This window comes from Streptomyces sp. CB02009 (genome assembly GCF_001905825.1).
Classification (GTDB): Bacteria; Actinomycetota; Actinomycetes; order Streptomycetales; family Streptomycetaceae; genus Streptomyces.
In genome coordinates this window covers 1-114,514 of record NZ_LIVV01000005.1, presented here as the reverse complement: position 1 = coordinate 114,514, position 114,514 = coordinate 1, and the positions used below count along the sequence as shown (strand labels likewise).

Sequence of the window (114,514 nt, the reverse complement as noted above, 5' to 3'; positions counted from 1 at the left end):
CCAGAGCCGGGCCCGCTCCGTCTGCAACGCGGCGTTGTCGCGGCGCAGTTCGTCCTGGCCGCCGCGCAGGGAACCGACGATCCGGTTCAGCGTGGCCTGGGAGGAGGCGTACCTGGCGACGTGGTCGCGGAGCCTGTTGCCGCCCGGGAGCTTCGCGAGCAGCCCCTTGAGTCCCCTGCCGGGGGTGTCGCGGGGGTCCAGGTCGGTGATCGTGCGCCGGAGTTCGACGAGGGACGAGCCGACCCGGGCCTGGGCGTCGCCGCCGCCTCCCGCGTCGAGCGAGCGGATCGTCCGGTCGAGCATCCGGTTCGACTGCTGGGCGGCGGAGCGCATCTCGCCCGTGCCGAGTGCCGTGATCTCACCGATGCGGCCGGCGAACTCGGGGGAGCGCGGGTCGAGTCCGTCGAGGGAGCCGACGTACTCGGCGGCCCGCCGGGTCAGCTCGGTACGGGTGGCCTCGTCGACCGGCACCAGGCCGGAGGCCTGCTCGGCGCGGACCGGCGGCACGGGCTCGGGCGGGGTGAGGACCAGCGGGGTGTCGTGCTCGGGAGGTGTCAGGGCCATCGTCCTTCTCGGATCCTCGGGCGTGCTCATGCGGTGTCCCCCTGGTCGCGGGCCCGCAGGGCCATCTCGTGCAGCACCTTGCCGGTGGGCACGGGCGCCTGGCGGACACCGGTCAGCGTCTGGTTGAGGTAGGCGGCGTGGCTCTCGGTCGCGGTGGTGAACTCGCCGGCCGCGCCCTGCGGGCGGAAGCCGTGGCGGACCACGAGCCTGCGCAACTCGGGGTCAGTGGAGAGGAGTTCCCCGAGCGCCCGGCCGCTCTCGGTGAGCGGTACGAGGGTGTGGTCGCTGCTGACCGTGGTGTCCGGGTAGAGGACGACCAGGTCTCCCATCGGCCGGCCGGCCAGGAGCTGGGAGGCGACCTGGGACTCGTAGACGAGGACGAGCGGGTTGCCGACGCCGCTGATGAAGTCCCGGAAGGGGGCGTCGGAACCGGACTGCTGGGCGCCCTGCACCTGGATGAGCTTGCGCAGCAGCGGGGCGGTGCGGGTGACGGCCGCCCTGTCGCCGGCGACCCGGCCGCCGTCGGCGACGTAGCTCGCGGCGGCGAGGTAGAGGGCGCCCGAGTTGGAGGCGACCGGGTCGGTGGAGGTGATGAAGAGGGTGCCGCTCAGTTCGGCGTGCCCGGCGGAGCCCTTGAGCTGCTGCCAGGTGCGGTCGGCGCGGGCCGCCGCGAGGTAGGCGTCCATCTTCAGGGTGCCGCTGGTGCCGCGTGCCCCGAGGGTCGCGAGCCCGTTCGCGGCGAGGACCTGGGCGGCGGCGCTGTGCGCGACGACGACGAGCGGCGAGTAGAAGGGCCGCAGCGGGGCGGTCGCCGCCTTCGTCCGCTGTACGGCCTTGGCGCGCAGCCCGTCGGCCGGTGCCTTGGAGGACGGGAAGGCGAAGTCGTAGCCGTCGAGGGGGAGTTCCTCCATGTCCCAGGACCCGGAGGTCTCGGTGATCACGGTGAAGCCCTTCGCGGCAAGGGCCTTCACCACCTGAGGGTCGGTGAAGAACTCCGCCTTCTCCGACCCGATGACTCCTCGCACGGTCTTCGTTGCCGTGCCCGTGTCCTTGTCGCCGCCCGTCACGAGGACGGCGGCCACGCCGCCGAGGAGAAGGACGGCCAGGACGATTCCCAGGATGCGTCTCACGTGGGCAGCGTGCTCACGGAAACCCACATTCCAGGGGGAGTCGGGTGGACGAGAGGTGAAGGGCCGATCCCGGTACCGAACCGGAGCGTGGACCGCCGTATCTCCGCCGTATCTCCGCGGTTTCGGGGTGTGGAGGGGGTGTGGAGGGAGGAGCGAAGGGGGGCGGCGGGAGGAGGGTGTGGTCCGGCGGTGGTGCAGGGGTGTGCCGGGGTGCGGGGCTGAGTCGGGGCGCCTGCGGGAGGGTGCCGGGGTGTGGTGATGCGCCGGGGTGCCGGGATGCGCCTGGGGTGTCGGCGGGGGCGTCCCGGTGGGTGGCGCCCGGTCCGCGCGGTTCGTGCCGCGCGGACCGGGGCCGTCAGGGGGTGCCGGCGGAGGCCAGGGCGGTTTCCCCGGCCAGCGCGGCGGCGTGCGCGTCCATGCGCTCCGCGGCGAGGATCGCGGCGGCGGTGTCGGCCCGGGAGGCGGCGACGACCAGGGCGCGGCCCGCGAGGGCGTGGGCCCTGCGGTGCAGGTCCGGCGCGGACGAACCGCTCAGACCCGCGTGCCGTGCGGGCGGTGCGCCGCGCAGCCGCGCCACCTGCCGGGCGATCAGTTCGCCGGCCTCGGTGTCGCCGAGCTCGTCGGTGACGGCGAGCAGGGCGGAGAGGTGTCCGGCGAGCTGGATGTCCAGCTCTTCCTCGCGGGAGCGGTGCGGGTACGCGTCGTGGGCGTCGTCGGCCATCCGGTGGACCGACTTGGTGCGGATCGGTTCGTACATGGGACGGCCTCCTGAGTGCTCTGGAGCCATCCTAGCTTAGATTCAGTCTAAAGTTGAGTGGTGTCCGGCCGTGGCGCGCTACGGCTGGCTGTAGCCGTCCAGGAAGCGGCCGATCCGGGTCACCGCGTCCGCCAGGTCCGCCGCCGCCGGCAGCGTGACGATCCGGAAGTGATCGGGCTCGTGCCAGTTGAAGCCCGTACCGTGCACCACCATGATCTTCTCGGCCCGCAGCAGGTCGAGGACCATCTGCCGGTCGTCCTTGATCTTGTAGACGTTCGGGTCGAGCCGCGGGAACAGGTACAGCGCGCCCTTCGGCTTCACGCACGTCACGCCCGGGATCTGCGTCAGCAGCTCGTACGCCGTGTCCCGCTGCTCGAGCAGGCGCCCGCCCGGCAGCACCAGGTCCTCGATCGACTGCCGGCCCTGGAGCGCGGCGGCCACCGCGTGCTGCGCCGGCATGTTCGCGCACAGGCGCATGTTGGCGAGGATCGTGAGTCCCTCGATGTACGAGGACGCGTGGTGCTTCGGGCCGCAGACCGCCAGCCAGCCCGAGCGGAAACCGGCCACCCGGTAGTTCTTGCTCATCCCGTTGAAGGTCAGGACGAGCAGGTCGGGGGCGATCGCGGCGGTGGGGGTGTGCGTGGCGCCGTCGTAGAGGATCTTGTCGTAGATCTCGTCGGAGCAGATGACCAGGTTGTGGCGGCGGGCGATCTCCGTGAGGGAGCGGAGCATCTCGTCGTCGTAGACGGCGCCCGTCGGATTGTTCGGGTTGATGATCACGATCGCCTTCGTACGATCGGTGATCTTCCGCTCGATGTCCGCCAGGTCCGGCATCCAGTCCGCCTGCTCGTCGCAGCGGTAGTGCACGGCCGTACCGCCCGCGAGCGAGACGGACGCCGTCCACAGCGGATAGTCCGGGGCCGGGACGAGGACCTCGTCGCCGTCGTCGAGCAGGGCCTGCATCGACATCTGGATCAGCTCGGAGACGCCGTTGCCGAGGTAGATGTCCTCGACGGAGAGCGGGATGCCCTTGGTCTCGTAGTGGCTCATCACCGCGCGGCGGGCCGACAGCAGCCCCTTCGCGTCGCCGTAGCCGTGCGCCTCGGAGAGGTTGCGCAGCACGTCCTCGAGGATGGCGGGCGGGCACTCGAAGCCGAACGCGGCCGGGTTTCCCGTGTTGAGCTTGAGGATGCGATGACCCGCGGCCTCAAGCCGCATCGCCTCTTCGAGCACCGGACCCCGGATTTCGTAACAGACGTTGGCGAGCTTCGTGGACTGGATCACCTGCATGCCGAGAGCTTACGGCCGGGTCGGCCGGGACGCTTCGTGTTTTGGGACACGTCGGACAGGTCGAGGACCCGGCGGCCGGGCTTTCCCCCTGGTGGGGACACCGGACGGGGATCCGGCGACAGCCGCCGAATAGGGGTCCTCCCTCCGGCGGGATAGGTTGGCCCGTCGTGTGGGTTCTCAGTGCTTCCGGATGCCGGCGGCTCGGCGCTGCCGGGTCGCTCGCCGTCGCCGTGGGCGGCTGGGCCGCCGGGACGCTGCCGGTCCGCGGCGGCTGGGGACTGTGGGAGCCGCGCGGCTCCGCGGTCACCCTCGCCGGCGCGCTCCTCGCGTACCTCGGCCTGACCGTGCTCGTCGCCGCCTGGTGGCGGTACGGCGTGCTCCTCGCCCGGGGCGTACGGGACGGGGTGCTCACCACCCTCGCCTGGTGGACCGCGCCCCTGCTCCTCGCGCCGCCGCTCTACAGCAAGGACGTCTACAGCTACATCGCGCAGGGCGCCATGGTCCTCGAAGGGCACGACGTGTACGGCGGCGGGCCCTCCGTCCTCGGGCCCGGCGACCTCGGGGCGGACGCGGCCGCGAGCGTCGGCGGTCACTGGACCGACACCCCCGCGCCGTACGGGCCCGCCTTCCTGGTGCTGGCGCAGCTGGTCGTGCGACTGACCGGGGGCGAGATCGTCCCCGCCGTGCTCGGGATGCGGCTGCTCGCGCTCGGCGCGCTCGCCCTGATCGTCTGGGCCGTACGGGGTCTCGGAGGCGGACGCGGGGGGCCCGACGGGGCGCTGTGGCTCGCCGCCCTCAACCCGCTGCTGCTCATCCACGTCGTCGGCGGCATGCACAACGACGGCCTGATGATCGGGCTCATGCTGGCGGGCGTGCTGCTCGCCGTGCGGGGCCGCTGGGTGCTCGGCTGCGTCCTCGTGGGCCTGGCGATGATGGTCAAGTCGCCGGCGGCGGTCGCGCTGCTCTTCATCGGCGTGACGGTCGCGCGGCGGGACGGCGGTGCGCGGGGCCTGGCGAAGGGGCTGGTGCTGCCGGGGCTGGTGGCCGGCGCCGTGGCGGCGGTGGCGACGGTGCTCGCCGGGACCGGGTTCGGGTGGCTGCGGACGCAGAGCGTCGCGGGGACCATCCACACGGCGCTGTCCGTGAGCAGTGATCTCGGTCTGGGGCTCGGACTGCTGCTCGGGGACGACCCCGACCCGGTCAAGGCGGCCGTGCAGAACCTCGGGCTGCTCGCCGCCGTGGTGCTCATCCTGGTGCTCGCGTGGCGGGCCTGGCGGGGCGCGCTCGATCCGGTGCTGGGCCTGGGGCTCTCGCTGGTCGCCCTGGTCGCGCTGTCGCCGATGGTGCAGCCCTGGTACCTGCTGTGGGGGACGGCCGTGGTGGCGGCGGTCGCCTGGCGGGAGCGGGCGGGGCAGCTGCTGGCGGTGCTCTCGGCGGCGCTCGTGTACGAGACGGCCCTGGACGGGCGGACGCCCTGGTACGGCTTCGTGGTGGCCGGGGCGGTGCTGCTGGCGGGCCTGGTGTGGATGCGGCGGGAGCCGTGGCCGGGGGGCCGGGAACGGGCCGGCGCCCGCGAGGGCGCCGACCCCGTGGGCAGCGGGCGGTAGCGGCGGGGGGCCTCGCGGCCCCGCTCGCGTCGCCGCCCCCCCCCGCGCGCCGGAGCGTCCGGCGGATCGGGGCGGTGGCGGCGGGGGCGTCGCCGCCGCTGCACGCCCTGCATGTCCCTGCACGCCCCTTCCGCTCGGCTAGCGCGCCCGGCGGACCGATCTGCCCGCCAGCGCGGACGTGCGCCCGCCGTCCTCCATCACGAACACGCCGTCGACCAGCACGTGCGGGATCCCCGTCGGGAGGGTGCGGGGGGACGCGTACGTCGCTCCCGCGCCCACCGTCGCCGGGTCGAACAGGACCAGGTCCGCGCGGTGTCCCTCGCGGACGAGCCCCCGGTCGGTCAGGCCCAGGCGGGCAGCCGGGCGGGAGGTCAGGTGGGCCACGCAGTCCTCCAGGGTGAGGACGCCGAGCTCCCGTACGTACCGGCCCAGGTACTGCGGGAACGTGCCGTACGCGCGCGGGTGCGGCTTCAGGCCCTGGAGGATGCCGTCCGAGCCGCCCGTGTGCACCCGGTGCCGCATGATCGTCCGGACGTTCTCCTCGTGGCCCACGTGCTGGAGGATCGTCGTCCCGAGCCGGTCCTCCAGGAGGAGCCGGCGGGCCGTCGCCCAGCCGTCCACCCGGCGGCCCACCCAGTCCGTGAGCGTCCCCTCGGACACCCCCGAGATCTCGATCGTGTCCCAGTCCACCGGCACGCCGTGGCAGCCGTCCGAACCGATGACCTCCAGGTGGTGCCGGATGCGCTCCGCCGTCCCGTCGTCGCGGAGCCGGGCGAGCACCGCCTCGGGACCGCCCTCGCTCGCCCAGCTCGGCAGCACGGCCACCAGGGTCGTACAGCCGGGTGTGTACGGGTACGTGTCGAGGCTGATGTCCGAGCCCGCGTCCAGGGCCTCGTCCAGCAGGGCGAGGAGTTCGGGCGCCCTGCCCTCGTTCACGCCGAAGTTCATTGTGGCGTGGGCGAGGTGGAGGGCGCAGCCCGCGTCCCGGGTGAGCCGGACCATCTCCTCGTACGCCTCCAGGGCGCCGGCCCCGTACGAGCGGTGGTGCGGGCAGTAGTAGCCGCCGTACCCCGCCACCACCCGGCAGAGCTCCGTCAGCTCGGCGTCCTTCGCGTACATCCCCGGCGTGTAGGTCAGGCCGGACGACATGCCGACCGCGCCCTGCTCCATGCCCTCCGCGACCAGCCGGCGCATGTGGTCCAGCTCGGACTCCGTCGCCGGCCGGTCGTCCCAGCCGACGGCGTACATCCGGACCGTGCCCTGGGGGATCAGATAGGCGGCGTTGACGGCGATGCCCCGGTCCAGCCGGTCCAGGTACTCGCCGACGGTGCGCCAGTCGAAGTCGATGTCGTCGCCGGACCCGTTCCAGCCGGTGATCGCCCTCCGCACCTCGGCGAGCGTGCGGTCGTCGACCGGGGCGTACGACAGGCCGTCCTGGCCCAGGACCTCCAGCGTCACGCCCTGCGCGGCCTTCGCGCTGTGGTCCGGGTCGCGGAGCAGCGCGAGGTCGCTGTGGGCGTGCATGTCGATGAAGCCGGGGGAGAGGACGAGGCCCTCGGCGTCCACGACGCGGCGGGCGGTGGGACGCTGGCAGCCGGCCGCCGCGCCCTCCTTCACGATCGCGGCGATCCGGCCGCCGTCGATCGCCACGTCGGCGCGGTACGAGGCGCCGCCGGTGCCGTCGACGACCTCCGCGTCGCGGAAGACGAGGTCCATGACGACTCCTCCTAGAAGAACGTGCGGATGTAGTCGACGACCGTGCCGTCCGCCTCGACCAGCGGGATCAGCTGCCACTTGTCGAAGATCGTGCACGGGTGGGACAGGCCCATGCCGAGCCAGTCGCCGACCTCCAGGTCGGCGCCCTCCTCGGTCCGCACCCAGGCGTGCTGGTCGGAGAGACCGGTGACGGTCAGTCCGTCGGCGGGGCGGATCTCGCCGGTACGGGCGTCGCGGACCACCTGCGCCTCGGGGAGGTGCAGGTCGTGGGCGGCGTCGCGCTTGCCCGCGTTGGTGAACGCCTGCTCCGGGGTGGGGCGGGAGACGACCTGCGACCAGAGGCGGAACGCGGGCTCCAGGGCGCCCTCCTCCGGGACCCGGTTGAAGGGGGTCCGCTCCCGGTACTGCCCGTCGTCGTGCGAGACGTACGCGCCGGAGCGCAGCAGCTTCAGGACGGGCAGGGAGAGCCCGGGGATCTCCCCGAACACGTCCGCGACCGCGTCGAACCACTCGCTGCCGCCCGCGCTCACCACGATCTCGCCGATGGCGGGGTCGAAGCGGCCGGCCTTGTCGAAGTCGGCCGCGAGCCCCACCAGCCGGTGCAGCCACGCGCGGACCCGCTCGCCGTCGGCCCCGGGCATCGTGCCCTCGTACCCGGCGACGCCGACGAGCCGCAGCGTGGGGGCGTCCGCGACCGCGTCGGCGACGGCCGCGCACTCCGCCTCGGTCCGCACGCCCGTGCGCCCCGTCGCGCCGGCCGCCAGCTCGACGACGACGTCCACGGGGCGGGTGGCGCCCGCGGCGCGCAGGGCCCCGTCCATCAGCTCGACGCCGCGCACGGAGTCGACGTAGCAGAGGAAGCGGAAGTCCGGGTCGGCGTCGAGCTCGCCGGCGACCCAGCGGAGCGCCACCGGGTCGACGACCTCGTTCGCGAGGAAGATCCGGGCGATGCCGTGGGCACGGTAGACGCGGGCCTGGTGGGGCAGGGCGGCGGTGATGCCCCAGGCGCCGTGCGCCAGCTGCCGGTCGAAGAGCTGGGGTGCCATGGAGGTCTTGCCGTGCGGGGCGAAGGCCAGGCCGTGGCGCTCGGCGTACGTCTCCAGGAGGCGGAGGTTGTGCTCGACCGACTCGGCGGAGAGGGCGAGGACCGGGGTGGTGAAGCCGCCGGTGAAGAGGTTGCGCCGCTGGGCGGCGAGCTCGCCGACGGTCAGGCCCTCGGCGTCCGGGGGCAGGGCCTTGAAACGGTGGTCGACGCGCTCGTTCGCCAGGTCGGGCATGAGGCCTCCTCATCGAAGCGTTGCGGAGAATGCAACAGTCATTGCGTATGTCGCTCAAAGCTGTCTAGCATCCGGGCCAAGGCCGGGTCAATGGACCCCGCGAGAGTCGCAAGGGAGCGCCAGAGTGGCCGGAGAACCGCCCGTGGATGTCGTGTGCCTCGGCGAGTCCATGGTCACCTTCCTTCCCTCCCGACCCGGCCGCCTCGCCGACGTCCCCGCCTTCGAGCGCGCGATCGGCGGCGCCGAGTCCAACGTCGCCTGCGCCCTCGCCGCCGCGGGCCACCGCACCCGCTGGGTCGGCCGCGTCGGCAGGGACGGATTCGGGGACCACCTCGTCGAGACCATCGGCGCCTACGGCGTCGACGTCACCGCCGTCGAACGCGACCCCCGGCGCCCCACCGGCGTCTACTTCCGCACCGCCGCCGACCGCGCCACCGACGCCCACGAGGTCGTCTACTACCGCGCCGGATCGGCCGCCTCCGCGATGTCGCCCGCCACCGTGCCGTACGCGACCGTCGCCGACGCCCGCGTCCTGCACCTCACCGGCATCACCGCCGCCCTCTCCGACGACTGCCTCGCCCTCATGCGCGCCCTCACCGCGCCCCGGACCGGCCGCCCGCTCGTCTCCTTCGACGTCAACTGCCGCCCCGGGCTGTGGCGCGACGGCGCCACCAGCGCCGGCCCCGTCCTCCTGGAACTCGCCCGCCGGGCCGACCTCGTCTTCGTCGGCGCCGACGAGGCCGAACAGGCCTGGGGCATCGGCGACCCCGCGGCGATCCGCGCGGCCCTCCCCGAACCCGCCGTCCTCGTCGTGAAACGGGGCGCCGACGGCGCGACCGTCCACGAACGCACCGCCGCCGGAACCGACACCGCCGTACACGTGCCCGCCCCCCGCGTCGACGTCGTCGCCGCCGTGGGCGCCGGAGACGCCTTCGCCGCCGGATTCCTCTCCGCCACCCTCCGCGGGCTCGACGCCACCGCCCGCCTCCGGCACGGCCACCTGCTCGCCGCCGCCGCCCTCACCGTCCCCGGCGACCTGGCCGCACCTCCCCGCCGCGCCCACGCCGACCGGCTCGCCGCCCTCGCCCCGACCGCCTGGGGCACACTTCAGCTCGGCCCCGGCTGGACGGGGGACGACCAGGAGGGACGTACACCATGAGCCAGACCGTCGACCGGGCGCTCAGCATCCTGCCCTTGCTCGCACAGGGTCCCGCCGACCTCGGACAGGTCGCCGACCGGCTCGGCGTCCACAAGTCCACCGCCCTCCGGCTGCTGCGCACCCTGCACGAGCACGGCCTCGTCTACCGCCAGCAGGACCAGCGGTACCGGCTCGGCGCCCGCCTCTTCGCGCTCGCGCAGGAGGCCGTCGAGAACCTCGACATCCGCGAGATCGCGCACCCCCACCTCGCCGCCCTCAACGAGCGGATCGGGCACACGATCCACCTCGCCGTCTACGAGGAGGGCGAGGTCCTCTACATCGACAAGGTCGAGAGCCGCTACCCGGTCCGCATGTACTCGCGCATCGGCAAGCCCGTCGCGATCACCGTCGCCGCCGTCGCCAAGCTGCTCCTCGCCGACCTGCCCGAACCCGAGCGCCGCGCCCTCGCCGGCAAGCTCGACTACCCCCCGTACACGCCCCGTTCGACCCCGAACGCCGCCGCCTTCCTCAAGGAGCTGGCGACCGTACGCGAACAGGGCTGGGCCACCGACCTCGGCGGCCACGAGGAGTCCATCAACTGCGTCGGCGCGCCCATCCGCGGCGCCGACGGGCGCGTCGTCGCCGCGATGTCGGTCTCGGCGCCCAACGTGGTCGTCACGGCCGAGGAACTCCTCTCCCTCCTCCCGCAGGTGCGCCGCACCGCGGACACCATCAGCCGGGAGTACTCCGGCACCTCCCCGAGCAAGGACAGCGCATGACCGAGCAGAACTCCGCCCAGCCGACCGTGAAGACCGCCCTCACCCCGGCCACCCACACCGCCCCGCCCGCGAAGTTCTCGCACGGCGTGAAGAAGGGCAACATCCTCCAGGTCGCGGGCCAGGTCGGCTTCCTGCCCGCCGTCGAGGGCCAGGCCCCGACCGTCGCCGGCCCCACCCTGCGCGAGCAGACCCTCCAGACCTTCGCCAACGTCAAGGCGATCCTGGAGGAGGGCGGCGCGAGCTGGGACGACGTGATGATGATGCGCGTCTACCTGACGGACGTGGACCACTTCGCCGAGATGAACGCGATCTACAACCAGTACTTCGAGGAGCAGGGCCTCACGGCGCCCGCCTCGGCCCGCACCACCGTCTACGTCGGCCTGCCCCAGGGCCTGCTCATCGAGATCGACGCCCTCGCCGTCCTCGGCTGACCCGAGCACACGGCCCGGGCACACCCGGCCGGAGCACCCACGGCCGGAACACCGACGGCCCGCGCCCACGCGGCCGGAGCACCCTCGGCCCGCGCGCCCGCAGTCGGAACCCCGGCCCGCGCGCCCACAGCCGGAGCACCCCCGGCCCGCGCGCCCACGGCCGGAGCCCACGCGCCCGAACGGACCTGAACCGATCCACCTGAACCAGCCGCACCACGGCACGGCGTTCTCCCCCGGAACGCCGTGCCGCGCTCCCCCCTACCCAAAAGCGAGGCCTCCCCCCGCCATGAACCCCGACACGCCCCCGCACACCGGTGGACTGCTCCTCCTGATACCCGGGACCGCCGGGCTGCTCACCGTCGCCGCCCTCGGCATCGCCGTCCTGCTCCTGCTGATCATCAAGGTCCGGCTCCAGCCCTTCGTCGCGCTGCTCGCCGTCTCCATCGGCGTCGGCCTCGCCGCCGGCCTCTCCGTCACCGAACTCTTCGGCACCGTCCAGAAGTCCGCCGCCACCTCCGTCATCGAGACCGGCATGGGCGGCATCCTCGGCCACGTCGCGATCATCATCGGCCTCGGCACCATGCTCGGCGCGATCCTGGAGGTCTCCGGCGGCGCCGAGGTGCTGAGCAGCCGCCTCCTCGGCCTCTTCGGCGAGAAGCGCGCCCCCCTCGCCATGGGCCTCACCGGACTCATCTTCGGCATCCCGGTCTTCTTCGACGTCGGCATCTTCGTCCTCGCGCCGATCGTCTACGCCGCCGCCAAGCGGTCCGGCAAGTCGATCCTGCTCTACGCCATGCCGCTGCTCGCGGGCCTGTCCATGACCCACGCCTTCCTGCCGCCGCACCCCGGCCCGGTCGCCGCCGCCGGCCTCCTGCATGTCTCGCTCGGCTGGGTCATCCTGATGGGCGTCCTGGTCGGTGTCCCGGCCGTCCTCGCGGCCTGGGCGTACGCCGGTTGGATCGGCCGCAGGCTCTTCGTCGCGGTCCCGCAGGACATGGTCGAGGCCGCCGACGAGGCCAGGGCCAAGGTCGCCGCCGAGCGGTCCGGCGGCAGCGAGGCGCCCGTGGCGCTCTCCACCGTGCTCCTCATCATCGGCACGCCGCTGGTCCTCATCCTCGCCGCGACCTTCTCCTCCATCGCCCTGGACGAGTCCACCCTCCGCTCGGTCATCGAGTTCTTCGGCAGCCCGTTCGTCGCGCTGACGCTGGCGCTGTTCCTCGCGTACTGGCTGCTCGGCATCCGGCGCGGCTGGTCCCGGAAGTCCCTGGAGCAGGTGTCCACCTCCTCCCTCAAGCCGGTCGGCAACATCCTGCTCGTGGTCGGCGCGGGCGGGGTGTTCGGCGCGGTCCTCAAGGTGAGCGGCGTCGCCCAGGCGCTCTCCGACACCTTCCACGACGTCGGTCTCCCCGTCATCGTGCTCGCCTACCTGATCTCCCTGGTGCTGCGCGTGGCCCAGGGCTCGGCGACCGTCGCGATCGTCACCACGGCCGGCATCGTGCTGCCCCTCGTCGAGGGCGGCGACCACTCGCAGGCCTTCCTGGCCCTGGTCATCATGGCGATCTCGGCCGGCTCGATCTTCGCCTCGCACGTCAACGACGGCGGGTTCTGGATCGTCTCCAAGTACTTCGGCATCACCGAACGGGACACCCTGAAGTCCTGGACGGTGCTGGAGTCGGTGCTCTCCCTGGCCGGTTTCGCGGCGGCGGCCGTGCTGAGCCTGTTCGTCTGACCCCGGCCTCGCCCCCCCCACGCGCGGGGGCGCCCCGGCGGTGGTCCCGCCGGGGCGCCCCGTCACGTACGGACGGTCAGGCCGCGCAGTACTGCGCCTGCTTGCCGATGGAGCGGTACATGCAGTCGGCGTTCTCCAGGAGCTGGAGCACGGCGTCGCGGTTGCGGCTCGTCTCGCGCTCGATGACCTCGTCGGGCGGGTAGAAGCCGCCGCCGCCGGACGAGGACGGGTACATCTCGAAGGTGTACGCGAAGATCCGCTGCGAGCCCCACAGGTAGTCGTCGATCGACCCGTCCGTGATGTAGAGGTCGCTGGACTGCTCGGGGGTGTAGCCGTTGCTGGCCGCCATCTTGCCGCCGACCGCAGCGAAGGCGTTCCGGTCGTCGAGGGTCATGCCCGGCGCGGTGTTGGCCGTGGTCCAGCCGAAGGGCCAGAGCACGAGCTCGCTGTACGTGTGGAAGTCGATGGCCGCGGTGATCTGCTGCTTGCCGCCGACCACCCGGGAGCGGACGAAGTCGGCGACGACCTTGACCTCGGGGGCGGACTCGGGGGCGGCGCCGCGGTACGTCTCGGAGCTCTTGGAGCCGGAGGAGCCGCCGCAGCAGCCCCACTTGTAGTCCCAGTTCCGGTTCATGTCCGTGCCGATGTACGAGGAGCCGGAGTTGGGCTGGCGGTTCTTGCGCCAGCTGCGGTAGGAGCCGCTCGCGATGTCGTACTCGCCGCCGTCCGGGTTGAGGTCCGGGACGATCCAGATCTCGCGGCCGTTCACGGCGTTGGTGATCCTGGAGTCGCTGCCGTACCCGGCGCCGAGCTCACGGAGGAGGTACAGCGCCATCTCGACCGTGAGGTGCTCGCGGGCGTGCTGGTGGTGGGTGAAGAGGACCTCGGGCTCGGCCTCGTCGGTGGCGACGTTGTCACTGATCTTGATGGCGACGATGTCCCGTCCCTGGTACGACTTCCCGATCACCTGCTTGCGCATGATCGAGGGGTACGCGGCGAGCCGCTGGTCGATCTCCGCGTTCATCTCCGCGTAGTTGTGGTACCTCGCGTCGGCGGAGGGGAAGTCGAGCGGGCCGGCCGCCTTGCCGCCCTCGGCGGTCCGGTCCGGGGGGCCGGGCAGGGCGACCGGCTTGTAGCCGAGCGCCTTGAGGTTCCTGAGCTGTTCGGTGTTGGCGCTGACCACGACCGACCGGGCGTCGACCTCGTCGATCGAGACACCGGTGGCGGTCAGCGCGCTCCGGGCGGCCGGGGTGGAGGGGCCGGCGACCTCGTACTGCCGGATCACCTCGTCGGCGCCGACGGCGAGCCGGGCGGCGGCCGACGACGGGTCGGCCCCGGCGGGTGTCGTGAGAGCGGACAGCGGCGCCGCGAGGGCGAGCGCCACGAGGGCCGCGAGGGTGGCGGACCTTCTGCCGCGGAGAGAACGTCGCATGCTGTCTCCTGGGTGGGGAGGGTGGGGGGTGCGACAAGCGCGTGCGGGTGTTCTGTGTTCGGTGTTCCGTGTTCCGTGTGCGGTGTTCCGCGTTCGGCCACATGGTGAGCCCATGTCATGGACCGGTCAAGACGCTGAGTTCGGCCATACTGTCCCGGTGGGGACCCTCATCGGTAGATACGTCATCGAGCACAAGCTAGGCGAAGGCGGCATGGGCACCGTCTATCTGGCCCGATCGCGCGGCGGGCGCGCCGTGGCCGTCAAGGTGGCCCGGCCGGAACTCGCCTCCGATCCCTCCTTCCGCGCGCGCTTCCGCGCCGAGGTCGCCGCGGCCCGCCAGGTCGGCGGCTTCCACACCGCCCAGGTCGTCGACGCCGACCCCGACGCCGAGGCGCCCTGGCTCGCCACCGCCTACATCCCCGGCCCCACCCTCTCGGCGCTCGTCACCGCCGAGGGCCCGATGGACGAGCGGCGGCTGCGCTCGCTCGGCGCCGCGCTCGCCGAGGCCCTGGAGGCCATCCACGCCTGCGGGCTCGTCCACCGCGACCTCAAGCCCGGCAACATCGTCATGGCCCCCGACGGGCCCCGCGTCCTCGACTTCGGCATCGCCCGCGCGCTGGAGTCGACCCGGCTCACCGCCACCGGCTCCGCCTTCGGCACCCCCGGCTACCTCGCCCCCGAACAGGCCCTCGGCGAGGAGGTCACGGGCGCGGCGGACGTCTTCGCGCTCGGCGCGGTGCTGGTCGCCGCCGCGGGCGGCCGCCCCTTCGGGGACGGCACCCCGATGGGCCTGATGTACCGCGCGGTGCACGAGGCCCCGGACCTCGCCTCCGTGCCGGAGTCCCTGCGCGGGCTCGTGGGCCGCTGCCTCGCGAAGGACCCGGCCGGACGGCCGACGCCGGAGGAGATCCTGGACGTACTGGGGGAGGGGGTGACGCGGGACGACGCGGGGGAGGTGCCGCCGCCGACGGTCCTGGACGCGCCCGCGACGCCGCGTCCCCCGGCTTTGCCGGGGTTCGGGCCGCCGCAGGACTCGATCCCGGGGCAGGAGTCGGTTCCACCGCGGGACTCGATCCCCCCGCAGGGCCCGGTCCCGCCGTCGTACGGCCCGCCGCGGGCCGCGGTGCCGTCGACGCCCGCGCCGCCCCAGGCCGCGGTGTCGTCGACTCCCGCGCCTCCGCAGGCCGCGGTTCCTTCGACTCCCGCGTCCCCGCAGGCCGCGGTCCCGTCGCCGTACGCGCCCCCGCCTCCGCGTGACGCGGTCCCGCCGGGGTTCGGGCCGCCCACCCCCGCCTTCTTCGTCCCGCCGCCGCCCGCCGCGCCCCCGCAGCCCGCACCGGATTTCGTGGCCGCCGACAGCGTGTACGGGATCGTCGTGGACGGCGCCGGAATCTGCCTGCAACTCCTCGACGACGAAGCCGAGTTCACCTGGGCCGAGATCGGAGCCGTACGGTACGAGCGGACCCGGCGCGGCCGGTCGCTGCGGATCGCCGTCGACCTCTACGGCGGCACCAGCTACCTCTGCGAGATCGACGGCCGCCGGGCGTCCCGGGTCGAGGAGTGGGCCGCGGGGCTCGACCGGGCCCTGGCCCGCTTCCTGCCCGGGTGAGGACCGGGCCGGCCGCCTGAGGGCCGGGCGTCCGTCCGAGGACGCGCCGCGGCGCCGCCGGGAGACCGGCGGCGCCGCGGGTGGTGCGGGATCGTTCCGTTACGGCAGGTTGTGGACGTGCGGGCCCACCGCGTTCGACCAGGCGTTGCCGGCCGTCGCGTCCCAGTTGGTCGACCAGGTCATGGCGCCGCGCAGCGTCGGCCAGGCCTGGGCCGGCTTGAAGGTGCCGCAGCTCGTGAGCTTGGTCAGGCAGTCGAGCGCGTTCTTCACGATCTGCGGGTCGACGTAGCCGCTGCCCGCGCCCCGCGTGGAGGCGGGGACGCCCAGGCCGACCTGCGACGGGGCGAGGCCGCCCTGGATCTGGATGCAGGCGAGCGCGGTGAGGAAGTCCACCGAGCCCTGGCTGTAGACCTTGCCGTCGCAGCCGAGCATCGAACCGCTGTTGTAGTACTGCATGTTGACGACCGTGAGGATGTCCTTCACGGCGAGCGCGGTCTTGAAGTACTCCGTGCCCGTGTTCTGCATGTCGATGGTCTGCGGGGCCATCGTCAGGACCAGCGACGAACCGGCCTTGGCGGACAGCTGGCGCAGCGCCTTGGTCAGGTACGTCGAGTTGATGCCGTGCTCGAGGTCGATGTCGACGCCGTTGAAGCCGTACTCCTGCATGAGGGCGTACGCGCTGTTCGCGAAGGCGGTCGCGGAGGCGTCACTGTTGATCGTGACGTTCCCCTTCTCGCCGCCGACCGAGATGATGACGGACTTGCCGGCGGCCTTCTTCGCGGCGATGTCCGCCTTGAAGTCGGCGACCGAGGCGTAGCCGACGGCCGGGTCGAGGTTGAAGACGATCTGGCCGGCCGTGGTCGTCGAGTCGGCGAACGAGACGGCGATGATGTCGTACTGCGCCTGCACGTCCCGCAGCTTCTGCACCGTGGCGCCGTTGTTGAAGTTCTGCCAGTAGCCGGTGAGGGCGTGCTTGGGCACGGCCGGGCCGGGGCCCGGGTCGGTGACCTTGGCGGTCCTCGCCGAGACGGCCCCGGACTTCGCGGACTCGCCCGCGGAGTTCGTCGCGGCGACCTGGAACTGGTACGCCGTGTCGGCCGAGAGCCCGCTGATCGTGGCCGACGTGCCGGTCACCGTCTGCGGGTTGCCGCCGTCGCGGTACACCTTGTAGCCCGTGGCGCCGGAGACCGCGCCCCAGCTCAGGTCGACCGAGGAGGAGGTCACGGTGCCCGCGGCGAGACCGGCCGGGGTGGACGGGACCACCGGGTCGGGGTCCTGGCCGCCGCCCCCGTCGGGGCCGAAGACGCTGACGTCGTCGACGGAGTACGGGGAGGTCCCGTACCAGCCGTGGGTGTAGATCTCGACCGAGGTGGTGCTCGCCCCGGTGGTGAACGTGGTGGTGAGCTGCTTCCAGGAGGCGCTGTCGGGCGTCCAGGTGGAGACGCTGCCGGAACCGGTCCCGGTGTTGTTCGCGCCGAGGTAGGCGTAGCCGCCCTGGACCCAGGCGCTCAGCGTGTAGGTCGAGTTGGGCTTGACGGCCACGGTCTGCACGCACTTGGCGTTGTCGAGCCCGGCCGGGGTCGCCCGGAGCGCGCCGGCCCCGGTGCGGACCGGCGAGGAGACGGCGGCGCCGCTCCCGGCGGAACACGACCAGTTGGCGAGGCCGTTCTCGAAACCGGCGTTCTTGGCGACGTTGACGTCGGCCGCCTGCGCGGTGCCGGCTCCGCCGACGAGGACGAGCCCGGAGCCGACGGCGAGCGCGAGCGCTCCGCCGAGCCAGCGGCGTCCGTGCGGGCGGGTGGTGGTGCGGTCCACGTGCATCCTCCGGAGGGGAGTTGGGGATGTGGGGGATGTGGAGGTGCCGTACGTCGTCGTACGGAGGTGCTCGTACGGGGGTACGAGGGGGTACGAGGGGTAGGGAGGTGCGGAAGGTGCCGGCGGTACGGGAAGTACGGGCGGTACGGGAAGTGCAGGGCGGTACGGGTCGTGCGGGCGGTGGCCAACCGCTGTGGGGACAAGTTGGTCCAGACCAATCGTGTTGTCAAGACCTCTGGCAGCAAGCCCTGTTCGGAGCGGGTGACGGCCGCGCGGAACAGCCGGGCCGAGTCCGGGCCCCGGACCCCGAGAAAGGGGGACAGCTTGGCGGATTGTGTGTTCACCACCCCGGGGGACGCGGATAAGGTGCAGAGGCGGCAGCACCCTGCGGTGATGCCGTGAACGCGGTAAGTGATCCGCGGCCCCCGGGACACCGGAGGCCGGAGGGGACGGGGGGTCCGACGTGCCGACAGCCATCGCGGTCACCAGTGCCGACCTGGCGCTGCCGCCGACCGACCCCGGGACCCCGCACGCCACCGTCCTCCCGGCCCCCGAAACCCAGTCGCTCGACGCCTCGATCGCCGACATGCAGCAGCTCATCGCACGGTACGGACACGTGGTCGTCGTCTGCCCCACCTCCGCCCCGCCCGCCGTCGCACAGCGCCTGCGCGCCGTCCGCGCCCTGCTGGAGAGCGACCGGATCGCCCTGGTCAGCACCGATCTGCCGCCCCTCGGCGCGGCCGTACTCGTCCGCCAGCTCCGGCAGTTGGCGGGCTGCGACTTCAGCCCCGGCGTCCTCGCCTCCGCCGCCCGGCTGCTCGCCCACTACATCTACGCCGGCGCCGTCCTCGGCTCCGTCTCCCGGCTCGACCGCGTCCCCGTCAGCCTCGGATCCCACCTCAAGGGCTGGCTCCCCGGCGCCCACTTCGCCGTACTCGCCGGACCCACCGCGCAGATCACCCGCGTCGGCAGCGGCGAGGTGGCCCTCCCCGGACCGGAGTTCACCACCGAACTCCTGCTCGCCCGCGGACAGCTCCAGACCGACTGGCCCACGACCACCCTCGTCCCCGGGTGGCGGATCCAGGGCGCCGTCCTGGAGGCGCCGCTGCCCGAGGCCTCGCCCCGCTGGTGGGGGACGGGGAAGCTGGTCGAGTTCGCCGCGTACCTGCCCGACCTGCCCGTCCTCTACCAGCTCGTCTCCTCCGTACGGCGCGAGACCTGCCACTGGTGCGCGATGGACCTCATCGGCGACCGCTGCGGCTTCTGCGGGTCACCCCTCCAGGCCGGAGCGGTACCGGAACAGGGCGGCCGCGCGCTCGGCAGCGCCCCGGGCGAGGGTCGGCGCGACGGCGGCACCCGCGCGCTCGGCCCCGGGGCGCAGCCGGCCCCGCAGCCGGACGGCGCCCACCCGGCCCCGTACCACGGCCCGCAGACGGCCCATCCGGGCCGGCCGTCCTCCTCGTACACCGAGCTCACTCCCGTGAACGTCCAGGGGAACCCCACCCGTGCCCTGCCCTGAGCCGCCCCCCGCCCCCTCCGCGACCCCCTCCCGCGCCCCCTCCGACCGCCCCCGACCGTCCGCTCCCGTCCGCCCCGGACCCACGTCTCCGATCGAGGTAGTACGGCCATGAACTCCCGCCAGCGCCGCGGCGTGATCCTGCTGCTGCTGTCCGTCCTGTGCGCGATCGGCGCCGTCGCCGGTGTCCTCGCCGTCATCAGCGACGTGAACTCCAAGGTCGGCCCGGAGACCACCGCGTACCGGATCAAGGACAACGTGGCCCCCTACACGCCCCTGAGGGCGGCCCAGTTCGAGAAGATCTCGATGCCGAAGCGCTGGCTCTCCGAGACCGCCGTCACCGACCTCCGCCAGATCGAGGGCCGGATCGCCGTCACCCAGCTCAAGGCCGGCTCGCTCCTCCAGTCCGACATGATCGTCGAGCAGCCCGAACTCCAGCCCGGCCAGCAGGAGATCGCGATCATGATCGACGCCGCCACCGGCGTCGCGGGGAAGATCACCGCGGGAGCCACCGTCAACATCTACGCCACCTTCGCGGGCGACAAGAAGGGCGAGCCCTCCCAGTCCCGCATGATCGTCGCCGGCGCCCGCGTCCTCGACGTCGGCAAGCTCACCCCGATCAGGGACAGCTCCCAGGGCTCGGCCCGCGCCGACGCGGCCGTGCCCATCTCCTTCGCCCTCTCCACCCTCGACGCCCAGCGCGTCGCGTACGCCGAGTCCTTCGCCGAGCACGTACGCCTCGCCCTGGTCGCACCCACCACCGGCGGCGCCCCCGCCGACCAGCGCGACCGCACCTACACGCTCGAAAAGGACAAGTGAGGCCGGTATGACCACCAGGATCCTGCCGGCCGTCGGCGACCCCGACGCGGCCCGGTCCGTCACCACGCTCATCGGGCAGCTCCCCGACGCCGAGCCCGCCCTTCCGGTCACCGACTCCACCCAGCTCGTCGACACCCTCGCGCGGCTCGCCGCCGCCTCGCTCGACGAACTCCCCGAGGTCGTCCTGGTGCACGAGCGGATCGGCCCCGTCCCCGCGCTCGAACTCGTCCGCGAGGTCGCCCTCCGCTTCCCCGCCGTCGGCGTCGTCCTCATCACCGCCGACGCGAGCCCCGTCCTCTTCTCCGCCGCCATGGACTCCGGCGCGCGGGGACTCGTCACCCTGCCCCTCGGCTACGAGGAGCTCGCCAGCCGCGTCCAGGCCGCCGCCCAGTGGTCCGTCGGCGTCCGCCGCCACCTCGGCGCGGGGGCCGACCAGGTCACCGGCCCCGGCGGCACCGTCGTCACCGTCAGCGGCGCCAAGGGAGGAGTCGGCGCCACCGTCACCGCCGTCCACCTCGCCCTCGCGGCCCGCGCCTCGGGGCGTACCGTCGCGCTCGTCGACCTGGACCTCCAGAGCGGCGACATCGCCTCCTACCTGGACGTCCAGTTCCGGCGCTCCGCGGCCGACCTCGCCGCCATCGCCGACATCTCCCCGCGCGTCCTCCAGGACGCCGTGTACGTCCACGAGACCGGCCTCTCCCTGCTCCTCGCCCCGGCGGAGGGCGAGCGCGGCGAGGAGGTCACCGACCGCGCCGCCCGCCAGATCGTCAGCGCCCTGCGCGGCCGCCACGAGGTCGTCGTCGTCGACTGCGGATCCCAGCTCACCAGCGCCAACGCCGCCGCGATCGAGATGGCCGACACCGCCGTCCTCGTCACCACGCCGGACGTGGTCGCCGTCCGGGCGGCCAAGCGGACCGTCCGCATGTGGGAACGGCTCCAGGTGCGCAAGGCCGAGGAGACGGTGACCCTGGTCAACCGCCACCACCGCTCCACCGAGATCCAGCCGCCCCTCGTCCAGAAGATCACCGGCACCCGGGTCGCGGGCACCGCCGTCCCCGCCCACTTCAAGGAGCTCCAGGCGGTCGTCGACGCGGGCCGGCTGCACGAACTCGACGCCAAGTCGACCGTCAAGCAGGCCCTGTGGGCGCTCGCGGGCGAGCTCGGCCTGGTCCAGGCACCGGCCGCGGCGCCGGCGGCCGGCGAGCCCGGCAAGCAGCTCGCACGGGCCGGCGACCGGGGCTCGCTCGGGCTGCGGCGCCGCGCCGGAGGACGCTGAACCATGCGCATCGGCCAGGGCCCGGGCAGGGACGACAGGGGACAGGTGGCGGTCGAGTTCCTCGGCATGGTGCCGCTGATCCTGCTCACCCTCGCGCTGCTCTGGCAGATCGTCCTGGTCGGATACGCGTTCACGCTCGCCGGGAACGCGGCCGACGAGGCCGCACGGGCCTGCGCCGTCGACGACGACGGACCGGCCGCCGCCCGCCGGCACATCGGAGGCGCCTGGAGCGCCTCCGGCGGGAACTGCGGAGACGTGAGCGGCGGCATGGTCCACGTCCAGGTCACCGTCGAGGTCCCGGTCCTCGTCCCCGGACTCGGCGGGCTCTTCCCGGTGAAGGGTGAGGCGGGAGCCTTGTACGAGGAGGACCTCGGGCCATGAGACGACCACCGCGCACCGGGCGGCGCGACCGCGGCCAGGCCGCCATCGAGTACCTCGGCTTCCTGCCGGTCCTGCTGATCGTCGGCCTCGCCGGACTCCAGCTCGGCATCGCCGCGTACGCCGCGCAGCAGGCCGGCACGGCCGCCCGCGCGGCCGCACGGGCCGAGAGCAGCGACGAGGAGGACGGACCCGACGCCCAGACGGCCGCCGACGCCGCCGTGAGCGGCTGGATCGATCCTGCCGCCGTCCCCTCCCGCGGGAGCGACGAGGTCACCGTCACGGTGACCGTCAGGATCCCGTCCGTCGTGCCCTTCGTCGGCGACTTCGGCACCGTCGAGAAGACCGCCACCATGCCCCTGCCCGACGAGGAGGACGAGTGAGAAGGGACCACGAATCATGAGTCTGCGGGCCCGGATCAACGCCCCCGAGGACCACGGGGGCGGCGCTGCGGCCCGGGAGGACGGCCATCTCGTCGCCGCCTTCCGCGCCAAACTCCTCGAGGAGATCGACCTCACCGAGATGTCCGCGCTCGCGGCCGCCGAGCGGCGCGCCCGCCTGGAGCGCGTCCTCGGACACATCATCAGCCGTGAGGGACCGGTCCTCTCCACCGCCGAGCGGGCCCAGCTGATCCGCCGCGTCGTCGACGAGGCCCTCGGCCTCGGCGTCCTCGAACCACTCCTCGAAGACGCCTCGATCACCGAGATCATGGTCAACGGCCCCGACCAGATCTTCATCGAGCGGGCCGGCCGCGTCGAACTGCTGCCGCTCCGCTTCGCCTCCCACGACCAGCTGATGCAGACCATCGAGCGGATCGTGTCCACCGTCAACCGGCGGGTCGACGAGTCGAACCCGATGGTCGACGCCCGGCTGCCGTCCGGCGAGCGCGTCAACGTCATCATCCCGCCGCTCTCGCTCACCGGGGCCACCCTCACCATCCGCCGCTTCCCCCGGGCGTACACGCTCCACGAGATGGTCGGACTCGGCTCGCTCGACGAGCAGATGCTGCTCCTGCTGTCGGGACTGGTTCAGGCCAAGTTCAACCTGATCGTCTCCGGCGCCACCGGCACCGGGAAGACCACCCTCCTCAACGCCCTCTCCGGTCTCGTCCCCGACGGCGAGCGGATCATCACCATCGAGGACTCGGCCGAGCTCCAGCTCCAGCAGTCCCACGTGATCCGGCTGGAGGCCCGCCCGCCGAACATCGAGGGCCGCGGAGCGATCTCCATCCGCGACCTCGTCCGCAACTCGCTCCGCATGCGGCCCGACCGGATCATCGTCGGCGAGGTCCGCGGCGGCGAGACCCTCGACATGCTCCAGGCGATGTCCACCGGCCACGACGGCTCGCTCGCCACCGTCCACGCCAACTCGGCGGAGGACGCCCTGATGCGGCTCCAGACCCTCGCGTCGATGTCGGAGGTCAAAGTCCCGTTCGAGGCCCTGCGCGACCAGATCAACAGCGCCGTCGACGTCCTCGTCCAGCTCACCCGGCACCCCGACGGCACCCGTCGGATCACCGAGATCTCCGTCCTCGCCTCCCACGGGCGGGAGCGCTTCCTGCTCGCCACGGTGTGCCGGTTCCAGGCGCAGCCGGTGGCCGCGGACGGACGGGTGTACGGGCAGTTCACCTACCACCCGCTGCCGAGAAGGGTCGCCGAGCGGCTCTACCTGGCGGGCCAGCCCATTCCGCAGGCCTTCGGCGTGGCCGTGACGGAAGCCCACCTGACCACCCGCGAGGCCGAGTGATGCCGACGAGAGCCGACGAGGAGCAAGGCCCGTGACCGACCCCTTCTGGCTGACGATCGGCGTCACGCTGCTCTGCTGCGTCCTGGGCATCCTCGGGATCCAGCTGTACGCGAGCGGGGCCCGCCGGCACGCGGCGCTCGTCGCCCGGCTCGACGACTCGGGCGCGCCCGAGGGCACCGGCCGCCGGAGGCGCCGCTTCCAGGGCGTCGACCGGCGGGTCCGGCGGACGGCCCTCGGCCGGAGGCTGGAGCTGCGGATCGCGGCGACCGGTCTCGACATCACCCCGGGCGAGTTCACGGTGGCCCTCGCGGCGACGGTGGCCGTCCTGTGGACCGTCGGCCAGGCCGCGCTGTCGCCGTTCTTCGGTCCGATCTGCGGGCTGCTCGGCATCTGGGTGGCGATGGGCTACCTCGGCTGGCAGCGGCAGAAGCGGATCGAGAAGTTCATCAACCAGCTCCCGGAACTCTCCCGGATCCTGGCCAACGCCACCCAGGCAGGGCTCGCGCTCCGGATGGCCCTCAGCCTGGCCGCCGACGAGATGGAGGCGCCGGCCGGGGACGAACTGGAGAAGGTGGCCCAGCAGCTGGCCGTCGGCACCTCGCTCGACGACGCCCTGGGGGAACTCGCCGAACGCCTCCCGTCCCGCGAACTCGTCGTCCTCGTCACCACCCTGGTCCTGGCCAACCGGGCCGGCGGCACCGTCGTCTCGTCCCTGCGGAACCTCACCGAGACGCTGGAGGAACGCAAGGAGACCCGGCGCGAGGTCCGCACCCAGCTCTCGCAGGTGAGCATGACCGCGTACTCCGTGCCCGTCATCGGCGTCGGTTCGCTTCTGCTCATCGACAACATGCAGCCCGGGGCGCTGGACCGGATGACCGGTTCGGGTCTCGGGCAGTTCGCCGTCGTCGCCGCGTTCGCCCTGTACGTGGTGGGCTTCATCGCCATCCGCCGCTTCTCGAAGATCGACGTGTAGGGACGGACTGCCGCCGTGGACCTCCTCCTCGCCCTCCTCGCGGGCCTCGCCGTAGCCGGGGCCGCGTACGGCATCCGCCTCTACCGCGCGGACGCCAGGCTCCCCGACGACCTCCGGCTCGCCCTGGAGGTCGGCGCCACCCGCACCGGCGCCGTCGACTCCGCCGTCGACCGGCTGGGCATGCGCTGGTCGCCGACCGTGCTCCGCCTGATGGGCCCCAAGCGGGTCAACGCGGTCCGGCGCCGGATCGACCTGGCCGGAAACCCCGGCGGCCTGACGATCGACCGGTACGGGGCGAGGCGGGCGGTCTACGGCTTCCTCGGCGTCCTGGGCGGCCTGCTGATGCTGAGCAGGGGGTCCTTCCTGGTGGCGGTCCTCCTCTTCGCGTTCGGCGCGTTCTGGACGGAGGTCGGCATCTGGTCGGCGGTCCGCATCCGCAAGGACCAGATCGAACGCACCCTGCCGGACTTCCTGGACGTCCTGGCCGTCGTCGTCTCGGCGGGCCTGGGCTTCCGCCAGGCGCTGGAACGCGTGGCGGAGAAGTACGAGGGCCCGTGGGCGGACGAACTCCGCATCACGCTCCGCCAGATGGACATGGGCGTCAGCCGCCGCCAGGCCTTCGACGAACTGCGCCGACGGAACGACTCGGAACAGGTGGCGCAGTTCGTGACGGCGCTGCAGCAGGGCGAGGAACTGGGCGCGCCGATCGTGGACACGCTGATACAGATCGCCAACGACATGCGGCGCACGGACGCGCAGAACGCCCGCAGGAAGGCGGCGAAGGCGGTCCCGAAGGCGACGATGGTCATCACGACCCTGATGGTCCCGGCAACGATGATCCTGCTGGGCGCGGGCCTGTTCCTGGGCACGGGGACGGACTTCGGGGCGGTGACGGGGGAGTGAGGGGCGCGTCTGTCCGAATGTCGCCGCATGGTGAGACGGGCCCTTCGCGTGTGCAACGGAGTGTGGAACAGTGGGGACGGAGGGTGAGGGGGGTGGAGGCGATGGACGCGAACGGGCTTACGGTCGCGATGACTTGCGCGATCGCGAAGTGGCCGGTCAGGGACGCCGACCGAATCTTCGCCAAACTCCCCACCGGCACCCGTACCGAGGCCATAGCCTCATGGCTGGGCTCCAGGCCCACCCGATGACCAGGGCCCACAGAGGGGCCCACGGGCCCTGTGCGCCGACCGGTGGGTCGGCGTACCGTGACCGTGCGCAGGCGTCTGAACGCGGAGGGGACCACGATGAACGACGCGATGCTGAAGGCCCTGACCAAGGCCAAACTGAAAGTGGCCGGCCGAGTGATGTCCGGAGATCGCGGCCAGACCGCAGTGGAGTACCTGGGGATCATCGTGGTGGTGGTGGCGATTGTCGTCGCGATCACTGGTACGGACATCGGAACCACGATCATGACGTCGATCAAGAACAAGATTGCCGAACTCGCGGACTGAAAGTGCTCGTTCGCAGAGTCGGAGACTCGGGACAGGCGTTTCCCGCATATGTGGCGGCCGTGGCAGGCCTGTTGTTCATAGCCTTCGTCTACTTCGCAGTGGGGCAGGCCGCATCCACTCGAAACGAGGCTCAAACGGCCGCTGATGCCGCCGCGCTGGCAGCCGCGCAGGATGCACGGGAGCAGCTGAGGGGCAGATGGCTGGAGGTACTCGCCGACCCCACGCAATGGGACCAGATCCTCCGAGGAGACGGTTACCTGGACGGCCCGGCGTGTCAGCGGGCAGCGGATCTTGCGGGCAGGAATGGGGCCGAGGTGGTTGCTGACGGGTGCGTCCGCCTCGCTGAAGGGGGTGACGGGTTCGAGGTGACCGTGCGTACCACAGGGACGATCGGACGATCCATCGTCCCTGGTACGGAATCCCAGCACGTCACTGCCTCCGCTGAGGCGGTGATCGAGTCGGACTGCACCTTCGAGGTGCCGGACCCTCCAACTTCACCGGCTCCTACAGAGACTCCGACGGAGCCCGGCGATGAGGAAGAAGCACCCGAACCGACGGTCGGGATCACCTGTGATGGGGAGGTCTGGGATATCGACCTGGAGGACATCGATCCCGAGGATCCGGCTCTACCTGACGCCGACGACCTCTTCACTGTCCGACTGACCGGCTGACCTGCGACGGCAAGTAGAGAAATGGGCGGTAGATGAACGCGCGGTACGGAAGGAAGCCCCACAGGGCGATTGCTGTCGTAGCCGTTACAGCAATGTTCGTGGTCGGCTGCGGCGCTGATGAGAAGGCGGGGGCGGACAAGCCCCCGTCACAGACCTCTGCGGCCCCGCAGAAGAGCTCGGCCACACAGGGATCGCCAACGGCCGAGGAGCCGGCGGAGACGCTGGCTGTCCTCAAGGGTCAGGACGGCTTCGAGCTCACTGTCAATTCCGCAGTGCGTGATGCCGGGGGGTTCCTGACCATCAAGGGGAACCTGAAAAACACCTCGGAAAAGGGGCGCGCCGTTCCTGACACCGTCAGGGGCGACGAGACGGAGGTGCTGAAGCATGGCACGTCCCTCGGCGGAGCCACTCTGGTGGACGGCATAGGGAAGAAGCGCTACTACGTCCTGCGCGACACGGACGGCCGCCCGCTCACCACCACCGGGCTGGGGATCCTCTCGGCCGACGAAGCCGTCGAGGTCTTCATGCAGTTCCCCGCACCCCCCGCCTCCACCGCAGAGGTCTCGTTCCAACTCCCCACCTTCGAACCCGCCACCCTCAAACTCTCCTGAGGCGACGCCATGACGACGACATCCCGCCTCGCCGTGCTCCTGGTCGCCTCCGTCGCCCTGGGGCCCCTTCTCGTGCCCGTCGCGTACGCCGACGATCCCCCCGGGTCCGCCGCCAGTGCCTCACCGCCGCCGGCCATCGATCCGAACTCGCCGGGGCTCATGCTTCCCGACGGTGCCACCCTCGCCGCCGCCAAGGTGCTCGACATCAAGCAGATCGTCGAGGACGAGGGTGGTGAGCAGCGCCGTCAGGACACCAACGTGGACGTGACGTTCGCGCTGCAGGCCGAGGTCCTGTTCCCCAAGAACAGTGCCAAGCTCGGGCCCGCCGCCAACGCCCGTATCGCCGTCATCGCCGCCGAGATCAACAAGCTCGGCTCCGGTCGCGTCCGGGTCTTCGGTTTCACCGACAACCTCGGGACGTACGAGCACGGGCTCAAGCTGTCGAAGGAGCGGGCCGTCGCCGTGCAGCAGGTCCTCGCGCGGGGGCTCGACCCGGGCACGACCTTCGACATCCGGGGCTACAGCGAGGACTACCCGATCGCCGACAACGGCTCCGAGGAGGGCCGCAAGAAGAACCGTCGGGTCGAGATCTCCTTCCCCCGCACCACACCACCCCCCGTCACACCCTGACACCCACGCCCACGCCGACGCCGCCCCGGGACGGGCCCCGCGGGCATACTGGCGTGTCATGAGCACTGCCGGATTCACCCTGCGCCACACCGACCCCGAGGCCGCCTCCCGTTCCCGGTGGCTCGCCCCCGCGCCCTCCTGGGGCGGCGTGATCCCCGGGCTCGGGGCCGTAGAGCTGCGGTACGGCAACGCCGTCGGGCGCGGTGACGACTTCGCGCAGGTCTCGGTCGCCGGTGAGCACCTGCCGCAGGGGGTCTTCAGCGGCATCAGGTTCGGCAGGGCGCCGCTGCCCGCCCGCGCCAGGCTCCGGGTCGGCGAGCACACCGGCACCCTGAGCCGCCGCCGCAGCGGGCTCTCCAGGGACGGCCGCGCCCTGCGCATCGGCCTCGCCGGCCGGGCTTACCGCTGTCGGCGGGGCCAGGACAAGCGGGTCACCGAGCTGCTCCGGCAGGGCGTCGTCGTCCGGGTCACCCGCGACGACTGGAGCAGGCCGGTGACCCTGGACGTCAGGACCGAGGGCCGGGCCGACGCCGTGGACCTGGCCCTGGCCCTGCTCCTCCAGGGCGTCTACACCCGGCACCTGGCCCAGGGCGGCCGCTGGTACTCCCTGCCGGGCCGGATCCTGAACCGTACGCCCGACGTCTTCTGAGCCCTCCGAAGGCTCAGGTGCCGGGCTTCCAGAGGGTGACCTCCAGGGCTATCTGCGTCGGAGGGGCGATCGAGGAGTTGGGGTTGCCGCCGATGAAGCCGGTGATCACGACGCGGGCGATGTTCCCCTTGTCGGTCAGGACGCAGAGGACCGTCTTGGCGGGGAGGTCCCACTTCGACATGCTGGACTCGGTGAAGCCGCCGACCCTCGCGGCCCGCGCGCAGTCCGCGGCCTCCTCTGAGGCGTCCGTCGGCTGGAGCTGGGCCGCGTTGCGGCCGTTGCGCAGGGACAGGTAGCCCTCCAGGGTGTTCTGGTAGGTCAGATCGGCCTCGACGGGGACATCGCTCTGCTCGGCCTCCTCCTTCGCCCTGTCCCACTCCTCGTCCGTGTACCGGCGCGTGGCCGGCGCGTCGAAGTCGATGGTGCCGAGGTCGGAACCGGGCGGCAGGCCGAGGGACATGGCCTGCTTCGGGTAGAAGACCGTGTACGACGCGGCTGCCGGGGCCGGCGGCGGCGCCGTCGAGGAGTCGTCCGGGGACGGACCACCGCTCTCCTGGTCCGACGCTGTCGAAGGCGCCGCCGCTGTCGACGGCGGAGACGACTCCTCCGACGGCTGCTGCCCGGAGCTCGACGGAGGCGTCGTGATCGACTCCGTCGGCGCCTTCGCGTCCGACGGGCCCTCGCCCTTGTCCGTCAGGGCGGAGGTCAGCACGGCGCCGGCCAGGGAGAAGACGCCGGCGATGACCGCACCGATGACGGTGATCCGGACGGCTTCGCTCTGCCTGCCGAACCAGCCCTGCCGCCGGGGCGGCCGCGGGGGAGGGGGCGGGAACGGCCCGCCGGGCGAACCGGCGTTCTGATGCGGGTGGTTGCTCGGAGGCATGGGGGCCGTGGACACCGAAACTCCCTGATTCTCTCTGGTGTTGGTGGAGATCGCCGGGGCGTGCCGACATGCTGCCGTGGTGATCGCGTCGCAGCCAACGGACTTTACCGTGCGCCTCGTTGCCCCTCCTCGTCAGAGGGCGAGCGCCGCCCTGATCGTGGCCGTCATCCGGTCCGGATGCCGGAAGACCTCGCCCGCCGTGAACCGCAGCACCCGCCTGATCTCCGGGCAGGACTGCAGCGCGTTGAAACGGGCCACGTCCCGCTCGTGGGCCCGGCGGGTGCCGTGGAAGGCGTAGCCCTCGACCTCCACCGCCAGGCCCTGCGCGCGGAACAGGAAGTCCGGGCGCAGCGGCGGCCCCACCGCCGTCCGCAGGACCGGCTGGCACTCCGGGAACAGGCCGGCGTCCCCCATCCGCAGGCGCGCCACCGTCTCCGCAGGCGAGCCCGACGCCGGCTCGGCGAGCCGCAGCCAGGACCGGGCGCGGGGCGCGCCCCGGCGGGGCGCCGCGAGTTCGGCGGCGAGGTCCTCGCGGCGGACGAGTGCCGCGCGCCGCACCCCCTCGACCGCCCGCCGTGCGAGAGCCGAGTCGGCGACCACCACGGCCTCCTCCCGGCTGCCGGCCGCCCGTATCAGGTCGCTGACCGTCCGCGCCGGGGTCGTGGTCCGCAGGCCCCGCCGTATCGACCCGTCGCCGGCCGTCAGGAACCTCGTGCCGTGGACGCGCACCCGGGTCCCCTCGCCGGCCGTCGAGCGGGGCGGTGCCGGGGCGGTGAACTCCAGGCGGTCCGCCCCTCCCGGCGCCTCCAGCCGCTCGATGCGGTGCAGCCGGGCCGCCGTCCCGTGGCTGCACACCCACTCCGGACGCAGGAGCTGGAGCGCCGTCGCCCGCACCCGCCAGTCCACCTCCTTCCCCGGGACCGCCCACGCGCCCCGGCAGATCCGCTGCCAGCCTTCCCGGCGCAGGCGGCGTGCCAGGCGGCCCGGCGGCCAGCCCGCCGCGACCGCCCGGACCGTCAGGAGGATCCCGCCCCTGGCGAGGATCGCCAACTCGTACATACGCCCAACGATCCACGGAAGAGGGACACATCGCACCCCCTGTGGAAAACCTGCCGAAAGCCGTCGTCAGGAAAGCGCAAAGGTGGCGGGACAAGCCTGTCGGGCAGGAGCATTCTGGACAGATGACGACGACGGGCGAGACTCCGGGCGCGGCCCCGGGTCTGCAGAGCGCGCAGCGGGAACAGAGCGCGCAGAGTGCGCAGTTGGTCAGCGATCTCGTCACCCGGATCCCCGAGTTCCGGGCTGTGTACGAGAACCATGTCTTCCACCAGGGCGGTGTGCAGCCCCACGTGTTCTTCTGGGACGTCGTCCAGGACACCGTCCGCTCGTTCCTCGGCGAGTCCCCGTGCGCGGCCGACTGGCGCCGCACGCTCGCCTTCCTGGAGGAGCAGAGCTGTCGCGGTGTCCTCGGCGTCGACGAGGTGATCGTCACCTCCTTCCTCGGTGACCTGCCCTCCCCGCACGAGCCGGGGCACGCCATCGTCCACCAGCTCGGTCCCGTGATGGCCGCGAGGTACGTCCGCATAAGGCCACGGGGCTGAGCCGCGCCGCACCGGCCGCACCGGCCCCGCCGTGCCCCGCCCCGCAGGGCCACCCGGAGGTGCCGGGCGCGCCGTCGGGATAATCGGGCGCATGTCCCCGCCGTCCCCGTCCGCACTCAGCCGTCGCACCCGTGCCCTCCGCCCCCTCCGTACCCTCGACCCCGCCGTTCTCGCCGTCGGCGGGTACGCCGTGACCCGGCTCATCGGCCTCGCGGTCCTCGCGATCGCCTCCGCCGTCACCGGCGAGGACGGGCTGCACCGGCTCAAGGGCCGCTGGGACTCCGTCTGGTACGTGCGGATCGCCGAGAACGGCTACGGCCACCAGGCCACCCTGCCCAACGGTGACGTCCACCCCGACCTGGCCTTCTTCCCGCTCCTCCCGGCCCTGGAGCGGGGCCTCTCCACCGTCCTCCCGCTGGACGCGGCCACCGCCGGGCTGCTGGTCTCCTGGACCGCGGGACTCGCCGCCGCGTGGGGCATGTACCGGTGCGGCGCGCACGCCTTCGGGACCCGCGCGGGCCTTCTGCTCGCCGTCCTCTGGGGCGTGTACCCGACCGCGTTCGTCCAGTCGATGGCCTACACGGAGACGCTGTTCACCGCCTTCGCCGCCTGGTCCCTGTACGCGGTCCTGCGCGGGCGCTGGATCCTGGCCGGCGCCCTGTGCGCGGCGGCGGGGCTCGCCCGGCCGACGGCCGTCGCCCTGATCGCCGCGCTGGGGATCACCGCACTCGTCGCGCTCGTACGGGACCGGCGGCTGCCCCCGCGGACCGTCGCCGGGGTCCTGATCGCGCCGCTCGGCTGGCTCGCGTACATCGCCTACGTCGGTGTCCGCCAGGGCAGCGCGACCGCCTACTTCGAGGTCCAGGCCGCCTGGGGCAACTCCATCGACGGCGGTGTCGCCCTCGCCCGGTTCATCGCCGGTCTGCCGTGGCCCGCCGCCCTCGGGCTCTGCGCGGCGCTCGCGCTGCTCGGCTGGCTGGTCGTGCTCTGCGTACGGCAGCGGCAGCCGCTGCCGCTGCTCGTCTACACGGTCGGCGTCGTGTTCGTCTCGCTCGTCGGCGCCGCGTACTTCGGCTCCCGGCCGCGGCTGATGATGCCCGCGTTCGGGCTGCTGCTCCCGCCCGCCGTGGCCCTCGCGCGGCTGCGCGTCAGGACCGCCGTGCCGGTCCTCGCCGGGCTGGCCCTGGCCTCCGCCGTGTACGGGGCGTTCACCCTGCTCGGTTCGGGTCCGCCGTGACGTCCACGCGCACGCGTACCCCCGGCCGCAGGCCCCAGCCGGCCATCGCGCCCGCCTCCGCCTCCAGGACGTGCCGGCCGCGCGGCCGGATCATGCCCAGCCGTCCCGGCCGCATCGTGACGACGGAGCGGACCGTGAACGAGCGGTCCAGATAGGCCACGTCGATCGCGAACCGCATCCCGAAGGTGTGCACGCTGTTCGTGCGGACGATGAGCATCGCCCCGGCGATCCCGTCCCGCCCGAGCAGCCCCCGCCGCCGCGCGCGGTACGAGGCCGCCACCTCCAGCGGCACCTCCCGGACCGCGTCGGTCGCCAGCGTCCCCGTCACGTCCGCCCATTTCCCCATGCGCCAGACCGTAGCGGCCCGCCACGCCTAGGGTCGGCTCCGTGTACGTCACCACGATCACCCTCGCCGCCCTCTGGGGCGCCGCCGTCGGGCTGCTCGTGCCGCGTGCCGCGTACCGGCTCTCCGTGGCCTTCGAGGAGCCGTGGCGGGACCGCTGCCCCGTCGGGCACGCGCTCGCGGGACCCGCGCGCGGCTGGCTCGGCGGGCCGGGGCGGCAGGAGTGCGCCACGACCGGGAGCCCGCGCACGGCACCGCTGCTCACCGCCCTCGTCTGCGCCGTGCTCGCCGCCGCCACCGGCGGGCCCCGGCCCGAGCTCGCGGTCTGGCTGCTCGGCGTCCCCTTCGCCGTGCTCCTCGCCACCGTCGACGCGCGCGTGCACCGGCTTCCGGACGCCCTCACCCTGCCGCTGGCCGCCGCGGTGCCGCTGCTCCTCGGTGTCGCCGAGCTCCTGCCGTACGACGCGGGCTCCTGGCTGCACGCGCTGCTCGGCGCGCTCGCGCTGGGCGGCGCCTATCTGGTGCTCCACCTGATCAACCCGGGCCAGCTCGGTCTGGGCGACGTCAAGCTGGCGCTGCCGCTCGGCGCGGCCCTCGGCTGGTACGGCTGGGGCGTGCTCTTCGCCGGGGCCTTCGCGGGGTTCCTGCTCGGCGCGGTGTACGGCGTCGGGCTCGTCCTCCTGCGCCGCGCCGACCGCTCCTCGGCGATCCCCTTCGGCCCGTTCATGCTCGCGGGCGGGCTGCTCGGGCTCCTCCTCGGGGCGTTCACCGCCCTTCCGTGAGCGTGGTGCCCGCCGGTCACCGGCCTGTCGCCCGCCGTGACGGCGGCGGCCCGCCTCCCCGTGCGTCCGGGTGCTGACCTGCCGGAAGGCGGTCCCGCGCGGCTGCCGCGTCAACGTGGCGCCCGGTCCGGGAGGTCCCTCTTCGGAGGGACGGAACTCCGCCGCCGCGCCGGGGCGCAAACCCGCCACAGCGGCCTGTACCCCTTGTCCCGCCTGGGATCCGGGGAATTCGTCGAGGTTCGTTCGGCGTACCTGGCGCGCAACACGACTATCGAAGGGTTATGGTGGAAACCCCCCCTCGGGCCGGTCCGTATCCCCCCCACGGACCGGCCCGTTTTTCTTTCCCGGATCCCCGCTAGGGCCTGCCCCGGATCCCCTCAGGGCCTGCCCCCGGTCACTCCGGGCGCGTCAGCCCCGGCCGGCCCAGATGTTCGTGCCCTGGGTGTCCACGGCGAACGAGTCGATCTCCACCAGCTCGTCGGCGGTCAGCGGCGCGGCCGCGAGAGCCGCCACGTTCTCCTCCAGCTGGGCGACGCTGGACGCGCCGATCAGCGCCGAGGTCATCCGCTCGTCGCGCAGCACCCACGACAGCGCCAGCTGCGCCAGCGACTGCCCGCGGCGGCCCGCGATGTCCGCGAGACCGCGCAGGCGCCGCAGCACCTCGTCGGAGAGCAGGTTCGGGTCGAGGGACTTGCCCTGGGTGGCCCGCGAGCCCTCCGGGATTCCCTTCAGGTACTTGTTGGTGAGCAGCCCCTGCGCCAGCGGCACGAAGGAGATGCAGCCCATGCCGGCCGCCTCCAGCGTGTCGAGGAGGCCGTCCTCCTCGGTCCAGCGGTTGATCATCGAGTACGAGGGCTGGTGGATGAGGGCCGGGACACCCATCTCGCGCAGGATCCGCGCGGCCTCGGCGGTCTGCTCGCTGTTGTACGAGGAGACACCCACGTACAGCGCCTTGCCCTGCTGGACGGCGGAGGCCAGGGCCCCCATCGTCTCCTCGAGCGGGGTGTGCGGGTCGAAGCGGTGCGAGTAGAAGATGTCGACGTGGTCGAGGCCCATCCGGTTCAGGGAGGCGTCGAGCGAGGACAGCAGGTACTTGCGGGAGCCCCACTCGCCGTACGGGCCGGGGTGCATCTCGTACCCAGCCTTGGTGGAGATGATCAGCTCGTCGCGGTAGGGCGCGAAGTCCTGGGCGAAGAGCTTGCCGAAGTTGAGCTCGGCGGAGCCGGGCGGCGGCCCGTAGTTGTTCGCCAGGTCGAAGTGGGTGACGCCGAGGTCGAAGGCGCGGCGCAGGATCGCCCGCTGGGTGTCGAGCGCGCGGTCGTCGCCGAAGTTGTGCCAGAGGCCGAGGGAGATCGCGGGAAGCTTGAGGCCGCTGCGGCCCGAGCGGCGGTACTCCATGGAGTCATAGCGGTCCGCGGAGGCGCGGTACAGGGGGGAATCAGTCACGTATCTCTGCTTATCACGGACTTGTGACAGTCCCGGGCTGGGAGCCTGTCGCCCGTCCGCAGTAGTGTGGCGGCTTGCGGACCGCCGCGGCACGGCGGGCCTGCCGCTGCATGGAGAGGTAAAGAACAGTGAACCTGCGCGACCTGGTGTACGGGCTCTACGCACGCCGGGTGGAAGGCCGCCTCGACCATGACCAGGTGCCCAAGCACATCGGGGTCATCCTCGACGGGAACCGCCGCTGGGCCAAGGCCTCCGGCGGGACGCCCGAGCAGGGCCACAAGGCGGGCGCGGACAAGATCCAGGAGCTGCTCGGCTGGTGTGCCGAGACCGACGTCGAGGTCGTCACGCTCTGGATGCTCTCCACGGACAACCTGAACCGGCCCGAGGAGCAGCTCGTCCCGCTGCTCGGCATCATCGAGAACGCCGTGCGGGCGCTGGCCGCCGACGGCCGCTGGCGCGTCCACCACGTCGGCACCATGGACCTGCTGCCCGCCCGTACGCAGTCGGTGCTCAAGGAGGCCGAGCAGTCCACCCACGACAACACGGGGATACTCGTGAACGTGGCCGTGGGCTACGGCGGCCGGCAGGAGATCGCGGACGCGGTCCGCTCGCTGCTCCTGGAGCACGCCGAGCGCGGCACGAGCTTCGAGGAGCTCGCCGAGATCGTCGACGTCGAGCACATCTCGGAGCACCTCTACACGCGCGGTCAGCCCGACCCGGACCTGGTGATCCGCACCAGCGGCGAGCAGCGGCTGTCCGGATTCATGCTGTGGCAGAGCGCCCATTCCGAGTACTACTTCTGTGAAGTGCACTGGCCGGCCTTCCGCAAGGTCGACTTCCTGCGGGCGCTGCGCGACTACGCCGCCCGGCACCGGCGCTACGGAACCTGATCCCCGGATGCGGACGGTCCCCGGAGCACCCCGGGGACCGATCGGAAGCGATCGGAACCGATCACCTCGTGTTCACGAACACGTCGTCATATGCCATGGCATGGCAGAGCCTGTTAGAGGGCATATCCCTGGTGAAGTGAGCGGCACGGAGACCGCCACCCGGGAGGCCCCTTGCACCAGGACGACCGTGCGGGACACGTACGGGAGAAGCGGAGGGCCGTGGTTCGGCCCGTGCACGGTGGCCCGAACCCGGTCCCAATCCGCAGCGACACCGGTTCCGTCGCACCCCGACCTCACAGGGGTCTTCCGAGGGGGTCTGTCCATCCGTGGTGACCAGCACGAAGCGCCGCCTTTCCGACCGGCGCACCTATGTTCTCGACACCAGCGTCCTGCTGGCCGACCCCAACGCCGTCTCCCGGTTCGAGGAGCACGAGGTCGTGCTCCCGATCGTCGTGGTGACGGAGCTTGAGGCCAAGCGGCACCATCCCGAGCTCGGCTACTTCGCCCGGCAGGCCCTGCGCCTCCTGGACGACTTCCGGGTCCGGTACGGACGCCTGGACGCCCCGCTCCCCGTGGGGGACCTGGGCGGCACCCTGCGTGTCGAACTCAACCATTCCGACCCCGGCATCCTGCCCGCCGGCTACAGGTTGGGGGACAACGACTCACGGATCCTCGCGGTCGCGCGCAACCTCCAGGCGGAGGGGTACGACGTCACGGTCGTCTCCAAGGACCTGCCGCTGCGCATCAAGGCCTCGTCGGTCGGACTCCTCGCCGAGGAGTACCGGGCCGAACTGGCCATCACGGACGCCAACGGCTGGACCGGGATGTCCGATCTGGCGCTCTCCGGAGAGCAGGTCGACCTGCTCTACGACCAGGAGTCGCTGTACGTGCCGGAGGCCGCCGAGCTCCCGGTCCACACGGGCCTGGTGCTCCAGTCCGAGCGGGGCAAGGCGCTCGGCCGGGTCACCGCCGAGGGGAACGTGCGGCTGGTCCGCGGCGACCGGGAGGCCTTCGGGCTCCGCGGCCGCAGCGCCGAGCAGCGGATCGCGCTGGACCTGCTCCTCGACCCGGACGTCGGCATCATCTCCATGGGCGGCCGGGCCGGCACCGGCAAGTCCGCGCTCGCGCTCTGCGCGGGCCTGGAGGCGGTCCTGGAGCGCCGTCAGCACCAGAAGGTGATGGTCTTCCGTCCGCTGTACGCGGTCGGCGGCCAGGAGCTCGGCTACCTGCCGGGCAGCGAGGCGGAGAAGATGAGCCCGTGGGCTCAGGCCGTCTTCGACACGCTGTCCTCGGTCGCGAGCCGTGAGGTGGTGGAGGAGGTCCTCGGCCGCGGGATGCTGGAGGTCCTGCCGCTCACCCACATCCGGGGCCGTTCGCTCCACGACGCGTTCGTCATCGTGGACGAGGCCCAGTCCCTGGAGCGGAACGTCCTGTTGACCGTTCTGTCCCGAATCGGGGCGAATTCGAGGGTCGTTCTGACCCATGACGTCGCCCAGCGGGACAACCTCAGGGTCGGCCGGTACGACGGAGTCGTCGCCGTGGTCGAGAAACTGAAGGGGCATCCGCTCTTCGCCCATGTCACCCTCACCCGCTCCGAGCGCTCCCAGATCGCGGCGCTCGTGACGGAGATGCTGGAGGACGGTCAGATCTGACCTGATTCGTACCCGTACGTAGGCGTACGGAAGTTGGCGCCGCCCGGCAGAGCGCAGGAGCTTAGCCGGGCGGCGCCCCCATGTCCGCCTTATCTTCGAAAACACCTGCCCCCGACCAGGTGTGAGCTTTCACACGCAACGCAGAATTGCCTTGCGGTGTCGCCGTCCGGCAAAGTCTTGCTTCCGTCAGGCCCCGCATACGGCACCCGTGCACCTTCAGGCGCACAAACACCAGATAACTCCACAGCCGTTCGCCGTATGCCGCCCACAGCACCACGGGCCCGTGTCTTCAGTGACCGTGTACGTCGGAGACCAGCGCCAGGGGCACGATTTCGCCCGCGTGGTCACCTGTGCGGGCGTGCTGGAAGGAAACCGTGTGAGCCGGATCTCGGTCCGGGGATTCGCGGTGGCTTCGGCCACTGCGGTCACCACCGTCGGCGCCGTCATGGGCGTTGCGTCGGGTAACGCCGCTCAGCCCTCGGACGACAACTTCGAGGCCACCGCGGCCGACACCACGCTGCTCGCGGACATTCCCGTGGGCGAGCAGGCCCAGGTACAGGTCTCGTCCCTCTCGGAGCAGGCCGACGTCCAGGCCGCCGCTGCCGACTCCGTCGCCAAGAAGTCCGCGGAGGAGACGGCTCGTCTCCGCGCCGCCAAGGACGCCGAGGCGAAGAAGGAGGCGGCCGACAAGGCCGCCGCCGAGGAGAAGGCCGAGAAGGAGCGCAAGGAGGCGGAGGAGGAGCGCGCGAGCCGTTCCGCGGTCCGCGACGCCTCGTCCTTCAGCGCGCAGGGCTCGTACTCGGTCTCCGAGGTCAAGGCGATCGCCCGCCAGATGATCCCGGCTTCGCAGTTCCAGTGCTTCAGCAACATCGTGGACCACGAGTCCACCTGGAACTACAAGGCCGTCAACCCGGGTTCGGGCGCCTACGGTCTCGTCCAGGCGCTCCCGGGCAACAAGATGGCCAGCGCGGGCGCCGACTGGCAGACCAACCCGGCCACCCAGATCAAGTGGGGCCTCAACTACATGAACGACCGCTACGGCAGCCCGTGCGGCGCCTGGTCGTTCTGGCAGTCCCACCGCTGGTACTAGAACGGCGTGCTCAACTTCGGGGAGCCCCTCACCGTCCTACGGTGAGGGGCTTCTTGCGTGTAGTTTCGAATGCTCCCGGTCTCCGGGGGCAACGGTGGGGGAACGGTGGGAAAGAACGAGCGGGGGATGAGGAAAGCGATGTCGAGAGTGCCAGGGTGGCTGGGACGGCTGGGCGAGAGCCTGAGCCGCATGGGTGAGCGCCTCGACGAGCGCCGTGCCGAGGCGGAGCGGGGCGAACCGCTCGACCCGCCGTTCGAGGACCCGCAGGAGCGGCGCCCGTCCGACGCGGCCCCCGCCGCGAGCGGGACCGGCGCCGGAAGCGGAGCCGCGGCCGGGGAGGACGCCGTCGCCGTGCCCGCGCGCCCCGACGTGGATCCGGACACCGCCGCGCCCCTCCCGGAGCCGGCCGCCGGCCCGGTCGGCGAGCCCGGCCGCTCCGTCCCCCCGCCCCCCTCGTACGCACCGGCCGTCGCCGCGCGGCCCGACCCGGCCGCCGCGATCCCGTGGGGCATGCGGGTGGCCGCCGAGGCGAGTTGGCGCCTGCTCGTCTTCGCCGGCACCGTCTGGGTGCTGATGAAGGTGATCAGCTCCGTCCAGCTGGTCGTCCTCGCGTTCGTCGCCGCGCTCCTCATCACCGCCCTGCTCCAGCCCACCGTGGCCATGCTGCGCCGCAAAGGCCTGCCGCGCGGGCTCGCCACCGCCGTCACCGCCGTCTCCGGCTTCGTCGTGATGGGCCTGGTCGGCTGGTTCGTGGTCTGGCAGGTGATGGACAACATCGACAACCTGACCGACCGCGTCAAGGACGGCATCGAGGAGCTCAAGCGCTGGGCCCTGGACAGCCCGTTCCATGTGACCGAGCGCCAGATCAACGACATCGCGAAGAACCTCAGCGACACCATCGGCGCCAACGCCGAGCAGATCACCTCCGTCGGCCTGCAGGGCGTCGCCGTCTTCGTCGAGACGATGACCGGCATCCTGCTCGCCATGTTCTCGACGCTCTTCCTGCTGTACGACGGGAAGAAGGTCTGGGAGTGGACGCTCAAGCTGGTCCCCGCCCAGGCGCGGCCCGGCGTCGCGGGCGCGGGCCCGCGGGCCTGGCGCACCCTGACCGCCTACGTACGGGGCACGGTGCTCGTCGCCCTCATCGACGCGGTCTTCATCGGCCTCGGACTCTGGTTCCTCGACGTGCCGATGGCCGTACCGCTCGCCGTCTTCATCTTCCTCTTCGCCTTCATCCCGCTCGTCGGCGCGGTCGTCTCCGGCGCCCTCGCGGTGGTGGTCGCCCTCGTCACGAACGGGCCGTTCACCGCGCTCATGGTGCTGGTCGTCGTCCTCGCCGTGCAGCAGATCGAGGGCCATGTGCTGCAGCCCTTCATCCTCGGACGCGCGGTGCGGGTGCACCCGCTGGCCGTCGTCCTCGCGGTCGCGGCCGGCGGCCTGACCGCCGGCATCGGCGGCGCCGTGGTCGCGGTGCCCCTGGTCGCCGTCGTCAACACGGTGGTCGGATACCTCCGCGCGTACAGCATGGAGCAGGCCCTGCGCAGCGCGCCGGAACCTCACGGGGCGACCGCCCACGAGGTCGCGCCGATCCCGGCCCCCGGCACGCTCGCGGGCAAGGGGGAGACCCCGTGATATCGGAACCGGAGCTCGACGGGGACACCTCGTACGAGAGAACCGAGGTACTGACGGAGGAGCGGGCCCCGCGCCCGCCCGGGCCCCGCCGCCCCTGGCTGTGGGCGCTCGGCGGCGCGGTGGTGGCGTCGGCGGTGTGGGGCGGGGCGCTCTACGCGGTCCAGCGGGGCGAGGAGCCGGGGCCGGACCTGGGCGGGTACGCGCCCGCGCTCAAGGAGGAGGAACTCTGCGAGCTCGCGAAGCTCAAGGCGCTGGGCGGGATCCTGGGCAAGCGGAACGTGGACGGGAACGGCCCCGTGATGGACGAGCCGGCGATCAGCGAGGCCTCCTGCTCGGCCGGCTTCGGCCCGGAGGAGGCGAGCCAGACCGTCGAGGTGAGCTACACGCTCCACAAGGTGATCGACCCCGCTCACGAGTTCGAGGCCAGGGCCCGCCAGGACGGCATCCTGCGGCGGATCGACGGGATCGGCGAGCAGGCCTGGTTCGACGACGCGAGCGGGCAGGGCGGGACGCTCCGGATCCTGGACGGCCAGGCCGAGATCCAGCTCACGCTGTACTGGCAGGTTCCCTACGACGAGTCGGGCAACCCGATCGACGACGCCGTCGAGCAGCCGGACCTCTCCGGGATCGACGTCCCGATGTCCCAGGACGCGCTCGCCCTCATGGCCGCGCTCAAGAAGTGACCGCGCCCGGGGAATGACCGCGCCCACGGAGTGACCGCCCCGGGTGTGACCCGCCGGACGTGACGAAAGGGCCCCGGGGCGCGAAGCCCCGGGGCCCTTCTCGTGCTGTGGCGCCCTACTCGGCGGAGGCGAGGACCGCTTCCGCGTCGAGGGTGGCGCCGACCGCCTGGATCACCGCGGCGATCTTGACGGCCTCCTGGATCGTGGCGCGGTCGACACCGGCCTGGCGCAGGACCTGCTCGTGCGAGTCGAGGCACTGGCCGCAGCCGTTGATCGCGGACACCGCCAGCGACCACAGCTCGAAGTCGACCTTCTCGACGCCCGGGTTGCCGATGACGTTCATCCGCAGACCGGCGCGCATCGTCCCGTACTCGGGGTCCGACAGCAGGTGCCGGGTCCGGTAGAAGACGTTGTTCATCGCCATGATCGCGGCGGCGGACTTGGCCGCCTGGTACGCCTCGGGCTTCAGGTTGGCCTGGGCCTCGGGCTCCAGCTCCTTGAGGACCTTCGGCGAGCGCGAGGCGATCGCGCAGGCGAGGACGGTGCCCCAGAGCTGCTGCTGGGGCAGCTCGCTGTTGCCGATGACCGAACCGAGGTTCAGCTTCAGGTCCTTGGCGAAGTCCGGTATGGCGGACTTCAGTTCGTCGAGAGCCATGTCAGATCACTCGCCCGACAGGAGCGCGGCGGCGTCGAGGGTGCCCTCGCCCTTGTTCCAGTTGCAGGGGCACAGCTCGTCGGTCTGCAGGGCGTCGAGGACCCGCAGGACCTCCTTGGGGTTACGGCCGACGGAGCCGGCGGTCACCATGGTGAACTGGATCTCGTTGTTCGGGTCCACGATGAAGACGGCACGCTGGGCGAAGCCGTCCGCGCCGCGCACGCCGCAGTCGCTCATGAGCTCGTGCTTGGAGTCGGCCAGCATCGGGAAGGGCAGGTCACGCAGGTCGGCGTGGTCCTTGCGCCAGGCGTGGTGCACGAACTCGGAGTCGCCGGAGACGCCGAGGATCTGGGCGTCGCGGTCCGCGAACTCGTCGTTCAGCTTGCCGAAGGCGGCGATCTCGGTGGGGCAGACGAAGGTGAAGTCCTTCGGCCAGAAGAACACCACGCGCCACTTGCCCTCGTAGGCCTTGTGGTCGATCTGCTCGAACTCCTTGCCGCTCTCCAGCGACACGCAGGCGGTCAGGTCGTAGGTGGGGAACTTGTCACCGACAGTGAGCACGCGCTCTCCTTGCAAACAGGAAGGGTCCCTTTTGGGGTCTTCCGTGGGGGTTGGACGGCTCACAGCATGGCACGGAGTGCATTGATCAGTGAAATAGCTAGAGTGGGTCGTGTTGATCGAAGGTGGTTATCAGTGATCCCGGCGCGACGTGTGAAACAACCCAGCCTGTCCCAGCTCAGAGCCTTCGCGGCGGTGGCGGAGCATCTGCACTTCCGCGATGCGGCGGCCGCCATCGGCATGAGCCAGCCCGCGCTCTCGGGCGCGGTTTCGGCACTCGAAGAGGCACTCGGTGTCCAGCTCCTCGAGCGTACGACGAGGAAGGTGCTGCTCTCGCCCGCGGGGGAGCGGCTCGCGGTCCGCGCCCGGGCGGTCCTCGACACGGTGGCGGAGCTGATGGAGGAGGCGGAGGCGGCCCAGGCCCCGTTCACCGGGGTGCTGCGGCTCGGGGTGATCCCGACGGTCGCCCCGTACCTCCTGCCGACGGTGCTGCGGCTCGTCCACCGGCGCTACCCGGACCTCGACCTCCAGGTCCACGAGGAGCAGACCTCCTCCCTCCTGGAGGGGCTCGCCGCCGGGCGGCTCGACCTGCTGCTGCTCGCCGTGCCGCTCGGAGTGCCAGGGGTCACCGAACTCCCCCTCTTCGACGAGGACTTCGTCCTGGTCACGCCGCAGGGGCATCCGCTGGCCGGCCGGGACGACATCCCGCGCGAGGAACTCAGGGAGCTGCGGCTGCTGCTCCTCGACGAGGGGCACTGCCTGCGCGACCAGGCGCTCGACATCTGCCGCGAGGCCGGGCGCACGGACGGCGCCGAGGTCACCACCACCGCGGCGGGGCTCTCCACCCTGGTGCAGCTGGTGGCCGGCGGTCTCGGGGTGACGCTGCTGCCGCGCACCGCCGTCACGGTCGAGACCGCCCGGAACAGCGCCCTGTGGACCGGGCTGTTCACCGAACCCGCCCCGGCCCGGCGGATCGCCCTCGCGATGCGGACGGGCGCGGCCCGGCACGCCGAATTCGTGGAACTGGCGGCGGAGTTGCGCGGCGCGATGCGGGGCCTTCCGGTGCGGGTGCTCGACGAGGGCCCCTGAGCTCCGCCGGTACGGGCCCGCCGGGGCCCTGAGCCCTGCCGGTACGGGCGGCGATCGGTGGTTCCCGAGCTCCGCCGTACGGGTGCTCGGCGGGGCCCCTGAGCCCCGCCCGTACGGGCGGTGGTTCCCCGAGCTCCGCCGGTACGGGCAGCGGGCGGCGGTTCCTGAGACCCCCCCGGTATCAGGAACCGCCGCCCCTCCTCGTACATTCGCCCGGAGGGTTACTCCGTGCGCAGCCCGTCCGCGCGCATCAGGCGCCAGAGGACCGGCATGCTCAGCAGCGTCACGGTCGCGATGAGGCCGAGACCGATGCCGACGACGGGCAGGAAGACCCACCAGTCCTGCACCTGCTGTCCGCCCATCTTCAGCAGGACCACTCCGAGGCCGGTCCCGCCCGCGACGGCGAGGACCAGGCCGAGGACGATCGGCACCGCCGTCTGCCACAGCACCGACCAGCTCAGGGTGGAGCGCCGGGTGCCGAAGGCGACCAGCGAGGAGAGCAGCCGCTTGCGGTCCCTGAGCTGCTCCAGGGTCGCGACCAGCAGCGAGGCCGCCACCAGCAGCATCGTCAGCGTGGAGCCGACGAGGATGCCGGTGCGGACGCTGCTGAACGCGGCGTCCCGCTGGGTGTCCGCGAGGGTGCGGACCCAGGACGTCGGGGAGATGGCCTCCGCCGTGTTCCGTACGAGGTCGGCGGCGTCCGGCACGGCGGGGTCGAGCCTGACCATGGCCTGCGCGTCGGGGTCGTCGAGCAGGGCGGCGTCGATCGCCGACGGGGTGGCGAGAACGCCGTACTGGTACATGCCCGTCGGGTCCGGGCGGGAGTCCACGACCCGGGCGCCGGCGGGAATGCGCCACTGCGGCAGCGGGCCGCCCTCGGCGCGCTTCGGCTCGCTCGGGTGCGGATGCGGGTCGCGCAGGGCGACCGTGGCGCCGGGCCGCGCCGCCCGGGTGACGAAGGAGTCGTCCGGGTTGCCCTGGGCGCCGTGCGCGAGGAAGACGAACACGTCGCCGTCCGCGCAGGAGGGCAGCGTGGCGAACTCGGCGAGGGAGGCGCAGTCGCCGACCCTGAGCGAGGCCATCGGGGCGAACTCCTCGCCGCCCTTCAGGGGGCCCGGACGCCACACGTGGGATTCGACGATGCCGGTGACGCCGGTGACGCCCTCGGTCCGCTCGAAGCGGTCGATCATCGCGCGGGCCTTGTCGGCGGTCCCGGCGTCGACGCCGACGGCGATCTGGGCGCGGGACACGTCCTGTCCTGTGACCTCGGTGAAGTCGTTCTCCATCGCCTGGAAGAGCATCTGGAGCGCGATCGCGCCCGTCGCGGCGACGACGATGCCGCTGACCGCGCGGGCCGCCGTGCCGCTGCTCAGCTGGAGCCGGCGGACGGCGAGCTGCCAGGCCACCGGCCCCGCGTGCAGCCGCTTCACCCCGGCCTCGACCAGCCACGGCAGCAGGGTGGTCAGGCCGATCAGGGCGAGGGTGGTGCCGGTCGCCACGCCCACGGTGTCGAGGCTGGTCTCGGTCACCCGGACCTCGCCCATGAGCGGGACGAGCAGGGCGACCCCGGCCGCGAGGAGCAGCAGGCGCCACCACAGCCGCCGGCGGCGGGGGGTGGTGGTCCGGACGACCCCGAGCGGCTCGATCACGACGCCGCGCAGCGCGAAGAGGGTGACGACGACCGAGGAGACCGGGACGGTGGCGAGGGTGAGCACGGCGAGCGCGGGCATCGGCACGACGTCGGACGGATACGCGTTGACGTCCCAGATGGTGAACGCCCCGGCGAACTGCCGGGCCGCCGCGAAGAGTCCGAGGCCCACGACGAGGCCGAGCAGCGCGCCCGCGAGGGACTCGCCGGCCGCGATCCGCCGGGTCATGGCGGTGTCGGCGCCGACGAGGCGGAGCGCCGCGAGCCGTCGGTCGCGCTGTTCGCCGCCGAAGCGGACGGCGGTGGCGATGAAGACGAGCACGGGCAGCAGCAGGACGACGCAGGCGACGACGACGAGGAGGATCAGGAACGCGTTCATCGGTTCCTCGGGCACCGACCAGCCGTAGCGCACCCCGCGCCCGTCGAAGTTGTCGGTGGTGAGGAAGCCGACGTGGGCGACGTACCGCAGGTCCGCGGGGCCGATGAGGCCGTCCGGCCCGATCGTCCCGCCGACCTTGTAGGGGAGGCGCTCCTTGAGGAGGGCGCCGTCGGGGGAGTCGAGCAGGTCCCGGAGCGCGGGGGAGACCAGCATCTCGCCGCGCTCGGGGAACGCCGCCGCGCCCGGGGGGACCGCCGGGCTGTCGCCCTCGGGCGTGAGCAGCAGGCCGCTGATGACGTCGTCCCGGTAGACGGTGGTCCTGCCGAGGTGGAGGAAGGAGTCCGCCCGGGGCGCGGTGACCTGTGCGCTGGCGTCGACGGCGCGGACGGACTCGCGGACCTCCCGCTGGAAGAGCATGTTCGGCAGGGAGGAGGCGAGGAGCAGCAGCGCCACGCCGAAGCCGACCCCGGTCGCGGTGAGCAGGGTGCGGAGGAGGCCCGAGCGGCCTCCGGTGACCGCGAACCGGGCGCCGAGCGCCAGGTCGCGGGGCCAGGTGGGGAGCGTCATGCCACCCACTCCGCGTCGCGTACGGCCCCGTCGCGTACGACGATCTCGCGGTCCGAGTAGGCGGCGACCCGGGCCTCGTGGGTGACGAGGACGACGGCGGCGCCGGTGTCGCGGGAGGCTTCGGTGAGCAGCTGCATGACCCGCTCGCCGTTGAGGGAGTCGAGGGCGCCGGTCGGCTCGTCGGCGAAGATCACCCGCGGGGCGGTGACGAGCGCGCGGGCGACGGCGACGCGCTGGCCCTGGCCGCCGGATATCTCGCCGGGGCGCTTGTGGGCGGTGTCGTCGACCTCCAGGCGGGCCATCCACTCGGCGGCCCTGGCCTCGGCGGCCTTCCGCTTCTCGCCGTTGAGGCGGAGCGGGAGGGCGACGTTCTCGACGCAGGTCAGCTCGGGGACGAGCTGGCCGAACTGGAAGACGAAGCCGAAGTCGGTACGGCGCAGGGCGCTGCGCGCGGTGTCGGACAGCGCGGTGAGCTCGCGTCCGTCGTAGGTGATCGTGCCCGCGTCGGGGCGCACGATCCCGGCGAGGCAGTGCAGCAGGGTCGACTTGCCGGAGCCGGAGGGGCCCATGACGGCGACGACCTCGCCGGCCCGGAGCGCGAAGGAGGCGCGGGCGAGGGCGGTGGTCGGGCCGTAGGCCTTGTCGAGGCCGGTGGCCGTCAGGAGCGGTCGTGAGGTCATCGGCGGATCTCCTCGGCGAGCCGGTCGAGGCGGGCGGCGGTCAGTTCCAGCCAGCGCAGGTCCGCTTCCAGGTGGAAGAGGGCGTGGTCGCAGATGAGCTGGTCGGCGAGGTCGCCGTCCTTCTTGCGGCGGGTGAGCTCACGCATCAGGCGCAGGTGCTCGGCGCGCTGGACGTCGAGGAGCTCGGCGGCGCCGCGGCCGGTCAGCAGCGCCAGGACGACCTTGGTGTAGAGCGTGGACTGGAGGTACGGCTCGGGCTTCTCGGGGGTGGTCAGCCACTGGGCGACATCGGTGATGCCCGCCTCGGTGATGGCGTACCGCTTCCGCTCGGGGCCGCCGCCCGCCTCGATGCCGTCGACGACGACGAGGCCGTTCTTCAGGAGCCGGGACATGGTCGAGTAGACCTGGCCGTAGTGCAGCGGCCGGTCGTGGCCGAACTTCTCGTCGAAGGCGCGCTTGAGGTCGTAACCGTGGCGCGGGCCGGACTCCAGGAGTCCCAGGAGGGTGTGACCGATGGACATGCGCGTCACTGTACACGGGGTGTATACCTGCGATGTATAGCGGCCCGCCCGGGGGTGGGGAGGCCCGGTCGCTAAGCGGAGGCAATGCCTCAGGCAACCATCGGCCCCTGCCGAGCGTCGGTTTCTCTGGGCATGGGTGCTGATTCTCACGTCCGGAAAAGGCGTGATCGGTTGTCCTTTGTCTGCATCGTCGGTGTTAGCTGACTAGCTGAGCAGATCCGGTGCGGGGACACGGGCCGGGGCACGCCGGGACACACGACGAGCGGAGCGACACGACACATGGGCGGACAGGACAAGAGCAAGGTGAAGAAACGCGGCCTGCGCCGCTTCTTCTCCTGGAAGAAGCTCCTGGGCACCTTCTTCGTGGCCTGCCTGCTCGCCATGGGCGCCCTGTACGTCGTCTACCTCCTGGTCCCCGTGCCGACGGCCAACGCCGAGGCGACGATGCAGAGCAACATCTACAAGTACGCCGACGGCAAGGTCCTCGCCCGCACCGGCAAGATCAACCGCGAGATCGTCGGCCTCGACAAGATCCCCCTGAAGGTCCAGAAGGCGTTCGTCGCCGCGGAGAACAAGACCTTCTACAAGGACAACGGCGTCGACATCAAGGGCACCACCCGCGCCGCCTGGTCGACCATCACCGGCAAGGGCAAGCAGGGTGGTTCGACCATCACCCAGCAGTACGTCAAGAACTACTACCTGAGCCAGGACCAGACCGCGACGCGCAAGCTCAAGGAAATGGTCATCGCCATCAAGGTCGACCAGCAGTCGACCAAGAGCGAGATCCTCGCCGGGTACATGAACACCAGCTTCTACGGCCGCAGCGCCTACGGCATACAGGCCGCAGCCCGCTCGTACTACGGCGTCGACGCCACCCGGCTCACCACCGCCCAGGGCGCCTACCTCGCCTCGCTGCTCCAGGCGCCCAACCAGTACGACTGGACGTCCGCGAGCACCACCGGCCGCAAGCTCGTCGAGGAGCGCTGGAACTACGTCCTCGACAACATGGTCGGCGAGGGCTGGCTCACCCCGTCCGAGCGCGCCGGCATGAAGTTCCCCGTCCCGCAGAAGCCCAAGCCCCTCCCCGGCATGGAGGGCCAGACCGGCTACATCGTCGAGGCCGCCAACCAGGAGCTGATGCGCCAGGGCGTCAGCGAGGAGGACATCAAGGCCGGCGGCTGGACGATCACCCTCTCCATCGACGAGAAGCGGCAGAAGGACCTCGTCAAGGCCGTCGACCGGCAGCTGGAGGCCAAGCTCGACCGCAAGGGCGACAAGAAGGACGCCACCGTCCAGGCGGGCGCCACCTCCGTCGACCCGAAGACCGGCGAGGTCGTCGCCATGTACGGCGGCGTCGGCGCCACCGAGCACTGGACGTCCAACGCGACCCGCCGCGACTACCAGCCCGCCTCCACCTTCAAGCCGATCGTCCTCGCCTCCGCCCTCGACAACCGCTCCGTCACCCAGGACGGGCGGGAGATCGGCCTCGGCACGGTCTACGACGGCACCAGCAAGCACAAGGTCGTCGGCAGCGACATCCCCTTCGCGCCGGAGAACGAGGACAACCGGAGCTACGGCCCCGTCAGCGTCCAGAAGGCCACCAATAGCTCCATCAACTCCGTCTACGCCCAGATGATCGTGGACGTCGGCCCGGCCAGGACCAAGAAGACCGCCCTCGCCCTCGGCATGAAGGACGGCGCGGACTTCGGCGAGACCCCCGCCATGTCCCTCGGCACCATGGGCGCCTCCACGATGGACATGGCCGGCGTCTACGCCACGCTCGACAACCACGGCAAGAAGGTCACCCCGACCCTCGTGAAGGCCGCCGTGCACAAGGACCGCACGCTCTCCCCGGCCAAGGGGATCGGCGGGCAGGTCATCAGCCGCGAGGCCGCCGACACCGTCACCCAGGCCATGCAGGGCGTCGTGCAGAACGGTTCCGGCTTCCGCGCCGCCGGCGCGTACGAGGCCGCCGGCAAGACCGGCACCTCCGAGAACAACCGTTCCGCCTGGTTCGTGGGCTACACCCCCGAACTCGTCACCGCCGTCGGCCTCTTCGGCGAGGACGTCAAGGGCAAGCAGGTCACCCTCACCAACACCATCAACGAGGGCCGCGCCAACGGCGGCCGTACCCCCGCCCAGATCTGGGGCGACTACACCACCCGCGCCCTCGACGGCGGCTCCGAGGCCTCCTTCGACCTGGAGACCGACGGCTCGACCGGCTTCGACCCGGACCCGACGCCCACCGGCAGCACCGAGCCGACGGAGGAGCCGACGACCGAGGAGCCGACGGAGGAGCCGACCACGCGGTCCCCGGACCCGACGCCCCCGCCGACCTCCACGGCCACCACGCCGCCGGAGCCGACGCAGGACCCGGCCACCACGCCGCCGGAGCCCACGACCGCGCCACCCGTCACCGACGAGCCGTCACCGCCGCCGTCGATCGAGCCGCCGGACCCGGACACCAGCCAGGGCGGCACGGACGGCCCGCAGAGGTAGCGCGGCCGTCCCGGACGACACGGAAGGGCCGGACCCCCGAGGGGTCCGGCCCTTCCGCACGGCATCCACGCCCCGGCGCGGCTACGAATGGCTCGGCGTGGCCAGCTCGAACCAGACCACCTTGCCGCCCGACAGCCGGGTCGCACCCCAGCGCCGCGCCAGCCGGTTCACCAGGAACAGGCCCCGCCCGCCCTCGTCGGTGTCGCGCGCCCGCCGCTGCCGGGGCAGCTGCGGCGAGTCGTCGCCGACCTCGCAGCGCAGCACGTCCGTCCGCAGCAGCCGCAGCGTCACCGGCCGTTCCGCGTACCGCACGGCGTTGGTCACGACCTCGCTGATCAGCAGCTCGACCGAGTCCGTCAGCTCCTCCAGGTCCCAGCGGGCGAGCGCCCGCCGGGCGAGCCGCCGGGCCCGGCCGGGGGCCGCGTCCTCCGGGTCCAGGAACCAGTACGCCACGTCGCTCGGCGCGATGCCGTCGAACCGCGCCGCGAGCAGCGCGATGTCGTCGTCCCGGTCACCGGGACCCAGCATGTCCAGCACGTCGTCGCACAGCGCCTCAAGGGGAGGCGAGTGGTCCGGCCCGGTCAGCTGCGCCGTCGCCGCGAGGCGCTCCCGCAGCTGCTCGATGCCGGTCCACACGTCCCGCAGCCGGGACTCCACCAGACCGTCCGTGTAGAGCAGCAGCGTGGCACCGGCCGGGGCGTCCAGCTCGACCGCCTCGAAGTCCACGCCCCCGACGCCGATCGGGGCGCCCGGGGGCACCCGCAGCACCTCGGCACGGCCGCCCAGGTGCAGCAGTATCGGCGGCGGATGGCCGGCGTTGGCCACGGTGATCCGGTGCGAGACCGGGTCGTACACCGCGTACATGCAGGTCGCCATCCGGTTCTCGCCGAGCCGCTGCGCCTGCTCGTCCAGATGGTGCAGGACCTCCTGCGGCGGCAGGTCGAGCCCGGCCAGGGTCTGCGCGGTCGTGCGCAGCTGGCCCATGATCGCCGCCGAGGTCATCGAGTGGCCCATGACGTCACCGACGACCAGCGCGACCCGGCTGCCGGGCAGCGGGATCGCGTCGTACCAGTCGCCGCCCACCCGGGCCGTCTCGGCCGCCGGCAGATAGCGCGAGGCCAGCTTGACGCCGGTCGGCTGCGGCAGCGAGTCCGGCAGCATCGTCCGCTGGAGCTCGTCCGCGATGTACGCCTCACGGCCGTACAGCACGGCCTTGTCGATGCCCAGCGCGGTGTGCGTGGCCAGCTGCGCCGCGACGAGCAGGTCGTTCGGCTCGAAGCCGGCCCGCTCGGGGCGGCGCAGGAACACGGCGGCACCGATCACCCGGCGCCGGCCGCGCAGCGGCGCGAGCACGGCCCGCAGCCCGCCGGGCAGCGGATGCTCGGGTCCGAGGAGCTCGGTCAGCGCGGCCTTGGCGGCGGCGGAGTCGCCGAACACCGGCCGCACCCCGCGCAGGACCTCGGCCAGCGCCCCACCGGACCGCACCTCGCAGAGTTCGGCCGCGGGGGTCGGATCCGGATCGGGTACGAGCACGAGCTCCTCGCCCTCCAGATCGCTTAACCGCAGCCGGTCCGTACGGCGCAGGCGCAACACGAACGGCGCGACCGGCCGCTCGTCGCCCACCGGCAGCGGATCGCGGAGGTAGACGAGGATCTCGTCGGAGAAGGTCGGCACGGTCGCCCGGCACAGGCCGAGCACGATCTCGTCCAGGTCGATGCCGCGGGCGATGCGCCGCGTCGCCGCCCCGACGAACCGCAGCTTCTCGCCCTCGCGCCGCGCGACGGCGTCCCCGCCGCGGCCGCCGCCCTGGAGCTGCGCCGACACGGCGACGGCCATGGTGCCGGGGCTGCCGGGAGCCGTGGCCGGCGGGGGCGGGGGCACGTCGGCGCCCGGGGTCGCGGCGGCCGTCGGGCCCGCCGGCCCGCCCGGCTGTGCGGGCACGTCGGAGGGCAGGCCGGCCGCTGCCTCCTGGCGAGGGCGCGCGCGTTCCTGCGACCGGGCAGCCAGGGGCTGCCGGCCTTCGTGGGAGGTGGGATGCTCCGTCACGCGTGGGATTCCGTCCGTCCGGGCCGGTGGTGCGATGCACTCGCTCTTCTCGCCGATGCCGCGCCTTCGGCGGGGCTAAACCCCTTGTGTGCGGTGGATCTGAAGGCTCCGCGAGCGGTGGCACCAGCGGGGGTCGGAACACCCGGGCAGACGTCCGGCACTGCTCTCCCCCTCGTGGATGACTTCTGGTCAGGTCCTGCGCTGAGTTCGGTCGTTGACGTGCTGCTCGGTCGGTCTGACGTGCCGTTCGGTCCGCCTCTGCCGTGCGGAGGACGATCCTACGTTTGAACCCCGGGGGCGCATCAAGGGTCTCACGGTGCCGTGTGCGCCGGAGTGCGGTCCCAGTCGGCCGGCAGTTCCGGAACCCGCCATGCCGGATCGGGCCGCCAGTTCTCCCAGCCGTCCGAGAACGGCGCCCCCCACGCCGTGATGCGGTCCACCGCCCGCTGCCCCGCGCCCCGCACGCGTGCGGCCTGTTCCGGCCCCATCAGACCGGACCGCTGCGCCTGCGCGAACTCGTCCTCGTCCCGCCACAGCCAGCTGTGGTCGGGGTAGACGGAGATGTCGAGGAAGTGGTCCTCGGAGTCGACGCCGCCGGACCAGCGGACCCGCGGCTCCTCCAGGTTCACGTACCAGCTGCGGAAGCGCCAGCCCCGCTCCCAGAACAGCCACACCGACCACGGCTCGCCGGGCCGCGCCAGCTTCAGGACGCCGCTGCCGGACCACCGCGCGCGTTCCGTGGTCCGCGGCGCGGTGTAGCGGGTGGCGAGGGGCTCCTCGTGCACGGATGTGCCGTCGGCGAGCACCGGGCGGACGCATTCCGTGCCGGGCGCCATCCAGACCGCGAGGAGGTCCGGTGTGTCCTGGACGACCGTCACCGGCCGGCAGATGTGCACGTCCCCGGTGCCGTTGCCGCGGTAGCGCCAGAGGATGTGCTCCCCCGGCACCCAATGCTGAGAGCCGCCCGATCCTGTCATGCGCAGATCTTAGGGGCGCGCTCCCACGACCGCAGCGGCATGGATCACGGTTGAGTCATACGCGTGGGTCTGTCACGGGCGGGTCATCCGCAGGACGTCCAGGGCCTCGTCCAGCTGCTCGACCGTCAGGTCGCCGCGCTCCACGTATCCGGACTCCAGCACCACCTCGCGGATGGTCTTCCGCTCGGCCAGGGACTTCTTGGCGACCTTGGCGGCCTCCTCGTAGCCGATGTACTTGTTCAGCGGGGTGACCACGGACGGCGAGGACTCGGCGTACTCGCGGGCCCGCTCGGCGTTGGCCGTGATCCCGTCGACCGTGCGGTCGGCGAGCAGCCGGGACGCGTTGGCCAGGAGCCGTACGGACTCCAGGAGGTTCTTGGCCATCACCGGCAGCATCACGTTGAGCTCGAAGTTCCCGGCCGCGCCGGCCACCGCCACCGTGGTGTCGTTTCCGGTCACCTGCGCGGCGACCATGAGGACCGCCTCGGGGATCACCGGGTTGACCTTGCCCGGCATGATCGAGGAGCCGGGCTGGAGGTCGGGGAGGTTGATCTCGGCGAGGCCGGTGCGGGGTCCGCTGGCCATCCAGCGCAGATCGTTGGCGATCTTGGTGAGGGAGACCGCGATCGTCCGGAGCTGCCCGGACGTCTCCACCAGGGCGTCCCGGGCGCCCTGCGCCTCGAAGTGGTCGCGGGCCTCGGTCAGCGGCAGGCCGGTCGCGCGGGCGACCTCCGTGATGACGGCCGCGGAGAAGCCGGCCGGGGTGTTGATGCCGGTGCCCACCGCCGTACCGCCGAGGGGGAGTTCGGCGAGCCGGGGGAGGACCGAGCGCAGCCGCTCGACGCCGTACCGGATCTGCGCCGCGTAGCCGCCGAACTCCTGGCCGAGGGTGACCGGGGTGGCGTCCATGAGGTGCGTGCGGCCCGACTTCACCACCGATGCGAATTCGGCCGATTTTCGCTCAAGGGAAGCGGCGAGATGGTCGAGGGCGGGGACCAGGTCGCGGAGGACGGCCCCGGTGGCCGCGATGTGGATCGAGGACGGGAAGACGTCGTTGGAGGACTGCGAGGCGTTCACATGGTCGTTGGGGTGGACCTCGCGGCCCTCGGGGAGCCGCTCGGTGGCGAGGGTGGCGATCACCTCGTTGGTGTTCATGTTGGACGAGGTGCCGGAGCCGGTCTGGAAGACGTCCACCGGGAAGTGCTCGTCCCAGCGCCCCTCGGCGACCTCCTCCGCAGCCGAGGCGATGGCCTCGGCGCGGTCCCGGTCGATCACGCCGAGCTCCGCGTTGACCTGGGCGGCGGCGGCCTTGATCCGGGCGAGGGCCTCGATGTGGGCGCGCTCCAGGCGCTGCCCGGACACCGGGAAGTTCTCCACGGCCCGCTGGGTCTGGGCCCGCCACTTGGCGTGCGCGGGGACCCGCACCTCGCCCATGGAGTCGTGTTCGATCCGGTAGCCGTCGGCCTGGTCTGTGTCGTTCATGTTCCTCAACCTCCTATAAAAGATGAGCACTTGTCTTGTTCGATGTATTCCCATCGGGCGTACCGGCCAGTAAAAACCGTGGGTAACCCCACTTCCAGGAGGCGCAATGACGCGCACCAGGTACAGACACCGCTGGCCCATCGCCGCCGTCGTCGCCGCGGCCGCCGCCGCGCTCGGCACGATGACCGCCGCCGCCCCCGCCGGAGCCGCCGCCGCGGACGCCGCCGGCACCACCGCGGTGACCGCCGCCGTACCGCTCCCGCCCGCCCTCGAAGCCGTCCGCGCCGCCGAGGCCACCAAGATCTACGGCAGTCCCGAGGAACGCCCGATCGCCCAGCGCAGGACCGGCCTGATCTCGCTCGGCGACAGCGAGATCTCCGGCGAGGGGGTCGGCACCTACGAGTCCCCGACCAACGGTCCCACCAACTGGTGCCACCGCTCGCCCGAGGCCGCCATCCACCGCACCGGAATCCCCGCGGACCTCACGTTCAACGTGTCCTGCTCCGGCGCGTACACCGGCAACATCCGGATCGGCGGCTCGAAGCAGTACGCCGACGAGCTCGTCCAGAGCGACAACCTGGCCGTCAAGGCGCGCAACACCCGGATCAAGATGATCACGCTCGTCGCCGGCGCCAACGACGACCTGCAGTTCGGGCCCGTCATGACCGACTGCGTCACGCGCTACCTGCTCCTCCAGGGCGCCTGCGAGCCCAAGTACGCCGGCGGCTGGCAGGCCCGCGTCGACGCGCTCGTCCCCAAGGTCGAGCAGACCGTCCGCGACCTCAGGACCGTGATGCGCGACGCCGGTTACGCCGACGGCGACTACAAGCTCGTCCTCATGGGCTACCCCAGCCCGATCGGCCCCGACTTCCGCGACAACCCGAACTTCCCCGGGAAGCTGGTCTGCGGCGGACTCGGCTACGACTCCGACACCGTCTGGGGCCGCAACACCGCCGTCCCCGCCTTCGAGCGCGGGATGCGCGCGGCGGCCGCCTCCACCGGCGCCGTCTACCTCGACAACTCGCGGCTCTTCCACGGCCACGAGGTCTGCATGGAGGACGCCTGGGCCCGCGGCCTCTACATCGACCTCTCCAAGCCCGGGACCCCGGACGAGAACTCCGTACGGCAGTCCTTCCACCCCAACGCGCGCGGGCACGCCGCCTTCGCCTCCTGTCTCACCCAGATCTACAACGCGGGTGTGCGTGAAGCCAGTTGCGCCGACGTCAACTCCTCGGGCACACCGACCCTCTTCCCGCTCGCCTGGGACGACGCGTACCGTCCGCTGAAGAACCAGGCGACCGGCAACTGCCTGGACGTCGACGCGGCCACCTCGGCCAACGGCACCGCCGTCCTCGGCTGGGACTGCCACGGCGGCCGCAACCAGGGCTGGTGGTACGACTCCACCCGTCGCACCGTCCACACCCAGCTGACCCAGGACCGCTGCCTCGACGTCCCCGGGTCCGGCTACCAGGCGGGCAAGGCGCTCGTCCTGTGGAACTGCCACGGCGGCGCCAACCAGCGGTTCGTCCGCGACGGCGCCACGATCCGCCCGGCCGACGCGACGGGCCTCTGCCTCACGCAGAGCGCGGCGAAGCAGCCGATCAGGCTCCAGACCTGCGACGGCTCGGCGAACCAGAAGTTCGCGTAGCCGGCGTGACGGCGTAACCGGTGTACGCGGCGCACCCGCCGCCACCGGCACCGTGGCCCCCGTCCGACCGCCGGACGGGGGCCACGGCCGTGCTCCGGCAAGGGGCGCGGGCTGCGGGCTTGCGGGCTCAGAGCGCCTTGAGGGTGGTCCTGGCCAGCTCGTAGGCCGGGACCATCGCCCGGTGCTCCGCGGTGTCGAGCCCGCCGAGGTGCACGATCACCGTCCCCTTCGGCGTCGTGACGGCGAAGGCGCGCTCCTCCTTCGACTCCTCCGTCAGCGCGTCGCGGACGGTGTACGTCACCTCGGTGACCGGCCCCGCACCGGAGCCGCCCTCCCGGTAGGCCACGCCGGAGGTGTTCCGCGCGGCCTTCACGAACCCTTCGAGGGCCGTCCTCGCCGGGCCCTTCTCCGCCGTCCACACCCGCAGGAAGCCCACGTGCCCGGCCGGCTTGGCGTCGACCTCGCAGCGCACGGTGGCCGGCCCCTGCCGGGTGAGCGCCGCGAACTCCGGGTTCTCGACCGCCTTCGGAGCCCACTTCTCCGCCACCCCGAAGGAGACGGGCAGCGCGCAGGCGGAGCCCGGACCGCCGACGGTCCGGTGCGGCGCATCCGCGGGCGCGTCCGTGGCGGGTGCGGCGGTGGGGCGCGGAGCCTGGGCGATCTCGGGCATCGGCTCCGCGTCGGCGCAGCCGGCGAGCAGCAGCCCCGCCGCCAGGGCGGCGGCGACCTGGGCCGATGTCCGTATCGGGTGTCTCATGCGCGTCAGCGTAGTGGCGGGCCGGACGCCCCCGGACGGGCGTCCCCGGCGCCGGGACGCCCGCCTGTGAAGGGGCGTCACCCGCCGGGCGTCTCCGTCCGGCGGGTGACGGCGACGGTCGGGTCAGGAGAGCTTGCCGCCGTAGTCCGGGAGCTTGAACGTGCGCTCGGCGTGACCGCCGACCAGGTCGGTGGTGTTGTTGCCGATGTTCGCGATGATCGTGTAGCCCTTGCTCTCGATCTTGGCGCGCTGCTCCGTCTTGTACGCGCTGACCTCGGCGAACAGGTCGGGGAGCGAGCGCACGTACAGCCCGTCGACCGGGTAGCCGACCTGCTTCAGGTTCCAGTCCGTGAGCGAGTGGATGATCCCCGGGCGGGCGGTGACGAAGAAGATGTCGACGCCGCGGTCGTGGGCCTCGCGGACGAGGGTGCGCACCTCGGCGATGGCCGGGGTCGGCAGCTCCCAGAAGGGGTGGAAGTCCGTCTCCAGCGAGCTGTTGTCGATGTCGAGGACGATCGCCTGCTTCTCGTCGCCGGCGTTCTCGGAGCGCTTCTCGATGTACGGGCGGGCCTGCGCGATCACGGCGGCCACGTCACGGCGCCAGGTCGTGTAGTCGACATCCTTGAAGGCGGCGGTCGACGTGCTGTGGCCGTCCGGGTCGGAGGCGGAGGCCACGGGCGCGGGGCCGACGACGAGGAAGGCGGTCAGCGCGAGCGTGGCGGTGGTACCGGCGGCGGCGCGCCTGCGGAAGGACGAGACGGGCATGGGGGGCTCCTTGGTCGACCGGCTCGGGGACTTTGGCATGCTCGCGCTCAATACTGGACAGTAGGCAACGAGATGGCTACCGGTCGGTAGCGACTTTCTGAGCGAACGACGAAGCACGGGACCGGACGGCGAAGCCCCGGACGGTACGGCGAGGCCTCGGGCTTCTCGGCGAGGCCCCCGGACCCGGGCCCGACGACGAAGCCCCCCGGTCCAGGAGGACCGGGGGGCGAGCGTCAGACGTCGGGGGATCAGCCGAGACCGGGACCCCGCACCGGGATGTGCGTGAACGTCGGCTCAGGGGCCGGGTTCTGGAAGAAGTCGTTGCCCTTGTCGTCCACCACGATGAACGCCGGGAAGTCCTCGACCTCGATCTTCCAGACCGCCTCCATGCCGAGCTCCTCGTACTCGACGACCTCGACCTTCTTGATGCAGTCCTGCGCGAGCCGCGCCGCCGGGCCGCCGATCGATCCGAGGTAGAAGCCGCCGTGGCTGCCGCAGGCGTTGGTGACCTGCTGCGAGCGGTTGCCCTTGGCCAGCATGACCTTCGAGCCGCCCGCCGCCTGGAACTGCTCCACGTACGAGTCCATCCGGCCGGCCGTCGTCGGGCCGAAGGAACCGGAGGCGTACCCCTCGGGGGTCTTCGCCGGGCCCGCGTAGTAGACCGGGTGGTCCTTCAGGTACTGCGGCATCTCCTCGCCCGCGTCCAGGCGCTCCTTGATCTTGGCGTGCGCGATGTCGCGCGCCACGACCAGCGGGCCGTTGAGGGAGAGGCGGGTCTTGACCGGGTACTTGGTCAGCTCGGCGAGGATGTCGTCCATCGGCTGGTTCAGGTCGATGGTGACGACGTCGCTCTCCTCGGAGAGATGCTCGTCCGTGGTCTCCGGCAGGAAGCGCGCCGGGTCGGTCTCCAGCTGTTCCAGGAAGACGCCCTCGGCGGTGATCTTCGCGACGGCCTGGCGGTCGGCCGAGCAGGAGACGGCGATCGCGACGGGCAGCGAGGCGCCGTGGCGGGGGAGACGGACGACGCGGACGTCGTGGCAGAAGTACTTGCCGCCGAACTGCGCGCCGATGCCGATCTTCTGCGTCAGCTCGAAGACCTTCTCCTCCAGCTCCTTGTCGCGGAAGCCGTGGCCGGTCTCGGCCGAGCCCTCGGCGGGCAGCTCGTCCAGGTAGTGCGCGGAGGCGTACTTCGCGGTCTTGAGCGCGAACTCGGCGGACGTGCCGCCGACGACGATCGCCAGGTGGTACGGCGGGCAGGCTGCCGTGCCGAGCGAGCGGATCTTCTCCTCCAGGAACTTCATCATGCTCGCCTCGTTGAGGACGGCCTTCGTCTCCTGGTAGAGGAAGGACTTGTTGGCGGAGCCGCCGCCCTTGGCCATGAAGAGGAACTTGTACGCGCCGCCGTCGGTCGCGTACAGCTCGATCTGCGCGGGCAGGTTCGAGCCGGTGTTCTTCTCCTCCCACATGGTGACCGGGGCCATCTGCGAGTACCGCAGGTTGAGCTTGGTGTACGCGTCGTAGATGCCCTTGGACAGGGCCTCCTCGTCGCGTCCGGAGGTCAGCACGTTCTGGCCGCGCTTGCCCATGACGATCGCGGTGCCCGTGTCCTGGCACATGGGCAGGACGCCGGCGGCGGCGATGTTCGCGTTCTTGAGGAGGTCGAGCGCGACGAACTTGTCGTTCGACGAGGCCTCGGGGTCGTCGATGATCCGGCGCAGCTGGGCCAGGTGGGCCGGGCGCAGGAAGTGCTGGATGTCGCGGATCGCCTCGGCGGCCAGGGTGCGCAGCGCCTCCGGCTCGACCTTGAGGAACGTACGGCCGTCGGCCTCGAAGGTGGAGACACCTTCGGAGGTCACCAGGCGGTAGGGCGTGGTGTCCTCTCCCAGGGGGAGCAGATCGGAGTACGCAAACTCTGGCATGGGGGCCATTCCTCACTCGGCAAGACGGCGCACCGCCTCCGTTGGCAGTGCGCCCTCCAGCGTAGAACGCGGCCCGGGGCCCGGTCCTGTGAGGTAAGGCTCACTTGGACCGGGGACCGCGCCGGAGTGGCGTGTTCCGAGGGGGTCGGGAGGGCGGGGGGCGGGTTCCTGGGTCCGACCGGGAGGCGGGGCGCGGGCGGGCGCGGGGTGGGGCCGGGGACGGGCTCGGGCCGGGACGGGCGCGGGCCGGGGCCGGAGGCGAGCGCAGGGCCGGGCTCAGGCCGGGACGGGCGGGGCGCGGGGCGGGGGCGGGCGCGGGCGCGGGTGCGGGGCGGGGGCGGGCCCGCGCTCCAACCCGCCGATTCCGGCGCCCGGTTCGAGACCTTTTCCACGGGCCGCGGCCCCGCCCCCTGGTCGCGATCTATCGCGTTTCGCTAGGCTGGCGGCGTGGACCTCGAAAAGAAGCCCGAACCCGACAAGCAGCCGGAGCCTCAGCGGCAGGCCGCACCCGCCGAGCCCGCCCCCGCGGAGACCGTCTTCGCCGACCCGCAGGGCTCGTTGCGGGCCTCGGACGCGGACCGGGACCGGATCGCGGACATCCTCAGGGACGCCCTGGCCGAGGGGCGGATCGACGCCGAGGAGCACTCGGACCGGATCGACGCGGTGTACCGGGCGAAGACCGTCGGGGAGCTGGAGCCGATCGTCCGCGACCTGCCGGGCGCCCGGACGCGGCAGGAGCCCGCGCCGGACTACGGGTACGGCCCGGAGGACGCCGACGGCCCCCCGGCCAACCTCGTCGCGATCTTCTCCAGCACCACCCGCAAGGGCCGCTGGCGGGTGAGCCGCCGGACGAACGCGTTCGCGCTCTTCGGGAACATCGAGATCGACCTGACCGAGGCGATCTTCGCGCAGCGGCTGACCACCATCAACGCCACGTCGATCTTCGGCAACGTCGAGGTCCGGGTCCCGGAGAACATCAGCCTGCGGGGCAACGGCAGCGGGATCTTCGGCAACTTCGAGGTCGTGACCCTCGAGGGCGTCGACCCGCACGCCCCGGTCGTCGTCATCAACGGCTACTCGGTCTTCGGGAACGTCGAGGCCAGGCCCAAGCGCGGCAAGTGGATCACCGACCTCCAGGACCGGATGCGCAAGCACCTCGGCCACTGACGAGGCGACCCGCGAGGCGACCCGCGAGGCGACGCGAGAGCCGACCCGCGAGGCGGCGGGGCGTGAGGGAGACGTGACGGGCGCCAGGCTTCCGCGGCCGGCTCCGGCGGCCCGGTCCGGCACGCCGTTCCCGTCGACGGCCCGGGGGGTGACCGGAATTCGCCCTCGGGTATCCGCAGTGCGGAACGGCGCGGCACGCAGTGCATAGGCGCGCGCACAGCGGGTAGGGCTGGGGCATCGCCGCTCGCTCGCGAAGCCGTCGTCAGGAGTAGACCGTGCTGCAACTGCCGCATCAGCCCCTCCAGGTCGCCGCCGTGCCCCCTCAGCGCGCCCCTGCACGGGAGGACGAGGCCGGTCCTTGGCACGCGGAGGCGGTGTGCCGCCGGGACGAGGCCGGACTGTTCTTCGCCCCCTCCAAGGAGCCGACCGCCGCGCGGCTCGCGCGTGAGGCGGCGGCCAAGCGGGTCTGCGGCCGCTGTCCCGTGATGGTCGAGTGCCGGGAGCACGCGCTCCTCCAGCCCGAGCCGTACGGGGTGTGGGGCGGGCTCACCGCGGCGGAGCGCCGCGTCGCCCTGGCCCGCCGCCGGCGGCGCGAGGTGGAGCTGCGGAAGGCGGCCGCGGCCGATCGCATCGCCCAGGCGGGCTGACGCCGACGCACCGCCTTCGCGGCTGACGGGAGCGCGGCCACCGTCGTCGTTCCGTACGGGAAGGGGCGCCCCCACCGCACATGGGGGCGCCCCTCTTCGTACCGCTTCGCGGCGAAGCACCGGTGCCGACGCGACGGACGCGACCGGCCCGACCGACCCGACTGGCCAGACCGGCGCGATCTACGTAACGGACGCGACCGGCCCGACCGGCGCTGCTACTTCGCGCGGTCGAAGTCGATCTTGCTGTACGCGCGCAGCTTCGAGAGCCGGTGCGTGGAGTCGATCTGGCGGATCGTGCCGGACTTCGAGCGCATGACGAGCGACTGCGTGGTCGCCGTCTCGGCGCGGTAGCGCACCCCGCGGAGCAGCTCGCCGTCGGTGATGCCGGTCGCGACGAAGAACACGTTGTCGCCGCCGACCAGGTCGTTCGTGGAGAGCACCCGGTCCAGGTCGTGGCCCGCATCGAGGGCCTTCTGGCGCTCGGCCTCGTCCTTCGGCCACAGCTTGCCCTGGATCACGCCGCCGAGGCACTTGATGGCGCAGGCGGAGATGATGCCCTCGGGGGTGCCGCCGACGCCCATGAGCATGTCGACGCCGGTGCCCTCGCGGACCGCCATGATCGAACCGGCGACGTCGCCGTCCGAGATGAACTTGATGCGGGCGCCGGTCTCGCGGATCTCCTTGACGATGCCCTCGTGGCGGGGGCGGTCGAGGATGACGACGGTGATGTCCTCCGGGGAGGAGTTCTTCGCCTTGGCGACCCGGCGGATGTTGACCGAGACAGGGGCGTTGATGTCGACGAAGTCGGCGGCCTCGGGGCCGGTGACCAGCTTGTCCATGTAGAAGACCGCGGACGGGTCGAACATGCTGCCGCGGTCGGCGGCGGCCAGGACGGCGATCGCGTTCGGCATGCCCTTGGCGTTCAGCGTGGTGCCGTCGATCGGGTCGACGGCGATGTCGACCTCGGCGCCGGTGCCGTCGCCGACCCGCTCGCCGTTGAAGAGCATGGGCGCTTCGTCCTTCTCGCCCTCGCCGATGACGACCACGCCGTTCATCGAGACGGTGGAGATCAGGGTGCGCATGGCGTTGACCGCCGCGCCGTCCGCGCCGATCTTGTCACCGCGGCCGACCCAGCGGCCGGCGGCCATGGCGGCGGCCTCGGTGACGCGGACCAGCTCAAGGGCGAGGTTGCGGTCGGGAGCCTCGGGAGAGACCACGAGCTCGGGCGGCAGATTCTGCTGCTCGGTCATCGGAACGCACCTTTCTGTACGGCGACGGCCGGTTAAGGGAGGGTGCTGCGACTCTATCGGTACGTCGACAAAATGAGCAGAGGGGCCCACGTATGAGCACGGACCCTTGATGCGACCATGGTGCGCGTGGCAGGTATGCGAGGCAGGCAGACGGTACGCGGGATGTTTCAGTCCCTCGGGGTGATCTTGGTCGCCGCGGGAGTGATGTATCTCTTCATTCCGCACGATGAGAGCGCCGAACCGGTCAAGGCGAAGGACTACCGGGTCGAGCTCCTGACGGCTCAGCGGGCGGCACCGTATCCGGTGCTGGCCCCCGAGGGCCTCGGCGAGGGCTGGAAGGCGACGGTCGTCTCGTACAAGCGCGAGAACTCCGACGCCTGGCAGCTCGGTTTCCTCTCGCCGGACACCCAGTACGTGGCGATCCACCAGTCGACGGCGGCGCCGAAGACCTTCGTCCCGGACGTCACCCAGCGGGCGAAGAACACCGGGAAGACCGAGACGGTGGCGGGCCAGGTCTGGCAGCGCTGGGAGGGCCCGAAGTACGACGCGCTCGTCCGGGTGGACGGCGGGGCGACGACGGTGGTGACCGGTACGGCGTCGTTCGAGCGGCTCACCGAGATGGCGGGCTCGCTCCAGTCGAAGAAGGCTTGATCGAGAAGGTCTGATGAGGAAGGCCTGATCCGGAGAGCCGGAGAGGGCGCACGAAGAAGGCCCCGCACTCGTGGAGTGCGGGGCCTTTCCGTGTCACCGGGATCAGACGGTGGTGACGACCTCGTCGAAGGAGAGGCGCGGGGAGCGCGGGAACCAGGCGTCCTCGCCCGGCTTGCCGATGTTGACGACCATCAGCGGGGTGTGGTCGTCGTCCAGGAACTCCTTCTGGACGCCGGCGAAGTCCAGGCCGGTCATCGGGCCGGCGGCCAGGCCGGCGGCGCGGACGCCCACGATGAAGTACGCGGCCTGGAGGGCGGCGTTCAGCACGGCGGACTGCTCGCGGACCGGGCGCTCGGCGAAGAACATGTCCTTGGCCTGCGGGAAGTGCGGAAGCAGGGCCGGGAGCTCCTCGTGGAACTCGTTGTCGGCCGAGAGGATCGCGACGAGCGGGGCGGTGGCGGTCTTGGGGCGGTTGCCCTCGGCCATGTGCTTGACCAGGCGCTCGCGGGCCTCGGGGGAGCGGACCAGGGTGATGCGCAGCGGGGTCTGGTTGAAGGCGGTCGGGCCGTACTTCACCAGGTCGTATATCGCCTGGACCTGCTCGTCGGTCACCGGCTCGTCGGTGAACGTGTTGGCGGTGCGGGCCTCGCGGAAAAGGAGATCCTGAGCGGCGGCGTCAAGGGCGAGAGACATGCTGCGTACCTTCCGGACTGCAAAGGGGGTTCGCTCGTGGGGATCCAAGCGATGTCCTCGACAGTACGCCGAAGATTGGTGAAAGTTCAACCAATCCATCCGGATAGTGATCCGCTTCACTCATCAGTGTAAGCCGCACCGCACCGACGAGCCGCCATGGGCCGCGGGCGGCCGGTCTCGGGCCGCGGCGACGCCGGTGCGGGGGCGGGCCGGCGGCCCGCGCGGGGGTGACTACTCGTCCCCGGGGCCGCCCGCGGCGCCCTCGGCCTCCTCCGCCGCGCGTTCGGCGGCGAGCGAGGCGTCCAGCCGGGCCCGCGCCCCTTCGAGGCGGCGCCGGCAGACCTTCGCGAGCTCCTCGCCGCGCTCCCAGAGCGCGAGGGACTCCTCCAGGGAGGTCCCGCCCGCCTCGAGCCGCCGGACGACCTCGATCAGCTCGTCCCGCGCCTGCTCGTACCCGAGGGCCGCCTCGTCCGTACCCGATCCCGATCCCGCCGTGCCCGTTCCCGCTGCCATGTGCCGCTCCACCCTCCGTAACCGGTTCTCTTGCGTCCTGCGTGGTCCTGCGTGGTCCTGCTCTGGTTCTGCACGGTCCTGCCGTCGGCCCCGCGCGGCCGCGCTCAGGCCGGGTCGGCCACGCGCCGTACCGCGAACTCGCCCTCCGCGACCCGGGCCCGCAGCTCCTCGTCCGCCGCGACCTCCCCGGGGGAGCGGACCACCGAGCCGTCGGCCCGCTGGAGCACCGCGTACCCCCGCTCCATCGTCGCGGCGGGCGACAGCGCCCGGACCCGCGCCTGCGTGTGCGACAGCTCGGAGTCCGCCCGGTCCAGGAGGTGGCCGAGGACCCGACGGCTGCGCGCGAGCAGGGCGACGAGCTCGTCCTCGCGGACCTCGACCATGCGCTGCGGATGCTCCATGACCGGCCGGGCCAGGGCGTGCGCGAGACCGCGCTCCTCCCGGTCGAGGAGCCCCCGCACGGTCCTCAGGGCCCGGTCCCGCAGCCCGCGCACCCGGTCCAGCTCCTCGCCGACGTCCGGCACGACCTTCTTGGCCGCGTCGGTCGGCGTCGAGGCGCGCAGGTCGGCGACGAGGTCGAGGAGCGGCGAGTCCGGCTCGTGGCCGATGGCCGAGACCACCGGCGTACGGCACTCGGCGACGGCCCTGACGAGCTGCTCGTCCGAGAACGGCAGCAGGTCCTCGACGCTGCCGCCGCCCCGGGCGACGATGATCACGTCGACGTCCTCGTGGGAGTCGAGCTCCTGGACGGCCTGGACGACCTGGGGCACGGCCTTCACGCCCTGCACCGCCACGTTCCGCACCTCGAAGGCGACGGCGGGCCAGCGGCGGCGCGCGTTCTCCAGGACGTCCCGCTCGGCCGCGGAGGCGCGGCCGCAGACGAGGCCGATGCGGTGCGGCAGGAACGGCAGCGGCTTCTTCCGGTCGAGCGCGAAGAGCCCTTCGGAGGCGAGGCTCCGCTTCAGCTGCTCCAGCCGGGCGAGCAGCTCGCCGATCCCGACGGGCTTGATCTCCACCGCCCGCAGCGAGAGCTGGCCGCGCGGCGCGTACCACTCGGGCTTGGCGCGCACGACGACCCGGGCGCCCTCCGACACGACGTCCGCGACGGCGTCGAAGACCTGGCGGTAGCAGGTGACGCCGATGGAGATGTCGTACGAGGGATCCCGCAGCGTCAGGAAGACGACCCCGGCGCCGGGGCGCCGGGACAGCTGTGTGATCTGCCCCTCGACCCAGATCGCCCCGAGCCGGTCGATCCACCCCCCGATGAGACGGGAGACCTCACCGACGGGAAGCGGTGCTTCGGCGGACGTAGTCAGAGCCATGGACCGAGCGTAACCGCGCGGTACGACAACGTCAGGGGCACGCGCACGTACGCCCCCCGGGGCCGCCCCGCGCACAGGAGGCCCCGCCCCGCGCACACGGCCGCGCGCCCCGCACGCCCGCCCCCAGGGCCGACCCGCACACGCCCCCGCTCGGCGCCCCGCCGGACGGCCCGCGCGCCTCAGCGACCCGCCGGTGTTCTCCTCAGCGTCTCAGCGACCCGCCGGTGTCCTCGTCGCGCCCTGGACCGCCAGCACGATCAGGCCCACGCCCAGCCACACCACGCCCACCACCTGCGCCGCCACCGAGGCCTCCACGATGACCGCGATCAGGATCGCGGCGCCGACCACGGGCAGGACGACGTGCTTCAGCCAGTGCGGCGGCCCCTCCGCCCGCCGTACCGCGAACCAGCCGACCACGCTCGCGTGCAGCAGGACGAAGGCCGTCAGGGCGCCCACGTCCACGACCGACACCAGGTGGTCGAGGCCGTCGTCCCTGCGGGCAGCCCACACCGCCGCGATCATCGTCACCGTCGCCGACACGAGGAGCGCCACCCGGGGCACGCCCCCGTCGGTCCGCGCGAGCACGTGCGGCAGGCGCCGGTCGCGGCCCATCGCGAAGAGCAGGCGGCCGCCTGCCGCCTGCCCCGCGAGCGCCGCGAAGGCCGCGCCGATCGCCTTCGAGACGGCCACGAGGTCGTGCAGCCAGCCGCCGACCGCGCTCTCGACGGCGTCGTAGAAGGCCGACCCCTGCTTCCCCGGGTCGGCCGCGAGCTCGGCCGACGAGACCGGTTCGAGCAGGGCCACCAGCCAGGTCTGCGCGATGAACAGGACGCCCGCGAGGGCCAGGCAGAACAGCAGCGCCCGCGCCACCTTCGCCGAACCGCCCGTGACCTCCTCCGCGAAGGAGGCGATCGCGTCGAAGCCCAGGTAGGACAGGACGGCCACGGACACCGCCCCGATGACGGCGGCCAGGGAGAACGTTCCGTCACCCGTGATCGGCGACCACCAGTCGCGCCGGGCGCCGTCCTGGGCGAGGGCCACGCTCGCGGAGACGACGAAGACCAGCAGCACGACGATCTCCATCGCGAGCACCGCGAAGCCGACGCGGGCCGCCGCCCGTACGCCCCAGAGGTTGAGCAGGGTCGTCAGGACGACGGCGATCCCGGTCCACACCCACCGGTCGACCTCCGGGACCAGCGCCTCCATGGCGATGCCGGCGAAGAGGTAGGCGACCGCGGGGATCAGCAGGTAGTCGAGCATCGCCATCCAGCCGGCGATGAACCCCGGCCCTTCGCCGAGGCCCTTGCGCGCGTACGTGAAGACGGAGCCGGCCTGCGGTGCGACCCGCACCATCTGCGCGTAGCTGAAGGCGGTGAACGCCATGGCGACCGTGGCCACCACGTACACGAGCGCGACCGAGCCGCCGGACTTCGCGTCGAGCGTGCCGAAGACGCCGACGGGCGCCATGGGGGCGATGAAGAGCAGCCCGTAGACGACCAGGTCCCGGAACCCGAGGTTCCGACGGAGTCCCGTGTGTTCCGCGTCTTCCCCGCGCGCCGCCACCTGCGATTCCTCGGCCATGGCGACAGTTTCGGCCACGGCACCGATCAAACCGCTCACCGACGCGGCCTTACGATGGGACGCATGACTGCAACGCCCGCGTCGACGCCCGATTCCGCCTCCGCGACGAACCGCCCGAAGCGTGTCCTGCTCGCCGCTCCCCGCGGCTACTGCGCGGGCGTGGACCGTGCCGTGATCGCGGTGGAGAAGGCCCTGGAGCAGTACGGGGCCCCGATCTACGTCCGGCACGAGATCGTCCACAACAAGTACGTCGTCCAGACCCTGGAGCGGAAGGGCGCCGTCTTCGTCGACCAGGCGACCGAGGTGCCGCCGGGCAACATCGTGATGTTCTCCGCGCACGGTGTCGCCCCGACGGTCCACGAGGAGGCCCGCCAGGGCCGTCTCGCGACCATCGACGCCACCTGCCCGCTGGTCACCAAGGTCCACAAGGAAGCCGTCCGCTTCGCCAACGACGACTTCGACATCCTCCTCATCGGCCACGAGGGCCACGAGGAGGTCATCGGCACCTCCGGCGAGGCTCCCGACCACATCCAGCTGGTCGACGGCCCCGGTGACGTCGCCAAGATCGAGGTCCGCGACCCGTCCCGCGTCGTCTGGCTCTCCCAGACCACCCTGTCGGTCGACGAGACGATGGAGACGGTCGACGCGCTGAAGGAGAAGTTCCCGCAGCTGATCTCCCCGCCGTCCGACGACATCTGCTACGCCACGCAGAACCGCCAGATCGCGATCAAGGAGCTGGCCGGCCAGGCCGAGCTCGTCATCGTCGTCGGCTCGAAGAACTCCTCGAACTCGATCCGCATGGTCGAGGTCGCCAAGCAGGCCGGCGTCCCCGCCGCGTACCTGGTCGACTTCGCGAGCGAGATCGACGAGGCCTGGCTGGAGGGCGTCACCAGCGTCGGCCTCTCCTCCGGCGCCTCCGTCCCGGACATCCTCGTGCAGGAGGTCCTGGAGTGGCTCTCCGAGCGCGGCTACGCGGACGTGGAGATCGTCAAGACGGCCGACGAGTCCCTCACCTTCTCGCTGCCCAAGGAGCTCCGCAACAAGGACCTCCGGGCCGTGGCGCGGCAGCTCGGCGCGGGTGAGCCCGGAGAGCCGGCGGAGCCCGCCGCGTCCGCCAAGGAGTAACCCGGCACCCCAGCCCGTACCGTGGATTCCATGAACGTCTTCGGAGTGGACATCGGCGGATCGGGCATCAAGGGCGCCCCCGTGGACCTGGAGCGCGGGACGCTCACCGAGGAGCGCCACAAGGTACTGACCCCGCACCCCGCCACACCCGACGGTGTGGCGGGGTGCGTCGCGGAGGTCGTGGCGCACTTCGGCTGGACGGGACCAGTGGGCGTGACCTTCCCGGGCGTGGTCACCGGCTCGACCATCCGCACGGCGGCGAACGTCGACAAGTCATGGATCGACGTGGACGCCGGGACCCTGCTGAGCGACCGCCTGGGCGGCCTCCCGGTGACCGTCCTGAACGACGCCGACGCGGCCGGAATCGCCGAGATGACCTTCGGCGCGGGCCGCGGCCGCAAGGGCACCGTCATCATGCTGACCCTCGGCACGGGCATCGGCTCGGCCCTCTTCGTCGACGGCCGCCTCGTCCCGAACACGGAGCTGGGCCACCTGGAGCTCAAGGGCCAGGACGCGGAGACCAGGGCGTCGACGAAGGCCAAGGAGGACGAGGACCTCAGCTGGGAACACTGGGCGACGCGCCGCGTGCGGAAGTACCTCGCGCACGTGGAGATGCTGTTCTCGCCTGAGCTGTTCATCATCGGCGGCGGGGTGAGCCGGAAGGCGGACAAGTTCCTGCCGCTGATCGAGGGCATCAGGGCGGAGATCGTCCCGGCGGAACTCCAGAACAACGCGGGGATCGTGGGAGCGGGGATGGCGGCGGGGGCGGCGTAGGGCCGGGGAGGCGGCGCGGGGCCGAGGGGGCGGCGCAGGGCCGGGGAGGCGGCGCAGGGGCCGCTGGGGCGCGTACGGGTGCCGGGGCGGGCCCGCTGTGAGTGTGAGCGGCGGGGCCGGCCCAGAGGAGCGGCCAGGACGGGTGAGGGACCGCACGTACGAGGCCACGGAGACGGCGGTGACGGCGGTGACGGCGGTGACGGCGGAGACGGCGGAGACGGCCTATGCCCCGCCCAGGGTCACGGACACGAGTCGGCTCTGGTGGTGTGAGCTCCTAGCCGACGGGACGGCGGCGAGGGGTGCGGCCGCCCGACGCGGGCCCCCTCCCACCGGCCCCGGGCGCCTCACCGGCGACGGGGGAGGCCCCGGCCGAGGTGCCGGCCGAGGCGCCGCCGGCGGCCGGGGCCGACGCGGCGGCGGTACGCACGAGGTGCTGGCGCCGCCCCATCTCCCGCACCTTCCGCACGCTCGCGATGAGCCCGGCGACGAGGGTCCCGCCGTACAGCCAGCCCGCGTGCACGGCGAGGGCGGTCACGACGGCCATGGCCTGGCCGCCGAAACCGCCCGTGCCGCCCGCGATGGGGACGACGCCGACGGCGAAGGCGATGGGGACGGCGATGGGGGCGGTGACGAGGTCCGCGGCGCGGACCCAGAGCGCGGTCAGGGCGCTGACCGGAAGGAACAGCAGGCCGTAGACGACCGGGGAGCCGTCGAGGAGCAGCCGGTCGAGGAAGCCGAGCGTCAGCATCACGGCGGAGGCGAAGAGGCCGGCGCCCAGCCCGGTGAGGCGTGGCTGGGGGAGCCGCCGCAGCGCGAGGACGACGGGCGGCACCGGCCGCCCCGTCGGCTTCCCGGCCACCGCTCCGGGCGCCCCGGCGCGCTGGACGCGGGGGCCGCCGGGGCCCCGCCGGGTCCGGCCGGTCACCCGGTACACGGCCGCGCCCTCCACGAGTGCGGGGGGCGGGGTGACGGGCGGCGTGACGGGGGTTTGGGGCCGTCGGCGGCCTTGCGGCTGACTTGTCCTGTGCTGCTCCACTCCACCAACGTAGGTCGGAAAGGGGCGGGAACCGGGTCCGGGACACGCCCTTTGGGTGACCTTGCCCCCGAGAACGACCGAAGGTCGGCGTCACTGGCCGGTTCGGCCCGCCCGTAAACTGGGGGATCGGCCCCCCGTCCACACTTCAGGAAGTCGCCACCGTGTCGCTCACGATCGGAATCGTCGGTCTGCCGAATGTCGGCAAGTCGACCCTGTTCAACGCCCTGACCAAGAACGACGTGCTGGCGGCCAACTACCCGTTCGCCACGATCGAGCCCAACGTCGGCGTCGTCGGCGTCCCCGACGCCCGCCTGACCAAGCTCGCGGAGATCTTCTCCTCGCAGCGGGTCCTCCCGGCGACGGTCGACTTCGTCGACATCGCGGGCATCGTGCGCGGCGCGAGCGAGGGCGAGGGCCTCGGCAACAAGTTCCTGGCCAACATCCGCGAGTCGGATGCGATCTGCCAGGTTATCCGCGCCTTCAAGGACGAGAACGTCGTGCACGTCGACGGCAAGGTCTCGCCGAAGGACGACATCGAGACGATCAACACGGAGCTGATCCTCGCGGACCTCCAGACGATCGAGAAGGTCCTGCCGCGCCTCCAGAAGGAGATGCGGATCAAGAAGGACACGGCGCCCAAGGTCGCCGCGGTCGAGGCCGCACAGGCGATCCTGGAGAAGGGCGACACGCTCTTCTCGCAGGGCATCGTGCAGGGCTCGGAGAAGGCGGAGCTCCTCCACGACCTGCACCTCCTCACCACCAAGCCGTTCCTCTACGTCTTCAACGTGGACGAGGACGAGCTGACGGACGACGCGTTCAAGGCCGAGCAGAGCGCGCTGGTCGCCCCGGCGGAGGCGATCTTCCTGAACGCGAAGCTGGAGCAGGACCTGGCCGAGCTGGACGAGGAGGACGCCATGGAGCTCCTCCAGTCCGTCGGCGCCGAGGAGCCGGGCCTGGCGACCCTCGCCCGCGTCGGCTTCGCGACCCTGGGCCTCCAGACCTACCTGACGGCCGGCCCGAAGGAATCCCGCGCCTGGACGATCAAGCAGGGCGCGACGGCCCCCGAGGCGGCCGGTGTGATCCACACCGACTTCCAGAAGGGCTTCATCAAGGCCGAGGTCATCTCCTTCGCCGACCTCGTCGAAACCGGCTCGGTCGCCGACGCCCGCGCGAAGGGCAAGGCCCGCATGGAGGGCAAGGAGTACGTCATGCAGGACGGCGACGTGGTGGAGTTCCGCTTCAACGTCTGATCGCACACCTAGAGGCGGCCTGACCTGCAGCTATGCAGGTCAGGCCGTTGCGTTGTCCGCAGCTGTCCGCAGAACCTCAGCTCGGTGAGACGAACTCAGGCCTAGGGACAGGTGTCGGTGGCCAGGGTGGCGGAAGCTGCCAGTACTTGCGCAAGGCTGGCTACAGCTGCCTTGTCCAGGCGCTCAATCGCCTCACGGAGGTGCTCCTCCCAGTCGAGGCGGAACTCGTAAGCGAGGAGGTATCCCTCTCGGTGGGTGGCTGGGCTGACGCCGAGCAGGGCGTTCAAATCGGGGGCCGGAAAGACTACGGGAGACCGGAAGATCTCGCGCTCCGCAGCATCCGGGGCGAGTCGGCTCTGGCCGATCAGGAGTGCTGGATCCACCAACCGTGCTGCTTCCTCACACCAGACGGTTACGTGCCCGCGAACTTCCCCGCGCTGTGTGACCACGGGCGGAAGCCTCCAGTCCGGCAGATCGACCGATCTGCCGTCGCTCCGGGACACCCGCAACGCCGTAGGGATCAGTCGGCACTCCAGCCCCAAGGAACGTAGGGCGGTGCTGAATGCCAGCACGAGAAAGACTGGAGAGGGCGCCGCTTGCCCACCTAGGTGATAGGAGGTGGCCCCAAGCAGGCTGTAAATCGAGCGCGCATCGATTGGAACAGCCCGGGCGAGAGCTACGGCGTTGTGCCAGGGGTATTCGGCTATCGGATGCGTTCCACTACCTCCCGACGACGGCAAGGGAAACCGAGCGGGTCCCTCCAGTGGCAACGTTTCGGAAGGCTCGTCGTGGAGATCCTGGTCACGCAGCTCCAGGAACTGGCGGGCTGTGACCGCAAGGGGTACGTGGCCCTGCCCCGCGGCCTCGAATAGCTTGAGGCTCTCTCGCATCAGCGCGCGGCTCAGCTCCAGATCACCGTCTGGGTGCCCCAGGAGGTGTCGGGTCCAGGCGAGCACAGCGCGTCGGTGTGGGACTTGAGCCAGTACGTCCGGTCCGGCTTCTGTGTGTGCCACAAGTAGCGCCTCAGCCTGGTCGATCAACAATCCTGCGGCGTGCAGGATCCAGGCCTCAGTGAGTATCCCCTTCTTCTGCCTGTGGAGGCTGCCCACCATAAGAGCGTGGGCAGCCTCCACCATATGGTCCGCGTGGTGGCGCATGATGTTCACAGCTGCCCGCTCGGCGGGCTCGGGGATTCCCGCAGTGACGGCAAGGGCCTCCTCCAGCCGGCCCGTGGATGCCTTGACGATGGCGTCCAAGAAGCGCAGTTCCGTACTCGTCTCGGCGTCTGCCGGAGCCGCTGCCCTTGCCTGGTCGATGGCCATGGCCGCGTCGTCCCAGTTCTGAATCCAGACGAGCGACTGCACTTGTTCCAATCGGATCCCCAAGGCTGTCGAGGGCGTCACATCCTCGCGCTGCAGAACCGCCTCGAGCCTGGCGTTGGCACGGGCGATGTCAGCGAAGCGGTCCGTTGCCACTGCAGCGCGCATGTCGGAGACGTGGGCCCACAGCAGATGCTCGACGCCATCGGCGTCGAGGGCGTCCATGCCTTCCAACAGGGTCCAGGCAATCCGTGCCGCCTGCGCGCCCTCATCGAACCGCGACTGATTTATCAGACACTGGGCCAGTGTTGTCATCGTGGCGGCTCGCCGGTAGACGGGATCGTCGATTGCCTCCCCGCTGGCGTGCTCCGCGATCGTCAGAGCCTCGCGCAACAGTCCCTCGCTGCGGGCCAGATCACCGTGGATGTTTGAGATCGCTCCCGCAACATTGGCCAGCAGGGCCACGGTGTTGGCGTCCGCATGGCCGCTACTCGTCACGCGGTGCGCCACGTGAACCGCATGCTCGATCAGGGTGGCGGCCTCGGCCCATGAGTGCTGTTTCTGGCAGTCCACCAGTCGCTTTACCAGCTCGTACTGGAAGCGTCCTTGCATCGCCTTGACGGCCTCGATGTCCATCATCGCTCGGATGATTTCCTGGACGATGCGGTGGATTGCAAGAAATCCGTCACGGGGGTCGACCAGAGAGAATCTGCGTAGCTCCGCCACAGCTCTGTAGACGGCGGATCCGGTCGGCAGGTCGAGGGTCGCGAGATGGAGCGGAATGAAGTCTGGGGCGAGCAGGGCGCAGCGGGCGAGCAGCGCAGCGGGGAGATGTTGGCCCCCGTTGTCGGACGAGTGCAGCGCCTGATCGAGCACCCGTTTGACGCTGAGGGTGACTGCTGCGGTCAGCGTCGCCCCCTCCCGGTAGTCGAGCGGCACGAAGCCGCGGTCGTCGAGCAATTTGGCTCGACAGTCGGCGAGTTCAGCCAAATAGACGCCGACCGGGCATTGGGTCGCCGCGATGTAGCCGACAGCCTGGGCGATACCGAGCGGGATGCACTCCACTGCGTTGACCAGAGCGGACAATTCGGACTCGGAGAGATGTGGCAGCCGCTCTGCGGCCCAGGCAGTAGCCTCCTCGGTCGTCATCCGTTCAACGACTAGCCCGCCGTCCGCCGCAGCCCAGGCCGAGTCCCGGGTGGTGACCAACACATGCGCACCTTCGCAGGTCGGCAGGAGACCTTGAAGCTGCTCCCGGTCCGCGACGTTGTCGTAGACGAGTAACAGCCTGGAGCCTAGATGAGCGAGTCGAAGGCCGACCTGAGCGATGATCTCCACGTCGGTGGCTGGCTCGGTGTCCTGCCGCTCCTCGGCGACCATCCGCCGATACGCGGCAACGACGTCCTCTCTGGTGTCGGACGGGATCCACCAGACAAAGTCGTAATGGTCTCGGTGTCGGTGGGCATACAGCCGTGCGATGCTCGATTTGCCGATGCCGCCGAGTCCGGACACAACCACCCTGGGCGTCCCAGAGTCGGGTTCTACGCTGAACCGTTCCCTGAGCGTCGTCAGCTCCTTGCTCCGGCCGCGCACACCCGCAGCCGAAGGCACCTCACGGAAGAGTGCGCGGCCGGGTCCGGGCAGCTTGACCGCGTCGGCCGCAGGCGTGGAATGGCGTCCGCGCAGGAGGCTCGGAAGCTCGGCCAACCGGAACGTTCGCCGGGCGAGCAGGTGGTCCCCGGACCACTGAAACATCTTCACAAACAGCGCGTTGACCGTGCTGTCGATGTCCTCTGCCGCCACGGCGACGGACGACAGGCGTAGCAGCTCCAACCTAGCCTGGTCGAGAACCTGCTCCCACGGACCGATCCGGGTATCGATCTCCAATCGGCGGAGCAACGCGTGGTCATTTACAGACAGCCTGATCGATACCGGCACTCCCTCCTTACACTCTGCCAGCCATTCGTCAGGGTCCGGCATAGCCCGGGCGCGTGCTACCGCGTTCCGCAGGGCATGTCCCGACGAGTGCACGGGAGCGTCCGACAGGAACCGCAGCACCGCCGTGCCTTCGGGATCTGCAGAGCCCCAACGCCGAGCCAGCCGTATCAGTTCCGGACCTGACCATGAGCCCGGCTCGACGCGTGTCTTCGCCTGTGCCAGCAGCAGCGGCCGCCCTTGCGCGTCGCGTACTTCGAAGTCGATGGCCTCATCGGCGCCCTCAACCCGGAAGGTCTCCGCCTCGGGGTACTCCTCCGGGGTGCGGATGAGCTGCAGAATGGCGCACGCTGTCTGGAAGCTCATGCCCCGCGCCGTATCGACTCCACCCATTGGCGATTCCCTCCTGGCCTCGGTGTTGTCTTCCAGCATGGAGGACAGCAATGACAGCGCGTATCGCAACGGTTTACAAACCGCCGCGTAGGCGCTCTACGTTCGGCTCCAGCCGTTGGCGAACTCGCACTGGAGGTCCGCCCAGCGGCGCTGTTCGGCGGGTGTGTGGCTGGAGTAGCCGAGGCGTCCCACACCCTTGACCCACTCGTCCCAGAGGCCGTCGGGCTCCGTGAAACGGTCGGCGTGGTGGGTGCCGAGGTGGGCGTCGAGGCGGAGGAGGGCGCCCAGGGCGGCGGGCTGGTCGTAGTGGAGGTCGGTGCGGGGGAGGTAGTGGTCGAGGTAGGCGGTGAGGATCTCGGCGTCGGCGTGGGTGCCGAAGCGGGCCAGGGCGAAGCAGTAGGCGGTGCCGGAGTAGCAGACCTCGCTGGCCAGGAGCAGGTCGCCGATGCGTGCCCGGAACCGTTCGCGGCGGTCGACGCCGATCAGCCAGGCGGCGGTGAGACGCGAGCGCCATTCGTACCCGAGGAGGGCTTCCAGTTCCTCGTCGTTGATCGCCGCGGCGTCAGCGATCATGTGCCGGGTAAAGCGTGTGGTGTGCCACCACCGGGGGCCCAGGAACCGCCCGCCGTTCAGTACGAGATAACGCGGGAGACCTCCGTACGTCCTCGTCACGTAGCTCTTGACCACGTGGCCGTAGCCGATCTCCTCGGGGTGCTGGGACGGCATCGGTCACCTCTCCGGGTGCAGGTCGCTACGGTCGATCCAGGTGGGGGTGACGAAGATGTCTTCGCCGGCGGGGGCTTCGGAGGCTTCCAGCAGGGACCAGGTGCGGGACTCCTCGACCAGGTGCTCCCAGGGTGCGGTCCAGTCGAGTTCCCAGGCCAGGTCGGGGCCGGAGACGCCGTACGTGCGGCCTGCGTCCACCCGCCAGAACTGGGAGTGGAGGATCACCTGGGCGTGGTCGGCCAGGTCGTTGATGATCTCGGTGAAGTGGGCTGAAGGCCAGCCGGGGGCGTTGTCCGCAGCGGTGGGGCGTAGGCGCGCGGTGAGCGGCGGGACGACGGGGGTGCGGGCGCCGAGTTCGGTCAGGGCCCAGCGGATGCCGACGGACTCGGTCCAGTCCGGTGGGGTCGCGCGTTCCAGGCAGGCGCGGTAGGCGCGGCGCAGGGGCTCGGTCGCGCCGTCGATCTCCAGGCTCGCCAGGGCCATGGCCGCCCATTCGCGGACGGTCGGGTTGTCGCTGTCCAGCAGGCCGATGAGAGAGGGGCCGCAACGGGGATCGCCCACCTCCTCGAAGACCTCGATGGCGGTCAGCTGCCCGAAGCCCCCGAGGGAGGGCAGGCCGTCGATGACGGCGGGTATGGCGTCGGCGCCGATCCAGATCAGCTCCGCGCGGGCGTCGTAGGACTCGCCGGCCTCGCCGTCGAGCTGCTGGACGAGTGTCTCGATGTGGGAGGTCATGACGCGGAGTGATCCCGGCGCCAGAAAGTGGGGAGCCACCAGCAGAGCACCGAGAGGTCATCGGGCCACGGGGCGCTGTCCTCGGCTGCCCAGTCCTCGAAGGAGTCCCGGGTCTGATCGATGGGGCGCCAGGCGGGGTCGAGCGGCTCGTCCTCGGCCGGCGGGCGGACGAACCGACGGCCGTGCTCGTCGCAGGCGCCGAAGTCCCGGTAGTTGCGCTGGGCCTCGATCAGGGAGACCTTGTTCGCCCCGCCTGCCATGGCCGCCCAGCGGAATTGGATTCCGTCGTCCTCCCAGAAGCAGACGGGACAGGTTTCGTACGAGCCGGGCACGTCGCCGAACACGCGATGCCCGCAGCAGGGACAGGGGTAGCGGTCGCTCACCTGCGCAGTCTCGTTGCATATCCCGCTGGATTGCCATGGATTTCTTTGCCTCAGGCCCCCGACCATTCCGTAGCCAGTCAGCAGGGCACTCGTAAACGGCCGTCGAGACCCGACGCGTGCCTACGAGGAAGCCCAGGCCGGAGACCTGGAGGGGGATCCGTCGCAGGGCGGGACCAGCTTCCAGACATTCCTTTGGCGTTTCGCCGTCCTGGCCTGCGTGCCGCTACGGGTGGTTCGGGGTGGTGTCCGGGGGCGGGCATACTTTCGGTCGGAATCGTCGCGATGGAGGTGCGGGGGCTTGAAGCTTGCCGAGGCGTTGGCGTTGCGGGCGGATGCCGCGCGGCGGGTCGAGCAGTTGCGGGCGCGGGTGGTCGGCAGCGCCCGGTTCCAGGAGGGGGAGGAGCCGGCCGAGGACGCCGCCGCGCTGCTGGCCGAGACCGGCGATGTCCTCACGGAGCTCGAGGAGTTGATCCGGCGGATCAACCGGACCAACGCCCAGGCCGTCGTCGAGGGCGGGGGCACGCTCACCGACGCGTTGGCGCGGCGCGACGTGCTGCGGCTGCGGCATTCCGTCGTCACCTCGGCGGCCGACGCCGCCGCCGGGCGGGACCAGCACGGGAGGGTTCGGCAGTTGCGGTCCGAGCTGAAGATGCTGTCGGCGTTTCCCGTGGCACCCCTGCGGGCGCAGGCCGATGTGCTGGCGCGGGAGATCCGTGAGGTCGACGTGCTGATCCAGCGGTCCAACTGGGAGGTCGACCTGCTGGACTGAGCGGGTCGCTCGACGTGGAGCAGGTAGTCGTCCCGAAGGCGTGCACAAGCCGTGGCCGGCGGTCAATCCGGTCATCTCGGCGCGTGGAGAGCAGCGCGGGGGTTCGATTCCCCTTATTTACACAGCAGCTCAGCACCGCGCACAGGTAACCGTGCACAGCGCACCGTTCATCACCATGTGCAGATTCGGACGACGAGGGCGGGATCGGGGATCTCCACGTCGCAGTCGGCCCTCCCACCCCACGTATCCTCGACTGCTGGTGAACGGGGGCGACGGATCGCGGGAGGTGTACTGGTGGAGTTCCGGCTGCTCGGCTCCGTTGCGCTGGTGACGGAGGACGGGGACGTAGCCCTGGGGCCCGCCAAACGGTCCAGTCTGCTCGTCATGCTGCTGCTGCGGCCCAACAGCGCGGTGAACGTCGGTCAGCTGATCGACGCGCTCTGGGAGGAGGAGCCGCCCACCCACGCCAAGACCGTGCTCCAGGGGCACGTCTCGCGGCTGCGGGCGCTGCTCGCCGAGCACGGGGCGGAGGCGTACGGGGTCGAGCTGGCCACGCAGGGGTCGGCGTACGTGCTGCGGATGCCGGAGTCCCTGGTGGACGCGCACCGCTTCGAGGAGCTCGTGGCGCTCGCCGGGGTGCAGCGGCGTCCCGCCGACGCGGTGCGGATGCTGCGGGAGGCCCTGTCGTACTGGCAGGGGCCCGCGCTCACCGGGACCGTCCACAGCCGGCCGCTGGAGGCCGCCGCCGGCGGCCTCGAGGAGCTGCGGCTCGCCTCCGTCGAGTCGCTCGCGGAGGCGTACGGGGAGCTCGGCGAGCACGCCAGGGCCGCCGCTGTCCTGCGTACCGAGGCCGTCGCGCATCCGCTGCGGGAGTCCCTCGCGGCCGCGCTGATGCTGGCCCTGGGCCGTTCGGGCCGGCAGTCGGACGCGATCGACTGGTACCACCGCACCCGGCGGCTGCTCGCCGAGGAGCTGGGCGTCGACCCCGGCGAGACGCTCAGCGAGGCGTACGCGACGCTGCTCCGCTCCGCCGAGCCCGTGACCGTGCCCCGGCCGGCCGCTCCCGTCGTGGTCCCCACGCCGGAGGGGCTGCCGCGCGCCCCGCGCGGGTTCACCGGGCGCGGCCCCGAACTCGCCGCCCTCGACCGGGCCGTACGCGGCGGCGAAGGACCCGTCTGCCTGGTCACCGGGCCCGCCGGCGTCGGCAAGACGGCGTTCGCCGTGCACTGGGCGTACGAGCGCCGCGCCGACTTCCCCGACGGGCGGCTCTTCGCCGACCTGCGCGGCTTCAGCGACACCCCGGCGCCCGAGACCGCCGGCGTGCTCCGCGAGTTCCTCCTCGCGCTCGGCGTGCCCCCGCAGCGGATCCCGGAGGCCGTCGAGGCGCGCGGCGCCCTGTTCCGCTCCCTGACCGCCGACCGCCGGCTGCTCGTCGTCCTCGACAACGCCCGCTCCTCCGAGCAGGTCAGACCACTGCTTCCGGGCGGTGACCACTGCACCACCCTGGTCACCAGCCGCGACCGGCTCGGCGGTCTCATCGCCTCCGACGCGGCCCGGCCGGTGCCGCTCGGCCACCTCCCCCCGGCCGCTTCCGCCGCGCTCCTCACCACCGTCCTCGGCGAGACGCGGGTGGCCGCCGAACCCGCCGCCGCCGCACGGCTCGCCGGGCTCTGCGACGGACTGCCGCTGGCCCTGCGCGTGACGGCCGCGCGGCTCGCCGAGCGCCCCGGGTGGACGCTCGACGCGATGGTCGGCGAACTCGCCGACGAGCAGAGCCGGCTGATGCTCCTCGACGTCGAGGACCGGGGCGTCTCCGCCGCGCTGCACCTCACGGTGCAGCAGCTGCCCGACTCCGCGGCCCGGCTGTTCCGCGCGATCGGCCTGCACACCGGATCCGACCTGGACCGGTTCGCGGCCGCCGCGCTCGTCGGTACGTCCCCGGTGCAGGCCTCCGCCGACCTGGACCGGCTGTCCGCCGCCCATCTGCTGACCGAGCCCGTCCCCGGCCGCTGGATGCCGCACGACCTGGTGCGGCTCTACGCCCGCCACCTCGCCCAGGACGCCGACCCGGAGGGCCTGCGCCGCCTCATCGACCACTACCTGTACACGGGGCTCGCGGCCGACGCGGCGGCCGAGCCGGGCTCCCAGCCCTGCTACTCGCTGCCCGCCGACGTCCGCAGGCCCGCCGCGGTCCTCGAGTTCGAGGACCGTACGGCGGCGCTCGACTGGTACGTGGCCGAGCGCGCCGCCCTGGGAGGTGCCGTCACCGCGGCGGCCGCCCTCGGTCTGCACGACCGGGCCTGGCGGCTCGCCCTGGTGCTGTGGCCGCTGATGCTCATGCGGATCGGGGACGGCTGGACGCCGCTCCTGGAGGCCGGACTCGCCTCGGCCGAGCACATGGGCGACTTCGACGCGCAGTCGCGCACCAGGGCGCTGCTCGGCTGGATCCTGCACGAGGAGGGCCGGGACACCGAGGCCCTCGTCCATCTGGAGAAGGCGCCCGGCCTGGCCGCCCGGGCCGGCGACATGATCAGCGAGGCGATCGCCTACGTCAACCACGCCGCCGTCCTGGACGCGACGGGGGAGCACGAGCGGGCCGGCCTGCTCATGGCGCACGCCGTCTCGCTCGCCGACCGCACGGGTCATCCGTCCACCCAGGTGCTCACCCTCCACCACCTGGCGGGGCACTGCATGAAGGCGGGGGACTTCGAAGCGGCGCTCGCGCACACGCTTCGCGCGGGGGAACTCGTGCCGCCCGAGGCGGTGGTCGTCCAGGCCCAGCTGCAGATCGTCAAGGGCGAGGCGCTGGCCGGTATCGGCCGTGTCGACGAGGCCGCCGACCAGCTGGAACGCGCGATCGCCGCCTCCGACGCGGCCGGTTTCACCGAGGGTTCGGTACGGGCCGCGGCCAGGCTCTCGCGCCTGTCAGCGGATCGTTAGCGGTACGCAAGCGGGACGGCAGCGCCAGGCCGGAAGCTGGATACAGCACCGAGGACATGACGTACTCGGAGCGCCGACGTCGGGGCGGTCGCCCCGGCGCATCCACACCGACAGCACGCTTCCGGGGGAGAACCACCATGCGTACCCACCACAAGTCCACCGTCCTGGCCGCCGCCGCCATCGCCGCCCTCTCGCTGGGCCTGACGGCCTGCGGCGGCGGCACGGACGCGGGCGCGAAGGACGCGGGCGCCGCGAGCTCCTCCCAGGCGGCCGAGGGCGCCACCGACAAGGGGACGGGCGCCGCCGCGGGCACCGCCGACCAGACCGCGGCGAAGAGCGGCTCCGGCTCCACCGGCGGCTCGACGACCGGTGGTTCGACGGCCGGCGGCGGCAGCGGCAGCGGTACGAAGGGGAGCTCGGCGGGGTCCTCGACCGGCTCCTCGACGGGCTCCTCGACCGGGGGCAAGACCGCGGCCAAGGCGCCCGCCTGCGCCTACGGCGACATCAAGGTGACGGCGGCGAAGGCCGACGAGGTCCCGACCGAGCACATCGTCCTCACCGCGACCAACACCTCCGGCAGCGCCTGCACCCTGCTCGAGTACCCGCTGATCGCCTTCGGTCCGATCCAGACGGCCAAGGACGTCCCGGCCGTCGCGAAGAGCAAGCCGGCCGCCCCGGTCGTCCTGCGGCCCGGCGCGCCCGCGTACGCGAACGTGCGCATCGCGCTCGGCGGCGTCGACGAGGACACCAAGGTCGTGAACAGCTTCAACGTGAACCTGTTCGCCGCCGGCGGCCCGGCCGAGGGCAGCATCGTCGTCAAGGCGCCCGCGGGGGGTCTGGCCGTCGGCGAGGCCGCCGCGAAGACGGGCTACTGGACCGAGGAGCTCCGCAACGGCGCCGACGAGTTCTGATCGGCTCGGCCGCTGACCGCCCGCCCGGCGGTCAGCGGCTTCGCCGCGTGCGTCCGCCGGGCCCTCAGCGGCTGTGCGTCCCGGGCGTCCGACCGGCTGACCGCCCGGCGGCTGACCGCTCGGCAGGCGCCCCGCCGGTCACCGCGCCAGGCCGCCCAGTCACCCCGCCCGGTCGCGTCACCGCGCCAGGCCGGTCTTCGCCCCCGCCCCGCACAGCGGTACGACGGTGAGGCCGGGTCTCGGCGCGGCCGCCCGGACCGCCGCCCAGCAGGCCACGCCGGTGGACTCCACGAAGAGTCCCCGTCCGGCCAGCTCCCGCTGGGCGGCGCGGATCTGGTCCTCCGTCACCGTCAGGAACGTGCCGCCCGTCGCCCGTACCGCCCGCAGGATCTGGTGGGCGCGGGGCGGTGCCGGGATCGCGATGCCCTCGGCGAGGGTGGGGCGGGCGGGGGCGGCCCCGGCCAGTTCCTCCGCGCCCGCGTGGAAGGCCGCGGCCAGCGGGGAGACGGCCTCGGCCTGGACGGCGACGAGGGCGGGACGGTTGTCCGTGAGCCCGTGGCGGTGCAGCTCGTCGAGCGCGAGGGCGGCTCCGAGGAGCAGCGTGCCGTTGCCGACGGGGACCACGATCGTGTCCGGGAGTCGGCCGCCGAGCTCCTCCCACAGCTCGTAGACGTAGGTCTTGGTGCCGTGCAGGAAGTACGGGTTGTGGACGTGCGAGGCGTAGAAGGTGCCGGGCTCGTCGGCGGCCGCCCGCGCGGCGCGGGCCGTGGCCTCGCGGTCGCCGGGGACCTCGACGACCCGCGCCCCGTGGGCCCGGATCTGCTCCAGTTTCTTGGGCGAGGTGCCTTCGGGGACGTACACGAGGCAGTCGAGCCCGGCCCTGGCGCCGTACGCGGCGATCGCCGTGCCCGCGTTCCCGCTGCTGTCGGCGACGACCCGGCGGAGGCTGCCGTTCCGTGCGAGGCGGAGGGCGTGGGCGGCGAGCATCACCGCGCCGCGGTCCTTGAAGGACAGGGTCGGCATGAGGAAGTCGAGCTTGGCGGAAACCGATCCCTCCGCGCCTTCCTCCAGGGGGACGAGGGGTGTACGGCCCTCCCCGAGCGTCACCTCCGCCGCGTACGGCATCGGCGGCAACGCCTCCTCGTAACGCCACAACGAATTTCGCCGTGACGCGAGTGCGGGGAGTGAAACCGGTCCGGTGTCGAACTCCAGGTCCCAGGGGCCTCGGCACTGGGGACAACACCAGGTGAGGGCGTCCGTGGGCGAGTGGACCCGGCAGCGGTGGCACACGTAGGAGGTCATGAAGATCAGCATGTCAGCTGTGTGGCGCGGGTGTTGCGGGCCGTCGAGAGCCCTTGTGAGATTCCTATGGATCAGTCAACCTTTCGCTCAACAGCCGGACGTCCGAGGCGGTGTGGAGCCACATCGTCTTGTCATGTCCCTGCTAATCCCCCACAGCAACGCACCACCAATGAGGAGGACCCCTCACATGTCAGTGATGCGTGAATCACGACGTCGTATGGCCACCGCCGCGGCCGTCGCCGTCACCGCCCTCACCCTCGGCACCCTCTCCGCCCTCCCGGCCGCCGCCTCACCGGCCGCCCCGGAGGGCGTCATCGAGAACGCGGGAGCCGAAGGCACGATCGCGGGCAGCTACATCGTCACCCTCGACGAGTCGGCGCCGGCGGAGACGGCCAAGGGCCGCGCCGTGGCCGCCAGGTTCGGCGCGAAGATCGAGCGGACGTACACCTCGGCGATCAACGGCTACGCCGTCGAGCTCTCCGAGGCGCAGGCGCGGAAGCTGGCGGCCGACCCCGCCGTGGCCTCCGTCGTCCAGAACCGGGTCTTCACGGTCGACGGCACGCAGCCGTCCCCGCCGTCCTGGGGCCTGGACCGGATCGACCAGCGGGCCCTGCCGCTGAACCAGAGCTACACCTACCCGGACTCCGCGGGCCAGGGCGTCACCGCGTACATCATCGACACCGGCGTACGCATCACCCACAGCGACTTCGGCGGACGCGCCTCCAACGGCTACGACGCCATCGACAACGACAACACCGCGCAGGACGGCCACGGGCACGGCACCCACGTCGCCGGCACGGTCGCGGGCACCTCGTACGGCGTCGCGAAGAAGGCGAAGATCGTCGGCGTCCGGGTGCTCAACAACCAGGGCTCCGGCACGACCGCGCAGGTCGTCGCGGGCATCGACTGGGTCACGCGGAACGCCGTGAAGCCCGCCGTCGCCAACATGAGCCTCGGCGGCGGCGTCGACAGCGCCCTCGACACGGCCGTCCGCAACTCGATCGCCTCCGGCGTCACGTACGCGGTCGCGGCGGGCAACGACAACTCCAACGCCTCCAACTACTCGCCGGCCCGTGTCGCCGAGGCCATCACCGTCGGCTCGACCACCAACACCGACGCCCGCTCCAGCTTCTCCAACTACGGCTCGGCCCTGGACATCTTCGCCCCGGGCTCCTCCATCACCTCGTCCTGGAACTCCAGCGACTCCGCCACCAACACCATCTCCGGTACGTCCATGGCGACCCCGCACGTCGCGGGCGCCGCGGCCGTCTACCTCGCCGGCAACCCGACGGCGACCCCGGCGCAGGTCTCCACGGCCCTGACGACCGCCGCCACCCCGAACGTCGTCACCAACCCGGGCTCCGGCTCCCCGAACCGGCTGCTCTACGTCGGCGGCGGCACCACCACCCCGCCCGGCCCGAAGTTCGAGAACACCGCCGACTTCGCCATCGCCGACAACGCGACCGTCGAGTCCCCGGTCACCGTCAGCGGCGTGACCGGCAACGCCCCGGCCGCCCTCCAGGTGCCGGTGAACATCGTCCACACCTACATCGGTGACCTCCAGGTCCAGCTGATCGCGCCCGACGGCTCGGCGTACACGCTGAAGGCCTTCGGCACCGGCGGCAGCTCGGACAACATCAACACCACGTACAGCGTGAACGCCTCCTCGGAGGCCGCCAACGGCACGTGGAAGCTCCGCGTCACGGACAACGCGAACGCCGACACCGGCAAGATCGACGCCTGGGGCCTGCAGTTCTGACGCTCTGACCCCGGTCCCGTCGGATCGTGAGCGGCTCGGATCGTGAGCGGCTCGGATCCTGAGCGGCTCGGAACGTGAGCGGCTCGGAACGTGAGCGGTGAGGGGCGGTCGCCTGACGGCGGCCGCCCCTTCCGTCACCCGCCCCAGCCCTCGTCCTCATCGTCGTCGTCGTAGAGGTCCGCGAGGTCGCTCTCGACGTACGGGACCGGCTCGGCCACCCAGCCCGCCGACAGGACGAGCCGCGAGGTGCGGTGGACGGCCAGGAAGCCGAAGGGGCGGTCGACGTCGAGTTCGACCGACCGGACCCGGTACCACCTGTCGGGCATGCCGCAGCCCACCGCCGCCATCGCCGACACCGAGCCCGCCTCGAAGCCCCGCGCGTGGAACCGGGCCACGGCCGTCTGCCGAGCCCCCTCGACCACGAGCGGATCCTCGCTCACCCCCGGGAGCGGCGCGGGATCGGGCACGCACGCCGCGGTGAGTCCCAACAGCCTGGCGTGGGCGAGCAGATCGTGGTCCGACGTGAGAGAGAACGGCGAGGTGGAGACATCGAGGCTGGGCTCGCGCGTCTCGCTCAGCCGGAGCCCGACGCGCAGCCCGGGGCCGGGTGTCCCGAGCGGCAGCAGATCGCCCGGCACCGCCTTCCGGGCCCCCGACAGCAGCTCGATGCCCGCCGAGAGGACGGCTCCGCCGTCCGCCCCCTCCGGGCCGAGGAGGAGATGGACGTCGACCCCGGTGTTCCCGAGCACACGCAGCACCGTGAGCGGGCCGAAGGGCGTCTCCGCCACGCCGACCCGGTCGAGCAGGGAGGTGCGCCGGTGGAGTCCGACCAGCTCGCGCCCCGCCCAGGGACCGCTCTCCGGCGACAGCAGGCCCGGGCGGAACGGCCGGATCCATCGTGTCCGCAGCGCCTGGGCGACCGCGAGGACGAGCTCCGTGTCCTCGCGGACCGTGACCGGCATCGTGGGGATCAGTCCGCCCGTGTGCTCGGCCGCCCACGCGTCGAGCCGACGCTGATCGGCCTCGGGGCCCTCGCCGCCGAGCCGGCCGAACGCCGTGCCCGGCAGTCCCGCCCGCCACTCCTGCCGCACCTTCAGATCGTGACGCGCCCAGAGGCCGACGGCCGCGGTCGAGCCCGGTATCGCGGAGAGCGCGGCGAGCAGCCCGCGGGCGGCGCCTGCCGCCTCCTCGGCCCGCAGTCCGAGCGCCTCCTCCAGTTCGGCGCGGGCGGCACCCGCGGCGCCGTCCGCGAGGAAGCCGAGGAGTGGCCAGAGCCCGGCGGCCGAGAGGACGGTGCCGGTGGGGGCGTCGAGTTCGGGCGTGGCGGGCGCGACGGCATCGGGAGCGCCGGTGGTCGCTGTCGCGGTCGCGGTCGCGTGGGCCCAGCGGGCGGTCAGGCGGTTGACGGCTCGTACCGTCGCCGCCGGGATCGTCGGAGTCGTCCCCCACATGTCGCCCCCTCCACCTGGCCGCGTACGATGCGCGATCGATCGTTTGTTCGCACCATTCGCCCCGAACAGGAGCACCGTACCCGTGGAGCCGACTCCGCCGACCCCACCGCCTTCGCCGTCGTCCCCTCAGGGAGGCCCGCAGCACGGAGGCCCGCACCAGGGGGCCCCGCAGCCGGGGGGTTGGGCCGCGCCGGGGCCGTACACCTCGCCGGGGATGCCGTACACGGCAGGTCCGTACGCCGGTCCGCCCGGCGGCCCGGGCGGTCCCGGTGGGCCCGGCGGCCCCGGCATCCCCGGCGTCGGTCCGTACGGGCAGCCGCCCCGGCGGACCACCAACGGGCTCGCCGTCGGCTCCCTCGTCTCCGGCATCGTCTGCTGTCTGCCGCCGCTCGGCCTGGTGCTCGGTCTCGTCGCCCTTCCGCAGATCAGGAAGCGGGACCAGGCCGGCAAGGGGCTCGCCGTCGCGGGCATCGTCCTCTCCGCGCTCAGCAGCCTGCTGCTCGTGATCGGCATCGCCACCGGCGGCATCGGCACGTTCTGGGGCGGCTTCAAGGAGGGCATGGACGAGGCGGCCCGCTCCAAGTCGCCGTTCTCGCTGCGGACCGGCCAGTGCTTCACCCCCGACGGCAGGCTGCGGGACTACGCATCGGACGTCACGGTCGTCGACTGCGCACGCCCGCACATCGGCGAGGTCACCGGCGGCTTCAAGGTGACCGGCTTCGAGAAGTGGCCCGGCGAGGACGCGATCGACGGGATGGCGGAGGAGCGCTGCGAGACGATCAACAGCGGGTACGCGCTGGACACCTGGGCCGTCCCCGCGGACGTCTGGTTGTTCTACTACCTCCCCAGCAGCCAGAGTTGGCGGCTCGGCGACCGCACGGTGACCTGCGCGTTCGCCAGTGAGAAGAAGCCCTTCAAGGGCTCCGTGCGCTCCGACGCGCAGCTGCTCACCGACGATCAGGAGTCCTTCCTGAAGACCGTCAACCCGATCGAGACGGTCACCTACCGGGAGCCGGAGGAGGATCCGGACGAGGACTTCACCGCCAACAAGGTGTGGGCCACGGAACTCCTGGGCGCGATCAACACGGCGTACGCGGAACTGGGGCAGCGCACCTGGCCCGCCGGGGCCGCCCCGTCCGTCGCGGCGCTCCGCAAGGAGCTGGGGGCGGCGTCGAAGCAGTGGCTCAAGCTGGCGACGGCGACCGACGCGGACGCCTACTGGGAGGCATACGACCCGGCGTGGGAGACCCTGCCCGGGGACCTGGGCGCGGACGCGCGCACCGCGCTCGACCTGACCGGCGCGCCGCCGGTGGGCCCGGCGGGCGAGGGCACGTCCGCCTGATCCCGACCGCGGACAGGGACCGGGGCTGGGTACGGGAGTCCTCGGTACGGGAGTCCTGAGTACGGGAGTCCTGAGTACGGGCACGGGGCCGCGTACGGGAAACGGGCCCCGTTTCCCGTACGGGAAGCAGGGCCGTGTACGGGAAACGGGGCCGGGTCTCCCTCAGGAGGCCCGGCCCCGTCGTGTGCGGACCGGGCGGTGGTCCGGGGAGCGGCGGCCCGTGACCGACCGCCGCTGCCGGTCCACCGGGAGCGGCGGGGCCGGTCCGCGGTGCGGGGGCCCGGCCGTCGCGGGACGGCGGCCGGGCGGGGGGTGTCAGCGCCGGGACAGGCCCCGGTCGATGGCGGTGATCAGCTCACCGTTCGCGGTGTCCCCGTCGAGGGACCAGATCATCGCGCCGCCGAGCCCGTTCTGCCGGACGTAGGACGCCTTGGTGCGCAGCACGGTCGGGTCGTCGTACGTCCACAGGTTGGTGCCGTCGAAGAGCCAGGCGTGGCCGTTGCGGTAGCCGCGGTGGAGCTTGTACGTCCCCGAGTCCGCCAGCTTCTTCAGGTGCTTGTAGTCCTCGGAGCCCGCCACCCAGGTCGCGGGGGCGGGGCCGGTCGCCGGCTGGCCGAGGCCGTCGCCGCCGCCGGTGACGCCGGTCCAGCCCTGGCCGTAGAACGGCATGCCGACCACGAGCTTGTGGGCGGGGGCGCCGCGCCGCAGCCAGGCCTTGACGGTCTGGTCGACGCTGAAGTCGTTCTTTGCGAAGAGCGCGGACTGCTGGGCGGTGGTCGTCTCGCCGGAGACGTGGAAGTCGTAGCCCTGGAGGTTCACGAAGTCGAAGTCCCGCATGATCTTGGAGACTTCGAAGCCCGCGTCGATCTTGGCGGGGGCGGTGGGCACGTACGCGCTGAGCTCGTAGTGCTTGCGCTGCGCCTTCGGCAGCGAGCGCCCGTAGGCGTCGAGCTGGGTACGGAACTCCCGCACAAGCTTGGTGAAGTTGGGCTTGTCCTCGGGGCGGATCACGTTCCCGGGGGCGCCCTCGGAGCCGGGCCACTCCCAGTCGAGGTCGACGCCGTCGAAGATCCCGGCGGCTGCCCCGGCGCCGCCGCGGGCGCCGTCGACGGGCAGGTTGCCCTTGATGTACGTGTCGATGCAGGAGGCGACGAGGGTCTTGCGGCCGGCGTCGGTGCGCACCGCGTCGGAGAAGTGGGCCGAGCCCGTCCAGCCGCCGAGCGAGATCATGACCTTGAGGCCGGGGTTCTGGGCCTTGAGCTCCCGCAACTCGTTGAAGTTGCCGGCCAGTCGCTGGTCGGCGGTGTCACCGACGCCGTCCACCGAGGTGGCGGCGTCGACCGGGCGCACGTAGTCGGCCCACGGGTCGGAGCCGGGTGCGTTGCCCATGAGGCACTTGCCGTCCGAACCGATCACGCCGAAGGCGTAGTTGATGTGGCTGAGCTTGGCGGCGGTGCCGCTCGTCTCCAGGTCCTTGACCTGGAAGTTCCTTCCGTAGATGCCCCATTGGGTGAAGTAGCCGATCCGCTTCAGCTCGGGCTTGTGCCCGGACGGCTGGTGCGCGTCGGCGGTGGGGGCCAGGGTGGCGAGGAGGCCGAGAGTGGCCGCGGCGGCCGCACCGAAGGTCAGCTTGGTCATGGCTCTGGGACGCATGGGCTCGTTCCTGTGCGAGGCGGGATGGCGCGTGCGGTGGAGCGTGCGGTGGAGCATGCGGACGCCGCGCACGGCGGAGCGTGCGGGCGTGTGGAGCGTGCGGGTGTGGCGCGTGCTGAGCAGGAACGTATTGGTCTGTACCAATGCGGGTCAAGAGGGCCGACGTCGCTTACCGGGGGTGACCAGGGGGAGCAAGAGGGGTGAGCTCGGAGTCATCACTTCGAGTGAAACTCTGGCCCATGCTTGCGGATCGCGACCGACGGTTGCCAGTCTGTAGCTGTCAGTCAACCTGAGGGGAGTGTCCAGTGACGTTCGGTGAGCAGCCCGCCTATCTGCGCGTGGCGAGCGATCTGCGGGAGAAGATCGCGAACGGCTCGCTTCCTCCGCATACCCGTCTCCCCTCGCAGGCACGCATCCGCGAGGAGTACGGGGTGTCGGACACCGTCGCGCTGGAGGCCCGCAAGGTACTCATGGCCGAGGGACTGGTGGAAGGGCGCTCCGGCTCGGGCACCTACGTCCGGGAGCGCCCGGTGCCGCGCAGGATCGCCCGCTCCGGCTACCGCCCCGCGTCGGGCGCCAGCCCCTTCCGGCAGGAGCAGGCGGCCGAGGGGACCCGCGGCACCTGGGAGTCGAGCAGCGAGCAGGAGCCGGCGGGCGGCGAGGTGGCCGAGCGGCTCGGCATCGAGCCGGGGGAGCGCGTGATGCGCACGCGGTACGTGTACCGGGACGGCGGCGAGCCCATGATGGTCGCCACCTCCTGGGAGCCGCTCGCCGTCACGGGCCGTACGCCGGTCATGCTGCCCGAGGAGGGCCCCCTGGGCGGCTGCGGAGTGGTCGAGCGGATGGCTGCCATCGACGTGGTCGTGGACAACGTGGTGGAGGAGGTCGGCGCCCGTCCCGGCCTCGCCGAGGAGCTCCTGGCGCTCGGCGGGGTGCCGGGCCATGTCGTGATGGTCGTGGAGCGCACGTACTACGCCTCGGGCCGGGCCGTCGAGACCGCCGACGTCGTGGTCCCGGCCGACCGCTACCGCCTCTCGTACCACCTGCCGGTGCGGTGACCGTTCAGCGGACCGCGCCGTCCGGGCGGCGTGACCGCGAGTTAACGGGGCGTCAACTCGCGTAACCCCGGCGCAACCGCGTGCCGCAGCCGTCCGTCACGACCGGCTCCTACCTTCCTCGTCCGTACCCGCGAACCGGTCGGACGACAGGAACCCTCATGACGGACACGGTCACCACCCCCACCCCGGAGCCGGGCGGCAGCACCGCCCGGGCCCTCGACGAGCCGGCGGAGATCGCGCCACCCCCCGGCGGCCCCCGCCGCAGCTACGCCAAGCTGGCCGCCGACGAGAGCCGCGAGGACTACTCGCTGCGCTACGCCCCGCACTCGTTCCGGCGCTGGTCACCCGGGACCGTGGCGGGCACCGCCCTCGGCGGCATCGCCTATCTCGCCGACTTCGCGATCGGCGCCTCGATCGTCTTCACCTACGGCTTCGGCAGCGGGCTCGCCTCGATCCTCACCGCCGCCACCCTCATCTTCCTCACCGGCATCCCCATCGCCCGTGCCTGCGCCCGGTACGGCCTGGACATGGACCTCATCACCCGCGGCGCCGGCTTCGGCTACTTCGGCTCGACGCTCACCTCGCTCATCTACGCCTCCTTCACCTTCATCTTCTTCGCCCTCGAAGGCTCGATCATGGCCCAGGCCATGCATCAGGCCGTCGGCCTGCCGGTCGAGATCGGCTATCTGATCACCACCCTCATCGTCATCCCGATCGTCTTCCGCGGCATGGGCGCCCTGGCCAAGGTGCAGGCCTGGACCCAGCCGGTCTGGATCATCGGCATGGTGCTGCCCTTCGTCGTCCTGGCCTTCGAGGCCCCCGACGCCTGGGGCGCCTTCACCTCCTTCGGCGGTACGGAGGGGGCGGGGGCCGGCTTCTCGTGGATCGGCTTCGGCCTGGGCACCGGCGTCGCGCTCTCCCTGATCGCCCAGATCGGCGAACAGGCGGACTACCTGCGCTTCATGCCGGCCAGGACGGAGGCCACCAAGCGCCGCTGGAACCTCGCCGTGCTCGCCGCCGGTCCCGGCTGGGTCGTCATCGGCGCGGCCAAGCAGCTCGGCGGCGCCTTCCTCGCGTTCGTCGCCCTGGAGGCCGTCGGCAAGACCCACGCCCTGGAGCCGATCGCCCCTCAGATCGAGGCGCTCAAGCCCTGGCTCGGGACCTTCGCCCTGCCCGCCGCCGCGCTCTTCGTGATCGTCTCCCAGGTCAAGATCAACGTCACCAACGCCTACAGCGGCTCGCTGTCCTGGTCGAACTTCTTCTCCCGCGTCACCCACCGGCACCCGGGCCGCGTCTGGTACATCTTCCTCAACCTCGCCATCGCGCTGACGCTGATGGAGATGAACATGTTCGCCGCCCTGAACAAGCTGCTCGGGTTCTACTCCAACGTCGGCATCGCCTGGATCACGGCCGTCGCCGCCGACCTCGTCATCAACAAGCGGGCCGGCTGGAGCCCCCCGTACATCGAGTTCAAGCGCGCCTACCTGTACGCCGTGAACCCGGCCGGCTTCGGTGCCATGGTGATCGCCTCCAGCGTGTCGATCCTCGCCTTCTTCGGTGCCTTCGGCACCTACGCCCAGGCCTTCTCCACCTTCATCGCGGCCGGTCTCGCCCTCGTCCTCTGCCCGCTGATCGCCTGGGCCACCAAGGGCCGCTACTACCTGGCCCGCCCCAACACGGTGAACGGTCCGGCCGCCGTCGTCGTCGACGAGCGGGCGACCCACACCTGCGCGGAGTGCGAGACCGCCTACGAACTCCCGGACATCGCCGACTGCCCGGTGCGGTCCGGCCCGGTCTGCTCCCTCTGCTGCTCGCTCGACGCCACGTGCGGCGACGTCTGCCGCAAGGACCCCGAGGGCTCCGGCGGCCCCGTCCTGATGCCGGTGCCGACCGTGCCCGGGGCGGCCCCCGGGGCGTGACTTCGGCCTCCCTCCATCGGTTCCCGGCCGATCCGTATCTCTTTGTGCAATTCCGTATCCGCTGTGTGAAGGTCAGGCGTAAGCTCCGGCATATGCGGATTGCGGTTTCACGGAGATCCTCAACGGCGCCCGGACCGGCGGAGGGAGAAGCCTGATGACCGAGAGCGGCCCTGTCCTCGCCTGGCTCGTCATTCGGCAGGACGACAACGGCAACCGCTACCGGGTGGGGCGGTACGCGACCGAGGACGAAGCGCAGAAGATCGCGGACAGCCTCGACGACCGCGGCCACAAGCAGCTCTACTGGGTCGAGCGCATCGGCACTCCCGCGCTCTGAGCCCGACCGGCGCGGGCCGGGCCGGGCTACGCTCGCGCCCATGACCGAACGCACCACCGACCCCGCCGCGCCCCACGAACCCGTCGTGGTCGTCGTCGCGGGAGCCCTGTACGACCGGGGGCGGCTGCTCGCCGCGCGCCGCAGCGCCCCCGTCGAACTGGCCGGCCGCTGGGAACTGCCCGGCGGCAAGCTCGAACCGGGCGAGAGCCCCGAAGCGGCCCTCGTCCGCGAACTGCGCGAAGAACTCGGCGTCGAGGTCGAACCGGGCGAGCGCATCCCCGGCGAGTGGCCGCTGAAGCCCGGATACGTCCTGTGGGTCTGGACCGCCCGGCTGCTCTCGGGCGAGCCGCGCCCGCTGGAGGACCACGACGCCCTGCGCTGGCTCACCCGGTCCGAGCTCGACTCGGTCGACTGGCTCGACCAGGACCGCCCCGCCGTCGCCGAGGCCGCCCGAAGGCTGCCGCGGACGCCCGGCACCGGAGCGCACGGCTGACTTTCTACGCCGTTCGTGCCACCGTGCGCCCGCTGCTGCGCCCAGCGCGATATCCCGCCCCATATTCCGGGTATGTCCTGATTGACCCGTTGAAAGAGGACGTGGGCCTTCCTGCTGACGCACGGCTGGGGAAGTGATCGGGTGTGATCGACACCGACGGCGACCGCGCCGAGTGGAACTTCCCGGCGGAGGCGAACGCCGTGCGCACGGCTCGCCATGCCGTGCGTGCGACGCTGCGTGCCTGGGACCTCGACTCGGCCCTCGGTGATGTGACCGTCCTACTGGTCAGCGAGCTGGTGACCAACTCCCTGCGGTACGCGTCCGGACCCATCGGCGTGCGGCTCGTCCGCCCCCGACTCGACGGCGGCGACCCCGCCCACCCGCCCGCCCTGCTCGTGGAGGTTTCCGATCCGCTTCCGGATCCCCCCACCGCGCGTGCCCCCGGACCCGAGGACGAAGGGGGCCGCGGACTCGGTCTCGTGGCCTGTTCCGCACGCCGCTGGGGCACCCGTAAAGGAAGTACCGGCAAAACCGTATGGTTCGAGCTGGCTCTCCCTGGTGAGTAAACAGGGAGGGACAACGATCACCGGTACTCGGCGCGAAGCGAACGAGACCACCCTGTGATCGTGAACGTCGTGCCGTCGGGGCCTGCCGTATTGAATACTGCGGGCATGGCCGGTCCGGTGCGGTGAGCTGGAGGGGACGGTCGCGTGAGCGAGATACCTGAGAAGGCGAGTGGCGGCGTCGTGTGGCAGAGCAGCCCGCCCGGCTCCATCTATGACTACATACGGGTGGCGTCCTTCTCCATCGGGCCCGACGGGCTCGTCGAGCAGTGGAGCCGACGGGCCGTGGACCTCTTCGGGGTGACCGCGGAGGAGGCCAGGGGCAAGGACCCCGTCGAGGCCTTCATGCCCGCCGACCAGCGCGAGCGCGGTCACCGACGCGTCCGGGAGATCCTCGACGGCAAGGAGTGGACAGGCCTCGTCCCCTTCCGGATCCCCGGCGACGACCGGCCCCACGGCATCGCCGAGATGTACGTCATGCCGAGCGAGACCCAGACCGGGGAGCGGGCCGCGCTCTGCATCGTCGTCGACGTCCGCGCCCTGCGCCGCATCGAGACGGACCTCGCCGCCTCCCAGGCGATATTCGGCCAATCCCCCTTCGGCTTTCTCCTCTTCGGCACCGACCTCACCGTGAAGCGGGCCAACCGGCGCTTCGCGACCGTCTTCGGCGGCTCCGCCGACGACCACCGGGGCCGCACCGTCCACGACTACCTCAACCTGCCCGAGGCCGACCGGATGACCGCGGCCCTCCGCGGCGTCCTGGAGACCGGCGAGTCCGTCACCGACTTCGAGATCGTCGGCGCCGCGCCCGGCTCCCGGGACCGCCGCCACTGGTCCATCAACCTCTACCGCGTGCACAGCGGATCCGGCCGCCCCATCGGCGTCGCCGGCCTCGGCATCGACGTGACGCGCCGCCACAACGCCGCCAGGGAAGCGGCCAGCGCCCGCCGCAACCTCGCCCTCCTCAACGAGGCCGGCGCCCGCATCGGCAACTCCCTCGACCTGGAGGCCACCGCCCGCGAGCTGCTCGACGTCGCCGTCCCCGGCTTCTGCGACCTCGCCTCCGTCGACCTCTACCAGGGCCTGCTCACCGGCGACGAGGCACCGCCCGGCCGATGGGGCAGCTCCCACGACATCGGCTACGGGGCGGGCAGCGCCGAACTCCGCAGGGTCGCCTTCGCCAGCGCCGTCTCCGACACCCCCCGGAGAGCCGACGACATCCACGGAGCGGGCAGCGGCTGTTGCGGACCCGAACCGATCGAGGTCGGAGCCGTCCACCGCTACCCCTTCAACTCGCCCTGCGCCGGAGCCCTGCGCACCGGCCGCCTCCACACGGTGCCCGGTGCCGACGGCGAACTCGTCCAGACCACCCTGGTCGTCCCGATGGTCGCCCACGACACCGTCGTCGGACTCGTCCAGTTCTCCCGCACCAAGGGCAGCGAGTCCTTCGGGGAGCGCGACCGGGCCCTCGCCGTCGAGCTCGCCGCCCGCGCCGCGGTCTGCATCGACAACGCCCGCCTCTACCGCCGCGAGCACGAGCGGGCCCTGATCCTCCAGCGCAGCCTGCTGCCGCCCGGCGACCCCGAGGCGGCCGGCCTCGACATCGCCTGCCGCTACCTCCCCGGCACCGCCGCCACCGAGGTCGGCGGCGACTGGTTCGACGTCATCGAACTCCCCGGCCACCGCACCGCCCTCGTCATCGGGGACGTCATGGGCCGCGGCCTGCGCGCCGCCGTCGCCATGGGCGAACTGCGGACCGCCGTCCGCACCCTCGCCCAGCTCGACCTGGAACCGGCCGAAGTCCTCTCCCACCTCGACGAGATCGCCCGCGGCCTCGGCGCCCCCATCGGCGCCCAGCAGTCCCGCGGCCACAAGTCCCGCGGCCCCGAACTCTCCGAGGTCTACCTCGCGACCTGCGTCTACGCCGTCTACGACCCGGTCACCCGCCGCTGCACCTTCGCCAACGCCGGACACCTCCCGCCGGTGCTCGTCGAACCCGGCGAAGAAGCCCTGCTGCTCGACGTACCCCCCGGGATGCCGCTCGGGGTCGGCGGCGAACCCTTCGAGGAGGTCGAGGTGGAACTCCCCGAAGGAGCCCTCCTCGCCCTCTACACCGACGGGCTCGTCGAGTCCCGCGACCACCCCCTCGACGAGGGCCTGAGCGCCTTCCGCCGTGCCCTCACCGACCCCGCCCGCCCGCTGGAGGACGTCTGCGACCGGGTCCTGAACAGCCTGGAGACCGGACACGGCGAGGACGACATCGCCCTCCTCATGGCCAGGATCCAGGGACTGCCCAGCGAGGCCGTCGGCGACTGGCGGCTGCCCAGGGAACCCAGCTCGGTCGGCCGGGCCCGCGAACTGGCCCGCACCCAGCTCAAGGCCTGGGACCTCGAACCGCTCGTCGACACCGTCGAACTCCTCGTCAGCGAGCTCGTCACCAACGCGCTGCGCTACGGCGAGGGCGAGATCCGGCTGCGCCTGCTCCGCGACCGCACCCTCGTCTGCGAGGTCTGGGACGCCGGCCTGGTGCAGCCCCGGCGCCGCCGCGCCAAGGACACCGACGAGGGCGGCCGGGGCCTCCAGCTGGTCGGGCTGCTCAGCTCCTCCTGGGGCTCGCGCCGCACCCCGCGCGGCAAGACCGTCTGGTTCGAACTGGCCCTGCCGGACGGCGAGGGCTCGGCGGAACCCACGGTGGAACAGCTCCTCAGCATGTTCTGACAGCCGCCGCAGCCACCCGGGCGCGCTGCCGGGCCGACGTCCGGCCCCGGCCGCGCGGGCGACCCCGGCCACCCACCGGGTCAGCCCTTGAGCGCCGCCAGCCGGGCCTCGATCTCGGCGCTGTCGCCCAGTGCGTCCAGCTGCTCGAACTGGGCGTCCAGGGAGGACGCGGCGAGCTCCTGCTTGCCCATCGCCCGCGCCTCCTCCCGGCGCACCTTGTCCTCGAACCGGCTCAGTTCGCTGGTCGGGTCGAGTACGTCGATGTTCTTCACGGCGTCCATCATCGTGTTCTGCGCCTGGGCCGACTTGGCGCGGGCCACCAGCTCGTCGCGCTTCGCCTGCAACTCGCCGAGCTTGGCCTTCATCTGATCGAGGCCCGTCCTGAGCTTCGACACCACCTCGGTCTGCGCGGCGATCGTCGGCTCCGCCGTCCGCGCCTCCTTCTCCGACTGGAGCTGACGGCCGAGCGCCACCTTCGCCAGATTGTCGAATCGGTCCGCCTCCGTCACCTGCCCGGCGCTCCGCAGTTCGTCGCCCTTCCGGCTGGCGGCCAGCGCCTTGCCGCCCCACTCCTTCGCCGCCTCCACGTCCTCCTGGTGGTCCTGCTCCATCAGCCGGAGGTTGCCGATGGTCGCGGCCACCGCCTCCTCCGCCTCCGTGATGTTGCCGGAGTAGTCGCGGATCAGCTGGTCCAGCATCTTCTGCGGATCCTCCGCCTGGTCCAGCAGCGCGTTGATGTTGGCCTTCGCCAGCTGGGTGACCCGGCCGAGGATGGTCTGCTTGCTCATGGCACTTCTCCTTGAGAGGGACAGAAAGGGGGAGGACGCGCGGCGTGCCGCCCTCAGAAACGGCCTCCGCCGCCCAGCCGGCCGCGCGTGCCGCTGCCGCCGAAGCTGCCGGGCCCGCCGCCCAAACCTCCGCCCCCGAGACCCCCGCCCGAACCTCCGCCGAACCCCCCATGTCCGCCTCCCCTTCCCCCGCCGAACAGTCCGCCGAGGATGATGCCGCCGAGCACCGCACCGCCGAGCCCGCCGCCACCGCCCCCTCCTACCCCTGATACACCGCCCGGGCCGTTCGGGTTCCCATACCTCCGGACGTCCTGCTCGGCGAGGTCCTGGGCCCGCCGGGCCAGCGAGTCCGCCTGCTGTGCCTCCGCGAGGGCCGCCTGCGGGTCGTCGGCCCCGGCGAGCGCCCGCGCCTTCTCCCAGCGCCGCTGGGCCTCGGCGAGCCGCGTACGGGCCTCGCTGCCCACGGCGCCCCGGTGGGTGGTCACGTAGTCCGAGGCCGCCCCGATCGCCGAGCGGGCCGTCAGCATCGCCTGGTCGAGGAGCGCACGGGCGCGCCGGCTGCCCGACTCGCGCTCCCGCGCGCCCTCCAGCGCCTCGTCGAGCACCGCGTCGGCCTCCTCCACCCGGCGCAGGGAGTCGAGCGGGTCGTACCGTCCGGCGTCCATCACCCGCCGCACCTCGCCGAGCACCGATTCCGCGCGGGCGATCCGGCCCCGGAGGTCGGCCGTCGACCCCTCGGTGGTCCCCTGCAGCAGCCCCCGGGCCTCCGCCAGGTCGGCGTCCGTCTCCGCCAGGGCCCCCGGCAGCTTGCCGACCGCCTCCGCCAGTTCCTGCGCCCGCCGGTCCACCGCGTCGACCAGCCGGGCCGTCTGGTCCACGGCCCCCTCGGCCGCCCGGATGTGGACGGCGGCCCCGCCGTTGTCCCCGCCGTCGATCTGCCGGCCGGCCTGGTCGATGTGGGTCCTCGCGAAGACCAGCCGGTCCTTGGCCTGTTCGACATCGCCGGCGACGGGGGCGGCGGCCGTCTCGGCGTACCGCTGCCGCATCGCGGTCAGGGCCGCCTCGGCCGTGCCCATCCTTCCGGTCTGCTCCCGGACGGCGGCCTCGACGGCGGCCAGCGCCTCGGGCGCGGTCCGCTCCAGGGCCCGCAGCCGGTCGAAGTCCTCGCTCTCGGCGTCGAGCCGGGCGTCGGCCTCCGCGCAGCGCCGCAGGATCTCCTCCAGCATGGCCCGCCGGGTCGCGTCGTCCTCGGGGAACGCGTCGTCGAGCTTCTGCCGCAGCCGGAAGGAGGCCGTGAGCTGCTCCTCGGCGAAGGCGACCGCCTCGGTGAAGGGGCGTACGGCCTCGTCGCCGAACTGGGCGGTCGCGAATCCGAGTTCCTCCTGGCTGGTACGGAGGGCGTCGTCGGTGGCGACCAGCGTCTGCCGGGCCTGCCCGTCGAGCTCGTCGAGGGACGGCGGCGCGGGCGCCTTCGGCGGGCCCCAGCCCTGCCCGCCCTGGGGTGTGGTGCGGGTCTCGGTCCGCCGGCGCCGCTTGGTGAACGCGTAGGCCGCCACGGCGCCGGCGCCGCCGACCAGGACCACCGGCAGCACCAGGTCGGTCGCCGAGGTGCCGTCGTCGACCGCGCCGCCGGGGTCGGCGGGGCCGGGGGTGAGGGCCGGGGTGGGGACGGGCTGCCCGGCGAGGACGGCGGAGTAGCCGTCGGCCGCTCCGATCGCGGCGCCCGCCCAGTCGTTCTGCCGCAGGGCCGGTTCGATCGCGGTCCGGGCCACGGTGTCGAGCTGGCCCTGGGTGAGGCGGGCGTCCGGGTCGGCGGAGTAGCCGTACAGACGGTCGTGGGTGGCGACGGCGAGCAGCACGTCGTCGACCCCGAGGCCGTTGCGCTCGGCCGTGGCGTCGGCCCAGGCCTGGCCCGTGCGGCCGGAGAAGTCCCGTACGTAGACGACGAAGAGCTGGATCCGCCGGTCGTCGTAGAGCCGGTCGAGGGCCTGGACCACGGAGGCGCGGCGGTCGCCCAGCGCGTCCACCCGGTCGGTGATCTGCCCGTCCCGGGACAGGGCGACGGGGTCGTCGGCACGGGCACCGTGAACGGCGGGCACGAGGAGCCACCACGCCGCCACCAGTACCGCGAGAAGGGTTCGGGTGGCTGTTCGCGTCACAAAGGGGAGGTTATGTCCGCGTATGTCGGCCCGCGACCGGACGGCCTGCGGTCGGAGTGCCCCCGCAGCCCCGCGGAAACCATTCTCCACAGGCCTGCGTCACTGTCGGTAGCCGCCGCTACCGTGAGGAGCGGTGGGACACGTGACACGACGGCACGAGGGGGCTCGGGTGGGCGGACGACTGAGGAGAATGTGGCGTCGGGGGCGCTGGTTCGTGCTCGGCCTCGTCCTCGTTCTCGTGGTGCCTCCCCTGTTCGGCGCGCTCGCCCTGCGCGTCAACTACGCGGGCGACCTCAGGGACGACGCGAAGACCCGGGACAAGGACGCCGTCTGGCTCGGCCACGCCTGGGTCGACGGGCGGAAGAAGGACGCCGACCTCGCCGCGTTCGCCGCCCGGATCAAGGACACGGGCATACGCGACCTGTACGTCCACGCCGGGCCCCTGGAGCACGACGGCACCCTGCCCGCCGCCGCGTACCCGCGCGCGAAGTGGTTCGTCGACGCCGTGCACCGCACGATGCCCGGGATACGGGTGCAGGCCTGGCTCGGTGACGTCCTGGCCAACGGCGGACCCGACGGACTGCACCTCGACAGGGCCGGGACCCGCGCCGCCGTGGTGACCTCGGCCCGGCAGATCCTGGACGTCGGCTTCGACGGGGTCCACTTCGACCTGGAGCCGCTGCTCTCCGGCGACGCCGACTACCTCTCCCTCCTCGACGACCTCGGAGAGGTCACCCGGCCCCGGAAGGCCCAGCTCTCGATCGCCGCCCACCAGATCGACCCCCTTCCCGGCCTGCACGCGGCCAACAGCGTGCTCACGGGCAAGGAGAAGTGGTGGTCGCAGGAGTTCTTCGGCCAGGTCGCCCGGCGCGTGGACCAGATCGCCGTCATGTCGTACGACACCTGGATGCCGCTGGAGGGCCTGTACGGCGGGTACGTCGCCCAGCAGACCAGCCTCGCCCTCGAAGTGACCCCCGAGTCGACGGACCTCCTGATGGGGCTCCCCTTCTTCCACGAGGACGACCTCGGCCACCACGAGAACGCGGAGACCGTCGAGGCCGCCGTCCGAGGTGTCAGACTCGGCCTCGGGCGCACCGACCCCGACCGGGCGCGGTTCGGTGTCGCGCTGTACGTCGACTTCGCCGCGGAGGAGGGCGACTGGGCGGCCTACCGCGCCGGCTGGCACTGACCCCGCGCGGCCCCGCCGCGGGCCCTATGGCGTCCGCCGCCGCCTGATCGTGGCGCCCAGCCACACCAGCGGGTCGTACTTCCGGTCCACGACCCGCTCCTTCATCGGGATCAGCGCGTTGTCGGTGATGCGGATGGACTCCGGGCACACCTCCGTACAGCACTTGGTGATGTTGCAGTAGCCGAGTCCGTGCTCGTCCTGTGCCGTCCGGCGCCGGTCGAGCCCGGCCTCCTCGGCGGCGTCCAGCGGGTGCATGTCGAGCTCCGCGACCCGCATGAGGAACCGGGGCCCGGCGAAGGCCTCCTTGTTCTCCTCGTGGTCGCGCACCACATGGCAGGTGTCCTGGCACAGGAAGCACTCGATGCACTTCCTGAACTCCTGCGAGCGCTCCACGTCCTCCTGCCGCATCCGATAGTCGCCGGGTGCCAGGCCCGCGGGCGGCACGAAGGCCGGGATCTCGCGGGCCTTCGCGTAGTTGAAGGACACGTCCGTGACCAGGTCGCGTACGACGGGGAAGGCGCGCATCGGGGTCACGGTGATCACCTCGTCCCGGGCGAACACCGACATCCGGGTCATGCAGAGCAGCCGCGGCCTGCCGTTGATCTCGGCCGAGCACGAGCCGCACTTGCCCGCCTTGCAGTTCCACCGCACCGCGAGATCCGGTGTCCGGGTGGCCTGCAGGCGGTGCACCACGTCAAGGACGACCTCGCCGTCGTGGACCTCCACCGTGTAGTCGGTCAGTTCGCCGCCGTCGGCGTCTCCCCGCCACACCCGGAACCGCGCGTCGTAGGAGCTCATGCGCCGTGTCCCCTTCCCGGCCCCTCCGGGCCTCCCGGACCTTCCGGACCCTCAGGCAGTTCGTCCTCGGCGAGGTACTTCGCCAGCTCCTCCTGCTCGAACAGCGCGAGCAGATCGGGCCGTACGGGCTCCGTGAAGGTCCTTTCGAGGGCGATCCCGTCGCCGTCCAGACGGCACAGCAGGTTCACCGGGCGCCAGGCGCGGTCCATCGCCGGACAGTCCTCGCGGGTGTGCCCGCCCCGCGACTCGGTGCGCTCCAGGGCGGCGCGGGCCACGCACTCGCCGACGAGCAGCATGTTCCGCAGGTCGAGGGCGAGGTGCCAGCCGGGGTTGAACTGCCGGTGGCCCTCGACGGAGACGTGCCGGGCCCGTGCCCGCAGGGCGGCGATGCGTTCCAGCGCCTCGGCCATCTCGCCCTCCCGCCGGATGATCCCGACGAGGTCGTTCATGGTCTGCTGCAGTTCCTGGTGGAGGGTGTACGGGTTCTCCGGGGCGTGCCCCTCGGGGGGACCGAACGGAGCCAGCGCCTCCGCCGCCGCGGCCCCGACCTCCGCCGCCACGATGCCGCCGCCGGCCCCCGACAGCGCGTACTGCGCCGCGTACAGGCCCGCCCGCCGGCCGAAGACCAGCAGGTCGGAGAGGGAGTTGCCGCCGAGCCGGTTGGAGCCGTGCATGCCGCCGGCGACCTCGCCGGCCGCGAACAGCCCGGGCACCCCCACCGTCGCCGCCGTCTCGGAGTCGACGTTGACCCCGCCCATCACGTAGTGGCAGGTGGGGCCCACCTCCATGGCCTCCGCCGTGATGTCGACATCGGCCAGTTCCTTGAACTGGTGGTACATCGAGGGAAGCCGCCGCTTGATCCTCTCGGCCGGCATCCGGGTCGACACGTCCAGGAACACCCCGCCGTGCGGGGACCCGCGGCCCGCCTTGACCTCGGAGTTGATGGCCCGCGCCACCTCGTCGCGCGGCAGCAGCTCAGGCGGGCGCCGGTTGCGGTCGGGGTCCTCGTACCAGCGGTCGCCCTCCTCCTCGGTCTCCGCGTACTTCTCCTTGAAGACGTCGGGGACGTAGTCGAACATGAAGCGCCGGCCCTCGGAGTTCCGCAGGACCCCGCCGTCACCGCGGACGGACTCGGTGACGAGGATGCCCTTCACCGACGGCGGCCAGACCATGCCGGTCGGGTGGAACTGCACGAACTCCATGTTCACCAGCGGGGCGCCCGCGAGCAGGGCGAGCGCGTGGCCGTCCCCGGTGTACTCCCAGGAGTTCGAGGTCACCTTGAAGGACTTGCCGATGCCGCCGGTCGCGAGGACCACCGCGGGGGCCTCGAGGACGAGGAAGCGCCCGCTCTCCCGCTCGTAGCAGAAGACCCCGGAGACCCGTCCTTCGCCGTCCTTGAGGATCCGGGTGACGGTGAACTCCTGGAAGACCTTCAGCCGGCCCTCGTGGTCGCCGGTCTCGCGGTGGTCCTCCTGCTGGAGTGCGACGGACCGCTGCTGGAGGGTGCGGAGCAGTTCGAGGCCGGTGCGGTCGCCGACGTGCGCGAGCCGCGGGTACTCGTGGCCGCCGAAGTTGCGCTGCGAGATCCGGCCGTCGGGGGTGCGGTCGAAGAGCGCGCCCCAGGCCTCCAGCTCCCAGACCCGCTCGGGGGCCTCCTGGGCGTGCAGCTCGGCCATCCGCCACTGGTTGAGGAACTTCCCGCCGCGCATGGTGTCGCGGAAGTGGGTCTTCCAGTCGTCCTGCGGGTGCACGTTGGCCATGGACGCGGCAATCCCGCCCTCGGCCATCACGGTGTGGGCCTTGCCGAAGAGGGATTTGCAGACGACCGCCGTACGGGCGCCCGCACGGCGTGCCTCGATCGCGGCCCGCAGCCCGGCGCCGCCCGCGCCGACCACGACCACGTCCCACTGCTCTCGCTCGACGTGCGTCATCTCAGAAGAACCTCGGGTCGTCGAAGGTGCCGGTGGCGAGCAGGTACACGTACAGGTCGCAGAGGGCGACGCTGATCAGGGAGGACCAGGCGAGCAGCATGTGACGGGTGTTCAGCCGGCCGACCCAGGTCCACAGCCGGTAGCGGACCGGATGCTTCGAGAAGTGCTTGAGCCGTCCGCCGACGATGTGCCGGCAGGAGTGGCAGGAGAGGGTGTACGCCCAGATGAGGGCGATGTTGACGAGGAAGAGGAGCGTTCCGAGCCCGGCGTGGCCCCAGGCGTAGTCGGCGTTCCGGAAGGTGAGCACCGTGTCGTAGCTGAGGATTCCGGCCACCGGCAGCGCCGCGTAGAAGAAGTACCGGTGGAGGTTCTGCAGGAGCAGCGGGAAGCGGGTCTCGCCGGTGTACGACGCGTGGGGCTCGGCGACCGCGCAGGCCGGGGGAGAGGCCCAGAAGCCCCGGTAGTACGCCTTCCGGTAGTAGTAGCAGGTCAGCCGGAAGCCCAGGGGGAAGACCAGGATCAGCAGGGCGGGAGAGAGTCCCCACCAGCTTCCGAAGACCTCCCAGTTCGGTCCGCCCTTCATGGGGACGCAGTTCTCCGCCAGGCAGGGCGAGTAGAACGGCGAGACGTAGGGGGCGGCGTAGTAGTCGGCGTCGGCGAAGGCCCGCCAGGTCGAGTAGGCGACGAAGGCGAGCAGTCCGGCGGCCGTCGCGGCGGGGGAGAGCCACCAGCGGTCGGTGCGCAGATGCCGGGCGGCGAGGGAGGCGCGCCCCGGGGAGCGCACCCCCGTGGCGGATCCGGGCGGTTCCGTACCTGTGGCCAACGGGCCCTCCTACGGTCGGTAGCCGGTGCGTCCTGCGGTGCGTGGCGTCCAGAGGCGGGGCGTCTTACGAGGCTTGGGGTCCAGCGGTGCGAGGCGTCCAGCGGCGGGTGGCGTCTTCCACCGCTTGTCGCCCTACGGCGCGTGGCGTCTTGCACCGCTTGTCGCCCTACGGCGCGTGGCGGTCGCGTGCTTCCGGCCCCCCGTCGTCCGTGTCCGTCCGCAGCCCTCTGTCGTACGGGGCGTCGGGGGTGCTCTCCGGGTCTTCGGGGCAGCGCTCGACGGCTGCCGGGTCGTCCTGAACGGACATGGGTGCCCTCACTTCCGCGAGCGGCTTCGGCAGGAGTGTCGCGCGTCACCTCCCGCTTGGGAAGCCACGTGCACGGGATTCCGGGCGCCGGGAGCGCTCCTTCGTCGGCGGTTGGGCCGCACGAGTGGGGTTTTCCGGCCGTGTCGCCGTGTCGCCGTGGCCGGATCTGTTCCGTCCTTTTCAGTGGATGAGCAATAGGTGTGATCATCTCCAAATGGAATGAATCTGGACGAAGGGGTACAAGTCATGTCCCAGATCGGCGCCCCTCGCGGGAGGACATGCTCCAGGAGCCCCCGCTCCCGCACGCTCCGCTCCGTCGCCACCCTCACCAGTGCCGTCCTCGCCGTCACCGTCCTCGCCGGATGCAGCTCCGACGAGGCCGACGAGGCCCGGGCCGCGGCCCAGGACAACGCGCCCGCCGCCCGCGACAAGGTCGCCGACGGAGGCACCCTGCGCTGGGCCGTCGACGCGCTCCCCACCACCCTCAACACCTTCCAGGCCGACGCCGACGGCACCACGTCCCGGATCGCCGGGGCCGTGCTCCCCTCCCTCTACACGATCGACGAGCGGGGCCGGCCGCAGCGCAACCCCGACTACCTGGAGTCCGCGCAGGTCGCCGAGACGGAGCCCAAGCAGGTCGTCCTCTACAAGCTCAACCAGCAGGCGGTGTGGAGCGACGGACGCGAGATCGGGGCGGCCGACTTCGTCGCCCAGTGGCGGGCGCTGAGCGGCCGCGACACCGCGTACTGGACCGCGCGGAACTCCGGCTACGAGCGGATCGAGAAGATCGAGCGGGGCAAGAACGACCTGGAGGTACGGGTCACCTTCTCCAAGCCCTACGCCGACTGGCAGTCCCTCTTCACCCCGCTCTACCCGAAGCAGGTGATGGGCTCCCCGGACGCCTTCAACGACGGGGCCCGCACCACCCTCAAGGCCACCGCAGGACCGTTCCTGCTGAAGGCGATCGACCGCAAGAACGGCGATGTCACCCTCGCCCGCAACCCCCGCTGGTGGGGACAGCCCGCCAAGCTCGACAGCATGGTCCTCACGGCCGTCGCCCGTGCCGACCGGGCGGACGCCCTCGCCGCGGGCACCCTCGACCTGGCCGAGATCGACCGGTCCACCGCCGAACGCATCTCGCTCGCCCTGCGCGACGCCCGCGCCGGACGCAACGGCGCCCAGGCCGCCCTCGCCCACGGTCCCGGCGCCTCGATCACCCCCTCCAAGGCCCTCAAGTCCTGGGCGCTGGCCCACGGCTCCGACGAGGAGAAGGCGGAGGAGGTCCAGGCCGCCCGCGAGAAGAACCAGAAGGCCATCGCCGCGTACGCGACCGCCCAGGACACCCTGGCGAAGTACGTCGTCCGCAAGTCCCTGGAGCCCGCCTACACCCAGCTCTCGCTGAACGGCGAGTCCGGGCCGCTCGCCGACGAGCGGGTACGGCGCGCGGTGGCCCGCGCGATCAACCGCCGGGAACTGGCCGAATCCGTACTCAAGCCGCTCGGTCTCCCGGCGGATCCTCCCGGCAGCCACCTGGCCCTCGCCGGCCAGGCCGCGTACGCGGACAGCAGCGACGCCCTCGGCAGCCAGGACACCGCGGAGGCGCGGGCTCTCCTCGCCGACGCGGGCTGGGTCCCCGGCGGCGCGGTCAGGAAGCCCGTGGAGGCGGGCACCAAGGCGGGCAGCGAGGCGGAGAAGAAGGCCGCGGAGAAGAAGGCCGGCGAGAAGACCGGCGAGAAGGCCGATGAGAAGGAGAAGGCCGGCGAGGACGGCGCCAAGTCAGAGGGCGCGAAGAAGGACGGCGCCACGACGGAGGGTGCCGACAAGGAGGGCGCGAAGAAGGACGCCGCCAAGGACTCGGCCGCCACCGACGCCAAGAAGCAGGCCGAGGACACCGCGTCCGACGAGGGCCTCTACATCGTCGGCGACGACAAGCCGGCAGGGCGGCCGGCCGCCCCCGCCATCGGCGCCGCCGGCCCCGAGAGCGGCACCGAGATCCTCGCCCCGGCCGCCGCGGCCGCACGCCAGAGCGCCGCGCTCCTCGCCCGTGCCGAGGCGCTCGACACCGGGACCGGCGCCCACGCGGCCCAGACGGTCGCCCGTACGGACAAGGGCGTCGCGGGGGCCTACGCCCCGCGCGGCACCGCCGCCCCCGTGACGGCGCCCGAGGCGGGCAAGGCGCTCGGCAAGGACGGCAAGGCGCTCAGCCTCCGCTTCGTCCTGCCGTCCGGCCCCGGCTCCGAGGCGCTGCGGGCGGTCGGCGACCGCATCGTCCGGATGCTCGACGCGGTCGGCATCCGCACCGAGGTCGCCAAGGTCTCCGACGACAGCTTCTTCAAGGACCACGTGGCCTCGGGCGACTACGACCTGGCCCTCTACTCCTGGCCCGCCACCGCCTTCCCCGCGACCGACGCCCGGCCGATCTTCGCCAAGCCCGAGCCCGCCTCGGACGGCTCCCTCCTGGTCGAGCAGAACTACTCGCGGGTCGGCACCGACCGCATCGACCAGCTCTTCGACCAGGCGGCGGGGACCCTCGACGAGGAGGAGGCCCGGGAGCTGGTGCGCCAGGCCGACGCCCGGATCTGGGCCGCGGCCGGCTCCATTCCCCTCTACCAGCGCCCGCAGCTGGTCGCCGCCAGGGCGGATGTGGTGAACGCCGGCGCCTGGGGCCTGGCCGGTCCGCGCTACCAGGACATCGGCTTCAAGAAGAAGGAGACGTCCAAGGGCGCCGAGCGCACCCCCTGAGGCGACCGGACCGCCCCACCGGGGCACCGAACGCGCGGAAAGTTCCTGAAAGCCCTGAAACCGCAGGTCACAACCTCAGAACCAGCTCAATTTCCTTGCCCGCCGGTGATCCCGGCGGGCAGGATCGCGTCGGCCCTTTGACCCGGTCGCACGACCTCCTCACGACCTCCCCCACACCCTTGCCCCCTCGTAGGACAACTTCTCGGATCTTGGCCGGGGAAGCCCCTTGCGCGGCAGCCCCGTACCATGGACATAGCCGTGGCGCGTCCGCCCGGCGGGCGTACGAGGAACTGACGCCGCATCCCACGATCCGAGAGAAGCGCAAGCACCCATGCCCACGCGCCACGACATCCGTAACGTCGCCATCGTCGCCCACGTCGACCATGGCAAGACGACCATCGTCGACGCCATGCTCAAGCAGGCCGGTGCCTTCGCCGCCCACCAGCAGCTCGACGACCGCATGATGGACTCGAACGACCTGGAGCGTGAGAAGGGCATCACGATCCTCGCCAAGAACACGGCGGTGAAGTATCACCCCAAGGACGGCGGGGCCCCGATCACGATCAACATCATCGACACCCCCGGCCACGCCGACTTCGGTGGCGAGGTCGAGCGCGGTCTGTCGATGGTGGACGCGGTCGTCCTCCTCGTGGACGCCTCCGAGGGTCCGCTCCCGCAGACCCGCTTCGTGCTGCGCAAGGCTCTCCAGCAGCGCAAGCCCGTCATCCTCTGCATCAACAAGACGGACCGCCCGGACTCCCGGATCGACGAGGTCGTCAACGAGACCTACGACCTCTTCCTCGACCTGGACGCGGACGAGGACCAGATCGAGTTCCCGATCGTCTACGCCTGCGGCCGTGACGGCGTCGCCTCGCTGACCAAGCCGGAGAACGGCACCGTTCCCGCGGACAGCGACAACCTGGAGCCGTTCTTCTCCGCCATCCTGGAGCACGTCCCGGCCCCGGTGTACGACGAGGAGGCGCCGCTCCAGGCCCACGTCACCAACCTGGACGCCGACAACTTCCTCGGCCGTATCGCGCTCCTCCGCGTCGAGCAGGGCGAGCTGCGCAAGGGCCAGACGGTCGCGTGGATCAAGCGCGACGGCACGATCTCCAACGTCCGCATCACCGAGCTGATGATGACCGAGGCGCTCACCCGCAAGCCGGCCGAGGTCGCGGGCCCCGGTGACATCTGCGCCGTCGCCGGTATCCCCGACATCATGATCGGCGAGACCCTGGCCGACCCGGAGAACCCGATCGCGCTTCCGCTGATCACGGTCGACCAGCCGGCCATCTCCATGACCATCGGCACCAACACCTCGCCGCTCGTCGGCCGCGGTGGCACGGGCAAGGGCGCGGACGCCAAGTCCGCGGTCAAGCAGCGCAAGGTCACCGCCCGCCAGGTCAAGGACCGCCTCGACCGCGAGCTGATCGGTAACGTCTCGCTCCGCGTGCTCGACACCGAGCGCCCGGACGCCTGGGAGGTCCAGGGCCGCGGTGAGCTCGCGCTCGCCATCCTGGTCGAGCAGATGCGCCGCGAGGGCTTCGAGCTGACCATCGGCAAGCCGCAGGTCGTCACCAAGGAGGTCGACGGCAAGACGCACGAGCCCGTCGAGCGCCTCACGGTCGACGTTCCCGAGGAGCACATGGGCGCGGTCACGCAGCTCATGGGTGTCCGCAAGGGCCGCATGGACAACATGTCGAACCACGGCTCCGGCTGGGTCCGCATGGAGTTCGTCGTTCCGTCCCGTGGCCTCATCGGCTTCCGTACGGAGTTCCTCACCAACACCCGCGGTACGGGCATCGCCCACTCGATCCACGAGGGCCACGAGCCGTGGTTCGGCACGCTGACGACCCGTAACAACGGCTCGCTGGTCGCCGACCGCGCCGGTGCCGTCACCGCCTTCGCGATGACGAACCTCCAGGAGCGCGGTGTCCTGTTCACCGACCCCGGCACCGAGGTGTACGAGGGCATGATCGTCGGCGAGAACTCGCGCTCCGACGACATGGACGTGAACATCACCAAGGAGAAGAAGCTCACCAACATGCGCTCCTCCTCGGCCGACTCCTTCGAGGCGATCGTCCCGCCGCGGAAGCTCTCCCTGGAGCAGTCCCTGGAGTTCTGCCGCGACGACGAGTGCGTCGAGGTCACCCCGGAGGCGGTCCGCATCCGCAAGGTGATCCTCGACCAGAACGCGCGTGGCCGCGCGTCCTCCCGCGCCAAGAACGGCTGAGCGCAGCCACAGGCACGGCTGGAGCGGTGGTGCGGCCGGAGCGGCGGCATCACCGAACTGGCTGAAAACAGAACGGTCGAGCCGGCCGAATAACGGCTGAGCTGGGCCGCATGCGGCCGATGACAGTGGGGTAGATCACGATCCTGTGATCTACCCCTCTTTCGGTTCTCCAGGGCATCGGCACAGGAGCCCGGACCCCCCGCAGGGACTGTGGGAGTCCGGGCTTTTCGTCAACTTCCGTCAACTTCATTTCAGAGGGCCGGTGTCCGCATATCGGCCATCGCTCTCCGGTACGTGTGTTAACGGTCCGTTTCGGGGGTGTCTGTCTGTGCTCAGTTTGTCCGGATTTCGGTATCCGGGGGTGTGGTGATGTTGTCAAAACGAGACCACTTAAGTGTGGTTTACAGCCCGGACGTACTTAATAGTTGGCTCCATTGAGCTCGGGTCAATGGGTCACGCACTGTGGGGAGTGCCGACTCACGAGCACACTCGGGGCACTTGAGTGCAATGCCGTCAGGGGTGTCGGCAGAACTCGGAGTGCCCCTCTTGTAGTGACAAAAGTGGACTCATGAGGAGGAACCCATGCGCGGTGCCAAGAGCGCCAAGTGGGTAACGGGCGCGATCATCGTTGCCCTTGCTGCGACCGCCTGTGGCGGGGGTAAGAGCGACAGCGGCGACGCCAAGGGCGCTGTTGACCCGAACGGAATCTTCTCCATCGAGCTGGGCGAGCCTGAGAAGCCCCTGCTCACCGGTGACACGATGGAGTCCAACGGCTCCGCCGTGATGGCCGGCCTGTTCTCGACCCTGGTCGACTACAAGGCTGACGGCTCCCTGGAGATGATCAACGCCGAGTCGGTCACCACGACGGACTCGAAGACGTGGACCGTCAAGCTGAAGCCGGGCTGGACCTTCCACGACGGCACCCCGGTGACCTCCAAGTCCTACGTGGACGCGTGGAACTGGAACGCCAACGTCAAGAACGCCCAGGGTCTGTCCTCCTGGTTCGCGGACATCAAGGGCTACGACAAGGTCCACCCCGAGGCCGAGGGCGCCAAGCCCACCGCCGAGAAGATGGACGGTCTGACGGTCGTCGACGAGACCACCTTCAAGATCGAGCTCACCAAGGCCGTTCCGTACTTCGGCCACAAGCTCGCCTACATCGTCTTCGCCCCGCTGGCCGAGTCCTTCTACAAGGACCCCGCCGCCGGTGGCCAGAAGCCGGTCGGCAACGGTCCCTACAAGTTCAAGAGCTGGGACCACAAGAAGAAGATCGAGATCACTCGATTCGACGGCTACAAGGGCCCGAACAAGGCGAAGAACGGCGGTGTGGTCTTCAAGAACTACACCACCCTCGAGGCCGCGTACGAGGACCTGAAGTCCGGCAACGTCGACGTGCTCCGTCAGATCGCGCCCAAGGACCTCCCGGTCTACCGCCAGGACCTCGGCGACCGCGCCGTGGACCAGCCGTACTCCGCGATCCAGACCATCGCCGTCGCCTTCTACGCCGACCAGTGGAAGAAGCCGAAGCAGATCGACCCGCGCGTCATCCAGGGTCTGTCGATGGCGATCGACCGTGCCACCATCACCAAGACGGTGCTGCAGGGTACGCGTGAGCCCGCGACCGGCTGGGTCGCCAAGGGCGTCCTGGGCTTCCAGGAGGACGGTGGCGCCGGCGTCACCAAGTTCGACCCCGCGAAGGCCAAGGAGCTCATCAAGGCCGGCGGCGGCGTCCCGAACAACAAGATCTCCATCCAGTTCAACGCCGACGGTGGCCACAAGGAGTGGGTGGACGCTGTCTGCAACTCCATCCAGCAGGCCACCGACGTCCAGTGCGTCGGCGACGGCAAGCCGGACTTCCAGGCCGACCTGACCGCTCGTAAGACGAAGCAGGTCAAGTCCCTGTACCGCTCCGGCTGGGTGCTCGACTACCCGGTGAACGCCAACTTCATCTCGGACCTGTTCCGTACGGGTGCGGCGGGCAACCAGGGTGACTTCACCAACAAGGAGCTCGACGCCAAGATCGCCAAGGCGGACTCGGCTGCGACCCTCGACGAGTCGGTGAAGCAGTTCCAGGCCATCGAGAAGGACCTGGTCAACTACATGCCGTCGATCCCGCTCTGGTACTACAAGGTCAACGCGGGCTACTCCGAGAAGGTTTCGGGCGTGGCGTACGGCCAGGACGGCGACCCGATCCTGACCGGCGTCGAGGTCAAGAAGTAATCACCCAAGCGTAGTCCGCCTGCCGATGCGGGGCTGACGGGATGTCAGCCCCGCGTTCGGCGCCTTACGTATGTGGCTGGGGGGCCCTTCCACGACATTCGCGTACCCGCTCCGGGGCGCGGTTGCCGAGGGAGGGCCCGTCGGTTGCTGCTGTCATATTTCAACGGAGGCATGATGGGGCGCTATGTCGCACGACGACTGCTCCAGATGATCCCGGTTTTCCTCGGGACCACCCTGCTGATCTTCCTCATGGTCTACAGCCTGCCCGGCGACCCCGTGGCGGGTATGTTCGGGGACAAGGGCGCAGACCCCGCGACCCTCGCGAGGATCAGACACGATCTGGGACTGGATCTGCCGCTCTGGCAGCAGTACTGGAACTACATGACCGACATCATCCTGCACTTCGACTTCGGGACCCAGATCCGCAACGGGCGCCCGATCACCGAGGTCCTGGGTGAGGCGTTCCCCGTCACTCTGCAGCTCGCCGCTCTGGCGTTCGCGTTCGAGCTGGTCTTCGGCATCGGCCTCGGCATCATCGCCGGTCTCAAGGCCGGCCGTCTCGCCGACAACGCGATCCTGATCTTCACGCTGCTGATCATCTCGATCCCGGTCTTCGTCCTCGGCTTCATCATCAAGATGGTGTTCGCCTTCGAGCTCGGCTGGATCGAACCGAACGTCAGCAACGACCAGTTGGTGTCCGAGATGATCGCGCCGGCCATCGTGCTCGGCGGTCTCTCACTCGCCTACGTCGCCCGGCTCACCCGGACCTCCATGGCGGAGAACCTGCGCGCCGACTACATGCGTACGGCCGTCGCCAAGGGTCTGCCCCGCCGTCGCGTCATCGGCGTGCACCTGATGCGCAACTCGATGATCCCCGTGGTCACCTTCCTCGGCACCGACATCGGCGCCCTCATGGGCGGCGCGGTCGTCACCGAGCGCATCTTCAACATCAAGGGCGTCGGTGGCCTCATCGCCGAGTCGATCACCCGGCGTGAAGGGTCGACCCTGGTCGGCCTCGTCACCATCCTGGTGATCATCTACCTGGTCACCAGCCTGCTCATCGACCTGCTGTACGCGGTCCTGGACCCGAGGATCCGGTATGCCTGACGTGACCAAGACCGCGACCGCCGTCGAGGACGCCGTCGCGCTTCCCGCCGACGTGACTCCTCCGGCGAAGCAGGAGAAGGCCCGCAGCCTCTGGGGCGACGCCTGGGTCGACCTGCGCCGCAACCCGTACTTCCTCGTGGCGTCGGTGCTGATCTTCTTCCTGCTCCTCGTGGCCGCCTGGCCGAGCCTCTTCACGAGCGCGTCGCCCACCAAGGGCGACCTCGTGAAGCACTTCCTCGGCAAGCCGGAGCTCGGCAGCATCGGCTCCGAGGGCTGGCTCGGCTACGACGGCCAGGGCCGCTCCGTCTACGCCCGACTGATCTACGGCACCCGTGCCTCGATCATCGTCGGTGTGACCGTCACCGCGATCGTCACGCTCGTCGGCGGTGTGATGGGCATGCTCGCCGGCTACTTCGGCGGCTGGATCGACGCCCTGCTCTCGCGTCTGACGGACATCTTCTTCGGCATCCCGTTCCTGCTCGGTGCCATGGTCGTCCTGCAGTCCTTCGTCGAGCGCACGGTCTGGGTGGTCGTCTTCGCCCTCGCGTTCCTCGGCTGGACCCAGATGGCCCGCGTCATGCGCGGCGCCGTGATCACGGTCAAGCACGCCGACTACGTCCACGCGGCGAAGGCCCTCGGCGCCGGCACCGGCCGGATCCTCTTCCGGCACATCCTGCCGAACGCCATGGCCCCCGTGATCGTCGTCGCGACCATCGCGCTCGGCGGCTACATCTCGGCCGAGGCCACCCTGTCCTACCTGGGTCTGGGCCTCGCCGCCCCGACCGTCTCGTGGGGCGTGGACATCTCCACCGGTGTCGACCAGATCCGAGTCGCGCAGCACATCCTGCTGTGGCCCTCGATCATGCTCAGCATCACCGTTCTGGCGTTCATCATGCTCGGCGAAGCCGTCCGCAACGCCCTCGACCCCAAGCTGCGCTAGGAGGGCGTAAAGGTGACCATCATCGACAACACCGCGACGGTCCCGTCGCCCCGCGACGGCGCCGGCCACACCGGCCCGCTGCTCGAAGTCCGTGACCTGCACGTCGAGTTCCACACCCGTGACGGTGTGGCCAAGGCGGTCAACGGTGTCAACTACTCGGTGAACGCCGGCGAGACCCTCGCCGTCCTCGGCGAGTCCGGCTCCGGCAAGTCCGTCACGGCCCAGGCCATCATGGGCATCCTCGACATGCCGCCCGGCAAGATCCCGCAGGGCGAGATCCTCTTCCGCGGCCAGGACATGCTGAAGATGGCCGAGGAGGAGCGCCGGAAGATCCGCGGCCGGAAGATCGCGATGATCTTCCAGGACGCGCTGTCCTCCCTCAACCCGGTCCTCAGCGTCGGCTACCAGCTCGGCGAGATGTTCCGGGTGCACCAGGGGCTGTCCAAGAAGGACGCCACGGTCAAGGCCGTCGAGCTGATGGACAAGGTCAAGATCCCCGCCGCCAAGGCGCGGGTCACCGACTACCCCCACCAGTTCTCCGGCGGTATGCGCCAGCGCATCATGATCGCCATGGCGCTCGCCCTGGAGCCGGACCTGATCATCGCCGACGAGCCCACCACGGCTCTCGACGTGACCGTCCAGGCCCAGGTCATGGACCTCCTCGCGGAGCTCCAGCAGGAATACAACATGGGCCTGATCCTGATCACCCACGACCTCGGCGTCGTCGCCGACGTCGCGGACAAGATCGCCGTGATGTACGCCGGCCGGATCGTCGAGCAGGCGCCGGTGCACGAGCTCTACAAGCGCCCGGCCCACCCCTACACCAAGGGTCTCCTGGAGTCGATCCCGCGCCTGGACCAGAAGGGCCAGGAGCTCTACGCGATCAAGGGCCTCCCGCCCAACCTGCTCCGGGTGCCCACCGGCTGCGCCTTCAACCCGCGCTGCCCCAAGGCCGACGACATCTGCCGTACGGAGATCCCGGCCCTCGTGCCGGTCACCGAGCAGGACGGCGCGGATCTCCCGGGCCGTACGAGCGCCTGCCACTTCTGGAAGGAGACGATCCATGGCTGACCTCAGCAAGAACGACGAGGCCGTGGCCGCCGCCGTCGAGGCCCCCGTGGGCCGCGGCGAGCCGATCCTCCAGGTGCGCAACCTGAAGAAGCACTTCCCGCTGACGCAGGGCATCGTCTTCAAGAAGCAGGTCGGCGCGGTCAAGGCCGTGGACGGGGTCTCCTTCGACCTCTACCAGGGCGAGACCCTCGGCATCGTGGGCGAGTCCGGCTGTGGCAAGTCCACGGTCGCCAAGCTCCTGATGAACCTGGAGCGGGCCACCGCCGGCGAGGTCTTCTACAAGGGCCAGGACATCACCAAGCTGGGCGGCCGCGCGCTGAAGGCCGTGCGCCGCAACATCCAGATGGTGTTCCAGGACCCGTACACCTCGCTGAACCCGCGCATGACGGTCGGCGACATCATCGGCGAGCCCTTCGACATCCACCCCGAGGTGGCCCCGAAGGGCGACCGGCGCCGCAAGGTGCAGGAGCTGCTCGACGTCGTCGGTCTGAACCCGGAGTACATCAACCGGTACCCGCACCAGTTCTCCGGCGGTCAGCGCCAGCGCATCGGCATCGCCCGCGGCCTCGCGCTCAACCCGGAGATCATCATCTGCGACGAGCCGGTCTCGGCCCTGGACGTCTCCGTCCAGGCGCAGGTCATCAACCTGATGGGGAAGCTCCAGGACGAGTTCAACCTCTCCTACCTCTTCATCGCGCACGACCTGTCGATCGTCCGGCACATCTCGGACCGCGTCGGCGTCATGTACCTCGGCAAGATGGCCGAGATCGGTACGGACGAGCAGATCTACGAGCACCCGACGCACCCCTACACCCAGGCGCTGCTCTCCGCGGTGCCGGTGCCGGACCCGGAGGCCCGCGCGCACCGCGAGCGGATCATCCTGACCGGTGACGTCCCCTCGCCGGCGAACCCGCCGTCGGGCTGCAGCTTCCGCACCCGTTGCTGGAAGGCGCAGGAGAGGTGCTCGCAGGAGACGCCGCTGCTGGCGATCCCGACGCGCTTCAACGGCCTGGACACCCCGGCCGCCCACCTCTCGGCGTGCCACTTCGCCGAGGAGAAGCAGGTCGT

The 114,514-nt window shown here is 71.6% G+C and carries 96 protein-coding genes and 1 pseudogene (1 of these 97 cut by a window edge); 55 read left to right on the top strand and 42 right to left on the bottom strand.

Annotation, left to right across the window (positions count from 1 at the left end; genetic code table 11):
• The 4 genes from AMK27_RS19960 to AMK27_RS19945 form a co-directional block, all read right to left on the bottom strand.
• Window positions 1–594 carry the start of a toxic anion resistance protein gene (locus AMK27_RS19960; protein WP_073909907.1) on the bottom strand. The gene continues 624 nt to the left of window position 1, outside the view, so only the first 594 of its 1,218 coding nucleotides appear in the window; the start codon lies at window positions 592–594; its stop codon lies off the left edge, out of view.
• Window positions 591–1,721 carry a hypothetical protein gene (locus AMK27_RS19955; protein WP_198955910.1) on the bottom strand — a complete coding sequence of 377 codons (1,131 nt, stop codon included), beginning with the start codon at window positions 1,719–1,721 and terminating at the stop codon, window positions 591–593. The genes AMK27_RS19960 and AMK27_RS19955 overlap by 4 nt, the downstream gene beginning before the upstream one ends.
• Before the next feature lie 328 nt (window positions 1,722–2,049).
• Complete coding sequence (locus AMK27_RS19950; protein ID WP_073909904.1) at window positions 2,050–2,451, bottom strand: SCO4983 family protein; 402 nt, start codon at window positions 2,449–2,451, stop codon at window positions 2,050–2,052.
• A 78-nt stretch (window positions 2,452–2,529) separates the two neighbouring features.
• A complete protein-coding gene (locus AMK27_RS19945; RefSeq protein WP_073909900.1) occupies window positions 2,530–3,741 on the bottom strand; it encodes a pyridoxal phosphate-dependent aminotransferase in 1,212 nt (403 codons plus the stop codon).
• 167 nt (window positions 3,742–3,908) lie between these two features.
• Here AMK27_RS19945 and mptB point away from each other — a divergent pair, with 167 nt between their 5' ends.
• Window positions 3,909–5,348 carry a polyprenol phosphomannose-dependent alpha 1,6 mannosyltransferase MptB gene (mptB, locus tag AMK27_RS19940; RefSeq protein WP_073909897.1) on the top strand — a complete coding sequence of 480 codons (1,440 nt, stop codon included), beginning with the start codon at window positions 3,909–3,911 and terminating at the stop codon, window positions 5,346–5,348.
• 138 nt (window positions 5,349–5,486) lie between these two features.
• On the opposite strand, the gene AMK27_RS19935 is transcribed toward mptB, so the two are convergent.
• Complete coding sequence (locus AMK27_RS19935; protein WP_073909895.1) at window positions 5,487–7,064, bottom strand: N-acyl-D-amino-acid deacylase family protein; 1,578 nt, start codon at window positions 7,062–7,064, stop codon at window positions 5,487–5,489.
• Between the two features lie 11 nt (window positions 7,065–7,075).
• Window positions 7,076–8,341 (bottom strand): alanine racemase, encoded by a 1,266-nt coding sequence (locus AMK27_RS19930; RefSeq protein WP_073909892.1) that lies wholly within the window; start codon window positions 8,339–8,341, stop codon window positions 7,076–7,078.
• A gap of 124 nt (window positions 8,342–8,465) precedes the next feature.
• On the opposite strand from AMK27_RS19930, the gene AMK27_RS19925 reads away from it, so the two are divergent.
• From AMK27_RS19925 to AMK27_RS19910, 4 genes are all read left to right on the top strand, one after another.
• Window positions 8,466–9,500, top strand: coding sequence for a sugar kinase (locus tag AMK27_RS19925; RefSeq protein ID WP_073909889.1), 1,035 nt, complete (start codon window positions 8,466–8,468; stop codon window positions 9,498–9,500).
• On the top strand, window positions 9,497–10,258 hold the full coding sequence (locus AMK27_RS19920) for an IclR family transcriptional regulator (protein ID WP_073909885.1): 762 nt from the start codon (window positions 9,497–9,499) through the stop codon (window positions 10,256–10,258). The genes AMK27_RS19925 and AMK27_RS19920 overlap by 4 nt, the downstream gene beginning before the upstream one ends.
• The gene (locus AMK27_RS19915; protein WP_073909882.1) at window positions 10,255–10,689 is read left to right on the top strand and encodes a RidA family protein; all 435 of its coding nucleotides are present in this window, start codon (window positions 10,255–10,257) and stop codon (window positions 10,687–10,689) included. The genes AMK27_RS19920 and AMK27_RS19915 overlap by 4 nt, the downstream gene beginning before the upstream one ends.
• Before the next feature lie 286 nt (window positions 10,690–10,975).
• A complete protein-coding gene (locus tag AMK27_RS19910) occupies window positions 10,976–12,418 on the top strand; it encodes a GntP family permease (RefSeq protein WP_073909878.1) in 1,443 nt (480 codons plus the stop codon).
• A gap of 76 nt (window positions 12,419–12,494) precedes the next feature.
• Here the strand turns inward: AMK27_RS19910 and AMK27_RS19905 are convergent, their stop codons facing one another.
• Window positions 12,495–13,850, bottom strand: coding sequence for a M14 family metallopeptidase (locus tag AMK27_RS19905; protein ID WP_073909874.1), 1,356 nt, complete (start codon window positions 13,848–13,850; stop codon window positions 12,495–12,497).
• A gap of 211 nt (window positions 13,851–14,061) precedes the next feature.
• Here AMK27_RS19905 and AMK27_RS19900 point away from each other — a divergent pair, with 211 nt between their 5' ends.
• Window positions 14,062–15,459 (top strand): serine/threonine-protein kinase, encoded by a 1,398-nt coding sequence (locus tag AMK27_RS19900; RefSeq protein WP_241847586.1) that lies wholly within the window; start codon window positions 14,062–14,064, stop codon window positions 15,457–15,459.
• Window positions 15,460–15,558: 99 nt separating this feature from the next.
• On the opposite strand, the gene AMK27_RS19895 is transcribed toward AMK27_RS19900, so the two are convergent.
• Entirely contained in the window at window positions 15,559–17,280 is a 1,722-nt protein-coding gene (locus AMK27_RS19895) for a chitinase (RefSeq protein ID WP_198955909.1), read from the bottom strand.
• Between the two features lie 457 nt (window positions 17,281–17,737).
• Here AMK27_RS19895 and AMK27_RS19890 point away from each other — a divergent pair.
• The 13 genes and pseudogenes from AMK27_RS19890 to AMK27_RS19830 all read left to right on the top strand — a co-directional run.
• Window positions 17,738–18,559: pseudogene (locus AMK27_RS19890) on the top strand (hypothetical protein); the annotation flags it as partial.
• Between the two features lie 342 nt (window positions 18,560–18,901).
• Entirely contained in the window at window positions 18,902–19,609 is a 708-nt protein-coding gene (gene cpaB / locus AMK27_RS19885; protein WP_073909860.1) for a Flp pilus assembly protein CpaB, read from the top strand.
• A 7-nt stretch (window positions 19,610–19,616) separates the two neighbouring features.
• Window positions 19,617–20,885, top strand: coding sequence for an AAA family ATPase (locus AMK27_RS19880; RefSeq protein ID WP_073909857.1), 1,269 nt, complete (start codon window positions 19,617–19,619; stop codon window positions 20,883–20,885).
• Window positions 20,886–20,888: 3 nt separating this feature from the next.
• Window positions 20,889–21,266 (top strand): TadE/TadG family type IV pilus assembly protein, encoded by a 378-nt coding sequence (locus AMK27_RS19875; protein ID WP_073909854.1) that lies wholly within the window; start codon window positions 20,889–20,891, stop codon window positions 21,264–21,266.
• Entirely contained in the window at window positions 21,263–21,646 is a 384-nt protein-coding gene (locus tag AMK27_RS19870) for a TadE/TadG family type IV pilus assembly protein (protein WP_073909850.1), read from the top strand. The genes AMK27_RS19875 and AMK27_RS19870 overlap by 4 nt, the downstream gene beginning before the upstream one ends.
• A 16-nt stretch (window positions 21,647–21,662) precedes the next feature.
• Entirely contained in the window at window positions 21,663–23,009 is a 1,347-nt protein-coding gene (locus tag AMK27_RS19865) for a CpaF family protein (RefSeq protein WP_073909845.1), read from the top strand.
• Between the two features lie 31 nt (window positions 23,010–23,040).
• On the top strand, window positions 23,041–23,982 hold the full coding sequence (locus AMK27_RS19860; RefSeq protein WP_073909841.1) for a type II secretion system F family protein: 942 nt from the start codon (window positions 23,041–23,043) through the stop codon (window positions 23,980–23,982).
• 15 nt (window positions 23,983–23,997) lie between these two features.
• The gene (locus AMK27_RS19855; protein ID WP_073909837.1) at window positions 23,998–24,885 is read left to right on the top strand and encodes a DUF5936 domain-containing protein; all 888 of its coding nucleotides are present in this window, start codon (window positions 23,998–24,000) and stop codon (window positions 24,883–24,885) included.
• A gap of 344 nt (window positions 24,886–25,229) precedes the next feature.
• Window positions 25,230–25,436 carry a hypothetical protein gene (locus AMK27_RS19850; protein ID WP_073909833.1) on the top strand — a complete coding sequence of 69 codons (207 nt, stop codon included), beginning with the start codon at window positions 25,230–25,232 and terminating at the stop codon, window positions 25,434–25,436.
• A 2-nt stretch (window positions 25,437–25,438) separates the two neighbouring features.
• Window positions 25,439–26,107 (top strand): pilus assembly protein TadG-related protein, encoded by a 669-nt coding sequence (locus tag AMK27_RS19845; RefSeq protein WP_073909830.1) that lies wholly within the window; start codon window positions 25,439–25,441, stop codon window positions 26,105–26,107.
• A 32-nt stretch (window positions 26,108–26,139) separates the two neighbouring features.
• Window positions 26,140–26,718 carry a hypothetical protein gene (locus AMK27_RS19840; protein ID WP_073909827.1) on the top strand — a complete coding sequence of 193 codons (579 nt, stop codon included), beginning with the start codon at window positions 26,140–26,142 and terminating at the stop codon, window positions 26,716–26,718.
• Between the two features lie 9 nt (window positions 26,719–26,727).
• Window positions 26,728–27,348 (top strand): OmpA family protein, encoded by a 621-nt coding sequence (locus AMK27_RS19835; protein ID WP_073909824.1) that lies wholly within the window; start codon window positions 26,728–26,730, stop codon window positions 27,346–27,348.
• 58 nt (window positions 27,349–27,406) lie between these two features.
• Window positions 27,407–27,997 (top strand): hypothetical protein, encoded by a 591-nt coding sequence (locus AMK27_RS19830; protein ID WP_073909821.1) that lies wholly within the window; start codon window positions 27,407–27,409, stop codon window positions 27,995–27,997.
• Between the two features lie 13 nt (window positions 27,998–28,010).
• Here the strand turns inward: AMK27_RS19830 and AMK27_RS19825 are convergent, their stop codons facing one another.
• A complete protein-coding gene (locus AMK27_RS19825) occupies window positions 28,011–28,895 on the bottom strand; it encodes a hypothetical protein (protein WP_143204869.1) in 885 nt (294 codons plus the stop codon).
• Between the two features lie 117 nt (window positions 28,896–29,012).
• The gene (locus AMK27_RS19820) at window positions 29,013–29,939 is read right to left on the bottom strand and encodes a hypothetical protein (RefSeq protein ID WP_073909815.1); all 927 of its coding nucleotides are present in this window, start codon (window positions 29,937–29,939) and stop codon (window positions 29,013–29,015) included.
• Window positions 29,940–30,061: 122 nt separating this feature from the next.
• Here AMK27_RS19820 and AMK27_RS19815 point away from each other — a divergent pair, with 122 nt between their 5' ends.
• Window positions 30,062–30,481, top strand: a complete 420-nt coding sequence (locus AMK27_RS19815; RefSeq protein ID WP_073909812.1) for a hypothetical protein — start codon at window positions 30,062–30,064, stop codon at window positions 30,479–30,481.
• A 91-nt stretch (window positions 30,482–30,572) separates the two neighbouring features.
• Window positions 30,573–31,718, top strand: a complete 1,146-nt coding sequence (locus AMK27_RS19810; protein WP_073909809.1) for a glycosyltransferase family 39 protein — start codon at window positions 30,573–30,575, stop codon at window positions 31,716–31,718.
• On the opposite strand, the gene AMK27_RS19805 is transcribed toward AMK27_RS19810, so the two are convergent.
• Window positions 31,690–32,064, bottom strand: coding sequence for a DUF192 domain-containing protein (locus AMK27_RS19805; RefSeq protein ID WP_073909806.1), 375 nt, complete (start codon window positions 32,062–32,064; stop codon window positions 31,690–31,692). The two genes, AMK27_RS19810 and AMK27_RS19805, sit on opposite strands and share 29 nt — an antisense overlap.
• Window positions 32,065–32,105: 41 nt before the next feature.
• Between AMK27_RS19805 and AMK27_RS19800 the strand changes: the two genes are divergently transcribed.
• The gene (locus AMK27_RS19800) at window positions 32,106–32,843 is read left to right on the top strand and encodes a prepilin peptidase (protein WP_073909803.1); all 738 of its coding nucleotides are present in this window, start codon (window positions 32,106–32,108) and stop codon (window positions 32,841–32,843) included.
• 408 nt (window positions 32,844–33,251) lie between these two features.
• On the opposite strand, the gene mgrA is transcribed toward AMK27_RS19800, so the two are convergent.
• Window positions 33,252–34,289 carry an L-glyceraldehyde 3-phosphate reductase gene (mgrA, locus tag AMK27_RS19795; RefSeq protein WP_073909800.1) on the bottom strand — a complete coding sequence of 346 codons (1,038 nt, stop codon included), beginning with the start codon at window positions 34,287–34,289 and terminating at the stop codon, window positions 33,252–33,254.
• Between the two features lie 128 nt (window positions 34,290–34,417).
• Between mgrA and AMK27_RS19790 the strand changes: the two genes are divergently transcribed.
• The 5 genes from AMK27_RS19790 (at window position 34,418) to AMK27_RS19770 (ending at window position 40,236) form a co-directional block, all read left to right on the top strand.
• A complete protein-coding gene (locus tag AMK27_RS19790; RefSeq protein ID WP_073909796.1) occupies window positions 34,418–35,179 on the top strand; it encodes an isoprenyl transferase in 762 nt (253 codons plus the stop codon).
• A gap of 326 nt (window positions 35,180–35,505) precedes the next feature.
• Window positions 35,506–36,831: a PhoH family protein gene (locus AMK27_RS19785; RefSeq protein WP_073909792.1), complete on the top strand. Its 1,326-nt coding sequence runs from the start codon at window positions 35,506–35,508 to the stop codon at window positions 36,829–36,831.
• Between the two features lie 376 nt (window positions 36,832–37,207).
• Window positions 37,208–37,921: a transglycosylase SLT domain-containing protein gene (locus tag AMK27_RS19780; RefSeq protein ID WP_073909789.1), complete on the top strand. Its 714-nt coding sequence runs from the start codon at window positions 37,208–37,210 to the stop codon at window positions 37,919–37,921.
• A 138-nt stretch (window positions 37,922–38,059) separates the two neighbouring features.
• The gene (locus AMK27_RS19775; RefSeq protein ID WP_073909786.1) at window positions 38,060–39,553 is read left to right on the top strand and encodes an AI-2E family transporter; all 1,494 of its coding nucleotides are present in this window, start codon (window positions 38,060–38,062) and stop codon (window positions 39,551–39,553) included.
• Window positions 39,550–40,236: a hypothetical protein gene (locus AMK27_RS19770; protein ID WP_073909783.1), complete on the top strand. Its 687-nt coding sequence runs from the start codon at window positions 39,550–39,552 to the stop codon at window positions 40,234–40,236. Before AMK27_RS19775 ends, AMK27_RS19770 begins: the two co-directional genes overlap by 4 nt.
• 115 nt (window positions 40,237–40,351) lie before the next feature.
• Here the strand turns inward: AMK27_RS19770 and AMK27_RS19765 are convergent, their stop codons facing one another.
• Both AMK27_RS19765 and AMK27_RS19760 read right to left on the bottom strand, forming a co-directional pair.
• On the bottom strand, window positions 40,352–40,891 hold the full coding sequence (locus tag AMK27_RS19765; protein WP_073909780.1) for an alkyl hydroperoxide reductase: 540 nt from the start codon (window positions 40,889–40,891) through the stop codon (window positions 40,352–40,354).
• A gap of 6 nt (window positions 40,892–40,897) precedes the next feature.
• Complete coding sequence (locus AMK27_RS19760; protein WP_073909778.1) at window positions 40,898–41,452, bottom strand: peroxiredoxin; 555 nt, start codon at window positions 41,450–41,452, stop codon at window positions 40,898–40,900.
• Between the two features lie 132 nt (window positions 41,453–41,584).
• Between AMK27_RS19760 and AMK27_RS19755 the strand changes: the two genes are divergently transcribed.
• Entirely contained in the window at window positions 41,585–42,538 is a 954-nt protein-coding gene (locus tag AMK27_RS19755; RefSeq protein WP_073909774.1) for a LysR substrate-binding domain-containing protein, read from the top strand.
• Window positions 42,539–42,759: 221 nt separating this feature from the next.
• On the opposite strand, the gene AMK27_RS19750 is transcribed toward AMK27_RS19755, so the two are convergent.
• From AMK27_RS19750 to AMK27_RS19740, 3 genes are read right to left on the bottom strand one after another with little or no spacing between them, the layout of a single operon-like run.
• Window positions 42,760–45,132: an ABC transporter permease gene (locus AMK27_RS19750; protein WP_073909771.1), complete on the bottom strand. Its 2,373-nt coding sequence runs from the start codon at window positions 45,130–45,132 to the stop codon at window positions 42,760–42,762.
• The gene (locus tag AMK27_RS19745; RefSeq protein ID WP_073909768.1) at window positions 45,129–45,812 is read right to left on the bottom strand and encodes an ABC transporter ATP-binding protein; all 684 of its coding nucleotides are present in this window, start codon (window positions 45,810–45,812) and stop codon (window positions 45,129–45,131) included. The genes AMK27_RS19750 and AMK27_RS19745 overlap by 4 nt, the downstream gene beginning before the upstream one ends.
• On the bottom strand, window positions 45,809–46,333 hold the full coding sequence (locus AMK27_RS19740) for a PadR family transcriptional regulator (protein ID WP_073909765.1): 525 nt from the start codon (window positions 46,331–46,333) through the stop codon (window positions 45,809–45,811). Before AMK27_RS19740 ends, AMK27_RS19745 begins: the two co-directional genes overlap by 4 nt.
• Window positions 46,334–46,612: 279 nt before the next feature.
• Between AMK27_RS19740 and AMK27_RS19735 the strand changes: the two genes are divergently transcribed.
• The gene (locus AMK27_RS19735; RefSeq protein ID WP_073909762.1) at window positions 46,613–48,832 is read left to right on the top strand and encodes a transglycosylase domain-containing protein; all 2,220 of its coding nucleotides are present in this window, start codon (window positions 46,613–46,615) and stop codon (window positions 48,830–48,832) included.
• An 81-nt stretch (window positions 48,833–48,913) separates the two neighbouring features.
• Here AMK27_RS19735 and AMK27_RS19730 read toward each other — a convergent pair whose 3' ends face one another.
• From AMK27_RS19730 to AMK27_RS19720, 3 genes are all read right to left on the bottom strand, one after another.
• The gene (locus AMK27_RS19730) at window positions 48,914–50,878 is read right to left on the bottom strand and encodes an ATP-binding SpoIIE family protein phosphatase (protein ID WP_073909758.1); all 1,965 of its coding nucleotides are present in this window, start codon (window positions 50,876–50,878) and stop codon (window positions 48,914–48,916) included.
• A gap of 311 nt (window positions 50,879–51,189) precedes the next feature.
• Entirely contained in the window at window positions 51,190–51,855 is a 666-nt protein-coding gene (fomD, locus tag AMK27_RS19725; protein WP_073909755.1) for a cytidylyl-2-hydroxypropylphosphonate hydrolase, read from the bottom strand.
• Window positions 51,856–51,927: 72 nt separating this feature from the next.
• The gene (locus tag AMK27_RS19720; protein WP_073909752.1) at window positions 51,928–53,337 is read right to left on the bottom strand and encodes a class II fumarate hydratase; all 1,410 of its coding nucleotides are present in this window, start codon (window positions 53,335–53,337) and stop codon (window positions 51,928–51,930) included.
• 106 nt (window positions 53,338–53,443) lie between these two features.
• Between AMK27_RS19720 and AMK27_RS19715 the strand changes: the two genes are divergently transcribed.
• Window positions 53,444–54,985 (top strand): ricin-type beta-trefoil lectin domain protein, encoded by a 1,542-nt coding sequence (locus AMK27_RS19715; RefSeq protein ID WP_073909748.1) that lies wholly within the window; start codon window positions 53,444–53,446, stop codon window positions 54,983–54,985.
• Between the two features lie 127 nt (window positions 54,986–55,112).
• Here AMK27_RS19715 and AMK27_RS19710 read toward each other — a convergent pair whose 3' ends face one another.
• From AMK27_RS19710 to AMK27_RS19700, 3 genes are all read right to left on the bottom strand, one after another.
• Window positions 55,113–55,742, bottom strand: a complete 630-nt coding sequence (locus AMK27_RS19710) for a lipoprotein (protein ID WP_073909745.1) — start codon at window positions 55,740–55,742, stop codon at window positions 55,113–55,115.
• A 123-nt stretch (window positions 55,743–55,865) separates the two neighbouring features.
• Entirely contained in the window at window positions 55,866–56,507 is a 642-nt protein-coding gene (locus tag AMK27_RS19705) for an HAD family acid phosphatase (RefSeq protein ID WP_073909742.1), read from the bottom strand.
• A 248-nt stretch (window positions 56,508–56,755) separates the two neighbouring features.
• Complete coding sequence (locus tag AMK27_RS19700; protein ID WP_073909739.1) at window positions 56,756–58,426, bottom strand: fumarate hydratase; 1,671 nt, start codon at window positions 58,424–58,426, stop codon at window positions 56,756–56,758.
• A gap of 447 nt (window positions 58,427–58,873) precedes the next feature.
• On the opposite strand from AMK27_RS19700, the gene AMK27_RS19695 reads away from it, so the two are divergent.
• A complete protein-coding gene (locus AMK27_RS19695; protein ID WP_073909736.1) occupies window positions 58,874–59,593 on the top strand; it encodes a DUF1707 SHOCT-like domain-containing protein in 720 nt (239 codons plus the stop codon).
• Window positions 59,594–59,868: 275 nt separating this feature from the next.
• Window positions 59,869–60,240: a WhiB family transcriptional regulator gene (locus AMK27_RS19690; protein ID WP_073909733.1), complete on the top strand. Its 372-nt coding sequence runs from the start codon at window positions 59,869–59,871 to the stop codon at window positions 60,238–60,240.
• A gap of 215 nt (window positions 60,241–60,455) precedes the next feature.
• On the opposite strand, the gene glpX is transcribed toward AMK27_RS19690, so the two are convergent.
• A complete protein-coding gene (gene glpX / locus AMK27_RS19685; RefSeq protein WP_073909731.1) occupies window positions 60,456–61,490 on the bottom strand; it encodes a class II fructose-bisphosphatase in 1,035 nt (344 codons plus the stop codon).
• 117 nt (window positions 61,491–61,607) lie between these two features.
• Between glpX and AMK27_RS19680 the strand changes: the two genes are divergently transcribed.
• A complete protein-coding gene (locus tag AMK27_RS19680; protein WP_198955908.1) occupies window positions 61,608–62,141 on the top strand; it encodes a DUF4245 domain-containing protein in 534 nt (177 codons plus the stop codon).
• Window positions 62,142–62,243: 102 nt separating this feature from the next.
• On the opposite strand, the gene AMK27_RS19675 is transcribed toward AMK27_RS19680, so the two are convergent.
• The 4 genes from AMK27_RS19675 to AMK27_RS19660 form a co-directional block, all read right to left on the bottom strand.
• Window positions 62,244–62,834, bottom strand: a complete 591-nt coding sequence (locus AMK27_RS19675; RefSeq protein ID WP_073909727.1) for a malonic semialdehyde reductase — start codon at window positions 62,832–62,834, stop codon at window positions 62,244–62,246.
• A 231-nt stretch (window positions 62,835–63,065) separates the two neighbouring features.
• Entirely contained in the window at window positions 63,066–63,347 is a 282-nt protein-coding gene (locus AMK27_RS19670; protein ID WP_073909723.1) for an exodeoxyribonuclease VII small subunit, read from the bottom strand.
• A gap of 104 nt (window positions 63,348–63,451) precedes the next feature.
• Window positions 63,452–64,669 carry an exodeoxyribonuclease VII large subunit gene (gene xseA / locus AMK27_RS19665; RefSeq protein WP_073909720.1) on the bottom strand — a complete coding sequence of 406 codons (1,218 nt, stop codon included), beginning with the start codon at window positions 64,667–64,669 and terminating at the stop codon, window positions 63,452–63,454.
• A gap of 210 nt (window positions 64,670–64,879) precedes the next feature.
• Window positions 64,880–66,250, bottom strand: a complete 1,371-nt coding sequence (locus AMK27_RS19660; protein ID WP_073909716.1) for an APC family permease — start codon at window positions 66,248–66,250, stop codon at window positions 64,880–64,882.
• Window positions 66,251–66,304: 54 nt separating this feature from the next.
• Between AMK27_RS19660 and AMK27_RS19655 the strand changes: the two genes are divergently transcribed.
• The gene (locus AMK27_RS19655; RefSeq protein ID WP_073909712.1) at window positions 66,305–67,375 is read left to right on the top strand and encodes a 4-hydroxy-3-methylbut-2-enyl diphosphate reductase; all 1,071 of its coding nucleotides are present in this window, start codon (window positions 66,305–66,307) and stop codon (window positions 67,373–67,375) included.
• Window positions 67,376–67,405: 30 nt separating this feature from the next.
• On the top strand, window positions 67,406–68,149 hold the full coding sequence (gene ppgK / locus AMK27_RS19650; protein ID WP_073909709.1) for a polyphosphate--glucose phosphotransferase: 744 nt from the start codon (window positions 67,406–67,408) through the stop codon (window positions 68,147–68,149).
• A gap of 274 nt (window positions 68,150–68,423) precedes the next feature.
• Here the strand turns inward: ppgK and AMK27_RS19645 are convergent, their stop codons facing one another.
• Window positions 68,424–69,083, bottom strand: a complete 660-nt coding sequence (locus AMK27_RS19645; RefSeq protein WP_445194860.1) for a DUF6542 domain-containing protein — start codon at window positions 69,081–69,083, stop codon at window positions 68,424–68,426.
• Window positions 69,084–69,346: 263 nt separating this feature from the next.
• On the opposite strand from AMK27_RS19645, the gene ychF reads away from it, so the two are divergent.
• Window positions 69,347–70,435 (top strand): redox-regulated ATPase YchF, encoded by a 1,089-nt coding sequence (gene ychF, locus AMK27_RS19640; RefSeq protein ID WP_073909705.1) that lies wholly within the window; start codon window positions 69,347–69,349, stop codon window positions 70,433–70,435.
• 101 nt (window positions 70,436–70,536) lie between these two features.
• On the opposite strand, the gene AMK27_RS19635 is transcribed toward ychF, so the two are convergent.
• From AMK27_RS19635 to AMK27_RS19620, 4 genes are read right to left on the bottom strand one after another with little or no spacing between them, the layout of a single operon-like run.
• Window positions 70,537–74,121, bottom strand: a complete 3,585-nt coding sequence (locus tag AMK27_RS19635) for an NB-ARC domain-containing protein (protein WP_241847555.1) — start codon at window positions 74,119–74,121, stop codon at window positions 70,537–70,539.
• 57 nt (window positions 74,122–74,178) lie between these two features.
• The gene (locus AMK27_RS19630) at window positions 74,179–74,808 is read right to left on the bottom strand and encodes a DUF6000 family protein (RefSeq protein WP_073909697.1); all 630 of its coding nucleotides are present in this window, start codon (window positions 74,806–74,808) and stop codon (window positions 74,179–74,181) included.
• Between the two features lie 3 nt (window positions 74,809–74,811).
• Window positions 74,812–75,543: a HEAT repeat domain-containing protein gene (locus AMK27_RS19625; RefSeq protein ID WP_073909694.1), complete on the bottom strand. Its 732-nt coding sequence runs from the start codon at window positions 75,541–75,543 to the stop codon at window positions 74,812–74,814.
• Complete coding sequence (locus AMK27_RS19620) at window positions 75,540–75,926, bottom strand: CPCC family cysteine-rich protein (RefSeq protein WP_073909690.1); 387 nt, start codon at window positions 75,924–75,926, stop codon at window positions 75,540–75,542. The genes AMK27_RS19625 and AMK27_RS19620 overlap by 4 nt, the downstream gene beginning before the upstream one ends.
• A 298-nt stretch (window positions 75,927–76,224) precedes the next feature.
• Here AMK27_RS19620 and AMK27_RS19615 point away from each other — a divergent pair, with 298 nt between their 5' ends.
• The 3 genes from AMK27_RS19615 to AMK27_RS19605 all read left to right on the top strand — a co-directional run bounded on the left by AMK27_RS19615 (window position 76,225) and on the right by AMK27_RS19605 (window position 80,546).
• Entirely contained in the window at window positions 76,225–76,695 is a 471-nt protein-coding gene (locus tag AMK27_RS19615) for a DIP1984 family protein (protein ID WP_073909687.1), read from the top strand.
• A gap of 294 nt (window positions 76,696–76,989) precedes the next feature.
• Window positions 76,990–79,635 carry an AfsR/SARP family transcriptional regulator gene (locus AMK27_RS19610; RefSeq protein WP_073909685.1) on the top strand — a complete coding sequence of 882 codons (2,646 nt, stop codon included), beginning with the start codon at window positions 76,990–76,992 and terminating at the stop codon, window positions 79,633–79,635.
• Between the two features lie 137 nt (window positions 79,636–79,772).
• Entirely contained in the window at window positions 79,773–80,546 is a 774-nt protein-coding gene (locus tag AMK27_RS19605; protein WP_073909682.1) for a DUF4232 domain-containing protein, read from the top strand.
• Window positions 80,547–80,723: 177 nt separating this feature from the next.
• On the opposite strand, the gene AMK27_RS19600 is transcribed toward AMK27_RS19605, so the two are convergent.
• Window positions 80,724–81,860 (bottom strand): threonine synthase, encoded by a 1,137-nt coding sequence (locus tag AMK27_RS19600; protein WP_107425624.1) that lies wholly within the window; start codon window positions 81,858–81,860, stop codon window positions 80,724–80,726.
• Window positions 81,861–82,035: 175 nt separating this feature from the next.
• Between AMK27_RS19600 and AMK27_RS19595 the strand changes: the two genes are divergently transcribed.
• Window positions 82,036–83,607: a S8 family peptidase gene (locus tag AMK27_RS19595; RefSeq protein ID WP_073909679.1), complete on the top strand. Its 1,572-nt coding sequence runs from the start codon at window positions 82,036–82,038 to the stop codon at window positions 83,605–83,607.
• Between the two features lie 134 nt (window positions 83,608–83,741).
• Here AMK27_RS19595 and AMK27_RS19590 read toward each other — a convergent pair whose 3' ends face one another.
• On the bottom strand, window positions 83,742–85,058 hold the full coding sequence (locus AMK27_RS19590) for a serpin family protein (RefSeq protein ID WP_073909676.1): 1,317 nt from the start codon (window positions 85,056–85,058) through the stop codon (window positions 83,742–83,744).
• Window positions 85,059–85,272: 214 nt separating this feature from the next.
• Between AMK27_RS19590 and AMK27_RS19585 the strand changes: the two genes are divergently transcribed.
• Window positions 85,273–86,400 carry a DUF4190 domain-containing protein gene (locus AMK27_RS19585; RefSeq protein ID WP_073909674.1) on the top strand — a complete coding sequence of 376 codons (1,128 nt, stop codon included), beginning with the start codon at window positions 85,273–85,275 and terminating at the stop codon, window positions 86,398–86,400.
• 315 nt (window positions 86,401–86,715) lie between these two features.
• Here AMK27_RS19585 and AMK27_RS19580 read toward each other — a convergent pair whose 3' ends face one another.
• On the bottom strand, window positions 86,716–88,053 hold the full coding sequence (locus AMK27_RS19580) for a glycoside hydrolase family 18 protein (protein ID WP_073911796.1): 1,338 nt from the start codon (window positions 88,051–88,053) through the stop codon (window positions 86,716–86,718).
• A gap of 305 nt (window positions 88,054–88,358) precedes the next feature.
• Here AMK27_RS19580 and AMK27_RS19575 point away from each other — a divergent pair, with 305 nt between their 5' ends.
• The 6 genes from AMK27_RS19575 (at window position 88,359) to AMK27_RS19550 (ending at window position 95,138) form a co-directional block, all read left to right on the top strand.
• Window positions 88,359–89,111, top strand: coding sequence for a GntR family transcriptional regulator (locus tag AMK27_RS19575; RefSeq protein WP_073909671.1), 753 nt, complete (start codon window positions 88,359–88,361; stop codon window positions 89,109–89,111).
• Between the two features lie 158 nt (window positions 89,112–89,269).
• On the top strand, window positions 89,270–91,030 hold the full coding sequence (locus AMK27_RS19570) for a purine-cytosine permease family protein (protein WP_241847554.1): 1,761 nt from the start codon (window positions 89,270–89,272) through the stop codon (window positions 91,028–91,030).
• 154 nt (window positions 91,031–91,184) lie between these two features.
• Complete coding sequence (locus AMK27_RS19565) at window positions 91,185–91,364, top strand: SPOR domain-containing protein (RefSeq protein WP_030320624.1); 180 nt, start codon at window positions 91,185–91,187, stop codon at window positions 91,362–91,364.
• Window positions 91,365–91,404: 40 nt separating this feature from the next.
• The gene (locus AMK27_RS19560; RefSeq protein ID WP_073909668.1) at window positions 91,405–91,857 is read left to right on the top strand and encodes a (deoxy)nucleoside triphosphate pyrophosphohydrolase; all 453 of its coding nucleotides are present in this window, start codon (window positions 91,405–91,407) and stop codon (window positions 91,855–91,857) included.
• A 143-nt stretch (window positions 91,858–92,000) separates the two neighbouring features.
• Window positions 92,001–92,423 carry an ATP-binding protein gene (locus AMK27_RS19555; protein WP_073909666.1) on the top strand — a complete coding sequence of 141 codons (423 nt, stop codon included), beginning with the start codon at window positions 92,001–92,003 and terminating at the stop codon, window positions 92,421–92,423.
• A 144-nt stretch (window positions 92,424–92,567) separates the two neighbouring features.
• Window positions 92,568–95,138 (top strand): SpoIIE family protein phosphatase, encoded by a 2,571-nt coding sequence (locus AMK27_RS19550; RefSeq protein ID WP_073909663.1) that lies wholly within the window; start codon window positions 92,568–92,570, stop codon window positions 95,136–95,138.
• 80 nt (window positions 95,139–95,218) lie between these two features.
• Here the strand turns inward: AMK27_RS19550 and AMK27_RS19545 are convergent, their stop codons facing one another.
• Window positions 95,219–95,926: a PspA/IM30 family protein gene (locus tag AMK27_RS19545; RefSeq protein WP_073909661.1), complete on the bottom strand. Its 708-nt coding sequence runs from the start codon at window positions 95,924–95,926 to the stop codon at window positions 95,219–95,221.
• 53 nt (window positions 95,927–95,979) lie between these two features.
• Window positions 95,980–98,085: a TPM domain-containing protein gene (locus AMK27_RS19540; protein ID WP_073909658.1), complete on the bottom strand. Its 2,106-nt coding sequence runs from the start codon at window positions 98,083–98,085 to the stop codon at window positions 95,980–95,982.
• A gap of 133 nt (window positions 98,086–98,218) precedes the next feature.
• Between AMK27_RS19540 and AMK27_RS19535 the strand changes: the two genes are divergently transcribed.
• Window positions 98,219–99,274: a hypothetical protein gene (locus tag AMK27_RS19535; RefSeq protein WP_445194859.1), complete on the top strand. Its 1,056-nt coding sequence runs from the start codon at window positions 98,219–98,221 to the stop codon at window positions 99,272–99,274.
• Window positions 99,275–99,298: 24 nt separating this feature from the next.
• Here the strand turns inward: AMK27_RS19535 and AMK27_RS19530 are convergent, their stop codons facing one another.
• The 4 genes from AMK27_RS19530 to AMK27_RS43065 all read right to left on the bottom strand — a co-directional run bounded on the left by AMK27_RS19530 (window position 99,299) and on the right by AMK27_RS43065 (window position 103,133).
• Window positions 99,299–100,072 (bottom strand): succinate dehydrogenase/fumarate reductase iron-sulfur subunit, encoded by a 774-nt coding sequence (locus AMK27_RS19530; protein ID WP_073909654.1) that lies wholly within the window; start codon window positions 100,070–100,072, stop codon window positions 99,299–99,301.
• Window positions 100,069–102,003, bottom strand: coding sequence for a fumarate reductase/succinate dehydrogenase flavoprotein subunit (locus tag AMK27_RS19525; RefSeq protein ID WP_073909650.1), 1,935 nt, complete (start codon window positions 102,001–102,003; stop codon window positions 100,069–100,071). The genes AMK27_RS19530 and AMK27_RS19525 overlap by 4 nt, the downstream gene beginning before the upstream one ends.
• A 1-nt stretch (window position 102,004) precedes the next feature.
• On the bottom strand, window positions 102,005–102,826 hold the full coding sequence (locus AMK27_RS19520) for a hypothetical protein (protein WP_073909646.1): 822 nt from the start codon (window positions 102,824–102,826) through the stop codon (window positions 102,005–102,007).
• 166 nt (window positions 102,827–102,992) lie between these two features.
• A complete protein-coding gene (locus AMK27_RS43065) occupies window positions 102,993–103,133 on the bottom strand; it encodes a hypothetical protein (protein ID WP_198955907.1) in 141 nt (46 codons plus the stop codon).
• Window positions 103,134–103,379: 246 nt separating this feature from the next.
• Here AMK27_RS43065 and AMK27_RS19515 point away from each other — a divergent pair, with 246 nt between their 5' ends.
• From AMK27_RS19515 to AMK27_RS19485, 7 genes are all read left to right on the top strand, one after another.
• Window positions 103,380–105,875 (top strand): ABC transporter family substrate-binding protein, encoded by a 2,496-nt coding sequence (locus tag AMK27_RS19515; RefSeq protein WP_073909644.1) that lies wholly within the window; start codon window positions 103,380–103,382, stop codon window positions 105,873–105,875.
• A gap of 331 nt (window positions 105,876–106,206) precedes the next feature.
• Window positions 106,207–108,108 (top strand): translational GTPase TypA, encoded by a 1,902-nt coding sequence (gene typA, locus AMK27_RS19510; RefSeq protein ID WP_055641510.1) that lies wholly within the window; start codon window positions 106,207–106,209, stop codon window positions 108,106–108,108.
• 582 nt (window positions 108,109–108,690) lie between these two features.
• Window positions 108,691–110,328: a peptide ABC transporter substrate-binding protein gene (locus AMK27_RS19505; RefSeq protein ID WP_073909642.1), complete on the top strand. Its 1,638-nt coding sequence runs from the start codon at window positions 108,691–108,693 to the stop codon at window positions 110,326–110,328.
• 174 nt (window positions 110,329–110,502) lie between these two features.
• Window positions 110,503–111,435: an ABC transporter permease gene (locus tag AMK27_RS19500; RefSeq protein WP_073909639.1), complete on the top strand. Its 933-nt coding sequence runs from the start codon at window positions 110,503–110,505 to the stop codon at window positions 111,433–111,435.
• Complete coding sequence (locus tag AMK27_RS19495; protein WP_073909638.1) at window positions 111,428–112,375, top strand: ABC transporter permease; 948 nt, start codon at window positions 111,428–111,430, stop codon at window positions 112,373–112,375. Before AMK27_RS19500 ends, AMK27_RS19495 begins: the two co-directional genes overlap by 8 nt.
• A 12-nt stretch (window positions 112,376–112,387) precedes the next feature.
• Window positions 112,388–113,446 carry an ABC transporter ATP-binding protein gene (locus AMK27_RS19490; RefSeq protein WP_073909636.1) on the top strand — a complete coding sequence of 353 codons (1,059 nt, stop codon included), beginning with the start codon at window positions 112,388–112,390 and terminating at the stop codon, window positions 113,444–113,446.
• The coding region (locus tag AMK27_RS19485; RefSeq protein ID WP_073909634.1) for an ABC transporter ATP-binding protein at window positions 113,439–114,514 on the top strand (1,076 nt) is incomplete at its 3' end. The genes AMK27_RS19490 and AMK27_RS19485, both read left to right, overlap by 8 nt.

What these genes read in the sequence shown, in the direction of transcription:
- AMK27_RS19775 (WP_073909786.1), top strand. Translation starts at nt 38,060, where the DNA reads ATGTCGAGAGTGCCAGGGTGGCTGGGACGGCTGGGCGAGAGCCTGAGC.
- AMK27_RS19950 (WP_073909904.1), bottom strand. Translation starts at nt 2,451, where the DNA reads ATGTACGAACCGATCCGCACCAAGTCGGTCCACCGGATGGCCGACGAC.
- glpX (WP_073909731.1), bottom strand. Translation starts at nt 61,490, where the DNA reads ATGACCGAGCAGCAGAATCTGCCGCCCGAGCTCGTGGTCTCTCCCGAG.
- AMK27_RS19600 (WP_107425624.1), bottom strand. Translation starts at nt 81,860, where the DNA reads ATGCTGATCTTCATGACCTCCTACGTGTGCCACCGCTGCCGGGTCCAC.
- AMK27_RS19655 (WP_073909712.1), top strand. Translation starts at nt 66,305, where the DNA reads ATGGGACGCATGACTGCAACGCCCGCGTCGACGCCCGATTCCGCCTCC.
- AMK27_RS19585 (WP_073909674.1), top strand. Translation starts at nt 85,273, where the DNA reads ATGCCGTACACGGCAGGTCCGTACGCCGGTCCGCCCGGCGGCCCGGGC.
- AMK27_RS19630 (WP_073909697.1), bottom strand. Translation starts at nt 74,808, where the DNA reads ATGCCGTCCCAGCACCCCGAGGAGATCGGCTACGGCCACGTGGTCAAG.
- AMK27_RS19530 (WP_073909654.1), bottom strand. Translation starts at nt 100,072, where the DNA reads ATGAGCTCCTACGACGCGCGGTTCCGGGTGTGGCGGGGAGACGCCGAC.
- AMK27_RS19895 (WP_198955909.1), bottom strand. Translation starts at nt 17,280, where the DNA reads ATGCACGTGGACCGCACCACCACCCGCCCGCACGGACGCCGCTGGCTC.
- AMK27_RS19865 (WP_073909845.1), top strand. Translation starts at nt 21,663, where the DNA reads ATGAGTCTGCGGGCCCGGATCAACGCCCCCGAGGACCACGGGGGCGGC.
- AMK27_RS19875 (WP_073909854.1), top strand. Translation starts at nt 20,889, where the DNA reads ATGCGCATCGGCCAGGGCCCGGGCAGGGACGACAGGGGACAGGTGGCG.
- AMK27_RS19590 (WP_073909676.1), bottom strand. Translation starts at nt 85,058, where the DNA reads ATGTGGGGGACGACTCCGACGATCCCGGCGGCGACGGTACGAGCCGTC.
- AMK27_RS19870 (WP_073909850.1), top strand. Translation starts at nt 21,263, where the DNA reads ATGAGACGACCACCGCGCACCGGGCGGCGCGACCGCGGCCAGGCCGCC.
- cpaB (WP_073909860.1), top strand. Translation starts at nt 18,902, where the DNA reads ATGAACTCCCGCCAGCGCCGCGGCGTGATCCTGCTGCTGCTGTCCGTC.
- AMK27_RS19910 (WP_073909878.1), top strand. Translation starts at nt 10,976, where the DNA reads ATGAACCCCGACACGCCCCCGCACACCGGTGGACTGCTCCTCCTGATA.
- AMK27_RS19815 (WP_073909812.1), top strand. Translation starts at nt 30,062, where the DNA reads ATGACGACGACGGGCGAGACTCCGGGCGCGGCCCCGGGTCTGCAGAGC.
- AMK27_RS19935 (WP_073909895.1), bottom strand. Translation starts at nt 7,064, where the DNA reads ATGGACCTCGTCTTCCGCGACGCGGAGGTCGTCGACGGCACCGGCGGC.
- AMK27_RS19735 (WP_073909762.1), top strand. Translation starts at nt 46,613, where the DNA reads ATGGGCGGACAGGACAAGAGCAAGGTGAAGAAACGCGGCCTGCGCCGC.
- ppgK (WP_073909709.1), top strand. Translation starts at nt 67,406, where the DNA reads ATGAACGTCTTCGGAGTGGACATCGGCGGATCGGGCATCAAGGGCGCC.
- AMK27_RS19705 (WP_073909742.1), bottom strand. Translation starts at nt 56,507, where the DNA reads ATGCCCGTCTCGTCCTTCCGCAGGCGCGCCGCCGCCGGTACCACCGCC.
- AMK27_RS19515 (WP_073909644.1), top strand. Translation starts at nt 103,380, where the DNA reads ATGTCCCAGATCGGCGCCCCTCGCGGGAGGACATGCTCCAGGAGCCCC.
- AMK27_RS19880 (WP_073909857.1), top strand. Translation starts at nt 19,617, where the DNA reads ATGACCACCAGGATCCTGCCGGCCGTCGGCGACCCCGACGCGGCCCGG.
- AMK27_RS19915 (WP_073909882.1), top strand. Translation starts at nt 10,255, where the DNA reads ATGACCGAGCAGAACTCCGCCCAGCCGACCGTGAAGACCGCCCTCACC.
- AMK27_RS19920 (WP_073909885.1), top strand. Translation starts at nt 9,497, where the DNA reads ATGAGCCAGACCGTCGACCGGGCGCTCAGCATCCTGCCCTTGCTCGCA.
- AMK27_RS19580 (WP_073911796.1), bottom strand. Translation starts at nt 88,053, where the DNA reads ATGCGTCCCAGAGCCATGACCAAGCTGACCTTCGGTGCGGCCGCCGCG.
- AMK27_RS19595 (WP_073909679.1), top strand. Translation starts at nt 82,036, where the DNA reads ATGTCAGTGATGCGTGAATCACGACGTCGTATGGCCACCGCCGCGGCC.
- AMK27_RS19750 (WP_073909771.1), bottom strand. Translation starts at nt 45,132, where the DNA reads ATGACGCTCCCCACCTGGCCCCGCGACCTGGCGCTCGGCGCCCGGTTC.
- AMK27_RS19945 (WP_073909900.1), bottom strand. Translation starts at nt 3,741, where the DNA reads ATGCAGGTGATCCAGTCCACGAAGCTCGCCAACGTCTGTTACGAAATC.
- AMK27_RS19545 (WP_073909661.1), bottom strand. Translation starts at nt 95,926, where the DNA reads ATGAGCAAGCAGACCATCCTCGGCCGGGTCACCCAGCTGGCGAAGGCC.
- AMK27_RS19835 (WP_073909824.1), top strand. Translation starts at nt 26,728, where the DNA reads ATGACGACGACATCCCGCCTCGCCGTGCTCCTGGTCGCCTCCGTCGCC.
- AMK27_RS19715 (WP_073909748.1), top strand. Translation starts at nt 53,444, where the DNA reads ATGACGCGCACCAGGTACAGACACCGCTGGCCCATCGCCGCCGTCGTC.
- AMK27_RS43065 (WP_198955907.1), bottom strand. Translation starts at nt 103,133, where the DNA reads ATGTCCGTTCAGGACGACCCGGCAGCCGTCGAGCGCTGCCCCGAAGAC.
- AMK27_RS19720 (WP_073909752.1), bottom strand. Translation starts at nt 53,337, where the DNA reads ATGAACGACACAGACCAGGCCGACGGCTACCGGATCGAACACGACTCC.
- AMK27_RS19820 (WP_073909815.1), bottom strand. Translation starts at nt 29,939, where the DNA reads ATGTACGAGTTGGCGATCCTCGCCAGGGGCGGGATCCTCCTGACGGTC.
- AMK27_RS19900 (WP_241847586.1), top strand. Translation starts at nt 14,062, where the DNA reads ATGGGCACCGTCTATCTGGCCCGATCGCGCGGCGGGCGCGCCGTGGCC.
- AMK27_RS19905 (WP_073909874.1), bottom strand. Translation starts at nt 13,850, where the DNA reads ATGCGACGTTCTCTCCGCGGCAGAAGGTCCGCCACCCTCGCGGCCCTC.
- AMK27_RS19625 (WP_073909694.1), bottom strand. Translation starts at nt 75,543, where the DNA reads ATGACCTCCCACATCGAGACACTCGTCCAGCAGCTCGACGGCGAGGCC.
- AMK27_RS19635 (WP_241847555.1), bottom strand. Translation starts at nt 74,121, where the DNA reads ATGCTGGAAGACAACACCGAGGCCAGGAGGGAATCGCCAATGGGTGGA.
- AMK27_RS19810 (WP_073909809.1), top strand. Translation starts at nt 30,573, where the DNA reads ATGTCCCCGCCGTCCCCGTCCGCACTCAGCCGTCGCACCCGTGCCCTC.
- AMK27_RS19745 (WP_073909768.1), bottom strand. Translation starts at nt 45,812, where the DNA reads ATGACCTCACGACCGCTCCTGACGGCCACCGGCCTCGACAAGGCCTAC.
- AMK27_RS19675 (WP_073909727.1), bottom strand. Translation starts at nt 62,834, where the DNA reads ATGTCTCTCGCCCTTGACGCCGCCGCTCAGGATCTCCTTTTCCGCGAG.
- AMK27_RS19670 (WP_073909723.1), bottom strand. Translation starts at nt 63,347, where the DNA reads ATGGCAGCGGGAACGGGCACGGCGGGATCGGGATCGGGTACGGACGAG.
- AMK27_RS19710 (WP_073909745.1), bottom strand. Translation starts at nt 55,742, where the DNA reads ATGAGACACCCGATACGGACATCGGCCCAGGTCGCCGCCGCCCTGGCG.
- AMK27_RS19560 (WP_073909668.1), top strand. Translation starts at nt 91,405, where the DNA reads ATGACCGAACGCACCACCGACCCCGCCGCGCCCCACGAACCCGTCGTG.
- AMK27_RS19740 (WP_073909765.1), bottom strand. Translation starts at nt 46,333, where the DNA reads ATGTCCATCGGTCACACCCTCCTGGGACTCCTGGAGTCCGGCCCGCGC.
- AMK27_RS19570 (WP_241847554.1), top strand. Translation starts at nt 89,270, where the DNA reads ATGACGGACACGGTCACCACCCCCACCCCGGAGCCGGGCGGCAGCACC.
- AMK27_RS19495 (WP_073909638.1), top strand. Translation starts at nt 111,428, where the DNA reads ATGCCTGACGTGACCAAGACCGCGACCGCCGTCGAGGACGCCGTCGCG.
- AMK27_RS19805 (WP_073909806.1), bottom strand. Translation starts at nt 32,064, where the DNA reads ATGGGGAAATGGGCGGACGTGACGGGGACGCTGGCGACCGACGCGGTC.
- AMK27_RS19660 (WP_073909716.1), bottom strand. Translation starts at nt 66,250, where the DNA reads ATGGCCGAGGAATCGCAGGTGGCGGCGCGCGGGGAAGACGCGGAACAC.
- AMK27_RS19565 (WP_030320624.1), top strand. Translation starts at nt 91,185, where the DNA reads ATGACCGAGAGCGGCCCTGTCCTCGCCTGGCTCGTCATTCGGCAGGAC.
- AMK27_RS19830 (WP_073909821.1), top strand. Translation starts at nt 27,407, where the DNA reads ATGAGCACTGCCGGATTCACCCTGCGCCACACCGACCCCGAGGCCGCC.
- xseA (WP_073909720.1), bottom strand. Translation starts at nt 64,669, where the DNA reads ATGGCTCTGACTACGTCCGCCGAAGCACCGCTTCCCGTCGGTGAGGTC.
- AMK27_RS19680 (WP_198955908.1), top strand. Translation starts at nt 61,608, where the DNA reads ATGGTGCGCGTGGCAGGTATGCGAGGCAGGCAGACGGTACGCGGGATG.
- AMK27_RS19850 (WP_073909833.1), top strand. Translation starts at nt 25,230, where the DNA reads ATGAACGACGCGATGCTGAAGGCCCTGACCAAGGCCAAACTGAAAGTG.
- AMK27_RS19500 (WP_073909639.1), top strand. Translation starts at nt 110,503, where the DNA reads ATGGGGCGCTATGTCGCACGACGACTGCTCCAGATGATCCCGGTTTTC.
- AMK27_RS19930 (WP_073909892.1), bottom strand. Translation starts at nt 8,341, where the DNA reads ATGCCCGACCTGGCGAACGAGCGCGTCGACCACCGTTTCAAGGCCCTG.
- AMK27_RS19765 (WP_073909780.1), bottom strand. Translation starts at nt 40,891, where the DNA reads ATGGCTCTCGACGAACTGAAGTCCGCCATACCGGACTTCGCCAAGGAC.
- AMK27_RS19840 (WP_073909827.1), top strand. Translation starts at nt 26,140, where the DNA reads ATGAACGCGCGGTACGGAAGGAAGCCCCACAGGGCGATTGCTGTCGTA.
- AMK27_RS19525 (WP_073909650.1), bottom strand. Translation starts at nt 102,003, where the DNA reads ATGACGCACGTCGAGCGAGAGCAGTGGGACGTGGTCGTGGTCGGCGCG.
- AMK27_RS19505 (WP_073909642.1), top strand. Translation starts at nt 108,691, where the DNA reads ATGCGCGGTGCCAAGAGCGCCAAGTGGGTAACGGGCGCGATCATCGTT.
- typA (WP_055641510.1), top strand. Translation starts at nt 106,207, where the DNA reads ATGCCCACGCGCCACGACATCCGTAACGTCGCCATCGTCGCCCACGTC.
- fomD (WP_073909755.1), bottom strand. Translation starts at nt 51,855, where the DNA reads ATGACAGGATCGGGCGGCTCTCAGCATTGGGTGCCGGGGGAGCACATC.
- AMK27_RS19700 (WP_073909739.1), bottom strand. Translation starts at nt 58,426, where the DNA reads ATGCCAGAGTTTGCGTACTCCGATCTGCTCCCCCTGGGAGAGGACACC.
- AMK27_RS19605 (WP_073909682.1), top strand. Translation starts at nt 79,773, where the DNA reads ATGCGTACCCACCACAAGTCCACCGTCCTGGCCGCCGCCGCCATCGCC.